Source organism: Kribbella catacumbae DSM 19601 (assembly GCF_000372465.1).
Taxonomy (GTDB): Bacteria; Actinomycetota; Actinomycetes; order Propionibacteriales; family Kribbellaceae; genus Kribbella; species Kribbella catacumbae.
The window spans coordinates 56,354-168,944 of record NZ_AQUZ01000003.1 but is presented as its reverse complement, the minus strand read 5'-3'; the positions used below and the strand labels follow the sequence as shown (position 1 = coordinate 168,944).

At 67.3% G+C, this 112,591-nt stretch carries 112 protein-coding genes (2 of these 112 cut by a window edge); 55 read left to right on the top strand and 57 right to left on the bottom strand.

Annotated elements, in window-relative coordinates:
* The 5 genes in view from A3ES_RS0104770 to A3ES_RS0104750 are tightly spaced (at most 34 nt apart) and all read left to right on the top strand, a layout consistent with a single transcriptional unit that may run on beyond the window.
* Window positions 1-757 carry the final stretch of an ATP-binding protein gene (locus A3ES_RS0104770; RefSeq protein ID WP_020385641.1) on the top strand. Its footprint begins 1,358 nt before the window's first position, so only the last 757 of its 2,115 coding nucleotides appear in the window; its start codon lies beyond the left edge, outside the window; its stop codon occupies window positions 755-757.
* Between the two features lie 34 nt (window positions 758-791).
* Window positions 792-1,556, top strand: a complete 765-nt coding sequence (locus tag A3ES_RS0104765) for an alpha/beta hydrolase family protein (protein ID WP_020385640.1) — start codon at window positions 792-794, stop codon at window positions 1,554-1,556.
* On the top strand, window positions 1,553-3,250 hold the full coding sequence (locus A3ES_RS55930; protein ID WP_020385639.1) for a formylglycine-generating enzyme family protein: 1,698 nt from the start codon (window positions 1,553-1,555) through the stop codon (window positions 3,248-3,250). The genes A3ES_RS0104765 and A3ES_RS55930 overlap by 4 nt, the downstream gene beginning before the upstream one ends.
* Window positions 3,247-4,518 carry an aspartate aminotransferase family protein gene (locus A3ES_RS46265; protein ID WP_020385638.1) on the top strand — a complete coding sequence of 424 codons (1,272 nt, stop codon included), beginning with the start codon at window positions 3,247-3,249 and terminating at the stop codon, window positions 4,516-4,518. Before A3ES_RS55930 ends, A3ES_RS46265 begins: the two co-directional genes overlap by 4 nt.
* Entirely contained in the window at window positions 4,515-5,528 is a 1,014-nt protein-coding gene (locus tag A3ES_RS0104750) for a Gfo/Idh/MocA family protein (protein WP_020385637.1), read from the top strand. The genes A3ES_RS46265 and A3ES_RS0104750 overlap by 4 nt, the downstream gene beginning before the upstream one ends.
* Window positions 5,529-5,587: 59 nt before the next feature.
* Here the strand turns inward: A3ES_RS0104750 and A3ES_RS0104745 are convergent, their stop codons facing one another.
* Window positions 5,588-5,887, bottom strand: a complete 300-nt coding sequence (locus A3ES_RS0104745; RefSeq protein WP_020385636.1) for a hypothetical protein — start codon at window positions 5,885-5,887, stop codon at window positions 5,588-5,590.
* A gap of 272 nt (window positions 5,888-6,159) precedes the next feature.
* Here A3ES_RS0104745 and A3ES_RS0104740 point away from each other — a divergent pair, with 272 nt between their 5' ends.
* Genes A3ES_RS0104740 through A3ES_RS0104730 form a run of 3 tightly spaced genes read left to right on the top strand, consistent with a single transcriptional unit; the run spans window position 6,160 to window position 8,967 of the window.
* Window positions 6,160-6,837 carry a KpsF/GutQ family sugar-phosphate isomerase gene (locus tag A3ES_RS0104740; protein ID WP_020385635.1) on the top strand — a complete coding sequence of 226 codons (678 nt, stop codon included), beginning with the start codon at window positions 6,160-6,162 and terminating at the stop codon, window positions 6,835-6,837.
* A complete protein-coding gene (locus A3ES_RS0104735; RefSeq protein ID WP_020385634.1) occupies window positions 6,834-7,916 on the top strand; it encodes a ribokinase in 1,083 nt (360 codons plus the stop codon). Before A3ES_RS0104740 ends, A3ES_RS0104735 begins: the two co-directional genes overlap by 4 nt.
* Window positions 7,813-8,967 carry a LacI family DNA-binding transcriptional regulator gene (locus A3ES_RS0104730; RefSeq protein ID WP_272944596.1) on the top strand — a complete coding sequence of 385 codons (1,155 nt, stop codon included), beginning with the start codon at window positions 7,813-7,815 and terminating at the stop codon, window positions 8,965-8,967. Before A3ES_RS0104735 ends, A3ES_RS0104730 begins: the two co-directional genes overlap by 104 nt.
* A gap of 350 nt (window positions 8,968-9,317) precedes the next feature.
* Here the strand turns inward: A3ES_RS0104730 and A3ES_RS0104725 are convergent, their stop codons facing one another.
* From A3ES_RS0104725 to A3ES_RS0104715, 3 genes are read right to left on the bottom strand one after another with little or no spacing between them, the layout of a single operon-like run.
* Entirely contained in the window at window positions 9,318-10,211 is an 894-nt protein-coding gene (locus tag A3ES_RS0104725; RefSeq protein ID WP_020385632.1) for a Rossmann-fold NAD(P)-binding domain-containing protein, read from the bottom strand.
* A complete protein-coding gene (locus A3ES_RS0104720) occupies window positions 10,211-11,068 on the bottom strand; it encodes a phosphotransferase (RefSeq protein ID WP_020385631.1) in 858 nt (285 codons plus the stop codon). The genes A3ES_RS0104725 and A3ES_RS0104720 overlap by 1 nt, the downstream gene beginning before the upstream one ends.
* A 17-nt stretch (window positions 11,069-11,085) precedes the next feature.
* Complete coding sequence (locus A3ES_RS0104715) at window positions 11,086-11,922, bottom strand: nucleoside hydrolase (RefSeq protein WP_020385630.1); 837 nt, start codon at window positions 11,920-11,922, stop codon at window positions 11,086-11,088.
* A gap of 187 nt (window positions 11,923-12,109) precedes the next feature.
* Here A3ES_RS0104715 and dapD point away from each other — a divergent pair, with 187 nt between their 5' ends.
* Together dapD and A3ES_RS0104705 are read left to right on the top strand one after the other, a co-directional pair.
* Window positions 12,110-13,048 (top strand): 2,3,4,5-tetrahydropyridine-2,6-dicarboxylate N-succinyltransferase, encoded by a 939-nt coding sequence (gene dapD, locus A3ES_RS0104710; RefSeq protein WP_020385629.1) that lies wholly within the window; start codon window positions 12,110-12,112, stop codon window positions 13,046-13,048.
* Between the two features lie 106 nt (window positions 13,049-13,154).
* Entirely contained in the window at window positions 13,155-14,132 is a 978-nt protein-coding gene (locus A3ES_RS0104705) for a VldE C-terminal domain-containing protein (RefSeq protein WP_026162551.1), read from the top strand.
* A 364-nt stretch (window positions 14,133-14,496) separates the two neighbouring features.
* Here A3ES_RS0104705 and A3ES_RS0104700 read toward each other — a convergent pair whose 3' ends face one another.
* Both A3ES_RS0104700 and fdxA read right to left on the bottom strand, forming a co-directional pair.
* A complete protein-coding gene (locus A3ES_RS0104700; protein WP_020385627.1) occupies window positions 14,497-14,913 on the bottom strand; it encodes a class I SAM-dependent methyltransferase in 417 nt (138 codons plus the stop codon).
* Window positions 14,914-15,003: 90 nt separating this feature from the next.
* On the bottom strand, window positions 15,004-15,330 hold the full coding sequence (gene fdxA, locus A3ES_RS0104695) for a ferredoxin (RefSeq protein ID WP_020385626.1): 327 nt from the start codon (window positions 15,328-15,330) through the stop codon (window positions 15,004-15,006).
* Window positions 15,331-15,538: 208 nt separating this feature from the next.
* Here fdxA and A3ES_RS46260 point away from each other — a divergent pair, with 208 nt between their 5' ends.
* The gene (locus tag A3ES_RS46260) at window positions 15,539-16,399 is read left to right on the top strand and encodes a GNAT family N-acetyltransferase (RefSeq protein WP_420323125.1); all 861 of its coding nucleotides are present in this window, start codon (window positions 15,539-15,541) and stop codon (window positions 16,397-16,399) included.
* On the opposite strand, the gene A3ES_RS46255 is transcribed toward A3ES_RS46260, so the two are convergent.
* Entirely contained in the window at window positions 16,376-17,782 is a 1,407-nt protein-coding gene (locus A3ES_RS46255; RefSeq protein WP_020385623.1) for an MFS transporter, read from the bottom strand. The two genes, A3ES_RS46260 and A3ES_RS46255, sit on opposite strands and share 24 nt — an antisense overlap.
* Window positions 17,783-17,841: 59 nt before the next feature.
* Between A3ES_RS46255 and A3ES_RS0104675 the strand changes: the two genes are divergently transcribed.
* A complete protein-coding gene (locus A3ES_RS0104675; RefSeq protein ID WP_020385622.1) occupies window positions 17,842-18,273 on the top strand; it encodes a type II toxin-antitoxin system PemK/MazF family toxin in 432 nt (143 codons plus the stop codon).
* 59 nt (window positions 18,274-18,332) lie between these two features.
* Here the strand turns inward: A3ES_RS0104675 and A3ES_RS0104670 are convergent, their stop codons facing one another.
* The 5 genes from A3ES_RS0104670 to A3ES_RS0104650 form a co-directional block, all read right to left on the bottom strand.
* Entirely contained in the window at window positions 18,333-20,117 is a 1,785-nt protein-coding gene (locus A3ES_RS0104670) for a VanW family protein (protein ID WP_020385621.1), read from the bottom strand.
* Window positions 20,118-20,182: 65 nt separating this feature from the next.
* Window positions 20,183-20,698 (bottom strand): flavin reductase family protein, encoded by a 516-nt coding sequence (locus A3ES_RS0104665; protein ID WP_020385620.1) that lies wholly within the window; start codon window positions 20,696-20,698, stop codon window positions 20,183-20,185.
* A gap of 151 nt (window positions 20,699-20,849) precedes the next feature.
* Window positions 20,850-21,416, bottom strand: a complete 567-nt coding sequence (locus A3ES_RS0104660) for a hypothetical protein (RefSeq protein WP_026162550.1) — start codon at window positions 21,414-21,416, stop codon at window positions 20,850-20,852.
* 598 nt (window positions 21,417-22,014) lie between these two features.
* Window positions 22,015-22,926, bottom strand: a complete 912-nt coding sequence (mshB, locus tag A3ES_RS0104655; RefSeq protein ID WP_020385618.1) for an N-acetyl-1-D-myo-inositol-2-amino-2-deoxy-alpha-D-glucopyranoside deacetylase — start codon at window positions 22,924-22,926, stop codon at window positions 22,015-22,017.
* Between the two features lie 58 nt (window positions 22,927-22,984).
* Window positions 22,985-23,281, bottom strand: a complete 297-nt coding sequence (locus A3ES_RS0104650; protein WP_237744855.1) for a response regulator transcription factor — start codon at window positions 23,279-23,281, stop codon at window positions 22,985-22,987.
* A 119-nt stretch (window positions 23,282-23,400) separates the two neighbouring features.
* Here A3ES_RS0104650 and A3ES_RS0104645 point away from each other — a divergent pair, with 119 nt between their 5' ends.
* Window positions 23,401-25,761 carry a helix-turn-helix domain-containing protein gene (locus A3ES_RS0104645; RefSeq protein ID WP_020385616.1) on the top strand — a complete coding sequence of 787 codons (2,361 nt, stop codon included), beginning with the start codon at window positions 23,401-23,403 and terminating at the stop codon, window positions 25,759-25,761.
* Between the two features lie 88 nt (window positions 25,762-25,849).
* On the opposite strand, the gene A3ES_RS46250 is transcribed toward A3ES_RS0104645, so the two are convergent.
* The 6 genes from A3ES_RS46250 to A3ES_RS0104615 all read right to left on the bottom strand — a co-directional run bounded on the left by A3ES_RS46250 (window position 25,850) and on the right by A3ES_RS0104615 (window position 32,501).
* Window positions 25,850-27,577: an ABC transporter substrate-binding protein gene (locus A3ES_RS46250; RefSeq protein ID WP_083933194.1), complete on the bottom strand. Its 1,728-nt coding sequence runs from the start codon at window positions 27,575-27,577 to the stop codon at window positions 25,850-25,852.
* A 162-nt stretch (window positions 27,578-27,739) separates the two neighbouring features.
* Entirely contained in the window at window positions 27,740-28,777 is a 1,038-nt protein-coding gene (locus A3ES_RS0104635) for an ABC transporter ATP-binding protein (RefSeq protein ID WP_020385614.1), read from the bottom strand.
* Window positions 28,778-28,805: 28 nt separating this feature from the next.
* Window positions 28,806-29,876: an ABC transporter ATP-binding protein gene (locus A3ES_RS0104630; protein ID WP_020385613.1), complete on the bottom strand. Its 1,071-nt coding sequence runs from the start codon at window positions 29,874-29,876 to the stop codon at window positions 28,806-28,808.
* A gap of 16 nt (window positions 29,877-29,892) precedes the next feature.
* On the bottom strand, window positions 29,893-30,897 hold the full coding sequence (locus tag A3ES_RS0104625) for an ABC transporter permease (RefSeq protein WP_020385612.1): 1,005 nt from the start codon (window positions 30,895-30,897) through the stop codon (window positions 29,893-29,895).
* Window positions 30,898-30,900: 3 nt separating this feature from the next.
* Window positions 30,901-31,947, bottom strand: a complete 1,047-nt coding sequence (locus tag A3ES_RS0104620) for an ABC transporter permease (RefSeq protein ID WP_020385611.1) — start codon at window positions 31,945-31,947, stop codon at window positions 30,901-30,903.
* Between the two features lie 164 nt (window positions 31,948-32,111).
* A complete protein-coding gene (locus tag A3ES_RS0104615) occupies window positions 32,112-32,501 on the bottom strand; it encodes a (deoxy)nucleoside triphosphate pyrophosphohydrolase (RefSeq protein WP_020385610.1) in 390 nt (129 codons plus the stop codon).
* 41 nt (window positions 32,502-32,542) lie between these two features.
* On the opposite strand from A3ES_RS0104615, the gene A3ES_RS0104610 reads away from it, so the two are divergent.
* From A3ES_RS0104610 to A3ES_RS54945, 10 genes are all read left to right on the top strand, one after another.
* Complete coding sequence (locus tag A3ES_RS0104610) at window positions 32,543-33,202, top strand: hypothetical protein (protein ID WP_020385609.1); 660 nt, start codon at window positions 32,543-32,545, stop codon at window positions 33,200-33,202.
* A 107-nt stretch (window positions 33,203-33,309) separates the two neighbouring features.
* Window positions 33,310-33,603 (top strand): hypothetical protein, encoded by a 294-nt coding sequence (locus tag A3ES_RS0104605; RefSeq protein ID WP_020385608.1) that lies wholly within the window; start codon window positions 33,310-33,312, stop codon window positions 33,601-33,603.
* Window positions 33,603-34,403, top strand: a complete 801-nt coding sequence (locus A3ES_RS0104600) for a hypothetical protein (RefSeq protein WP_020385607.1) — start codon at window positions 33,603-33,605, stop codon at window positions 34,401-34,403. Before A3ES_RS0104605 ends, A3ES_RS0104600 begins: the two co-directional genes overlap by 1 nt.
* A gap of 21 nt (window positions 34,404-34,424) precedes the next feature.
* A complete protein-coding gene (locus tag A3ES_RS0104595) occupies window positions 34,425-36,302 on the top strand; it encodes a fumarate reductase/succinate dehydrogenase flavoprotein subunit (protein ID WP_020385606.1) in 1,878 nt (625 codons plus the stop codon).
* On the top strand, window positions 36,299-37,051 hold the full coding sequence (locus A3ES_RS0104590; RefSeq protein WP_020385605.1) for a succinate dehydrogenase/fumarate reductase iron-sulfur subunit: 753 nt from the start codon (window positions 36,299-36,301) through the stop codon (window positions 37,049-37,051). Before A3ES_RS0104595 ends, A3ES_RS0104590 begins: the two co-directional genes overlap by 4 nt.
* Window positions 37,052-37,299: 248 nt before the next feature.
* Complete coding sequence (locus tag A3ES_RS0104585) at window positions 37,300-39,276, top strand: ABC1 kinase family protein (RefSeq protein WP_020385604.1); 1,977 nt, start codon at window positions 37,300-37,302, stop codon at window positions 39,274-39,276.
* Between the two features lie 39 nt (window positions 39,277-39,315).
* Entirely contained in the window at window positions 39,316-40,707 is a 1,392-nt protein-coding gene (locus A3ES_RS0104580) for an MFS transporter (RefSeq protein ID WP_020385603.1), read from the top strand.
* 36 nt (window positions 40,708-40,743) lie between these two features.
* Window positions 40,744-41,031, top strand: coding sequence for a 4a-hydroxytetrahydrobiopterin dehydratase (locus A3ES_RS0104575; protein ID WP_020385602.1), 288 nt, complete (start codon window positions 40,744-40,746; stop codon window positions 41,029-41,031).
* 506 nt (window positions 41,032-41,537) lie between these two features.
* The gene (locus tag A3ES_RS0104570) at window positions 41,538-42,602 is read left to right on the top strand and encodes a WD40/YVTN/BNR-like repeat-containing protein (RefSeq protein ID WP_083933192.1); all 1,065 of its coding nucleotides are present in this window, start codon (window positions 41,538-41,540) and stop codon (window positions 42,600-42,602) included.
* Window positions 42,603-42,637: 35 nt separating this feature from the next.
* Window positions 42,638-43,465 (top strand): acyltransferase domain-containing protein, encoded by an 828-nt coding sequence (locus tag A3ES_RS54945; RefSeq protein ID WP_020385600.1) that lies wholly within the window; start codon window positions 42,638-42,640, stop codon window positions 43,463-43,465.
* On the opposite strand, the gene A3ES_RS46245 is transcribed toward A3ES_RS54945, so the two are convergent.
* A complete protein-coding gene (locus A3ES_RS46245; protein ID WP_020385599.1) occupies window positions 43,450-44,355 on the bottom strand; it encodes a LysR family transcriptional regulator in 906 nt (301 codons plus the stop codon). The two genes, A3ES_RS54945 and A3ES_RS46245, sit on opposite strands and share 16 nt — an antisense overlap.
* A gap of 116 nt (window positions 44,356-44,471) precedes the next feature.
* Here A3ES_RS46245 and A3ES_RS0104555 point away from each other — a divergent pair, with 116 nt between their 5' ends.
* Both A3ES_RS0104555 and A3ES_RS0104550 read left to right on the top strand, forming a co-directional pair.
* Window positions 44,472-44,918, top strand: a complete 447-nt coding sequence (locus A3ES_RS0104555; RefSeq protein WP_020385598.1) for a carboxymuconolactone decarboxylase family protein — start codon at window positions 44,472-44,474, stop codon at window positions 44,916-44,918.
* A 135-nt stretch (window positions 44,919-45,053) separates the two neighbouring features.
* On the top strand, window positions 45,054-46,529 hold the full coding sequence (locus A3ES_RS0104550) for an MFS transporter (protein WP_020385597.1): 1,476 nt from the start codon (window positions 45,054-45,056) through the stop codon (window positions 46,527-46,529).
* 78 nt (window positions 46,530-46,607) lie between these two features.
* Here the strand turns inward: A3ES_RS0104550 and A3ES_RS0104545 are convergent, their stop codons facing one another.
* Together A3ES_RS0104545 and A3ES_RS0104540 are read right to left on the bottom strand one after the other, a co-directional pair.
* Window positions 46,608-47,237, bottom strand: a complete 630-nt coding sequence (locus A3ES_RS0104545; RefSeq protein ID WP_020385596.1) for a DedA family protein — start codon at window positions 47,235-47,237, stop codon at window positions 46,608-46,610.
* 112 nt (window positions 47,238-47,349) lie between these two features.
* On the bottom strand, window positions 47,350-50,061 hold the full coding sequence (locus A3ES_RS0104540; RefSeq protein ID WP_020385595.1) for a helix-turn-helix transcriptional regulator: 2,712 nt from the start codon (window positions 50,059-50,061) through the stop codon (window positions 47,350-47,352).
* Between the two features lie 98 nt (window positions 50,062-50,159).
* Between A3ES_RS0104540 and A3ES_RS0104535 the strand changes: the two genes are divergently transcribed.
* The 4 genes from A3ES_RS0104535 to A3ES_RS0104520 all read left to right on the top strand — a co-directional run bounded on the left by A3ES_RS0104535 (window position 50,160) and on the right by A3ES_RS0104520 (window position 55,283).
* Window positions 50,160-51,227, top strand: coding sequence for a class I SAM-dependent methyltransferase (locus A3ES_RS0104535; protein WP_020385594.1), 1,068 nt, complete (start codon window positions 50,160-50,162; stop codon window positions 51,225-51,227).
* A 41-nt stretch (window positions 51,228-51,268) separates the two neighbouring features.
* Window positions 51,269-53,377 carry an alpha/beta hydrolase gene (locus A3ES_RS0104530; RefSeq protein WP_020385593.1) on the top strand — a complete coding sequence of 703 codons (2,109 nt, stop codon included), beginning with the start codon at window positions 51,269-51,271 and terminating at the stop codon, window positions 53,375-53,377.
* Between the two features lie 1,161 nt (window positions 53,378-54,538).
* Window positions 54,539-54,856: an ArsR/SmtB family transcription factor gene (locus A3ES_RS0104525; protein WP_020385592.1), complete on the top strand. Its 318-nt coding sequence runs from the start codon at window positions 54,539-54,541 to the stop codon at window positions 54,854-54,856.
* The gene (locus A3ES_RS0104520) at window positions 54,846-55,283 is read left to right on the top strand and encodes an SRPBCC family protein (protein ID WP_020385591.1); all 438 of its coding nucleotides are present in this window, start codon (window positions 54,846-54,848) and stop codon (window positions 55,281-55,283) included. The genes A3ES_RS0104525 and A3ES_RS0104520 overlap by 11 nt, the downstream gene beginning before the upstream one ends.
* On the opposite strand, the gene A3ES_RS0104515 is transcribed toward A3ES_RS0104520, so the two are convergent.
* From A3ES_RS0104515 to A3ES_RS0104490, 6 genes are read right to left on the bottom strand one after another with little or no spacing between them, the layout of a single operon-like run.
* Window positions 55,243-56,040, bottom strand: a complete 798-nt coding sequence (locus A3ES_RS0104515; protein WP_020385590.1) for an ABC transporter permease — start codon at window positions 56,038-56,040, stop codon at window positions 55,243-55,245. The genes A3ES_RS0104520 and A3ES_RS0104515 overlap by 41 nt on opposite strands.
* Window positions 56,024-56,878 carry a 2-aminoethylphosphonate ABC transporter permease subunit gene (locus A3ES_RS0104510; RefSeq protein ID WP_026162545.1) on the bottom strand — a complete coding sequence of 285 codons (855 nt, stop codon included), beginning with the start codon at window positions 56,876-56,878 and terminating at the stop codon, window positions 56,024-56,026. Before A3ES_RS0104510 ends, A3ES_RS0104515 begins: the two co-directional genes overlap by 17 nt.
* Window positions 56,878-58,044, bottom strand: coding sequence for an ABC transporter ATP-binding protein (locus A3ES_RS46240; protein WP_020385588.1), 1,167 nt, complete (start codon window positions 58,042-58,044; stop codon window positions 56,878-56,880). Before A3ES_RS46240 ends, A3ES_RS0104510 begins: the two co-directional genes overlap by 1 nt.
* Window positions 58,041-59,078 carry a 2-aminoethylphosphonate ABC transporter substrate-binding protein gene (locus tag A3ES_RS0104500; RefSeq protein WP_020385587.1) on the bottom strand — a complete coding sequence of 346 codons (1,038 nt, stop codon included), beginning with the start codon at window positions 59,076-59,078 and terminating at the stop codon, window positions 58,041-58,043. The genes A3ES_RS46240 and A3ES_RS0104500 overlap by 4 nt, the downstream gene beginning before the upstream one ends.
* A 15-nt stretch (window positions 59,079-59,093) precedes the next feature.
* Window positions 59,094-59,765: a phosphonatase-like hydrolase gene (locus A3ES_RS0104495; RefSeq protein WP_020385586.1), complete on the bottom strand. Its 672-nt coding sequence runs from the start codon at window positions 59,763-59,765 to the stop codon at window positions 59,094-59,096.
* Entirely contained in the window at window positions 59,762-60,862 is a 1,101-nt protein-coding gene (locus A3ES_RS0104490) for a TIGR03364 family FAD-dependent oxidoreductase (RefSeq protein WP_026162544.1), read from the bottom strand. Before A3ES_RS0104490 ends, A3ES_RS0104495 begins: the two co-directional genes overlap by 4 nt.
* Before the next feature lie 148 nt (window positions 60,863-61,010).
* On the opposite strand from A3ES_RS0104490, the gene A3ES_RS53795 reads away from it, so the two are divergent.
* Entirely contained in the window at window positions 61,011-61,502 is a 492-nt protein-coding gene (locus A3ES_RS53795; protein ID WP_026162543.1) for a hypothetical protein, read from the top strand.
* The gene (locus A3ES_RS0104480; protein ID WP_026162542.1) at window positions 61,448-61,768 is read left to right on the top strand and encodes a phosphotransferase; all 321 of its coding nucleotides are present in this window, start codon (window positions 61,448-61,450) and stop codon (window positions 61,766-61,768) included. Before A3ES_RS53795 ends, A3ES_RS0104480 begins: the two co-directional genes overlap by 55 nt.
* Window positions 61,769-61,818: 50 nt before the next feature.
* Here the strand turns inward: A3ES_RS0104480 and A3ES_RS0104475 are convergent, their stop codons facing one another.
* Both A3ES_RS0104475 and A3ES_RS0104470 read right to left on the bottom strand, forming a co-directional pair.
* Window positions 61,819-62,520, bottom strand: a complete 702-nt coding sequence (locus A3ES_RS0104475; protein WP_020385584.1) for a GntR family transcriptional regulator — start codon at window positions 62,518-62,520, stop codon at window positions 61,819-61,821.
* Between the two features lie 117 nt (window positions 62,521-62,637).
* Entirely contained in the window at window positions 62,638-62,817 is a 180-nt protein-coding gene (locus tag A3ES_RS0104470; protein ID WP_020385583.1) for a DUF5302 domain-containing protein, read from the bottom strand.
* A 308-nt stretch (window positions 62,818-63,125) separates the two neighbouring features.
* Here A3ES_RS0104470 and A3ES_RS0104465 point away from each other — a divergent pair, with 308 nt between their 5' ends.
* The gene (locus A3ES_RS0104465) at window positions 63,126-63,776 is read left to right on the top strand and encodes a LysE family translocator (protein WP_020385582.1); all 651 of its coding nucleotides are present in this window, start codon (window positions 63,126-63,128) and stop codon (window positions 63,774-63,776) included.
* A gap of 239 nt (window positions 63,777-64,015) precedes the next feature.
* On the opposite strand, the gene A3ES_RS0104460 is transcribed toward A3ES_RS0104465, so the two are convergent.
* The 6 genes from A3ES_RS0104460 to ychF all read right to left on the bottom strand — a co-directional run bounded on the left by A3ES_RS0104460 (window position 64,016) and on the right by ychF (window position 69,473).
* On the bottom strand, window positions 64,016-64,717 hold the full coding sequence (locus A3ES_RS0104460) for a class I SAM-dependent methyltransferase (RefSeq protein WP_237744854.1): 702 nt from the start codon (window positions 64,715-64,717) through the stop codon (window positions 64,016-64,018).
* A 652-nt stretch (window positions 64,718-65,369) separates the two neighbouring features.
* Entirely contained in the window at window positions 65,370-66,608 is a 1,239-nt protein-coding gene (locus tag A3ES_RS0104450) for a type II toxin-antitoxin system HipA family toxin (protein WP_020385579.1), read from the bottom strand.
* Window positions 66,605-66,907, bottom strand: coding sequence for a helix-turn-helix domain-containing protein (locus A3ES_RS0104445; RefSeq protein ID WP_040454012.1), 303 nt, complete (start codon window positions 66,905-66,907; stop codon window positions 66,605-66,607). The genes A3ES_RS0104450 and A3ES_RS0104445 overlap by 4 nt, the downstream gene beginning before the upstream one ends.
* A 517-nt stretch (window positions 66,908-67,424) precedes the next feature.
* Entirely contained in the window at window positions 67,425-67,598 is a 174-nt protein-coding gene (locus tag A3ES_RS53790; protein ID WP_157630336.1) for a hypothetical protein, read from the bottom strand.
* Complete coding sequence (locus A3ES_RS46235) at window positions 67,595-68,194, bottom strand: hypothetical protein (RefSeq protein WP_051084625.1); 600 nt, start codon at window positions 68,192-68,194, stop codon at window positions 67,595-67,597. The genes A3ES_RS53790 and A3ES_RS46235 overlap by 4 nt, the downstream gene beginning before the upstream one ends.
* Window positions 68,195-68,396: 202 nt before the next feature.
* Entirely contained in the window at window positions 68,397-69,473 is a 1,077-nt protein-coding gene (gene ychF, locus A3ES_RS0104430; protein ID WP_026162540.1) for a redox-regulated ATPase YchF, read from the bottom strand.
* Between the two features lie 85 nt (window positions 69,474-69,558).
* On the opposite strand from ychF, the gene A3ES_RS0104425 reads away from it, so the two are divergent.
* The 3 genes from A3ES_RS0104425 (at window position 69,559) to A3ES_RS0104415 (ending at window position 72,592) form a co-directional block, all read left to right on the top strand.
* Window positions 69,559-70,443 (top strand): DUF817 domain-containing protein, encoded by an 885-nt coding sequence (locus A3ES_RS0104425; RefSeq protein WP_237744853.1) that lies wholly within the window; start codon window positions 69,559-69,561, stop codon window positions 70,441-70,443.
* Window positions 70,444-70,518: 75 nt separating this feature from the next.
* A complete protein-coding gene (locus A3ES_RS0104420; RefSeq protein ID WP_020385574.1) occupies window positions 70,519-71,301 on the top strand; it encodes a polysaccharide deacetylase family protein in 783 nt (260 codons plus the stop codon).
* 67 nt (window positions 71,302-71,368) lie between these two features.
* Window positions 71,369-72,592 carry a DNA recombination protein RmuC gene (locus tag A3ES_RS0104415; RefSeq protein ID WP_020385573.1) on the top strand — a complete coding sequence of 408 codons (1,224 nt, stop codon included), beginning with the start codon at window positions 71,369-71,371 and terminating at the stop codon, window positions 72,590-72,592.
* Window positions 72,593-72,752: 160 nt separating this feature from the next.
* On the opposite strand, the gene A3ES_RS0104410 is transcribed toward A3ES_RS0104415, so the two are convergent.
* A complete protein-coding gene (locus A3ES_RS0104410; RefSeq protein ID WP_020385572.1) occupies window positions 72,753-73,826 on the bottom strand; it encodes a mandelate racemase/muconate lactonizing enzyme family protein in 1,074 nt (357 codons plus the stop codon).
* 201 nt (window positions 73,827-74,027) lie between these two features.
* Between A3ES_RS0104410 and A3ES_RS0104405 the strand changes: the two genes are divergently transcribed.
* The 3 genes from A3ES_RS0104405 to A3ES_RS0104395 all read left to right on the top strand — a co-directional run bounded on the left by A3ES_RS0104405 (window position 74,028) and on the right by A3ES_RS0104395 (window position 76,118).
* Window positions 74,028-75,218 (top strand): glycoside hydrolase family 64 protein, encoded by a 1,191-nt coding sequence (locus A3ES_RS0104405; protein ID WP_020385571.1) that lies wholly within the window; start codon window positions 74,028-74,030, stop codon window positions 75,216-75,218.
* Between the two features lie 127 nt (window positions 75,219-75,345).
* Window positions 75,346-75,672 (top strand): ArsR/SmtB family transcription factor, encoded by a 327-nt coding sequence (locus A3ES_RS0104400; RefSeq protein WP_020385570.1) that lies wholly within the window; start codon window positions 75,346-75,348, stop codon window positions 75,670-75,672.
* On the top strand, window positions 75,669-76,118 hold the full coding sequence (locus tag A3ES_RS0104395; RefSeq protein ID WP_020385569.1) for an SRPBCC family protein: 450 nt from the start codon (window positions 75,669-75,671) through the stop codon (window positions 76,116-76,118). The genes A3ES_RS0104400 and A3ES_RS0104395 overlap by 4 nt, the downstream gene beginning before the upstream one ends.
* On the opposite strand, the gene A3ES_RS0104390 is transcribed toward A3ES_RS0104395, so the two are convergent.
* The gene (locus tag A3ES_RS0104390; RefSeq protein WP_020385568.1) at window positions 76,102-76,710 is read right to left on the bottom strand and encodes an NAD(P)-dependent oxidoreductase; all 609 of its coding nucleotides are present in this window, start codon (window positions 76,708-76,710) and stop codon (window positions 76,102-76,104) included. The genes A3ES_RS0104395 and A3ES_RS0104390 overlap by 17 nt on opposite strands.
* A gap of 84 nt (window positions 76,711-76,794) precedes the next feature.
* Between A3ES_RS0104390 and A3ES_RS0104385 the strand changes: the two genes are divergently transcribed.
* Window positions 76,795-77,193, top strand: coding sequence for a winged helix-turn-helix transcriptional regulator (locus A3ES_RS0104385; RefSeq protein ID WP_020385567.1), 399 nt, complete (start codon window positions 76,795-76,797; stop codon window positions 77,191-77,193).
* Between the two features lie 184 nt (window positions 77,194-77,377).
* Here the strand turns inward: A3ES_RS0104385 and A3ES_RS0104380 are convergent, their stop codons facing one another.
* The gene (locus A3ES_RS0104380; protein WP_051084628.1) at window positions 77,378-78,409 is read right to left on the bottom strand and encodes a 4-hydroxy-3-methylbut-2-enyl diphosphate reductase; all 1,032 of its coding nucleotides are present in this window, start codon (window positions 78,407-78,409) and stop codon (window positions 77,378-77,380) included.
* 183 nt (window positions 78,410-78,592) lie between these two features.
* Here A3ES_RS0104380 and A3ES_RS0104375 point away from each other — a divergent pair, with 183 nt between their 5' ends.
* From A3ES_RS0104375 to A3ES_RS0104365, 3 genes are all read left to right on the top strand, one after another.
* Entirely contained in the window at window positions 78,593-81,700 is a 3,108-nt protein-coding gene (locus A3ES_RS0104375) for a M14 family metallopeptidase (RefSeq protein ID WP_026162537.1), read from the top strand.
* A 255-nt stretch (window positions 81,701-81,955) separates the two neighbouring features.
* Window positions 81,956-83,170 (top strand): exodeoxyribonuclease VII large subunit, encoded by a 1,215-nt coding sequence (gene xseA, locus A3ES_RS0104370; RefSeq protein ID WP_026162536.1) that lies wholly within the window; start codon window positions 81,956-81,958, stop codon window positions 83,168-83,170.
* Window positions 83,167-83,406: an exodeoxyribonuclease VII small subunit gene (locus tag A3ES_RS0104365; RefSeq protein ID WP_020385563.1), complete on the top strand. Its 240-nt coding sequence runs from the start codon at window positions 83,167-83,169 to the stop codon at window positions 83,404-83,406. The genes xseA and A3ES_RS0104365 overlap by 4 nt, the downstream gene beginning before the upstream one ends.
* On the opposite strand, the gene A3ES_RS0104360 is transcribed toward A3ES_RS0104365, so the two are convergent.
* The gene (locus A3ES_RS0104360) at window positions 83,396-84,022 is read right to left on the bottom strand and encodes a TetR/AcrR family transcriptional regulator (RefSeq protein ID WP_020385562.1); all 627 of its coding nucleotides are present in this window, start codon (window positions 84,020-84,022) and stop codon (window positions 83,396-83,398) included. The two genes, A3ES_RS0104365 and A3ES_RS0104360, sit on opposite strands and share 11 nt — an antisense overlap.
* 41 nt (window positions 84,023-84,063) lie before the next feature.
* Between A3ES_RS0104360 and A3ES_RS0104355 the strand changes: the two genes are divergently transcribed.
* Together A3ES_RS0104355 and A3ES_RS0104350 are read left to right on the top strand one after the other, a co-directional pair.
* Window positions 84,064-84,663, top strand: coding sequence for a flavodoxin family protein (locus A3ES_RS0104355; RefSeq protein WP_020385561.1), 600 nt, complete (start codon window positions 84,064-84,066; stop codon window positions 84,661-84,663).
* Complete coding sequence (locus tag A3ES_RS0104350) at window positions 84,663-84,983, top strand: DMT family transporter (protein ID WP_020385560.1); 321 nt, start codon at window positions 84,663-84,665, stop codon at window positions 84,981-84,983. The genes A3ES_RS0104355 and A3ES_RS0104350 overlap by 1 nt, the downstream gene beginning before the upstream one ends.
* A gap of 8 nt (window positions 84,984-84,991) precedes the next feature.
* On the opposite strand, the gene A3ES_RS0104345 is transcribed toward A3ES_RS0104350, so the two are convergent.
* Both A3ES_RS0104345 and A3ES_RS0104340 read right to left on the bottom strand, forming a co-directional pair.
* Entirely contained in the window at window positions 84,992-85,666 is a 675-nt protein-coding gene (locus A3ES_RS0104345) for a nucleotidyltransferase family protein (protein ID WP_020385559.1), read from the bottom strand.
* Between the two features lie 119 nt (window positions 85,667-85,785).
* Window positions 85,786-86,403 carry a DUF4245 domain-containing protein gene (locus tag A3ES_RS0104340; RefSeq protein WP_020385558.1) on the bottom strand — a complete coding sequence of 206 codons (618 nt, stop codon included), beginning with the start codon at window positions 86,401-86,403 and terminating at the stop codon, window positions 85,786-85,788.
* A 62-nt stretch (window positions 86,404-86,465) separates the two neighbouring features.
* Between A3ES_RS0104340 and glpX the strand changes: the two genes are divergently transcribed.
* Complete coding sequence (gene glpX / locus A3ES_RS0104335) at window positions 86,466-87,500, top strand: class II fructose-bisphosphatase (RefSeq protein WP_020385557.1); 1,035 nt, start codon at window positions 86,466-86,468, stop codon at window positions 87,498-87,500.
* A complete protein-coding gene (locus A3ES_RS0104330) occupies window positions 87,497-88,450 on the top strand; it encodes a carbohydrate kinase family protein (protein ID WP_020385556.1) in 954 nt (317 codons plus the stop codon). The genes glpX and A3ES_RS0104330 overlap by 4 nt, the downstream gene beginning before the upstream one ends.
* A 5-nt stretch (window positions 88,451-88,455) precedes the next feature.
* Here A3ES_RS0104330 and A3ES_RS0104325 read toward each other — a convergent pair whose 3' ends face one another.
* From A3ES_RS0104325 to A3ES_RS0104310, 4 genes are all read right to left on the bottom strand, one after another.
* Window positions 88,456-88,872 carry a hypothetical protein gene (locus A3ES_RS0104325; RefSeq protein WP_020385555.1) on the bottom strand — a complete coding sequence of 139 codons (417 nt, stop codon included), beginning with the start codon at window positions 88,870-88,872 and terminating at the stop codon, window positions 88,456-88,458.
* A 253-nt stretch (window positions 88,873-89,125) separates the two neighbouring features.
* Window positions 89,126-89,425, bottom strand: a complete 300-nt coding sequence (locus tag A3ES_RS0104320) for a helix-turn-helix domain-containing protein (protein WP_026162535.1) — start codon at window positions 89,423-89,425, stop codon at window positions 89,126-89,128.
* A 1-nt stretch (window position 89,426) separates the two neighbouring features.
* The gene (locus A3ES_RS0104315; protein WP_020385553.1) at window positions 89,427-89,780 is read right to left on the bottom strand and encodes a type II toxin-antitoxin system RelE/ParE family toxin; all 354 of its coding nucleotides are present in this window, start codon (window positions 89,778-89,780) and stop codon (window positions 89,427-89,429) included.
* 59 nt (window positions 89,781-89,839) lie between these two features.
* On the bottom strand, window positions 89,840-90,544 hold the full coding sequence (locus A3ES_RS0104310) for a DUF1707 SHOCT-like domain-containing protein (protein WP_020385552.1): 705 nt from the start codon (window positions 90,542-90,544) through the stop codon (window positions 89,840-89,842).
* A gap of 144 nt (window positions 90,545-90,688) precedes the next feature.
* Here A3ES_RS0104310 and A3ES_RS0104305 point away from each other — a divergent pair, with 144 nt between their 5' ends.
* Complete coding sequence (locus A3ES_RS0104305; RefSeq protein ID WP_020385551.1) at window positions 90,689-92,365, top strand: fumarate hydratase; 1,677 nt, start codon at window positions 90,689-90,691, stop codon at window positions 92,363-92,365.
* Window positions 92,366-92,368: 3 nt separating this feature from the next.
* Here A3ES_RS0104305 and A3ES_RS53785 read toward each other — a convergent pair whose 3' ends face one another.
* From A3ES_RS53785 to A3ES_RS0104265, 7 genes are all read right to left on the bottom strand, one after another.
* Window positions 92,369-92,527 (bottom strand): hypothetical protein, encoded by a 159-nt coding sequence (locus tag A3ES_RS53785; RefSeq protein WP_020385550.1) that lies wholly within the window; start codon window positions 92,525-92,527, stop codon window positions 92,369-92,371.
* A 77-nt stretch (window positions 92,528-92,604) separates the two neighbouring features.
* Complete coding sequence (locus tag A3ES_RS0104295) at window positions 92,605-93,294, bottom strand: ribonuclease FAU-1 family protein (protein ID WP_020385549.1); 690 nt, start codon at window positions 93,292-93,294, stop codon at window positions 92,605-92,607.
* Window positions 93,291-94,694, bottom strand: coding sequence for a class II fumarate hydratase (locus A3ES_RS0104290; protein WP_020385548.1), 1,404 nt, complete (start codon window positions 94,692-94,694; stop codon window positions 93,291-93,293). Before A3ES_RS0104290 ends, A3ES_RS0104295 begins: the two co-directional genes overlap by 4 nt.
* Window positions 94,695-94,733: 39 nt before the next feature.
* Window positions 94,734-95,384 carry a spermidine synthase gene (locus A3ES_RS0104285; protein WP_237744851.1) on the bottom strand — a complete coding sequence of 217 codons (651 nt, stop codon included), beginning with the start codon at window positions 95,382-95,384 and terminating at the stop codon, window positions 94,734-94,736.
* Window positions 95,375-96,070 (bottom strand): aggregation-promoting factor C-terminal-like domain-containing protein, encoded by a 696-nt coding sequence (locus A3ES_RS0104280; RefSeq protein ID WP_020385546.1) that lies wholly within the window; start codon window positions 96,068-96,070, stop codon window positions 95,375-95,377. Before A3ES_RS0104280 ends, A3ES_RS0104285 begins: the two co-directional genes overlap by 10 nt.
* A 158-nt stretch (window positions 96,071-96,228) precedes the next feature.
* Window positions 96,229-97,566 (bottom strand): PhoH family protein, encoded by a 1,338-nt coding sequence (locus tag A3ES_RS0104275; protein ID WP_020385545.1) that lies wholly within the window; start codon window positions 97,564-97,566, stop codon window positions 96,229-96,231.
* Between the two features lie 1,456 nt (window positions 97,567-99,022).
* Window positions 99,023-99,802, bottom strand: a complete 780-nt coding sequence (locus A3ES_RS0104265; RefSeq protein WP_020385543.1) for an isoprenyl transferase — start codon at window positions 99,800-99,802, stop codon at window positions 99,023-99,025.
* A gap of 224 nt (window positions 99,803-100,026) precedes the next feature.
* Between A3ES_RS0104265 and trhA the strand changes: the two genes are divergently transcribed.
* Together trhA and A3ES_RS0104255 are read left to right on the top strand one after the other, a co-directional pair.
* Window positions 100,027-100,746, top strand: coding sequence for a PAQR family membrane homeostasis protein TrhA (trhA, locus tag A3ES_RS0104260; protein WP_020385542.1), 720 nt, complete (start codon window positions 100,027-100,029; stop codon window positions 100,744-100,746).
* Between the two features lie 87 nt (window positions 100,747-100,833).
* Window positions 100,834-102,009, top strand: a complete 1,176-nt coding sequence (locus tag A3ES_RS0104255) for a phosphotransferase (RefSeq protein WP_020385541.1) — start codon at window positions 100,834-100,836, stop codon at window positions 102,007-102,009.
* Here the strand turns inward: A3ES_RS0104255 and A3ES_RS0104250 are convergent.
* A complete protein-coding gene (locus tag A3ES_RS0104250; RefSeq protein WP_020385540.1) occupies window positions 102,002-102,472 on the bottom strand; it encodes a nitroreductase family deazaflavin-dependent oxidoreductase in 471 nt (156 codons plus the stop codon). The two genes, A3ES_RS0104255 and A3ES_RS0104250, sit on opposite strands and share 8 nt — an antisense overlap.
* Window positions 102,473-102,708: 236 nt before the next feature.
* Between A3ES_RS0104250 and A3ES_RS46225 the strand changes: the two genes are divergently transcribed.
* Entirely contained in the window at window positions 102,709-103,116 is a 408-nt protein-coding gene (locus tag A3ES_RS46225; RefSeq protein ID WP_020385539.1) for a hypothetical protein, read from the top strand.
* Between the two features lie 170 nt (window positions 103,117-103,286).
* Here A3ES_RS46225 and A3ES_RS0104240 read toward each other — a convergent pair whose 3' ends face one another.
* From A3ES_RS0104240 to A3ES_RS0104230, 3 genes are all read right to left on the bottom strand, one after another.
* Window positions 103,287-104,705, bottom strand: a complete 1,419-nt coding sequence (locus tag A3ES_RS0104240; RefSeq protein WP_020385538.1) for a M20/M25/M40 family metallo-hydrolase — start codon at window positions 104,703-104,705, stop codon at window positions 103,287-103,289.
* 115 nt (window positions 104,706-104,820) lie between these two features.
* Window positions 104,821-106,875, bottom strand: a complete 2,055-nt coding sequence (locus tag A3ES_RS0104235) for a M4 family metallopeptidase (RefSeq protein WP_040454011.1) — start codon at window positions 106,873-106,875, stop codon at window positions 104,821-104,823.
* Window positions 106,876-107,102: 227 nt separating this feature from the next.
* Window positions 107,103-109,079, bottom strand: a complete 1,977-nt coding sequence (locus tag A3ES_RS0104230; RefSeq protein ID WP_202806435.1) for a thioredoxin domain-containing protein — start codon at window positions 109,077-109,079, stop codon at window positions 107,103-107,105.
* A gap of 1,043 nt (window positions 109,080-110,122) precedes the next feature.
* Between A3ES_RS0104230 and A3ES_RS46220 the strand changes: the two genes are divergently transcribed.
* The 3 genes from A3ES_RS46220 (at window position 110,123) to A3ES_RS0104210 (ending at window position 110,881) form a co-directional block, all read left to right on the top strand.
* Window positions 110,123-110,257 carry a type II toxin-antitoxin system VapB family antitoxin gene (locus tag A3ES_RS46220; protein ID WP_020385534.1) on the top strand — a complete coding sequence of 45 codons (135 nt, stop codon included), beginning with the start codon at window positions 110,123-110,125 and terminating at the stop codon, window positions 110,255-110,257.
* Window positions 110,258-110,352: 95 nt separating this feature from the next.
* On the top strand, window positions 110,353-110,550 hold the full coding sequence (locus tag A3ES_RS46215) for a PIN domain-containing protein (RefSeq protein ID WP_020385533.1): 198 nt from the start codon (window positions 110,353-110,355) through the stop codon (window positions 110,548-110,550).
* A 28-nt stretch (window positions 110,551-110,578) separates the two neighbouring features.
* A complete protein-coding gene (locus tag A3ES_RS0104210; RefSeq protein WP_020385532.1) occupies window positions 110,579-110,881 on the top strand; it encodes a hypothetical protein in 303 nt (100 codons plus the stop codon).
* 26 nt (window positions 110,882-110,907) lie between these two features.
* On the opposite strand, the gene A3ES_RS0104205 is transcribed toward A3ES_RS0104210, so the two are convergent.
* Window positions 110,908-111,207, bottom strand: a complete 300-nt coding sequence (locus A3ES_RS0104205; protein WP_020385531.1) for a hypothetical protein — start codon at window positions 111,205-111,207, stop codon at window positions 110,908-110,910.
* A gap of 406 nt (window positions 111,208-111,613) precedes the next feature.
* On the opposite strand from A3ES_RS0104205, the gene A3ES_RS0104200 reads away from it, so the two are divergent.
* Both A3ES_RS0104200 and A3ES_RS51010 read left to right on the top strand, forming a co-directional pair.
* Window positions 111,614-112,417: a type IV toxin-antitoxin system AbiEi family antitoxin domain-containing protein gene (locus A3ES_RS0104200; RefSeq protein WP_157630333.1), complete on the top strand. Its 804-nt coding sequence runs from the start codon at window positions 111,614-111,616 to the stop codon at window positions 112,415-112,417.
* Window positions 112,414-112,591, top strand: the 5' portion of a protein-coding gene (locus tag A3ES_RS51010) for a nucleotidyl transferase AbiEii/AbiGii toxin family protein (protein WP_020385529.1). Its footprint extends 770 nt past the window's final position; only the first 178 of its 948 coding nucleotides appear in the window; it begins with the start codon at window positions 112,414-112,416; the stop codon falls past the right edge of the window. Before A3ES_RS0104200 ends, A3ES_RS51010 begins: the two co-directional genes overlap by 4 nt.

Here is a 112,591-nt window from a genome sequence, read left to right as displayed (position 1 = left end):
GGCGTTGGGGCGCGACGAGCAGCGTTCGCTGGCCTTGTCGGTGATCTCGTCGACGCACGCGGTGCGCGGTGAGGTCGCGGAAGCGGCTCGCACGGCTCAACTGGGGCTCGGCATCGCCCGCGAGTCCGGATCGGCACGGGAGATCGCGCGACAGCTGCGATGCGTCGGCTTCGCGCTGTTCCGGGCCGGTCAGACGGCCGAAGCCCTCGCGGTGGTCAAGAACCCTCAGGAGGATGCCGAGGAGATGGCGCGGGCAGCCGGCGACCCGAACAATATGATCGACGTACAGTCTCTAGTTGGGGCCGCCCACTGGCATCTGGGCGAGCTGGATTCGTGCGAGCAGACCGTGCGCCGGTTTCTGGACGCCTGCGAGCAGCTGCCCTGGGAGCGGGGCAAAGCGTACGCGATCAGGGACCTGGCGGAGGTGACCCTGATGCGGCGGGCGTTCACGGATTCAGGCCTTCTACTTGGCCAGGCGCGGCAGATCGCTGAGGAGTACCGCGACGTACGCCAACTGGTCCGCATCGATCTCACCGATGCTCGGCTGAGCCTGTTCCGGGGGCACGTGCTTAAGGCGCGCGGGCACGCGCGTAAGGCTGCCGCGGACGCACGACAGCTGTCACTGTCTGGTGAGCAGTCCGAAGCGGAGGCCACTTCGCGCTATGCGACTCGAGCACTGCTCATGCCGTGGTTGTGGCTGGCCGCGTACCGGCGTCCGAGAGTCAGGTTCACTAGTCAGACGGTCGGCGGCGACTGATCATGACCCCGAGAGAGTGAGGAGCAGGTTGTCGATGATCCAGGAGCAATGTCACAGAGTTGGTGTCGGCGACGACGAGCTCGCGGTCGTCGTCGCGACCCCGCCCACCGGGTCGCCACAACGCATGGTCATGATGCTGCACGGTGGCCCGGGCGGGCAGAAGGACGGGCCGGCTGACCTCTACGTCGACCTTGCCGCACATCTCTGCTCTGCCGGGATCGCGTCCGTGCGCTTCGACTTCCGCGGCTGCGGCGAGAGTACCGGCAGCTACCGGGACATGACCATTGTCCGGCAGGTCGAGGACCTGCGAGCGGTGCGCCGTTTCGTCGATGACGGGTACCAGCCGAGTGTCTGGGGGCTGATCGGGGAGAGTTTCGGTGCTGCGGTCGGCTTGGCTGGCTTCGACCCGGCGTACCGGGCTGTCGTACTGCTGTGGCCGGCGATCTGGCTGCTCGACGGGGCGTTCGAGTCCTATCTGAGTGAGGAAAACGTGAGCGCGGCACGGCGCGACGGTCAGGTGGATCTCGACGGGGAGCAGATAGGTCTGGCGTTCCTCGACGAACTGCGGGAGGTGCAGGACGTCAGCGTCCCGCTGCGCGGCCTGTCCACTCCGGTGCTCTTCGTCCACGGGGAAGCCGACATTGAGGTGCCGTTCGGGCAAAGCGTACGCGCGGCCAACCTGCTCTCAGGACCACACAAGTTGGTCGGGGTACCCGACGGCGATCACTGTCTCGAAGAACCGCAGGAACGAGAGGTCGTGTACCGCGAGACGGTGACATGGCTACACGACCACCTGTGAGTATCGGCGCGATATTCATCGCGCCGACCACCTACCGGAATCTGCCCGCGATCGGCTGGGCGGCACACGGCGACGTACAGGCCGAGCTGCTCTGGCAGCTCGGCCAGCGCTTCGACAGCAAGATCATCGTAATTGGCGACAGGCGCCTCGGTAGTCCCGCCGCCGCCCGCCGCGCCGTCGACGATGCCAGGAAGGCTCTCGACGGGAGGGCTGTGCTGCTGGTCTGCCTGGCGGGCCACGTCGTCGAGTTCGCCCGCCGCGACGGCCTGATCACCGCGTTGGCGCTGCCAGGCTCCGTGTCGGGACGCCCCACCAGCATGCTCCGGATCGATGAACTGTCGGCGGCCCTTCGCCTAGGAGAGGGAAAACCGGTCATCGTGTGCGCAGACCTTGTCTCACCTCGGGACACCGCGGGCACCGTCGCCCCCGCGTTTACCGGCGCGTTCGTGCTCGCATCGCGGTCCGCCGCGGATGCGTGGCCCGAGAGCACCTGCCACGACGCCCTTGCGGCGGTCCTCGGCGGCCTCGCAGCCTCGGGAACCGAGCAGTCGGTGCCACAACTGTTGGACGTCGCCCAGCAACGCATCGTCGCCGCAGGCGGGAGGCCGCACCTCACCGTCTGCGCGAGCCCGGCTGTAGTCAGGTCCAGGTTCATCGGCGAGCAGTTGCCCGATTACGTCCGGGAGGATCTCTCGTCCCCGGATCCCGGCTCTCGCCTCGATGCGGTCACCGAACTCGCCGCACTGGCCCCGTCCACCCCGTTCGCGCGCGACAGCCTCCTGCGGCTGGCGACCAGAGACCGCGCCGAGGCCGTCCGTGGCTACGCCGACACGATGTCACGGCAGGACCGGCAACCCTCACTGCGGCAGTTGCTGACTGGCGGCGTCGTCCCATGCGACATCCACGAGGCGGCGCTGAAGGAACCGGCGGTGCCCGAGTTACTGCCGCACGGCGGCGGCGATGTGGTCCTGGGCGTCGACGCACCGGACGGCCAGGACGACTGCCGCCCCCGGCACAGTGTTCGGTTGCAGCCGTATCGGCTGGCCCGCACTGTGGTGACCAACCGCCAATACCTTGCCTTTCTCGCAGCCGAGGGCGGCCCCTGCCCCGACCACTGGCAGGCCGACAACTCGCTGTGGCTGGACGACCTTCCCGTGGTCATGGTGTCCTGGCTCGACGCCTCGCGCTACTGTGCATGGCTGACTCGCCACTGGCACCACACCGGAGCGCTCGCTCCTGGCCAGCGCATCACCCTGCCGAGCGAAGCCGAGTGGGAAGCGGCAGCAAGCAACGGCTATGGCCAGCGTCATCCCTGGGGAGACATCGCTGATCCACGTCGAGCCAACATCCGCGCCACGGGCATCGGGGCCGTCGTTGCCTCCGGCCAGTTTTCCCCTCAAAGCGATAACGAGCCAGGCTGTCAGGATCTGATCGGCAACGTCTGGGAATGGACCCGCAGTCTCTGGGGGCACAGCGGACATCAGCCGACATTCGGCTATCCCTATCAACCCGACGACGGACGCGAGGCGGCCAGCACCCGACCGGGAGGCCGATATGTCATCCGGGGCGGAGCCTTCTACTACGCCACCGAATGCGCGAACTCCTTCACCCGCAATCGCATGCTCGCCACCGATCGCCATCCAGCGGGTGGATTCCGGGTGGCGTCGACCAGCGCCGGGAAGAAGAAATCGTGAGTGGCCAGTCGCATTGGGATGAGGAGCTGACCGTCCTCGGGCCGGGCATCTCCGAGGCGGTTCGGTGGGCAGGCCTCGCCGTCATCGAAGCAGCGGGAATGCACCTCACAGACACCAGCGGGCGCAGGATCGCCGACCTTATGGGCGCCGCCGGCGTCAACCTCCTCGGCCACTCGCATCCGGCATATGTCGAGGCCATGACCCGGCAGATGGGCAGTTGGATGATCGGAGCACATGCCTCCGACGCACGGTTGGAAATGACCCGCCTGCTCCGGCAACTACTACCGGCCCACCTTGACCGCGTACAGCTCTACAGCAGTGGCAGCGAGGCCGTCGAATCGGCCATCCGGCTGGCGAAGTCCGCTACGGGCCGCTTCGAGATCCTTTCCTTCTGGCAGGCGTTCCACGGCCGCACCCTGGGCAGCCTGGCGCACACCAGCGGGGCACGCACGGGCCTCGGACCAACCGCGCCCGGCAGCATCAGCGCCCCGTACGCGGACTGCTCACGTTGCCCCTTGCGCCTGACCTCGCCGTCCTGCGGGTTCGCCTGCGTCGACCTCGCCCGCGACATCCTGCGTGAGCAGTCCATCGGATCCCTCGCGGCGATCCTGGTCGAGCCCGTCCAAGGCCGCGCGGGCAACGTGGTGCCACCTGCGGGCTACCTCATTGCCCTGCGCCGCCTCGCCGACGAACACGGCGCCCTGCTCATCGCCGACGAGTCCATGACCGGCATGGGCCGCACCGGCGCTGTCTTCGCCAGCGTCGAGCCGGATGTACGCCCCGACATCGTCGTGCTCGGCAAAGGGCTGGGCAACGGCTACCCCGTCTCCGCCATCTGTGCCCCGACGAAGCTCATGCGGCGAGGCCCGTTCGGCGCGCCCAGTGCCAGTTCCTCCAGCTACGGAGGCTTTCCGCTCGCGTGCCGCGCCGTCGCCGTCGTGGCCGAGACTGTGCACCGGCAGCAACTGGCAGAGAGGGCACACGAGGTAGGGGCTCGGATGCTCACCCGCCTCCGCCAGGACCTCGCCGACCTGGCACTGGTCAGCAGCGTCCACGGCGTCGGCATGGCCATCGGGGTCAGCTTGAACGTCACCGGCAAGGAGCAGTTGCGCCAGGTGTTCCAGCAACTCGTGGCCGCCGGAGTGCTGGTCATGACCGGCGGGCACACCCTGCGGCTCTACCCACCGCTCACTGCTGACGAAACCGAACTCACCGCGGCCGTCGACACCTTCGTGTCGGTGCTACAGCGCCACCAGACCCCGAAATGATCAACGTTGGCGTCATCGGATACGGGCGGGCAGGCGAAGCCCATGCCCGGTGCTACGACGCAATGCCGCAGACCCGGATCGTGGCCATCGTCGACCCCACGCCATCACGGCGCGACGCCGCACGTGCCCGCTTCCCACACGCTGCCATCGCCGCCGCACTCGACGGCATCGCCGGCATCGACCTGGCGCTGATCTGCACGCCGCCGACTAGCCACGAGGCATACATCGAGCAGGCGCTCGTGCGCGGCGCTCATGTGTTCTGCGAGAAGCCGGCCTTCCTCGACCCCGGCAACGGCGTGAGGCTGGTCGCACTTGCCCGGCAACGCCGCAGGATCATCTACCCGGGCCACAACTACTTACACGCGCCGCTGCTACAGCGCCTCCGCGAGCGCGGCGCTCCCGAACGAATCGGACCGCTGCAGCGCCTCGACATGAGAATCGAACGCACCGAATCGGCCAGCGGATCTGCGGACTGGAACCCGTCGTGGCGTCGCGATCCCGCCGTCTCCGGAGGAGGTGTCCTTATCGACCACGGCCCACACTGTATTTACCTCGCTGAATGGCTGACCAGGATGCGAGTCCACCTGGTCAGCTGCACAATGGAATTCAGCACCCGGGAGGTGGAGGATCGCGTCGAGCTGGTACTTGACATGAGCGGCCAGATCAAAACGCACATTCTGCTCTCGTGGCGTGCGCCGCACCGCAGGAGCACGTACAGCCTCACCGGAACGCACGGCTCGGTCGTCCTGAACGGCGACGTCCTCATCGAGGAGGGCCCTACCGGACGGCGAACCTGGCAATTGGCCGAGACGCCGGAGAGCCGCCATGCCCACGACGACTGGCTACCCACACTCGCCGAGGATGTACTCCGCCACGTCACCTCCGGCGCCATGGAGATAGAACCGGCTCGATCCGCACTCGTCGTCGCACACACGATCGCAGCCTCCCACGCATCGGCCGTTCAAGGTGGCCTGGCCCACCGCCTGCCGGGCGCACCCGCTGACCCCTGATGCATATGGCCAGGTTCCAGCGAAGGTGGCGGTGGTCTCACAGTCGGGACTGACTCCGATCAGCCCACGGTGAAGTCGTCCACCTGGATGAACGTGTCGACGCCGGGAGCCGTGAAGCCGGCGTAGACCGTCACCTCATGCACTCCCGCCGGGATCGTGACGGGCACCTCGTGGTGCACATACCCGTTCGAAGCTCCGAAGGACTTCTCCCCCAGGACCTTCGTGCCGATCCGTACTCCGAACCGCCCGCCACCGGCCGGCAGATTCGCCGACGCGTTGATCCACGATCCGAACGTGTACTGCGCTCCCGGCGTGACCGGCACCGTCTGGGTCAACACCCGAACGCCATCGGTCTCCACCGGCGGGAAGGTCAGGTGTACGTCGTATTCGCACCCGCCGACGCGTCACCCGGATACGCCGGCGACAGTGGCCAGACTGGGCAATCGATTTCTCGCAATCTACGATTGTGACCTGGAACGGTCAAGAGTCCCGGTGTCACCGATTTGATCAGATCTGCCGTTCACGCTTGTTTTTGAACAGGATGCAGACGTTGACACTATGTCGCCGCCTTGCCTATTCTTCGGAAATCGATTTCTGACTCTGGACCGGAAGCGGGTCGAGGATGCCAGTAGTGCCGAACCGAGCGGGCACCCACCGCACGGCCGAACAGCCACGGCCGCGGACGGAGTTGCCGCAGGAGCTGGTGATGCGCGGGCTGGCGGCGGCGCGTACTGCGATCGAGACCGAGGCGGCTGCCGTCTCCGCACTGGCCGGACGGCTCGACGGAGTGTTCCTCGACGTACTGACCGCTGTGGCCCGCTGTGAGGGGCACCTGGTCGTCACCGGGCTCGGCAAGTCGGGGCTGGTCGGACGCAAGATCGCTGCCACGCTGGCATCGACCGGGACGCCTGCGACGTTCATCCATGCGGGCGACGCGTTGCACGGCGACTCCGGCGCGGTCACCTCTCGCGACCTGGTTCTGGCGTTGTCGGCGTCGGGCGAGACCGCCGAGGTGTGCGCGTTCGCCCGGATGCTCGCCGAGCGGAAGATCCCGGTGATCGCGATGACGGGTGGCGAGGAGTCGACGCTGGCGCGACTGTCCACCTACACGCTCGACACGATGGTGCTGCGCGAGGCCGACCCGCTGAACCTGGCACCGACGGCGTCCACGACGGCTGCGCTGGTGATGGGCGATGCGCTCGCCTGCGCGCTCGTAGTACTGCGGGAATTCACTCAGCATGACTTCGCGCGGTTCCATCCTTCCGGGGCGCTTGGGCGCAAGCTGCTCGGGCTTGGGGAGGAGGCGTGAGCCGGTACGACGTGTGCGTGCTCGGGTCGTTCATGAAGGACCTGGTCGCTAGCGCGGAGCGTCGGCCGATGCCTGGTGAGACCTTGCACGGCACGGGCTTCGCGGAGTTCCTCGGCGGCAAGGGCGTCAACCAGGCGATCGCCGCGGCCCGGATGGGAGCCCGTACTGCGATCGTCGGCACGATCGGCGACGACCGGTACGGCGAGGAGTTCCTCGAGTTGCTCAAGACGGACGGCGTGGACACCGACTGGGTGGTCAGGCATCCCGAGCTCGGTACCGGGGTGGGGCTTCCGCTGGTGCTGCCGGACGGGAGCAATTCGATCATCATCGTGTCGCGGGCGAACTCGGCGATCACCGCGGCCGATGTCGAGGCGGCCGCGTCGGCGCTGACCTCCAGCGCGGTCCTCAGCGTTCAACTCGAACTCCCGGTCGAGGCGAGCAGAGCTGCCCTCCGGCTCGCCTCGGCCGCGGGTGTCACCACGATCCTGACCCCGGCGCCGGCCGGGCCGGTCGACTCGTCGCTGGCAGCCTTCGTCGACGTCCTCGTGCCGAACGAGGTGGAGGCGGCGGCGCTGACCGGGCTGGATTGCGACGACGAAAGCCAGGTACCGGCGATCGCACGCCGGCTGGCCGACGAGTGGGATCTGCGGGGTTGCGTGATCACGCTCGGCTCGCGGGGTGTGTTCGTCCTGGATCGAACAGGAGGTGCGCCCTTCGGGGCGGGCTCTGGATCCGGTGGCGGCTCTGGCTTCGGCGGCGGCGCTGGCTTCGGCGGCGGCGCTGGCTTCGGCGGCGGCTCGAGGGCGGGTTCGGATCTGGAGATCCGGGTGCCGGCTCATGCGGTGGCGACGGTGGATACGGTCGGTGCCGGTGACGCCTTCTGCGGGTCGCTCGCGGCATCTCTGGCCGGCGGCGCGACGCTCGCGGACGCAGTACGGCTGGCGAATGCCGCGGGTGCGCTGTCTACAACGATGCATGGCGCCGCGACCTCGTGCCCCGACCGGGCCGCCGCTCAGGCGCTGCTCGACGCGCAACCTGTTGAGGCGTCACCTTTCCCGGTGGGACAGCCGCCGTCGTGAGATCCTTGTGCCGTCCAGACGGCAGTTAGGCCTCAAGCGGGGAGCGAGAATGACGACGATCTACGACGTCGCGCGTAGATCTGGCGTATCGCCGGCCACGGTGTCGCGGGTACTCAGTGGCCGCCGGAACGTGGATCCGGAGCTGTCCGAGAAGGTCCGCGCGGCGGTGGCGGAACTCGGCTACCGGCCGAACGGCGTCGCCCGGAACCTGCGCCGCGCCAGCACGAACCTGTGGGCCGTGGTCATCTCGGACATCGAGAACCCGTTCTTCACCTCGCTCGTGCGCGGCCTGGAAGACGTCGCGCAGACCGAGGGCTACCACGTCGTACTGTGCAATTCGGACGAGGACCCGGCCAAGGAAGCGGCGTACGCGTCGGCGGTGCTGACCGAGCAGATGGCCGGCGTGGTGATCTCCCCGACGTCGACCGCCGAGGGCGTCCAGCAGCTCGACGAGGCGAAGACCCCGATGGTGCTGATCGACCGCCGGGTCGAGGGCATCGAGGCGGACACCGTCCTGGTCGACAACGAGCACGGCGCTTTCGAAGGCGTCAACCACCTGATCGAAGGCGGCTACCGCCGGATCGCCTGCATCACCGGACCGCGACGCGTCAGTACTGCGATGGATCGGCTCGCGGGATACCGCTCGGCCCTGCGCGGCGCGGGCATCCGCTTCCAGAAGGACCTGGTCCGGCACGCCGACTTCCGCGAGGCCGGCGGCTTCGCGGCGATGGAGAGCCTGCTCGACCAGCCCGAACGCCCCGAGGCGCTCTTCGTCACCAACAACCTGATGACCGTCGGCGCCCTGGAATGCCTGGCCAAACGAGGCCTCCGCGCCCCCGACGACATCGCCGTAGTCGGCTTCGACGACATCCCCTGGGCCGACCTGGTCGTCCCCTCCCTCACCACCGTCGCCCAGCCCACCTACGAACTGGGCCGCACCGCAGGCCTCCTCCTCAAAGACCGCATAGCCTCCCCCGGCCGCCCCCCATCCACAGTCACCCTCCGCACCGAACTCCACATCCGAGCCACCTCAGCCCCCAAGAAGCCCTGACCCAGCCTGCTATTCTGGGTTCTACGAGGCCTTCGATGGCCGCGGAGAGAACGCCAGGTCTGCTGCCAGACCCTTCCGGCTCAGCCGGATGCGGCGCTCCGGACCATCGAAGGCCTCGTCGTTCGGTCCAACCCCTCAGAACCCGCCCGAGGCCACCACGGGTAGGACTCCTCGCACCCCGCGCCCCCATCACTTGCAGGGCGTGAAGGATTCTTGCCGCTCCGTGGCAATAATCCTTCACACGGTGCAGCGGGCGTACCTGATTACGTGTCCGAGGTTGCGTGCACGCGACGATTGCCGCCAGCAACAAAGCGCGATCAGAAGCTGAAGGCGAAGGAAGGGACGGTCAACTAGTGCGGTGGGGGTGGTGGCGTATTTCCAGCTTGAATCCACTCGACGCAGGCCCGCGCCGACTCCTCAGCCGGACGGAGCTCCAACCCGGCCGCTAACGCCCGCGCGTTGGACAGCTGAAAGGTGCCATCGTTCGAGCCGTCATGCGGCAGGTGGAAGCGGTCCTCGGCAGGATCCCAGACAATCGGCGTAGTCCCCGGTACTACGGAACGCCACGCCTCAGCGAGTGCCGTCATCGTCATCGACGCGCTGACCGCGTTGAAAGCACCACCGCGACCGTCGACGGTCAGACGCAGCAGGAAGGTGGCCAGGTCGCGCGCATCGACGTACTGGATCGGCTGGTCCGGCCGGGCAGCGCATTCGAGCGGCTTGCCGGTGGCGAGCGCCTCGCCCCAGTTGCCGAAGTCCGGGTTGTAAGGCCCGACGACGAAACCGGAGCGCACGGCCGCAGTCCGCGCTCCGAAAGTCTTGGCCAGCAGGGCTTCGGCCTGGACCTTCGACGGACCATAGAGGTCCATCGTGAACTCATCCTCCGGAACGCCCACCGGCCACGGCAACAGCGGCGCATCCTCGGTCATCCCCGGCGTCGTCTTGCTCGCATAGACCGCGATCGACGACATGAAGGTGTAGTGACCGACGCGGTCGCGCAGTAGTTCAGCGCTTCGGCGTACGTCGTGAATCAGGAAGCCGGACATGTCGATCGCCGCGTCCCACTCCCCCGTTGCCAGCGCATCGGGTGCGGATCGCTCGCCGCGCAGGTGCTTCGCCTCAGGGAACAGCGTGGCGTTGGTCCGGCCGCGATTGAACAGGGTCACCTCATGGCCCGACGTCAACGCCGCCTCGACCACGTGCCGGCCGAGGTTCTTGGTCCCGCCGAGCACGAGCAGCTTCATCACAGGTCTCCTACAACGTCGGTCAGCTCTGCCAGCAGCGGAGCGACCCATTCCGTCGACGAGGGCACGGTCCGTACGCCTTCCTCGACGACCCAGGTCAGCGCACGGAGGATGAAGGCGACTCCACCGATCGCGAGTTGCCGCCGGACCAGTTCGGGATCGGTGCCTGCGGCATCGATGTAGCGGGCAACGATCGGCTCGGATTGGTGGCCGACGGCAACGGCATCGCGGACCAGGGTGTAGAGATCACTCAGATGCGGAGCGGCATACGCCAGCGGCCAGTCGACGATGGTCCAGTGGGTGCCCTCGGTGACGAGATTCTTCGGCACATAGTCACCATGTACTACGCGCGCAGGCGCGTCCTGATGCAACTCGTCGAGCCTGGCGGCGACCACCGACTCGAGTCGCTTGGTGAGCTCGGAGTCGGCGGGACTTCGGCGTACAAACTCAAGCAGGTGCTCCGAGGTGAACTCGCTCGGCGCATCAACCGGCTTGGAACGGACGGCGGCCAGGAGCTCGGTCGCAGCCAGGAAGCCCTCCGCCGTGGGCTCCTGCTCCAGATTCACCCGGCCGACATCGGCCAGCACCAGCAGTACGGCGTTGTCCATCTCTGCCAGGTGGATCAGCCGAGGCGCCGGCAACTCGAGTGGCACGACGAACCGCTGGTACGCCGAACCCTCGGTCGTCTGCGCATCGCTGCCCCGCTTGGCGATCACGCTGCGCAATCCGTAGGACAGCCGCCAGACCTCCGACGAGCCCCACTCGCGGAGTACCTCGCCTTTGAGCTCGCTGACGGCGGGCGCCTGGGTAGCGGCCAGGACAGGTCCGGCGATCTTCTCCAGCCAGACGGGGAGCATTCGGAAATCCCTCCAGTTCAGGCGATGGCGGCGAGCATCCGGTCGACGATCCCGCGGGCGACCCGCTCCGGGTCCAGATCCGTCACGATCCGATGCGGACCCGACGTATCCGCCGTGAACCGCGTCAGTCCGTCATCCTCCACGACGATCTGGCCGGTGGCGAACGAAAATAGCTCCGGCTCGACCATCATCAGCACCGCCGCCGGATCGTGCGGCACGTTGAAGTCCTGCTCCCGGTAGGACCAGTACTGCCGGATCTCGGCACCGAGCAGCTCGCCCAGCTTGCCCGCGCCCTCGAGCTCGGCCACCACTGCGGCGTCCAGCCGAAGCCGCGTGGTCTGCTCCAGACCGATCGCCGTCACCGGTAGGCCCGACGCGAAAACGGCCGCAGCCGCCGCGACGTCGCACTTGATGTTGTGCTCCACCTTGCCGGCTCTGAAGTCACCGCCCATCAGGAAGATCTGCTCGAGCTCGTTGCCGGGCGTCTCGACCGCCTCGGCCAGGTTGGTCAACGGCCCGATCGCCAGCACCGTCGACGACTCGGCGAGCAAGGCGATCGGGTCGGCGTCGCTGACCTCTTCCTGGTCGAGATCGGGCATCAGGGCGCCCTCGTGCCCGGCCCAGAAGACCTCCCGGCCGGATCGCGCCGCGCTCCGCCCCGGCACGATCGGCCCGACGTCGCGCCCGGCGACCCGAGCCACCCTGGCGACCATCCGGGCCCGCAGCAGCACGTCGCCGTACACGGTCGTCACGCCGGTCAGGTCGAGTTCCGGCGAACCGAGGATGGCTGCCAGCGCCAGGGCGTCGTCCACATCGGTGCCGATATCGGTGTCGAGGATCAGGGAGATGGGCACTGGATTCCTTCCGTCGTCAAGTCCGGCAGGTTCGAGGCTAGCGAGACACCCACCTGATCATTCGCCCCCTTTTCACCCTCCTTGCGGGCTGTCCGATGCTGCGGGCAGGGCGAGCGAGGGTGAAAAGGGGGCGAATGATCAGGTGGGTGTCGACGATAGGTGACCGGGCGTCTGGCAGGCTTTGGGTATGACTGAGAACGCCACCCGCGCCTGGGGCTTCGGCCTCGCCACCGTCACTGCCTCGGGCAGCGTGCTCGACGTCTGGTACCCAGCCCCCGAACTGGGCGAACCGGCCGCGGACGCGAAGGCGCCGGCCGAGCTGATCGCTGCCGAGGGCAACGACGACCTCCGCCAGGTACGCCGTACGGTCGTGCGGGCCGCGATCACGCTCGACGAGGCACCGGCTGACACCGCTGACGCCTACCTGCGGCTGCACCTGCTCTCGCACCGGCTGGTCCGCCCACACGGCGTCAACCTGGACGGCATCTTCGCCGCGCTGCCGAACAACGCCTGGACTTCGCACGGCCCGGTCCCGGTCGAGGAGATCGAGAACGTCCGGCTCCGCGCCCGCGCCGCCGGGCTGCACCTGACCGTGACGAGTGTGGACAAGTTCCCGCGGATGACCGACTACGTCGTACCGTCCGGAGTCCGGATCGGCGACGCGGACCGGGTCCGGCTCGGCGCGCACCTGGCGTCGGGGACGACTGTGATGCACGAGGGTTTCGTGAACTTCAACGCCGGCACGCTCGGCACCTCGATGGTCGAAGGCCGGATCGTGGCCGGCGTGGTCGTCGACGACGGCAGCGACATCGGTGCCGGCGCCTCGATCATGGGCACCCTGTCGGGCGGCGGGAAAGCCGTCGTCTCGATCGGCAAGCGCTGCCTGCTCGGCGCGAACGGCGGTATCGGCATCTCACTCGGCGACGACTGCGTGGTCGAGGCGGGCCTCTACGTCACCGCCGGTACGAAGGTCACGCTGCCCGACGGCACCGTGGTGAAGGCGCGCGAACTGTCCGGCCAGCCCGGGCTGCTCTACCTGCGCAACTCCGTCACCGGCGCCGTCGAGGCCCGCCCGCGCCAGGGTGAGGGCATCACGCTGAACGAAGCACTGCACGCCAACGCGTGACGGATCACGCCAACCAACGCGAGCGGCAGCACGTCATACTCAGCGTGAACCATCACTCCGCAGTGCCTCCGGAACCTCGGCGCCATCCCCGCACGTTGGGACGGGTATGCCGATGAAGCGTGGCGCTGTGGTCGCAATAGGAGCTGTGGGTGCGCTCGCGCTTGCCGTCGGTGCCGGGATCTCCTGGATCAGCGGCAAGGAGTTCGGACCGCTGCTGCCGCCACGCGAGCAGTGCGAGGCGACGGTCAGCGGCGGGACCGTAGTACTGGATCTGGAGCAGGCCGAGTCCGCGGCGATCATCGTCGGCATCGCGGTACGCCGTGGGCTGCCGGCGCGGGCTGCGACGATCGCCTTGGCTACGGCGTACCAGGAGTCGGGGCTTCGCAACCTGGCGCATGGGGACCGGGACTCGCTCGGGCTGTTCCAGCAGCGGCCGTCGCAGGGGTGGGGGACGGCGACGCAGGTGCAGGATCCGCACTACTCGGCGGCGAAGTTCTATGACGCTCTGGTGAAGGTGAAGAACTACCAGACGTTGGCTGTGACGGTCGCGGCTGATCGGGTGCAGCGGAGCGCCTTCCCCAACGCGTATGCCGATCATGAGGCGGATGCGCGTGTTCTCGCCTCCGCGTTGACGGGGCAGTCGAAGGCGTCGTTCAGTTGCACGGTCGACACGGCGTCGCTGCCTGCTGAGGTGATGGGCCGGAACGGGCTGACGCCACGCGCCGAGACGGTTCGGAAGGATCTGGCGGCGACCTTTGGCAAGCTCTCGACCGGTGGGTATCAGCCCGGCGGGGTGACTACTGGGCATATGGAAGGCTCGGCCCATTACGAGGGTCGGGCCGTCGACATCTTCGTCAAACCCATCTCGACCGCCAACACGGTCAAGGGCTGGGCGCTGGCGCAGTACCTGGTCGCCCGAGCCGAGATGCTGGGCATCCGGACAGTCATCTTCAGCGACAAGATCTGGACCTCTGGCGGGCGCTCGGACAGCGGCTGGCGCGACTACACCGCACCAGACCGCCCGGGCAACAACGACACCCTCCGGCACCTGGACCACGTCCACGTCGACGTCATCGACGAGTAGCCCCCCACGCAGGCGGAGGGCTCGTCCACGGCCGGAGGGGTTCGCCCCCTGGCGGAGGGGTTCGCCACGGGCGGAGGGGTTCGCCACGGGCGGAGGGGTTCGCCCCCTGGCCGAGGGGTTCGCCACGGGCCGAGGGGTTCGCCAGCGGCGGAGGGGTTCGCTCCTCGTGATGGGGTTCGCCCCCTGGCAGAGCAGGGGGCGAAGCCCCGGAGGAGGGGTGAAGCACACCGAGAGGCGGGCCGAAGCCGGGGCGGGGCCGGGGCGGGGCCGGGGGCGGGGCGGGAGCGGAGGGCGAAGGGCGGCGAGGTCGAGGGCCCCCGGGTTGGGGCCCAGGTGGTCGGCGGCGACGTCATCGAGCAGCAGGTCAGAGTCTGACCTCGCGTAGTGGGCTGCCGCCGTCGATGAGCAGGCGGCCGGTGGGGGTGAGGGCTGCCGCGATGCGTGTTAGCGACAGGCTCTCCAGCTCGGGATGGCGTCCATCCAGAGCGCCCACGCGGATGGCGAAGGCCAGGTCGTACGGCGGTTCGCCGGGCGCCAGTTCGAAGGACTCGATGGTTGACTGGCGGAACGCCAGACCCGGCATCCGGCCCCCGGCCAGGGCCTGGGTGATCGCCTTGGCCGAGCGGTCGACGCCCAGGACGAAACCGGTCGGGCCGACTCGTCTAGCAACCTCGCGAGCCGCGGCTCCGGGGCCGCAGCCGAACTCCAGGACGCGGAGGCCCGGGGTGAGGGGTAGGGCGTCGACGATCGCAGCCAAGCGTGGGGACAACGGAGCCGGCATCAGAGACCTCCCTCAGGTCGATGATGCCAAAGCAAAAGAAGCACCCGGGGATCGAAGGATCGCCCGGGTGCTTCGAACAAGCTCGAAGTCCTACTCGTCGTGCTCCTGCGGGGGCAGCGCGGCGATGAAGGCGTGGTCCTTGTCGATCTTGCCCATCTTGGAGGCGCCGCCGGGGGAGCCTAGGTCGTTGAAGAAGTCGACGTTCGCGGTGTAGTAGTCCTTCCACTGCTCCGGGGTGTCGTCTTCGTAGTAGATCGCCTCTACCGGGCAGACCGGCTCGCACGCTCCGCAGTCGACGCACTCGTCCGGGTGGATGTACAGCATCCGGTTGCCCTCGTAGATGCAGTCGACGGGGCACTCCTCGACGCAGGCGAGATCCTTGAGGTCAACACACGGCTGCGCGATGACGTAGGTCACTGGTACTCCTCCTATAGCCAGCAGGCGCAGCGGACTGGATGCTGCGGTGCGATGTTTCCGATGCTCATATGGTGGTGCGGCTACCTAGTATCACGGTAGTCCCAGCCCCACTCTGCCAGGAGTCCGTATTGTGTCAGGCCTCAGTGCCCGTGATATCGGCCACCGTGTCGTGGTCCGCCACCGGCTTCCGGGCGGCCAGTTGACCGATGTGCTCGGGGTGTTGCAGGCATACGACGCTGGCTCGCTGGTTGTCCGGCACTCTGACAGTACGCTCCACCAGATCCATTCGGGAGCCGTCTCAGCAGCCAAACGGATCCCGCCCATGCCACTGCGCCCTGTGGACGTCCAGCAACTGTTCCTCACCACTGCACTCGGCCGACCTGCCGTGGAGACCTCGTACGTCGGCCAGTGGCTCCTGCGAGCCTCTGAGGGCTGGACCGGCCGGGCTAACTCCCTCCTGCCGGCCGGTGACCCCGAGATGCCTGTCTCGGAGGCTCTGAAGCGGGCGGAGGCGTTCTACACCGAGCGCGGCCTTCCCCCGCTCGCCCTGGTCCGCTTGGAGAGCCCGGAGGCCGCAGAGTTCGGTCAGCTCGGCTGGGTCGACGCCCGGCCGCAGCAAGGCGACGTACTGGTTCTGCACACTACCCTGGACCTGGTGAATGCCGCGCCCGGCTACAAGGTCACCGTCAGCGACAAGCCGGACGCGGCCTGGTACGAAGCGGCCTTCGAGGGCACTCCCCCAGCTGCAGCTCCGGCAGTGATGGAGGGTGCGCCCAAGGCGGCATTCGCCTCTGTGGAGCTCGACGGCAAGGTCGTGGCAGTCGGCCGTGGCGCAATGACCGGCCACTGGCTGGGAGTAGACGCAGTACGAGTCGACCCGGCGTACAGGCGTCGTGGGCTCGGTACAGCCGTCCTGCAGGGCCTTGCCCGCTGGTCTGGGCAGCTAGGCGGCCGCCGCAGCTATCTGGAGGTCGTCGAGGACAACGTCCCGGCCCTGACCACCTACACCAGCCTCGGGTACGCCGTGGCCTACCGCTACCGCTACCTAACGAACCAGCCGCCGAGCTGACCAAGCGCCCGCCAGCGCAAGCCCGGCAAACCCAGCCAGTACTACGCCGAGCGCACCCGGGGCTGATGTAGTCCCACCGACCAGCGACGCGTAGACAGAGCCGGCCACCGCGACCCCAAGCGCCCCAGACAGCTGCGCGTTGGTCGTGACCACTCCAGACAAGTCCGACGCGTACTGCGTTGGCATGGCGGACGTGATCGCGCCAATCAGCGTGTTCGAGCTGAACCCGAGCCCTAGCCCGCCAATCCCCAGCAAAACGAACAGCAGCGGCCCAGACAGCCCACCGAGCAACAGGTAGGCCAACACAGCCAGGTAGCCAACTGCCAGCACCAGGCACCCGATCACCGGCATCCAGTGGAACCCTTCCGGCAGCCGCGGCAGGATCGGCCCGGCCAGCCCGAAGGCGGCCACCCAGACCACCATGGCGAAGCCCGAGTACGCCGGCCCTTTGCCGAGCCCTTGCTGCAGGTAGAGCGCGAGTACGAAGAGCAGGGCGAAGTAGGTCGCAGTAGTGAGCCCGTGAGCCAGCAAGCCGGCCCGCACGGCAGGAGTACGCAGTACAGGGCGAGCGATCAGCGGGCGCCCACCCCGTGCCGCCGTACGCCGCTCGCCGAGCTCGAACAAGACAACAACAGGAATGCTGCAAGCCAGGCAAATCCAGGACCACAATGGCCAGCCGCGCTCGGAGCCGAGCAGCAGCGGCACGATCACCAGCAGGACCGCACCCGACAAGGTGACCACCCCGCGAAGCTCGATCGACTGCCGCTGCTCGGCGAAGGCATCGGTATCGGTATCGGCCGGCAGCCGGCGCAGCGCCACCACCAGCAGCACCACACCGATCGGCACATTGATCAAGAAGATCGGCCGCCACGCCGTACCGAACAGGTCGGCCGCGATCAACAGTCCGCCGAGAATCTGACCGGCCACCGCGCCGCCGGACAGCGCGATCGAGAAGTACCCGAGCGCCTTCACCCGGTCGCGGCCGGCGAAGTACAGCTGGATCCCGCTCAGCACCTGCGGCACCATCAGAGCGGCCCCGGCACCCTGGACGAACCGCGCCGCGGTCAGCGAGTAGATCTCCGGAGCCAGCCCGCAAGCCAGCGACGCGACCGTGAACACCTGCAGGCCGAGCAGGAACACCCGCCGATAGCCCCACGACGAGCCCAGCCGGGCCCCGGTGATCAGCAGTACTGCGAACGCCACGACGTACCCGGAGACCACTAGCGCGACCTGGCCCTCCGAGGCCTGCAAGGTGGCGCCGATCGACGGAGCCGCGATGTTGGCGACGGCGGTGTCGATGTTGGCCATGAACTGGCCGGTCAGCAGTACCGCGAGGATCGCCGTACGGCCGGTGGTCCGGGGAGACTGGGTGGTTGGGTGCACAGCAGTTCAACGTGTCGCGACACCCCGGTGTGAGGGCGCGGAGTCGGTATCGTCGGCCCATGGCTGAACTGGCGCGACCGGAGTACGCGGGTGACTACGAGGGCACGGTGCACGTCGAGTACACGCCGCACCCGGACGACGGGGTCGCCGACCCGGGCGAGATCGTCTGGACCTGGGTGCCCTTCGAGGAGGACCACCACCGCGGCAAGGACCGGCCGGTGCTGGTCGTCGGCTCGGACGGGCCGTGGCTGCTGGCGCTGATCCTGACCAGCAAGGACCACGACCGCGACGCGGCCGACGAGGCGCGCTGGGGGCGGGTCTGGCTCGACATCGGCGGCGGCCTCTGGGACAAGGAGGAGCGCGAGAGCGAAGTACGACTCGATCGCGTACTGCGTGTCGACCCGGCCCAGGTACGCCGGGAGGGCGCCGCGATCGGCGAGGACCTCTTCCACCAGGTCGCCGAAAACCTCCACACCCTGTACCGCGCCTGAACCCGGGCCGGACAGGACGAAGGGCCGCCCCGAACCGGGACGGCCCGGTCGACGATGGTTCAGCTGGGTGGGCGGGTGGTGGTGGACGGTTTGCCCGTGCTCGGCGTCGGTGGCGTGTCGGTCGAGGCCGGCGGCGTGGGCGGCGTAGTACCCGGCTTCGGACCGCAGCGGATATCGTCGGCCGCGTTGTAGTTCGTGACGAACGACTCGGTCTTGACCCGCTGGCCGTTCTTCGCGAAGTACCGGTAGATCTTGATGTCGAAGCCACCGGTCGGCGCCTGCGCCCGGCAGTTCGGCTCGGTGTTGTAGACCAGCCCGGGGGCGCGGAAGTTCGTCTTCTCCGACTGTCCGGCGGTGATGTCCCAGACCTTGGTGCCCCAGATCTTCACCGTGATGACGCCCGGGCTGTTCGGCGTCGAGGCCGTGAACAGGGTCTGCACGAGGATGCCGTGCCCGGAGTCGTTGAGGAACTTCAGGTCCACCGACGGCCAGGCCACGGTCGCCTCGCGGCCGACCGGGTAGCGGTTGATGTAGACGCTGTGCGCCTTGTGCTCGACATCCTTCAGGCCGGCGAAGAAGGCCGCGTTGAAGGTCGTCGTGGCCGACTGCGAGACGCCGCCGCCGAGGTCCAGGACGAACTTGCCGCCGTTGATGATGTTGCCCTCGGTGAACCCGTTCGCCTTGGTCCGCTCGCCGACGATCTTGTTCAGGCTGAACATCTCGTTCGGCTTGAGCATCGTGCCGTTGATCTTGCGGGCGGCGGTGCCGATGTTCACGTTGCGGTAGGTGGCGTGCGGGAACTTGGTGGTGAACTGCCCCATCACCTCCTTGATCCCCAGCGCCGTGGCCGCCTCGGTGGTGACGGCGGCCTTGGTGTGCGAGAGGCCGACCGCGGCGGTCCGCTGACCCGACGGCTTCGGCAGCAGCGCGAGGATCGCCGGGGCCACCTTGTCGCGGGCGACGACCATGCCGTCGACGGCCGGGATCACCTTCGGCTTGCCGGCCACGATCTGCACCGTGGCGTCCTTCGGCAGTGTCTCGAGCTTCTTGAACCGTTCGACGAACAGCGGCTCCAGCAGCTTTGCGTTCAGGCTCGGCGTGAAGCCGCCGTCCTTCGCAACCAGGGTCAGCGCGGGAGCGATCTCCTCCGGCTGCAGGTCGGCGCTCTTGTCCCCGACGGTCAGCCGGACCGGGCCGGACATCGCGGGCACGGCGTACTCGGTCATCGCCTTGTCGATGGCCTCGCTCCCGGCCTTCGGCTTGGTCACGCTGACCTGCAGGTCCTTCGGGTTGCCGTCCGACGGGAAGCCGGAGACGACCGTCTCGGTGGCCTTCTCGTTGTCCACCTGCAGGCCGTCGGCCGACGGGTGCTGGACGGCCTTGGCCTTCACGAAGGTGATGGTGCCTTCGGTGGCCGGCCGGTTGACCTGGGTGGCCAGCTTCTCGATGGCGGCCTTCAGCTTGGCCTCGTCCTTGGCGACCACCGGCTGGACCGCGTCGCCGCCGGTCATCCCCTGCCAGATCCGGGCCGGGTTGAGGCTGCGCCCGGCACCCGCCTCGGCGATGGTGGCGTCCACGTCGAGGGTGAGGCCGGCCTCAGCGGGCTTCACCTGGTACGTCGACGGGCCCGCCTTGACCTTGATCGGCAGCACCAGGCGATCCTTCAGCCCGGCCTGCAACTTGGCCTTCGCGTCGTCCTCGGACAGTCCGCCGAGGGAGATCCCCAGCACTGTCGTATCCCCTGGCACCTTGTCGCCGGTCAGCGCGAACGCCAGACCATAACCGACCACGAGCACCCCGAGCCCCGCCGCGGCGATGATCCCCGCGAGCTGCTTTCTCCCCACCGGACGAAGTCCTCCTGCTCGAAACCATGTGACAGCAACGGCACAGACTACAGGACAGGGCAGGTTTATCTGCCCTTGAGTGCCCGGTACCCGCCCGCGTAGTAGATCAGGGCCGAGGGGTCATCCGGCTCGCCGGTGCCGAGGCTCAGGACCTCGCCGACGACGATCGTGTGGTCGCCGCCCGGGTACGTCGCCCAGGTCCGGCACTCGAGCCAGGAGAGCGCTCCCTCGATCAGCGGGCAGCCGGTCTTCGGCCCCGGCTGGGTGCCGATCCCGTCGAACTGGCTGTACAGGTCCCGCCCCGACTTGGCGAACCGCTCAGCGATCTCCCGATGGGTGTCGGCCAGTACCGAGATCGCCCAGTCCCCACGCTCCAGTACCGCGTCGTGCATCCGGACCGCGTAGTCGACACACACCAGCACCAGCGGCGGATCCAGCGAGACGGAGGTGAACGCGTTCGCGGTCATCGCGTGCGCGACCCCGCCCTGCATCGTGCTCATGATTGTGATGCCCGACGCGAACCGGCCCATCGCAGCACGGAACGCCCCGGCGTCGACACTGCCACTGGGATCCGGGTTCACCCCAGCAGCCTAAGACCCCCGGAAGGTTGACGCCTCAACTGAGCGTGTGGAACCGCTCACGCCAGTAGGTCGCGGCTCCTCACCATGCCGCTCTTAGCTTAGCGCGGCGGCCTCACCCCACGATCACGGGCTAACCGCTCAAAGCCGGCCCCTAAGGGCCGTTATCGCCCAACGGGCCAGCGGGGGATGCCTCGAAAGGCGGGAAGAGCTCGGATCTCCACGGGACAACGCTGAAGCGGGTGACCTGAAGATGCTGTTCGCCGTGCTCGGCAGACATAGCCTGCACCTCCATGACAAGCCCGGTCTCATCATCCTCAATGACTGAAATGCTCTTGTATCGAGGATGGCGAAACTCATACCGCTGGGTCGGGCGCCCGAGAAACTCACAGGAAATACCCGCTGCAGCCGCCGGCATCGTAACGCCCAGCCAGCCACACACAGAAGATAAATCTCGAATCGCGAGGACCTCCGGTACCGGCAGGTCGATCAGGTGGGACGGAGCGTCGGGGCCAATGTTTGCAGGGTCCGTATCCTCCACCCATAGCAGCTCTCCGCTGCCGGAACGCACGGCGATCTGCTCACGTGCGATCCAGCAGTCCAGAGAGCGAGGGGCGAAGCGAAGAGCTCCGGTTGACGCGAGAGTCGCCACCACAACATCCGAGATTCTGAACGAGCCAACCGGCTGTGGTGACTGGTCAGACATCGACCAGGTGCTCATCTTCGCCCTCCGAGTCTGGGGTCTCAGCTTCAACACAAGACAACTGAGTCCGAGTAGGCGCTGGCAGAATTCTGCACGCCGTCAGGCCAAGCGAGCCGATCCCCCACGTACGGTACGTTCCGCGGCCGGCGTGGGCGCACGTGTCGGAGTCACCCCAGTACATCGTGGTTGCAACAGTCTCCCGACTGCAACTCCTAGTGGACCGGTTTGTCCACTTCCCGTAGTAGTCGAGGTACTGGAGGTATGCACAGACCTTCTGAACTCCGAATCACCCGCACAAACCTGCTTCGCACTCCATCCCAACCCCGGCGGATATGAGTGAGCGTTCGGCTTGTTTGCGGTCCCTTTGCAGCCCCAAGGGGCTGTGACCTTCCCCGAACCTGGGCCGATCTTCCACGAACCATCTGGCCGACGATGATAGTCATGCCGCCCAGCGTTCATGGCGACTGCTATCCGTCTCGCTTTCTCGCGCGCAACAGGTCGATTGTCGGCCAACGGTCGCCCCAAAAGATTAGTCACCAATCACTCGGGGCCGACCTCTGACGGGGATCGGAACTGACGGCCGAACCAATTTCCACAACTATCTCTCTTGATGGACTCACAGACCGGCGAAGAGGTCGTTCTCCACGCCGTCAGGCCCCGGGGCCGCCGTGCCCTTGACGAGCCGGTAGGCCTCGCTGCCCCAGATCTCGAGACCGTTGTTGTTCGAGAGAGCGAAGAACGGGCCGTCGAGGGTGATCTGGGTGGCGTGGGCCTTCATCGCGTTCATTTTGCGATCGAGGTATTCCTCGGCGTTGATCACGCAGTCGACGTAGCGGTCCGGTGTGACGTACGGGCCGAGTGGGCCCTCGGGGTCCAGCCCCTCGAACGTCGTGGTGTCGCCCGACTCGCGAAGCCTGCGCAGGCTCTCCCGCATGGCCGACTCGGCCATCGCCAGCCAGTAGACCTTCGAGATGTCCCAGGCCTCCCCCAGGTCCTCCCGGTACGACGGTGCCGCGGCCAGGGCTGCGGCGTACGTCGCGACGCGGTGTGCCTTGACGTGGTCCGGGTGGCCGTAGTTGCCGTACTGGTCGTAGGTGACCATGACCTGCGGGCGAACCTCGCGGATCACCGGCACCAGGTCGTTCGCCGCGGCCAGCAGGTCGGCCTGCCAGAAGCTGTCCGACCGGGTCTCCGGCGGGACAGCGGCATTGCCCTGCTCGTCGTAGATCATCCCGGTGTCGCGGTACTTGCCCGGGCCGCCGAGGAAGCGGTGGTCGGTGACACCCAGCTCGTCCATCGCGGCCGCCAGCTCGCCGATCCGGTGCTTGCCGAGCTCGTCGCTCTGGTCGGAGGCCAGGTGCTCCAGCTCCGGGACCAGCACCTCGCCCTCCTCGCCGAGGGTGCAGGTGATCAGAGTGACCTGCGCTCCCTCGGCGACATACCTCGCCATCGTCACGCCGTTGTTGATCGTCTCGTCGTCCGGATGGGCATGGACCAGCAGCAGCCTGCGGTCGGGAAGCTCACTCATATCGCCAGCCTACGTGGGCCTCCGGACAGTTTCCCGGCCCTGGATCAGCCGCTGGGTCCTAGCCGAACCGGCGGACCAGCAGACAGCCGGCCTGGAACCGTGACCTGGCACCGAGCCCGGCGATCAGCGCACTGATCTCGGCCCGGACCGTGCGCAGCGAGAGCCCCAGCTGGCGGGCGATCGCGGCATCCTTGGCTCCGGTCGCCATCAGCCGGCCGATGGTGACCTGGCGGCTGGTGAGCTCCTTCGCGACAGCCGGCGTCCGGCGCCGCGACCGCAGCTCGTAGACCTCACAGACGACCTCCGGCGCGAAGTCCTCGCGTCGCACCACAGGAACAGCCTGGTAAACCGACATCAACATCTCCTCCCCAGTCGACGTGCAGGTCCAATCCTCGACCGGCCCCGACCGGGTCACCAGGTACAACCCATACAGTTCACCCATACAAAAGTCGGCGATCGCTGGAGGTCACAGGAGTGGACTCGCAGTTCGCGGCCCTGCTCCGGCGGCACCGGACCGCCGCCGGCCTGACCCAGGACGAGCTGTCGGCCGGCTCCGGGATCAGCGTGCAGGCGATCAGCACCCTCGAGCGCGGCACCCGGCGCTACCCGCAGCTCAGCACGGTCGAGGCCCTGGCCGACGCCCTCCACCTGGACGCGGACCAGAAGGCCGCTCTGGCCTCCGCAGCCTCCCGCCGCGGCCGCAGCGACAAGACCAGACCCAAGCCAGCCCTGGCGGCCTCGCCCAGGCAGCTGCCGTTCGCGAGTGGCGACTTCACCGGACGGGTCCGGGAGATGGAGCTGCTGACCAAGCACTTGGCCTCTGTGAAGGGCGCCAGCGTTACAGCCATCACCGGCATGGGTGGCATTGGCAAAACCACTCTGGCCATCCACGCCGCTCACCAGGTCGCAGAGCACTTCCCGGACGGCCAGCTGTACCTCGACCTGCGCGGCTTCGGCATCGGCCCGCCACTAGAACCCCTGGACGCCCTGACCTACCTACTGGAGGACCTGGGCGAGACCCCACCCGCAGACCTGGCGACAGCAACCGGCCGCTTCCGTACTGCGCTCGCAGGCCGCCGCCTGGTGCTACTGCTCGACAACGCCTCCGACCATGAGCAGGTCCGGCCGCTGCTGCCGGGTTCCGGCGGCAGTGCGGCCATCGTGACGAGTCGCCGCAGCATGGCCGGGCTGAGTGGCCGCCAGTTCCAGTTGGGTGAGCCGCCGCTGGAGGAGTCCATCGAGATGCTCCGTCGCATCTCAGAGCGCCCAGACGCGCCAGAGAGCGACTGCGCGGAGGTGGTGCGGCAGTGCGGTGGCCTGCCGCTGGCAATACGGATGGCAGGTGCGCGGCTGGCGTCCCGCCCGACCTGGCCGGTCGCCCACCTCGCCGAGCGGCTGGCGGACGGCCGTCGCCGGCTGGACGAGCTGCAGCTGGACGACTCCGGCGTACGGGCGACGCTGGTGCTGTCGATCGAGCAACTGGCCGGCAGCGACGACCCGATCGACGTACAGGCCGTCACTATGTTCGCGCTGCTTGGGTTGTCGGACTCAGTAGATCTCACCTCGGCACTGGCGGCTGCCCTGTCGGACAGTCCTGAGCCGGAGGCTGTCGTAGTACTCGAGCGGCTGGTGGACGTGCACCTGCTCGCGACGCCCAGCCCTGGGCTGTACCGGCTGCACGACCTCGTACGAGTGGCTGCGCGTGAGCTGGCCGAGCAGATGCTGACCGAGCCGGCCAAGGCGGCTGCCAACAGCAGGTGGATCAGGCGGGTCTCCGCCGTTGTCTGGAAGGCCAGCGAGTACGCCGGACACGGGGTGACTCGTGACGGGTGGCTCGACAAGGAGTGGCTCACCGGCGCGCAGGACCTGTCCAGCCAGGACGACGTACTCACCTGGCTGGACAAGGAGCGGGCCAACCTGGTCGGCGTCGTGCAGCAGGCTGCCGTGGACCAGCCCAGCCTCGCAGTACAGCTCACTGTCGGCCTCAACGCGTACTACGCCCTCCGCCGGGCCTGGCTCGAGTGGCTACAAGCCAACGAGGCCGTACTGCGCCTGGTGAGCGGCGGACCCGACCGCATCGCGGAAGGCCTAGTGCTGCACGACCTCGGCGCCGCTCATGCCGAGCTGGGCCAGCACGAGCAAGCCGTGGCTCCTCTGCGCCGGGCAGTCGACTCCGCAGAGGCCTCAGGCGACGGCAACCTCCAAGCACTCTGCCTGAGCAGCCTCAGCCATGTCCTGGAACGCACCGGCCGGACCACCGACGGCATCCCGTACGCCGAACGCGCCCGCGAGATCGGCCTGCGACTGGGGATCCCGCCGCGAGCGGCCTGGGCCTGCCTGGCGCTCGGCATGCTCTACCTGAAGACCGGGATGGCCGACTCGGCCCGCCGGCTGTTCGACGAGGCGATGGACATCCTGGTCGAGCCGGGCCAGGAGAAGTACCGCGGCATGATCGCCCAGAACGTAGGCGTCGCCTACCGCGAGGCCGGCCAGTACGACGTCGCCTGCGAAGCCCTGCACCAGAGTCTGACTCTCTATCGCATCGCGCGCACGGCGATCCCGCAGGCCGAAGTACTCAACGAGCTCGGCCGCCTCCGGATGGCGCAAGGCCGGTACGACGAAGCCATCGCCGCCCAGAGCGAGGGCCTGGCCATCGCGGGGCAGTACGGCGACTGGCTGTGCGAGGCGGACATCCGCAAGAGCCTCGGCGAGGTCCACCGGGCCCAGGGCCGTCTCCCGGAGGCCCGGCGCGAGTGGCGGATCGCCCTGTCCATCCATGAGCAGCACGACGCCCACGGCGCCGCCGCCCTGGAGCAACTCCTCCGCTCCACCTGATCCCAGGACTTGGACAAGGAAGAAGGGCGGCTCCCCGAAGGGAACCGCCCCTCTCATCACCTACCTGGCGATGGGTCCTGCACCTCGATCAGTTGGCCTTCTTCAGACCGATCTGGGTGAGGTCGATCAGACCACCCGTGTTGGGGTCTGCCACGCCGTTGTCGATGTTGGAGCCGACGACGTACACGTTGAGGTCCTGAACGGTCGGCACCAGCGGCGCCGTCTTCATGATCTCGGCGTACAGGTCGGACAGGCCGCTGGTGAGCTTGGCCTTGTCGGTCTCCTTGGCCAGTTCGGCCATCTTGTCCCAGCCCACGTTGCTACGGCCGTAGTTGTTCTGCGCGGCCTTGTTCGGCGCCGTGGTGTCCGGTCCGAGAACCGGCGGAACGACGGTCGCAAGGCTCGCCCAGTCGTAGCACCAGCCGGCGGTGATCAGATCGGTCGCCGACTTGTCTTCCTGCTGAGTCGAGTAGTAGTTGTCACCCGGGATCTTGCGGATGTCGACGTTGACGCCGATAGCCTTCCAGGATGCCTGCGCGGCCTCGGCAGCCTTGACGGCCAGACCCGAGTCAGCGGTGCCCAGGGTCAGCTTCTCGCCCTTGTAACCGGCCTCGGTCAGCAGCGCCTTGGCCTTCTCCTTGTCGCCCTCCGGCGGAGCCTTGAAGTGCTCCTCCGCCTTGTAGCCGTCCATGTCGTCCGGAATGATCGAGTCGACCACCGCGGCCAGCCGCTCGCCACCACGACCGTCGCGGTAGGTGGTCCGGTCGAGACCGTAGTACAGCGCCTCGCGCATCTTCTGGTTCTTCAGCAGCGGCTTCTGCTGGTTGAACGCGACGTAGCGACGGCAGATGTCCTCGGACTCGACGACCCGGTCCTTGACCGTCGCACCGTTCGTCTTGGCGATGTTCTCCGGCTGGACACCGGCGAAGCTCACCGAGCTCTTGTCAGCCGCACCATCGGCGAACAGCCGCTGGTCGACGGTCGCCTCGGCGTCACCGAACTTGAAGATGAACTTGTCCGGAAGCGCGTTACGCAGCGGGTCCGTCTTCTGGTCCCAGTTCTCGTTGCGGACCAGCACCAGCGTCTTCTTGCGGACGTAGGACTCGATCTTGTACGGACCGGTCGAGACCGGCTTGTTGTCGTACGCGGTCTTGGTGTCCTTGGCCTTCGGGACCGGCGACCAGACCTTCATGCTCGCGGTGCCCTCGAAGGTCGGCACCGCACGGTTCAGCTTGAAGACGACCGTCTTCTCGTCCGGGACCTCGATCCCGGTACAGCCCTTGCCGCCGTTGTTGCCGGCGATGTAGGGGCCCTTGTAGCCGGGGCAGTCGAGGTACTCGTGCGCGTACGGCGCACCCTCCTGCATGTCGGCCGAGAAGGACCGCTCGGCGCCGTACTTGATGTCGGCGGCAACGATCGGCGAACCGTCCTCGTACTTCAGTCCGTCCTTCAGCTTGAAGGTCCAGGTCTTGAAGTCGGGGGTCGACTCGTAGCTGGCAGCCAGGTCGTTCTCCAGGACGATCTTCTTCGCCTTGGCGTCGTACCGGTAGTCCGTCAGCGTCCGGGTGATCAGCTTGCCGATCATGCTGGAGTCGGTGACGAAGTTACGCTGCGGGTCGAGGTGCTCGACGTCGTTGACGTGGTAAACGGTGACGGTGCCCCCCTTGGCCCCGGCCGTGCCTGTAGTAGTCGGGCTGCCGGCGTCATCGCTGCCGCCGCCGCAGGCGGTCGCCACCAGGGTCAGGGTGACCCCAGCAGCAATTACCTGTCCTACTCGTTTGGCGTACTTCATAGCCAGTAGTTCCTTCCTTGTCATGACGTTCCACGCCGGGTCGCGGCGGCCGGATAGGTCATCTGGCGTCAATTCGCGGTCATCAACTCACGGATCCACAGGTGGCGCAACGAGCATTCGGCTCGGTGACCAGATCGTGATTGGTTCATTGCCATCGATAGATCTTTCAGCTACTCTCCGTAGTTTTCAGATCACATCGCGCTCCTCCGGGAAGTGACAAGCCGCCTGGTGACCCGGTGCACCGATCTGCACCAATGGCGGTTCCTGCTCGGCGCAGATGTCCTGCGCCTTCCAGCATCGGGTCCGGAATCGGCAACCCGACGGCGGATTCAGCGGGCTCGGCACGTCCCCGGTGAGCCGGATTCGCTCACGGTGCGCCAGCGCGTCCGGGTCCGCTTCGGGGACCGCCGACAACAGCGCGTGGGTGTAGGGGTGCCGGGCATGGTTGTACAACTCGTCACGATCCGCCACCTCGACCACCTTGCCGAGGTACATCACGGCGACCCGGTCGGAGATGTGCCGGATCACCGACAGGTCGTGGGCGATGAACAGGTAGGCGAGATTGAACTCGTCCTGCAGGTCCTCCAGCAGGTTCACGATCTGCGCCTGGATGGAGACGTCGAGGGCCGACACCGGCTCGTCGCAGACGATCAGCTTCGGCCGCAGCGCCAGCGCCCGGGCGACCCCGATCCGCTGCCGCTGACCACCGGAGAACTCGTGCGGGTACCGGTTGTAGTGCTCGGGGTTCAGCCCGACGCGTTCCATCAGCGCCTGGACGGCCTTCTTCGTGCCGCCCTCGCTGTCCACCTTCTGGATCTGGAACGGCGCCGCGATGATCGTGCCGATCGTCTGCCGCGGGTTCAGCGACGAGAACGGGTCCTGGAAGATCATCTGGATCTCGCGCCGGAACGGCCGCATCTTCGCGCGGCTCAGATGGGTGAGGTCCTCGCCCTCGAAGGTGATCGAGCCACCCGTCGGCTCGTCCAGCCTGGTCACCAGCCGGCCGGTGGTCGTCTTGCCACAACCGGACTCACCGACCACGCCGAGCGTCTCGCCGGTATGGATGGACAGGTCGATACCGTCGACCGCCTTCACCGCGCCGACCTGCCGCTGGAAAACGATGCCCCGGGTGACCGGGAAGTAGCGCTGCAGTCCCTTGACCTCCAGCAGCGCCTCGCCCTGCCCGGCCCGGATGACCTGCTCAGCCGCCGTCGACGTGCTCACGATCGCTCCTCGTCCTTCGATGCCGGCATCACAGGTTCGGCTTGATCTGCTCGGTGAACAGCTTCTTGCGCTGCCCGGTCTCGATGTGGCACCGGACCCGGTGGTCCTCCGTGCCGATCTGCAGCAGGTCGGGGACCTCACCGGTGCAGGAGTGGCCCTCGACGTGCTGCTGGTAGTCGCAGCGCGGCTGGAACGGGCATCCCTTGGGCAGGTTGATCAGCGACGGCGGAGTACCCCGGATCGACTTGAGCCGGTGGTCGCCGCCACGGTTCACCCGCGGGATCGAACCGAGCAGACCCCAGGTGTAGGGCATCTCCGGCCGGTAGAAGATCTCCCGGACCGGGCCGGCCTCCACCACCCGGCCGCCGTACATGACCACCACGTCCTGCGCCATCTGGGCGACCACGCCCAGGTCGTGGGTGATGATGACGATCGCGGAGTTGAACTCCTTCTGCAGATCCATCATCAGGTCGAGGATCTGCGCCTGCACGGTGACGTCCAGGGCGGTGGTCGGCTCATCCGCGATCAGCAACTGCGGGTCGCACATCAGCGCCATCGCGATCATCGCGCGCTGCCGCATACCACCGGAGAACTGGTGCGGGTAGTCGAAGAACCGCTTGTCCGGCGACGGGATGCCGACCCGGTCGAGCAGGTCGATCGCGCGCTTCCTGGCCACCGACTTCGGTACTTCGTTGTGCACCCGGTACGCCTCGACGAGCTGGTCGCCGACCCGGTAGAAGGGGTGCATCGCCGACAGCGGGTCCTGGAAGATCATCGCCACCTGCTGGCCGCGCAGCCGGCGGATCTCCGGCACGGACATCCCCACCAGCTCGGCGCCGTCCAGCCAGATCTCACCGCCCACCTTGGCCCGGCTGCCCTTGTGCAGACCCATGATGGCCAGGCTCGAGACGCTCTTGCCAGAGCCGGACTCGCCGACGATGCCCAGCGTCTTGCCGCGTTCCAGGGTGAAGCTCAGCCCGTTGACGGCCTTGACCAGGCCGTCGTCGGTCGGGAAGTGCACCTGCAGGTTCTTGAGCTCCAGGAACGGCTTGCCGGTCCCGGCGCTGGTACTCGCTGTGGTTGTCACAGACTCGGTCACTTGTCTCCTCGTCGGGTCAGGACAACCGCACGCGCGGGTCGATGACGGCGTACAGGACGTCGACGACGACGTTCGCGAGGACGATGAAGATCGCCGCGAACAAGACGACGCCCATGATCGCGGGCAGGTCGTTGCCGAGCACCGAATCGATCGCGAACTTGCCCAGGCCGGTGATGCTGAAGATCTGTTCGGTGATCACCGCGCCGCCGAGCAGGCCACCAAGATCCAGGCCGAAGATCGTGACGATCGGCGTCAGCGCGGACCGCAGCCCGTGCTTGAAGATCACGGTGCCCTCACCCAGGCCCTTGGCCCGGGCGGTGCGGATGTAGTCCTCGTTCATCGTGTCGATCATGTTGGCGCGGGTGAGCCTGGTGTAGAGCGCCGCGAAGACCAGCGCCAGCGTGATCCACGGCAGGATGTAGAACTGCAGCCATTTCACTGGGCCGACCTCGAACAGGGCGGCGTTGGCCGTGTCGGGGAACGGTATCCATTTGAGTTTGACGATGAACAGGAACAACAGCAGATAACCGAACACGATGGTCGGGAACGAGACGCCGAACAGCGCCAGGCCGACGCTCAGCTTGTCCAGCGCCTTGCCTTTGCGCAAGGCCGCGAGCAGACCGAGCATCACCCCGAAGAACAGCCAGATCGTGGCGGCGCCGATGGCGAGCCAGAAGGTCGCCGGGAAGGCGTCTGAGATCGAGTCCCAGACCGGGATGCCGTTCTGGTACGACTCACCGAAGCACGGCCACGCGCAGTTGCGCTCGCTGCCCTCGGAACCGATGTCCCGGCCGGTCGGGCTGACCAGGCCCTTCATGTACGTGCCGTACTGGACGATCAGTGGGTCGTCGAACCCGAAGGTGGCGTTGACCGTCGCGATCGTCTCGGTGTTGCAGTTCTTGCCGCAGATCAGCAGGGCGGGGTTCGCCGGCGTGATCCAGAACAGGAAGAACGTGATGGCGCTGATCACCCAGAGGATGACAACCGTCTGCAGCAGCCGGCGGATCAGATAGCGGCCCATGGGTCAACTCCTCCCGGCGCGCGGGTCGAGGGCGTCGCGCACCGAGTCACCGAGCAGGTTGAACGCCAGCACGGTGATGAACAGCGCGATGCCCGGGAAGAACAGGTAGAGCGGGTTGCTCTCGATCCAGTCCGACGCGTCGGCGATCATCCGGCCCCAGGAGGAGGTCGGCTCCTTGATGCCGACACCGAGGAAGGACAACGCGGCCTCCGCGGTGATGTTGCCCGGGATCAGCAGGGTGGTGTAGACGAGCAGCGTCGGGATCAGGTTCGGCAGGATCTGCTTGAAGATCACGTACATCGGACCGGCGCCGAGCGATCTGGCCGCCTCGACGAACTCCCGCTCGCGCAGCGACAGCGTCTGGCCGCGCACGATCCGGGCCAGGTAGGCCCAGCCGAAGAAGCCGAGGACGAACATCAGCACGCCTAATCGGAGTCTGTTGTCGTCGGGTATGCCCAGCAGGTCCTGACCGCGGTCCGCGACCACCGGCGTCAGCGCCATGATGAAGAGCAGCGACGGGAAGCTCAGCATGATGTCCATCAGCCGGCTGAGCAGCGTGTCGACCCAGCCACCGAAGTAGCCGGACACCATCCCGATCACGGTGCCGAGCACGATCGCGATCAGGGTGCCGCCGAGTGCGACCAGCAGCGAGACCCGGGTGCCGTACACCAGCCGGGAGAAGACGTCGCGGCCGTTCTGCGGCTCGACGCCGAGCCAGTGCTCGGTGCTGGTTCCGCTACCCCACAGGCCGCCGATCGGGATGCCGCCATCGCGCGTGTTCAGCAGCGGGTTGCCGTCCGAGTCGAGCTTGTTGAACTGATCCGGCGGGAAGCCGTTGATCTTCACGATCAACGGCGCGAAGATCGCCACCGCGATGATCAGCAGGATGATGACCGCGCTGATCACGGCGATCTTGTCCTTCTTCAGCCGGGCCCAGGCGATCTGGCCGAGGGAACGACCCTCGATCTGCTTGGCCTCCGCGGTCTCGGCCAAACCGTCTGCCGGCAGACCGCCATCGGGAGGCAGGTCCTCCGAAACCCCCAGCGTCATTGCTGTAGCCCTTCCCCTTGAATCGCACCGCGGTCACCCCGACGGTCGAGTTGCCGGGAACCCTACGGATCTCGCAGTGTGGACGCCACTGGGCTGGCGCCGATGTCACGGAATCGTGACGGATTTAGTGCCACGCGCAGTAACGTTTTTAGTGCCACTCGCACTTATGTGCCGTTATCGATTACTTGGCGTAGTACAGACAGGAACGGACGGTCAGCTGGCAACCAATCCAGTTCGGCCAATTCGGCTGCTTCGACCCACCGGATCGCGCTGTGTTCATGCAGGACCGGTTCACCACTCAGCAGCGCCGCGGCGTACACCCGGAGCAGGTAGCGCTCGCCGATCGGCTGGGCCGGACCCAGCGAGGCGCCGGGCTTGATCTCGAGGGCCAGTTCCTCGCGCAGTTCGCGGACCGCGGCCTGCTCGTCGGTCTCCCCCGCCTCGACCTTGCCGCCGGGAAACTCCCAGCCGCCGTCCGGCCCGGGACGAAGAGCGGCCAGCACCCGGCCCGCCCGGATCACGGCCACGCCGACGACGATCTGCGGCTCACTCATGGGCATGCACTGTGTCAGATGTTTGCGGCCATGATGGTCCCGTGCCGCTACAGAACAGAGTGCTGCCGACCCAGGAGATCGTGGCCGAGTCAGGTCGTGGCCTGTTGATGGGCAATCGCGGAACCTTGCACCGCCCCGACCGCACCCTGGGCGCCACCCGCTGGCGGTCGAAGGCCTGGATCTGCTGCGTACTGGAGTGGAAAGGCGTCCAGCGCGACCCGATGCCACCCAGCCGCTGGACCGCACTGTTCTTCTTCGACGAGGCCGTCGCCCTGGCCGCCGGACACCGCCCCTGCGCGTACTGCCGCCGCCGCGACTACCTCCTGTACGCCGGTGCGTGGGCCGCCGCGCGTGGTCTGCCGGAGCGTCCCCGAGCCGCCGCGATGGACGCCCAACTCCATCTCGAACGCGTCGAGCCACGATCCCGGCAGCAACGCACCACCATCGCCGAGCTGGACGAATTGCCTGACGGGGCGATGATCCGATTCGACGGCCGGCCGGCCCTGGTACTCGGCGGCAAGGTGCTCAGCTGGTCGTGGGAGGGATATGACACACCCGCGCGTCCCGCCGGGTTGCGTGACGTCGCAGTGACTGGGGTGGTGGGGCGGGAAAAGTATCAAGTACTGACGCCGCCCGCGAATCTCCTTGTCCTGAAGGCCGGATTCGCCCCTTTACTCCACCCGACGGCCATCGGCAACTGAGGTAAACCTAACTAGAAACACGCCGTACCGAGGGGTCTTCCGTTGTGCGCCTCGCGGGGGCAAAGTGTGCCCATACTTACAGCGACAAAACCATCACTGGAGTCGGTATGGGTGACGGCAACAGCACCGTGGCAGCGGTGCAACGCGCTCTCGAAGCGCTGCATGCCAGCGTCGGCAAACTCAGCCAGGAGTACGGTGACACCCTCGGCGTTCGCCGATTGGTGTCGGACGTGGCCAGGCTGAGCGACGACCTGGCCGAGCTCGGCCCTCCCGACCCTCATCACAAACCCGGACCCGTTCCGGAGGAACTCGAGGAGATCCCCGACGTGGAATACGACGCGTCCATGTGGACCGACGCGGAGCACGAAGGCTTCGGCGCTCCTGACCGGCACGCTCCCTGATGGCGACGGGAACGAGCGCGCCGGGCCGCGCACAGATTGAGGAGAAGACCCTTCGTAGCGACCGCTGGTGGCTGGCGCCACTGCGGATCGGGGTGATCCTGGGCTTCTTCGTCGTCTACGCGACGATCCGGATCTTCATGAACAAGTGGTACTGGGTCGACGACTTCCACTACCTCACCCCGCTGTACTCGCCGTGCATCACCGAGTCCTGCGTTCCGAACTCGAGCCACCTGGGCACCTGGTTCGGCGAGTTCCCGCGGGTGATCCCGTTCAGCATCATCACCTTCGCGGTGCTGGCCGGCTTCCGGGGTACTTGTTACTACTACCGCAAGGCCGGGTACCGCTCGCTGTTCTTCGCGCCGGCGGCCTGCGCGGTACCGGAGCCGCACAAGAAGTACACGGGTGAGCGGAAGTTCCCCCTGGTCGCTCTGAACCTGCACCGCTACTTCTTCTACGGCGCGCTGGTCTTCGGTGTCCTCAACGTGTACGACGGCGTGCTCGCCTTCCACGGCAAGGACGGCGGTTTCGGCATCGGCCTGGGCACCGTGATCATCTGGATCAACCTGGTCTTCCTGTGGCTCTACACGCTGTCGTGCCACGCCTGCCGGCACATCGTCGGCGGAAGGCTGAAGAACTTCTCCAAGCACCCGCTGCGCTACCGGTACTGGACCTTCGTGTCGAAGCTGAACCCCAAGCACGGCACCTTCGCGATGATCTCGCTGTTCACCGTGATCCTGACCGACGCGTACATCATGTCGCTGTCCGCCGGGTGGTTCTCCGATCTGCGCTTCTTCAACTGAGATACGGACGTCTGACTTCTTATGACTGAGCTGGAACGACACCAATACGACGTCGTCGTGATCGGGGCCGGCGGAGCCGGCTTACGGGCGGCGATCGAGGCCCGCGAGCAGGGCAAGCGCACCGCGATCGTGTGCAAGTCGCTGTTCGGCAAGGCGCACACCGTGATGGCCGAGGGCGGCTGCGCGGCGGCGATGGGCAACGCGAACTCCAACGACAACTGGCAGGTCCACTACCGCGACACGATGCGCGGCGGGAAGTTCCTGAACAACTGGCGGATGGCCGAACTGCACGCGCAGGAAGCCCCCGACCGGGTCTGGGAACTGGAGTCCTACGGCGCGCTGTTCGACCGCACGGCGGACGGCAAGATCAGCCAGCGCAACTTCGGCGGCCACTCCTACCCGCGGCTCGCGCACGTCGGCGACCGGACCGGCCTCGAACTGATCCGCACCCTGCAGCAGAAGATCGTCTCGCTGCAGCAGGAGGACTTCGCGGCCACCGGCGACTACGAGGCCAACCTCAAGGTGTACGCCGAGTGCACCGTGACCGAGCTGCTCAAGGACGGCGACGCGATCTCCGGTGCCTTCGGGTACTGGCGCGAGTCCGGCCGGTTCATCCTGTTCGACGCGCCCGCGGTCATCCTGGCCACCGGCGGCGTCGGCAAGTCGTTCAAGGTCACCTCGAACTCGTGGGAGTACACCGGTGACGGTCACGCCCTCGCGATGCGGGCCGGCGCGACGCTGATCAACATGGAGTTCATCCAGTTCCACCCGACCGGCATGGTCTGGCCGCCGTCGGTGAAGGGCATCCTGGTCACCGAGTCGGTCCGCGGTGACGGCGGGGTCCTGAAGAACTCCGAGGGCAAGCGGTTCATGTTCGAGTACGTGCCGGACGTGTTCCGGGCGCAGTACGCGGAGACCGAGGAAGAGGCCGACCGCTGGTACAAGGATGCCGACAACAACCGGCGTCCCCCGGAACTGCTGCCGCGCGACGAGGTCGCCCGGGCGATCAACTCCGAGGTCAAGGCCGGCCGCGGTACGCCGCACGGCGGGGTCTTCCTGGATGTCTCGTCGCGACTCCCGGCCGAGGAGATCAAGCGCCGGCTGCCGTCGATGCACCACCAGTTCAAGGAGCTCGCGGACGTCGACATCACCGCCGAGCCGATGGAGGTCGGCCCGACCTGCCATTACGTGATGGGTGGCGTCGAGGTCGATCCCGACACCGCGTCGTCCGTAGTACCGGGTCTGTTCGCGGCCGGTGAGGTCGCCGGCGGAATGCACGGGTCGAACCGGCTGGGCGGCAACTCGCTGTCCGACCTGCTCGTCTTCGGGCGCCGGGCCGGCAGCGGCGCGGCCATGTACGTCGACTCGCTCGGCGCGGACCGGCCGAAGATCGCCGAGGACGACATCGACACGGCGGCGGCCGAGGCGCTGGCGCCGTTCGAGCTCGAGGGCGGGGAGAACCCGTACACGATCCACCAGGAACTGCAGCAGTCGATGAACGACCTGGTCGGCATCATCCGCAAGGCCGAGGAGATGGAGCAGGCGCTGGCGCGGCTGGCCGAGTTCCGTGGCCGGATCGCGAAGATGACGGTCGAGGGGCACCGGCAGTTCAACCCGGGCTGGCACCTCGCGCTCGACCTGCGCAACATGCTGACGGTGTCGGAGTGTGTCGCGAAGGCGGCGCTGGAGCGCGAGGAGTCGCGCGGCGGTCACACCCGCGACGACTTCCCGGGCATGAACGCCGAGTGGCGCAAGCTGCTGCTGGTCTGCGGCCTGAACTCCGACGGCAGCGTGAACGTGTCCCGCAAGGACCAGCTCCCGATGCGCGAGGACCTGCTGGAACTGTTCGAGCTGGACGAGCTGAAGAAGTACCTGACCGAGGAGGAACTGCCGGCATGACTTATAAAGGCAAGTTCCGGGTCTGGCGTGGTGACGCCGAGGGCGGCGACCTGCAGGACTTCGAGGTCGAGGTCAACGAGGGTGAGGTCGTGCTCGACGTCATCCACCGGCTGCAGGCGACCCAGACACCGGATCTGGCGGTCCGCTGGAACTGCAAGGCCGGCAAGTGCGGCTCCTGCAGTGCCGAGATCAACGGCATGCCGAAGCTGATGTGCATGTGCCGGATGAACACGTTCGAAGAGGACGAGGTCGTCACGGTCACGCCGATGCGCACCTTCCCGGTGATCCGCGACCTGGTCACGGACGTGTCGTTCAACTACCAGAAGGCCCGCGAGATCCCCTCGTTCACGCCGCCGGACGACCTGAAGCCGGGCGAGTACCGGATGCAGCAGGTCGATGTGGAGCGCTCGCAGGAGTTCCGCAAGTGCATCGAGTGCTTCCTGTGCCAGGACACCTGCCACGTGATCCGCGACCACGAGGAGAACAAGGAGTCCTTCTCGGGCCCGCGGTTCCTGATGCGGATCGCCGAGCTGGACATGCACCCGCTCGACGCCGCCGACCGGCAGCACCAGGCGCAGGACCAGCACGGCCTCGGCTTCTGCAACATCACCAAGTGCTGCACCGAGGTCTGCCCCGAGCACATCAAGATCACCGACAACGCCCTCATCCCGATGAAGGAACGAGTCGCCGACCGCAAGTACGACCCGATCGTCTGGCTGGGCAACAAGATCCGCCGCCGCCCCGCCTGACCACCACCCCCGAAGGCCGCCCCAGCACCAGCTGCGGGCGGCCTTCGCGCGTGGGGCCCCGGACCGCCACCACTCACAAACCTCGCCTGGCAACTCCTGGCCATCCCGCGCCAGGCGTGCGTGGGTGGGCTTTGGGCTGCGTAGAGGAGGTTTGTGAGTGGTGGCGGTCCGGGGGGTGCTGGTGGAGGGAGGTGGGTCACCCGTGTGGGTGAGGTGGGTGGAGCCGGTGAGCGCCTAGGGTTCCGGGCATGGATGTGGTCGTGGTCGGTCTGGTCAACATCGGTGTGTTCATGGTGGTGTTCGTGCCGGTGGCGCAGCGGTTGCTGGGGGTGCGGTTCGGGCTCGGGCGGTTGGCAGTGGGGGCCGGGCTGACGCTGGCGGTGTTCGGGCCGTTGATGAATGCGCTGGCCGGGCCGCCGCCGTGGACTGGGTCCAACGGGGCCGCGATCGCGTTTCTCGGGTTGACCGCGCTCTGCTCGATGCTTGCCGGGCTCATCTTCCTGGTGCTCGGCGAGGCGCTGGTGCCGACCGGGTCGTTGCCCAGGGCCCGTGATCTGCGACGGGACCTGAGCGGCCGGATCGCGCGCACCCGGCGATACCTGCAGATCCTCCGGATCGCCATCAAGCACGGCCTCGGCCCGTACCTGCGCGGCCGCCGCCGTCCCGCGCACGAGAACGCGGCCGGTCAGGCCGACCTCGCCCGATCGCTGAGGCTCGCGCTGGACGAGGCCGGGGTCACCTTCGTCAAGCTGGGCCAGGTGCTGTCGACCCGCAGCGACGTGATCCCGGCGTCGGTCGCGCTGGAGCTCAGCCGGCTGCAGGATCAGGTCTCCCCCGCGCCCTGGGACCAGATCGAGGTCGTGCTCACCGAGGAGCTCGGCGCGCCGCCGCGACAGGTGTTCGCCGACTTCACCACCGAGCCACTCGCCGCGGCTTCCGTGGCTCAGGTGTACTCCGCCCGGCTGGACGACGTACCGGTCGTGGTGAAGGTGCAGCGCCCGGGCATCGCGAGTGTCGTCGAGCGCGATCTGGATATCGTCCAGCGGCTCGCCCGGCTGCTCGAGCGGAACACCGACTGGGGCCGGTCGATGGGCGTGCGCTCGCTCGCGGCCGGGTTCGCCGACGCGATGCGCGAGGAGCTCGACTTCACCGTCGAGGCCGGCAACATGGCCAGCGTCGCGGCCGGCAAGTCCGTGGCGGACAACCGCGACGTCGTCGTACCGGAGTTGTATCCGCGGTACTCCACCCGCCGCGTGCTCACCATGCAGCACCTCGACGGGATCGGGCTCGGCGGCGCGGCGCCGTCGATCGCGGAGCGCGGTCTGGATGCCGGCCGGCTGGCGAAGGTGCTCTTCGAGTGCCTGCTCGGCCAGGTGGCGATCGACGGCGTGTTCCACGCGGATCCGCACCCTGGCAACTTCCTGCTGCTGACCGACGGCCGGATCGGCATGCTCGACCTCGGCTCGGTCGGGCGACTCGCCCCGTCCACTCGCGAGGCGCTGCAGCGCTTCCTGCTCGCCGTCGACCACGGCGATCCGGTGGCCGCGACCGACGCCCTGCTGGAGATCGTCTACCGGCCGGATGTGATCGACGAGCAGAGCCTGGAGCGGGCGGTCGGCCAGTTCATGGCGCGCCATCTGGGCGCCGGCGCCCAGCTCGGACCGGCGATGTTCAACGACCTGTTCAAGATCATCACCTCGCACGAGCTGGGTGTGCCGCCCGAGGTGGCCGCGGTGTTCCGGGCCCTGGCCACCGTCGAAGGGACGATCGCGCGGATCTTCCCCGGCTTCGACCTCGTCGCCGCGTCACGCCGGTTCGCCGCCGCGCACGTCACCGACCGGCTGGCTCCCGACGCCCTCCGCCGTACTGCGACCGAAGAGCTCGCCACCTTGCTGCCGATGCTCCGGCGACTCCCGCGCCGGATCGACCGGATCGCGGCCGCGGCGGAGAGCGGGCGACTCGGGCTCAACGTCCGGCTGTTCGCCGACGAACGCGACCGCCGGCACATGACCAACCTGCTGCACCAAGCCCTGCTGGCCATCCTCGGCGCGACAGCGGGCCTGATGGCGGTGCTACTACTCGGCACTCCGGGCGGCCCACAGATCACCGCGTCGATCAGCCTCTACCAATTCTTCGCCTACAACCTGCTGGTAATCTGCGCCGTCCTCGTACTGCGGGTCCTCGTCCTCGTGTTCCGGCTACCCGACAGCCGATCGCGAGTGTGAATTGACTTCAAGTTCGATTGAAGTTTGAGGATGGCCCGCATGTCATCGACTGAGACTTCTTCCCCGCCGCGGTTGTTCAGCGGACCGCAACTGCCGCTCGTGCTCGGGGTCATCGCGTTGGTGACGCTGGCCGCGTTCGAGAATCGGGCGGTCGGGACCTCGTTGCCGACGATGGTCCGGGAGTTCGACGCACTGGGCGCCTTCGGGCTCGCCAACGCGGCACCCAACGCGAGTTTCCTGGTGTCGCTGGCGATCGCGGGCCTGTGGACAGACCGTCGCGGTCCGATCCCCGCATTGCGCGCCGGTGCGATCGCGTTCGGGCTTGCCCAACTGCTCGTCGGCACGGCGACCGGGATGCCGATGGTGATTGCCGGGCGACTGCTGAGTGGGCTGGCCGAAGGGCTGCTCGACGTCGCCTTGATGGTTCTCATCGCCAGAGCACTGCCCGCCGTACTGCGCCCGCGGATGTTCTCGTTGTTCGCCGCGATGTGGATCCTCCCGTCGGTCGCCGGCCCGTTGCTGACCGGGCTCGTGACCGAGCAGGCCGGCTGGCGATGGGTCTTCCTCGGCGCGCTCTTCCTCCTCCCGCCGAGCTGGCTCCTCCTCCAGCCCGCGATGCGGAACTCCTCGCGGACGCCCGCACCGGAGCGGAGTACAGAGGACGCGGCGGAGTTGGCTGCCTGGCGGGCGGCCCTGCCCTGGGCGTTCGCGGCATCCGTCGCGCTGTTCTCGATGACGCTGGCCGGCGACCACCTCGAAGCCCATCGCGTGGTCGCCGGGCTGACGATTGTGGTGAGCGTGGTTGTGCTCGGCACGGCCGCAGTACGGGTGATGCCGCAAGGCACCTTCGTCCTGCGACGCGGCTTCCCGGCGCTGGTCGTAGTACGCGGCTTGACCGGCGCTGCCTTCGCGGGCACTGGCGCCTACCTCCCGCTGCTCCTCACCCTGCAACACGATTTCAGCCCGTCGCGGGCCGGCATCACGCTCTCGATCACCGGAGTCAGCTGGGCCTTCGGCTCCTGGCTGCAGGGACGCGAGCACGGCATCCAGCGAGTGACCGTACTGCGAACCGGCCTGACGCTGATGGTCGCGGGACTGGCCGGCACCTCCCTGCTCGCGTGGACCAGCGACATCATCTGGCTCGGCCTGATCGGCTGGACGATCGCCGGCATCGGCATGGGCCTCAGCTCGTCAAGCCTCTCGGTGCTCACCCTCGGGCTGTCCGATGACAGCAACTCCGGCCGCAACGTCAGCGCTGCCCAGATGGCAAGCACGATGAGCATCTCCACCGCCCTCGCCGTCAGCGGCACCCTACTCGCCATCAACGCCGCGGACCCGGACGCCTGGGTCTTCGGCGCCATCATCACCGCCAGCGCGGCCGTCGCCCTCGCCAGCCTTCTCACCGCCGGCCGGATAACAGTTACCCGCTGAGCAATTGGGGCTGCCGGTTAGCACTAGAGTGTGGCCATGGCTGAGCTGCTGACCGATGACCAGATCGATGCCGCGTTGCGTGACCACCTGCCGGAGTGGAAGGTCGTCGACAACGCGCTGGTGCGCAGCGTGGAGAAGTCGACGTTCATGGACGGCATCCGGCTGGTCGCCACGGTCGCGCAGCTGGCCGAGTCGATGAACCACCACCCGGACATCGACATCCGCTACCGCACGATCACCTTCAAGGTCACCAACCACGAGGCCGGCGGCCTCACCGACGACGACCTCGTCCTGGCCCGCCACATCGACACCGCCGCCGGTTAGCCCCAAAGCCAGTTGGTCGAGCGCTTCGGGAAGGTACTTCGCCGCGGCCGAACCGCAGTCAGGGCACGGCTGGGCACTCGACCATGCGGCCGCCGTGGCGAGGGCGCGGACGCCTGTGCACGCACGTTCCAGCCCCGATCCCAGGACACGCCGAGGGAAGCGTTTGCTGACCGGACCTGGGTATGCACGGACGTCCGGCCCCCTCCCGGCGTTGTGCCCAGGGGCTCCGTCGTCGACCTTTCGTGCCAGGTAGCCTCGTCGCCGACCTTTCGGCCGTCAGCCGAACCCACTAGTGGTGGGCTCGGACCCCCAACGGTGACCTTGAACAAGGTGTGCCCTGTCCGAGGTCACCAGAAGGTGTTCAAGCCCACCAGTGGTGGGCTCGCTCACCTGGCCGACGAAGGTATCCGGGCACAGTCGCAACGATATGGCTGGTATACGTCATGGCGTGGGTCGGACACGGTGAGTGCTGGCGACGCGGGGCGGCAGCCCTTTACATCTGAGGGATGACCTCACTTCGTCTGGGTGCCGGTGTTGTGCTGCTGACTTCTCTTCTCGCGTTGCCCGCCGCGGCGTCGAGTGATCCGGGCTGGTTCTGGAATCCACCGCAGTGCGACACCGTGTACGGCGACGGCTCGGTCACCATCACCAGGTCCGACGGTGCCGAACTCGCGCCTACCAAGGAGAAACTGCGGCCGGTCACCTACGCCAAGGTCGCCGCCCTGCAGGAGCCGAACGTGCTGGTCGCGATCGGCCGGCAGTCGATCCAGCGGTCCAGCGATGCTGGTTGCAGCTGGCAACAGCTCGACAAGTCACCGGACGACCTGGCCACGTACGACGTCGCGCCGGGCCCGGCCGATACGGCGTACGTCTACAGCGTGAACGACCAGCCGATCCATCGCGTGAAGGGCAACCTGGTCAGCACGGTCGCCGGCCCGATCGACGGCGGTGGGTTGTCCGCCTTCGCGGCGCTGCCCGGGCGGCTGCGGGTGGTGGCCGGCGACGGCCAGCTCTACGACTCCACTGACGACGGGATGAGCTGGCAACGGATCGGCGTACCGGCTGCTCGGGAGTTGTTTGTCTACAACGCGGTGATCGATCCCCGCGATCCCGGCCATGTCGTGATCGGCACCATGTCCGAGGGCGTCTACGTCACCTTCGACGCCGGCCGGACCTGGCGGCACTCCGATCCGGTCACCCGGGTGAACGCGTTCAGCCTCGCGATCTCGCCCGCGGACCCGTCGATCGTCTGGATGCAGGGCTACGACCCCGTCACGGCCCGGCACATCTGGTTGTCGAAGGACGGCGGGATGAAGTTCGAGCCCGTCCTCGACGGCTCCCGCGCGACGCTCTACAACGGCAACGAGATGTGGGCCAGCCCGGTGGACCCCGATCTGCTCTATTTCTCCTACGGAACGTCATTCGCCAACTACGGAGCCGATCTGTACCGCTTCCGCCCGTCCACCGGCGAGCTGACCAAGCAGCACAACGACCACGACGGCATCCCGTCCCTCGCCTTCAACCCGGCCGATCCGTCCATCCTGTACCTCGGGCTTGCCGAAGAACGCTGAGGACTTGTAACTATCCAACGACTACGGTTGAGCTCGTGACCACTGTTGACGAATACCGACTGCTGGGTTTCACCGACGCCGATCGGGAGGCCGCGGAGAAGTTCGAGGCCGATCCGGCTGCCGTCGAGGAGCTGGCCGGGCAGTTGCGGGCCGCGCTCGGCAGCTTCCCTGGGGAGGACGACGGCCTCAAGATGCCTGACGACTCGCGGGTCAGCGTCGCGGCCTTCCTGCGGACGCTGCCGGACATCAGGCGGTACCACCAGGAGCGCGGGATCAGCGACGAGATCAGCTGGGCGACGCTGGCCGATCTCGGCCGGCAACTGGACGTACATCGCCGGACCTTCGGCGAGTACGGGCTGGCCACGCACTGGTGGATGTCGATCCACTGGACCGGCGTGATCTACGCGCTCGGCCGGCTGCAGTTCCTGCTGCACCAGGTGCCGGAGAAGAATCCCGTACCAGGCACCGAGCCGGGCGAATGGGTGATCGGCGTCCACATCCCGGAGGCGGGTCCGCTGACTCCCGAGTCGATCGACGACAGCTTCGCCCGGGCCCGCGAGTTCTTCGCCCGCATTTTCCCGGAGTACCCGGTGAAGACCGCGACCCTCGGCTCCTGGCTGCTCGACCCGTACCTGCTGGACAACCTCCCGCCGGAGTCGAACATGGTCCGCTTCGGCCGCCGCTTCACCCCGTACGGCGAACCGCGCGACTCCCAGGACAGCGCCATCTTCTTCACCTTCCGCAGCCATGACCTCGACAACCTGGACAAGTTCCCCCAGGACACGAAGCTGCAGCGCCTCATCGTCGACCGGATCAAGGCCGGCGGCACCTGGCAAAACGCCTACGGCTACCTAAGGCTCTGACCGTGGATGGCCGTGGACACCTTCATCGCCACCCGGATGAAGGCCAGGCCCTTAGCGGACGTTCCGGCCTCTCGCCACAGTAGTCCGTACTCGAGGGGCGGACGGTCCTCGAAGGGGATGTAGACCAGGTTCGGTCGAGGGTAGTAGCGCGCCCCCTGGGCCGCGGCGACGGTGACGCCCTCGCCAGCGGCGACGAGTGCGAGCAGCTCCTGCCAGTAGCTGGCAATGGTCGAGCGACGGATGGGCCTGCCGCTCGGGGTGTGCTCTGGGACGAGCCAGTCCGAGAAGAAGCCGTCCATGCCGTCGACGATCAGCGCGGTGTCGTCGGCGAGGTCTTCCAGCGAGACCGTCGTACGGCCGGCCAGGCGGTGGCCGCTCGACACCGCGAGCACGAGCGGGTCGCGCAGGAGTACCGGCCCCACGGTCAGATCGGGCTCGTCCACAGGCAGTTCGGTGAGCTGGATGTCGAGTTCGCCCCGGCGCAGCTGCCCGAAGCGGTCCGACAGGTGCACCTCGCGGATCTGCACCTCGCACTGGGGATGCTCGCCGCGGAACGTGTCGACGATGGTCATCACCAGTTCGCTGGCCAGTGGGCTCGAGAACCCCACACGCAGTACGCCGCCTGTGCCGCGAACCGTGTCGGCGGCCTTGGCCAGGGCTTCGAGAATGCCGTGGTAATGCGGGCCGAGGTCGTCGAGCAACTGGCGGCCGAGCGGGGTCAGCGACACCCGGCGGCTGGTGCGCTCGAACAGCGGACCGCCGACGCGTCGCTCCAGCACCTTGGTCATCTGGCTCACCCGAGCGCGTGACACATGCAACCGTTCTGCCGCACGGCCGAAATGCAGCTCGTCGGCCAGCGCCAGGAACGTCTCCAGCTCCTGCCAGTTCATCGGCACCTCCCTTCGGTAAGCGCACCTTACCGAAGGGTAAGAACGTCGCCATTGTTCGTGGTCAGCTGTCCGATTCACACTGTTCTGCGGGCGAACGACGAACGAGAGGGTAGACGATGATCAGGCAGCGGATCGACCTGGCGGCCGTGTCGCCACGCGCCGTCAGCCTGATGTCCGAGCTGGAGGACGTCCTCCGGCGGGAAAGCGTGACCGACGACCGGTTGCGAGAACTGGCGCGGATCCGGGTGGCTCAGCTCAACGGTTGCGCGTACTTCCTGGCCCAGCGCTCCAGGGAGGCGCTGCACCTGAGTGAGAAGCAGGAGCGGCTCAACGAGCTGGCGGGCTGGCGCGACTCGCGGCGGTTCACCGAGTCGGAGCGGGCAGCCCTGGCACTCACCGAGGTGATGACCAGGCTCGGGCCAGAGGGCGTACCCGACGATGTGTACGGCCAGGCGGAGAACCTGCTCGGCCCCTACAACCTCGCGAACCTGATCATGGCGGTCTCCGTCGCGAACGCGCTGGACCGCATGTGTCTGACCGCGAGATTGGCCCCTCCGCACTAAAGGACAGCTCACCCAGGCGAAACGCCGCCGCGCCATCCAAGCAAAGGCTGCCGAGGGGCAGCTTCGCGCTGCCCTGAAGCACGGCTGGGTGCCGGAAAACCCACGAAATCTCCAAGAAAGGCAACAAGAACTCCCATGTATCAAGAACGCACCAAGAAACGAAGAAGTCAGGAACCGGTCCCCGACCGACACAGATGGCTGGCGCTCACCCTGCTGGTGGCGTCGTTCTTCATGGTCATCGTCGACTCACAGATCGTCATGCTGGCGCTGCCCTCGATCGAACAGGAGCTCGACTTCGGCCCCGGCGGCGTCCAGTGGGTGATGAGCGCCTACCTGCTGAGCTTCGGCGGACTGCTGATGTTCGGCGGGCGCACCGCGGACCTGCTCGGCGGGCGCAGGATGTTCCTGCTCGGCACCGCCCTGTTCGGTGTCGCCTCGGTGCTCTGCGGCCTGGCCTGGACCGACGAGGTGCTGATCACGGCCCGTGTCATCCAGGGCCTGGCCGCCGCCGTCATGACGCCGACCGCCATGGCCGTGCTCATGCACACCTTCGCCGAGGGTCCCGAGCGCAACAAGGCGCTGGGCATCTGGACCGGTATCGGCGCGTTCGGTGCCACCGCGGCGCTGCTCATTGGTGGTCCGATCACCGATGGTCTGGGCTGGGAATGGATCTTCTACATCAACGTCCCGGTGGTCGCCGCGGTGCTGATCTTCGGCCCGCGTCTGCTGAAGGAGACGCCGGTCCGTCCAGGTCGCCGTCGCTTCGACCCGGCCGGCGCCGTGACCATCACGGCCGCGATCGCACTGCTGGTATACGCGGTCTCCGAGGCCCCGCTCGTCGGCTGGAGCAGCGGTCAGACGATCTGGATGCTGGTCGCCGCCGCGGTACTGCTCGTCGTCTTCACCGTCATCGAGTCCAAGTCGCAGGCCCCGCTGGTCCCGCTGCGGATCTTCCGCTCACCCACCGTGGTCGGCGGCAACATCCTGATGATCATCGTCGCGATGGCCGTGTACGGCGGAGCGCTCATCACCTCGCTCTACGCCCAGCAGGTCCTCGGCTACAGCGCCGTCAAGTTCGGACTCAGCACCGCGGTCTACGCCGTCATGTCGATCATCGGCGCGAACGTCAGCGCCCGGCTGGTCGCCAAGATCGGCTACAAGCCGATCGCGATCGTCGGCATGGCGCTCCTGTCCGGTGGTCTGCTGCTGCTGACCCAGATCGACCCGAACGGCGGATACTGGAGCGACCTGTTCTTCGGCCTGGTCATCTTCGGCTCCGGCATCGGCAGCACCAACGTCGCGGCCTCCATCGCATCGCTGACCGGCGCGAAACCCGAGGAGTCCGGGCTCGTCTCGGGCATCAACAACGCGGTCTTCCAGATCGGGGCCGCACTCGGCATCGCGATCGCCTCGTCGGTCGCCTTCGCGTACACGACAGGAACGAGCGCCGAGGGGCTGAACGACGGGTTCCAGGCCGGGTTCCTGGCCACCGCGATCTTCGCTCTGGTCGGCCTCGCCACCGCGCTGCTCCTGCTACTGAACCGCAACTCCGGCCAGCCCGAGCCGACTGGCGACACGGAGCCAACAAAGCTCATGACGGCCGGCCACTGACGACCGGACCGGAAGGTGACGGGGTCCCGTCCGATCTCACGTGTTCGGACGGGATCTCGACTCTTTCACGGGTGATCGCTATCCGGCTGCGACCTTGGCCGCTCGGCGCCGGACCGCGATCCGGCGGGACGTCTCGATCACGAGACCGATGGTGAAGGCCAGGCTCAGGCTGAAGGCCAGCGCCTTGAGCGAGTCGTGCGCGAACGCGTCGCCGCCCAGATAGCCCAGCAGCGCGACATAGGTGTAAGCGACCGTGACGCCGGCGGCGGTGAACAAGATGAACTTGCGGAACGAGTACGCCGTCGCGCCCGCGGTCAGCGTCGCGACCATCCGCGCGCCCGGGATGTAGCGGACCGTCATCAGAATCAGCCCGCCGCGCGAATGCAGCGCGTGCGAGACCTTCTCGAACATTCGCTGCCGGGCGTCCCGGCGGCGCATCCAGCGATGCAGTGCCGGACCGGATCCGCGGCCGAGCAGGTAGCAGACGGACTCGCCGATGATGGAGCCGGTCATCGCGGCCACGATCACCAGCAGCAGGTTCTGGTGGCCGGCCGCGGCCGCCATCCCCGCGGTGACGACCAGGCCCTCACTCGGAATGACCGGGAAGACGGCGTCGATCGTGGCAGCCAGGAAGAGCACCAGGATCAGCCACTGGGAAGCCATGGCGATCCCGAGGATATGCCGTGCGGCTTCCATCAACTCGTTCATCGCAGCCCAGCATGCCATCGGGTGTCAAGGCGAACCGAATCGGCGAACGGCGCTCAGGCGGGGCCGAACCAGGAATTCATCCGCAGGGTGCCGAGAAGTCACGTTTGTCAGCCTACGTGCGGTCTGGACCACTCTCCTGGAGTACTGCGGCCAGCTCTGCCCGAGAGTGAATGCCTAGCTTCGTGTAGACGTTGCGGATGTGGTACTCGACCGTCTTGGGGCTCAGGAACAGTCGGGCCGCAACACTGCGAGTGCTCTGACCGTCAGCGAGTAGCAGAGCGATCTGCCGCTCCTGCGGGGTCAGATCGTCCGCAGTACTGGGCTCTCGGCGGCGTGCGGTCTCCCCTGTCGCCTTCAGTTCGGCAGCAGCCTGGTCCGCCCAGCCCGGCGCGCCTAGCTGGTCAAAGGCGGCTACTGCGGCTCGCAACTGCTCGCGTGCATCCACTCGTCGTCTTGCTCGCCGCAACCAGGCTCCGTAGACCAGGCGAGTCCGTGCGGTCTCGAAGACGTCCAGTGTCCGCGCATGCCACTCCAGCGCCTCCACGAACCGCTGGTCATCCTCCTCGACCAGTCCCAGCGCCCTGGCTGCCCTCGCCTGCGCCCACGGCTGCCCCTTCTCACCAGCCCGTACTGCGAACGCCCGCGCCGCCGCTGTCGCGTCCTCGACTCTCCCCAGTCGCAGGTAGACCTCGACAAGCTCCGGTACTGGCGACAGGTCTGGGTCAAGCACGCCAAGCGACGTCAGTACCTCCGCCAGCCGCTCGTACTGCGGCAGCGCGCCCTGCGGGTTCCCCTTGCCTAGCTCAAGGTCTCCTAGCGCGAACAGCGACCAGGCCAGGCCCTGGTGAATCTGCCGCTCCTCGCAGATCTCCATCGCCTCGGCAGCCTGCGCACGGCACTCCGCCTCACGCCCTTGGTGCGCCGACAACCACGCCAGCCCGGCGAGGTTGATGGCGAGTTCCGTGGTCTGGCCGGTCTCCCTGCTCAACCGGACGCCTTCGTCGTAGGACGCGGCCGCATCCGCCCAGCGGTCGGTGGTGGCGTCGTCGCGGGCCAGCTGGAACAGGACAGCCGGCAGTACTCCGACCGCGACCTGGTCCCGGCGTTCCCGCATCGCCGCTTCGATCAATGCCCGACCCGTGCCGGTCTCGCGCAGGAACATCGGTGCAAGCATCATCCAGACCTGCCTGCGCCGGTCGCGGTCGAGGGCGACCGACGGTGCCAGCTCGATGGCTTGCCGGATCTCCTCGGTGCCACCGCGCCCAGCAAGCACCTTGGCGACGCCGCTGGCCAGCAGACCGATGACGCGGATCCCTGGGCGCTCGACCTCCTCCAGCAGCTTGTCCAGGTCGTCTGAGGCTCTCAAGGCTGTCGTCGCGTCGCCTAGCCGGAAGCAGGCGTTCACCAGGTCTGCGAGTAGGCCTACTGCGGCTTCGGGATCGGTGGTGGCGGCTGCCGCGGCGACGAGGATGTCGCGGGCTCTGGCCGGCGAACCGCACTTCAGGGCGATGTCGCCGCGTAGCTCGTCTGCTTGGGTACGGACTCGCGGCGGTGGGTCGAGGGCCAGCGCGTCATCGAGTAGGCCGTCTGCTCGCTCGGGCAGTCCAGCGAACCAAGCTGCCTGACCGGCAGCGAGCAGCCGCAGCGCGCGAGCGCCCGTAGTACCGGTGAGGCGGGCGGCTCGCTCGAAGGCGGTTGCTGCGACTGCGTGTGCTCCTCGGTCGACGGCGTGGTTGCCCGCTAGTTCCAAGGCGGCGGCTACTGCGTCGTCGCTGCCGAGCACTGTCTCCGAGAGGTGCCAGGCGCGTCGGTCGTCGTCCTGTACTGCGTTGGCGACCGCTAGGTGCACAGCACGACGGTGAGCGGGCTCTGCGTTCGCGTAGATGGCTGACCGGACCAGTGGATGCCTGAACTCGACCCGGCCGTCTCTGAGCATCACCAACGATGCCTGCTCTCCCTCGGCGAGTACTGCGACGTCGACGCCAAGGTCGGCGCATGCACGGGCTACTACTCTCAGCTCACCGTCATCCACCGAGGCGACCAGCAGTGCGGTCTGTGCGGCCGCACTGAGCTTGTTTGCCCTTGCTGCAAAGGCACTCGCGAGCAGAGCCGGCACAGGAACCGGTACGCCGGGCGGAACGCGTTGCAGCTGCTCGGGATCCCTTGCGAGCTCCAGCAGGGCTAGCGGGTTGCCCGCGACCGTTCGGTGCAGACTCGCGACCAGGTCGACCGGCAACCCACCCACCAACTCCCGAGCCGCCACCAAGCCGAGTCCGCCGAGCTGAAGCTGCGGCAGATCCGCCTCCGCGAGTGGATGCGGTTCACCGGCCCGAGCGGTGATCACCAACAGGATCGGATCAGCCAGCAACCGCCGAGCCGCAAACAACAACGCCTCCGCCGACGGCAGATCGAGCAGCTGCGCGTCATCCACCAGCATCGCCACCGGCGCGCCCTCGGCGTACCGGCAAACCAGGCTCAAAGTCGCAGCCCCCACCACGAACCGCTCCTGCGGACTGGAACCGGCCGTACTGAGGGCGAGGGCTGCAGCAAGGGCCTCACGTTGGGGTGCCGGGATGCGGTCTAACTCTCCGAGCGCGGGCCGGAGGAGTTGCAGCAGGCCGCCGAAAGGGATCTCGCGTTCGGCTTCGGTGCCGCGGGCGCGCAGAACGCGCAGATCCGCGGCGAGTGCCGCCGTCTCGTTCACGAGAGCTGTCTTCCCGATTCCCGGTTCCCCGGTGATCAGGAGTACCCCGCTGGATCCCACCCGCGCCCCCGCGACCAGCCGTTCGATCGCCCGCCGCTCGGCTTCCCGCCCGATCAGCATGTCGGCAGTACATCACCGACTGACTAGGTAGGTCACCTGATGCGAGCGGGGGGAGCCCGCGCCTACGTTCGCCGTACAGATCCAGGGAGGGAACTGAGATGACCACAGTTGCGATCGACATGGACAAGCTGATGGCCTTCGTCGGCCAGGCAGTCGGCGAGGTGGGCGCCACACTCAACGCCGCGCTGGTAGTGATGGGCGACCGCCTCGGCTACTACCGCGCACTCGCCGACGGGGGCGCGACCACACCGGCCGAGCTAGCGGACCGCACGAGCACCAGCGAGCACTACACGCGCGAATGGCTCAACGCCCAAGCGGCCGGCGGCTTCGTCGAGTACGACCCCGCCACCGGCAAGTACCTGCTGCCACCAGAGCAGGCAGTAGCACTCACCGACGAGAGCAGCCCGGCGTTCCTGCCCGGCTTCTTCCAGATCGCTCTCGGCACCGTGCAGCACACCACCCAGACCATCGAGGCGGCCCGGAGCGGCGCCGGGATCGGCTGGCACGAGCACAGCTCCGACGTCCACCTGGGCTGCGAGCGCTTCTTCCGCCCCGGCTACAACGCGAACCTGGTGACCAGCTGGCTCCCCGCCCTCGACGACGTGGTGCAGAAGCTGGAGACCGGCGCCAAGGTGGCCGACATCGGCTGCGGGCACGGCGCCTCGACAGTCCTGATGGCACAGGCGTACCCGCGCTCCACCTTCACCGGCTCGGACTACCACCCGGAGTCGATCGAGGTAGCCCGGCTGCGCGCGGCTGAGGCGGGGGTCGCGGATCGCGTGACATTCGAGGTAGCGGCAGCAACGCAGTACAGCGGGAGCGGCTACGACCTGGTGACCACGTTCGACGCGCTGCACGACATGGGCGACCCGGTCGGCGCTGCCAAACGGGTACGTGAGTCGCTGGCGTCCGACGGCACCTGGATGGTCGTGGAGCCGATGGCCGGCGACCGTGTCGAGGACAACCTCAACCCGGTCGGTCGCGCGTACTACGGCTTCTCCACCCTGCTCTGTACGCCGGCCTCGCTGTCCCAGGACGTCGGGCTCGCACTGGGCACGCAAGCCGGCCCGGCCCGGATCCGGGACGTCACCACGGCCGCCGGCTTCACCCGCTTCCGTACTGCGGCCGAGACCCCGTTCAACCTGGTCTTCGAGGTCCGGCCCTGAGACAGTGCCGAAATAAGGGCTGTAGTGGCTGAGGGGGCGAGATGAAGGAGCGAGCGGCTCTACCGGCCGACCACCAGGGGACGGTCGAGCGGGACGGAGTGGCGATCGCGTACCAGGTGTGGGACGGGCCCGCCGCCGAGAGGGGGAACGGCGGGCCCACGGTCGTCCTGCTGCCGACCTGGTCGATCGTGCCGTCGCGGGTGTGGAAAGCGCAGGTGCCCTACCTGGCCAGACACTTCCGGGTGATCACCTTCGACGGCAGGGGCGCTGGTGCTTCCAGCAGGCCGGCCGGGGCTGCGGCGTACGCGGATAGCGAGTACGTGGCGGACACGCTCGCAGTACTGGATGCTGCTGGGGTTCAGCAGTGCGTGCTCGTCGGGTTCTCGCGGGGGTGCCCATGGGCCCTGCAGCTCGCGGCAGCGCAGCCTGACCGAGTACTCGGGGTGGCTTGCGTGGGTGTTGCCGCAGGGCTCGTGCCGAGCTTGGAGGAACGCGCCCGCTGGAACTGGAACGAGCAGCACGAAAGCAACGAGGGCTGGGCGAAGTACAACCGCCACTACTGGCTGAACGGTGGCTATGAGGACTTCGTCCGGTACTTCTTCGGGCAACTGTTCCGCGAGCCGCACTCCACCAAGCAGATCGAGGACGGCATCCGGTGGGGCCTGCAGACCACGCCCGACGTGCTGGTGGACACCGAGGAAGCCCGACAGGACCGTACGCCGGGTGCGCCCGACGTGACGTGTCCGGTGCTGGTGGTGCAGGGCGAAGAGGACGCCATCCGGCCTTATGCCGAAGGGGTTCGGCTCGCTGAGCTGACTGGTGGTTCGCTGGTCACGATCGCGGGCGGCGGCCACGCTCCGCACGCGCGCGATCCAGTGGTGTTCAACCGGCTGCTCAAGGACTTCGTGGATCGCGTAGCGCCACAGCCGGTACGGCGCACGTGGACGCGGGCGATGAACCGGCCGCGGCGGGCCCTCTACCTGTCGTCGCCGATCGGCCTCGGGCACGCGCGGCGGGATCTCGCGATCGCCCAGGAACTGCGCCGGCGCCGGCCGGACCTGCAGCTCGACTGGCTCGCGCAGCACCCCGTCACGCGGGTGCTGGAGGACGCCGGGGAGACGGTGCATCCGGCGTCGTCCTGGTTGATCAGCGAGTCGGCGCATGTGGAGTTCGAGGCCGAGGAGCATGATCTGCACGCGTTCCAGGCGATCCGCCGGATGGACGAGATCCTGGTCGCGAACTTCCTCACCTTCGCCGACGTGGTGGACGACCGGCACTACGACCTGGTGATCGGCGACGAGGCCTGGGAGGTGGACTACTTCCTGCACGAGAACCCGGAGCTCAAACGCTTCTCCTACGCCTGGCTCACCGACTTCGTCGGCTGGCTCCCGATGCCCGACGGCGGAGCCGCGGAAGCCCACCTGACGGCCGACTACAACGCGGAGATGCTGGATCACCGGGCGCGCTATCCCCGGCTGCGTGACCACTCCCTCTTCGTCGGCGACCCCGAAGACATCATCACTGCGACCTTCGGGCCCGGCCTTCCGTCGATCCGCGACTGGACTACGGCCAACTACACCTTCACCGGCTACATAACGGGCTTCCCGCCTGCTGGGGAGTCTCGGGAGCGACTTGGCTATCGCAGCGATCGGTTGTTGTGCGTGGTGACTGTCGGCGGCTCCGGCGTCGGCTCCGCCCTGCTGAGCCGGGTGCTGGACGCGGTACCGCTGGCTCGCCGGCTCGTGCCCGGGCTGGAGTTCGTGTTCGTGACCGGGCCGCGGCTCGACCCAAGCACGCTGCCCGCCACCGAAGGTGTCACCGTCCGCGGCTACCTGCCGGATCTCCCCCAGCACCTGGCGGTTGCCGACCTAGCTATCACCCAAGGCGGCCTGACCACGTGCATGGAACTCACAGCACAACGCGTGCCGTTCATCTACATCCCGCTCCAGCACCACTTCGAGCAGGAGTACCACGTCCGCACCCGCCTCGACCGCTACAACGCCGGCCACCACCTCACCTACTTGGAAGCCTCCGACCCACACGTCCTAGCCGAGACAATCGCCAAACGCCTCACCCAACCAGTCGACTACCACCCAGTGGCCACGGACGGCGCCACCCGAGCCGCAGACCTCCTCAACCAACTTCTCTAGGCCTTGACCAACCATGGGCACCTTGATCCGGACACGTTGAAGCGGGAGTCGGGGACCTAGGGCCGCTGTGGTTCGCGGGGTGCTTGGCAAAGTCGGTGTGGATGCGGGGTGCTTGGGCAAGGCCGGTGTGGATGCGGGGTGCTGGCAAAGGCTGGTGTGGTTCGCGGTCTCCGCTGCGGGAGCGTGCTAGTCGAGAGGGTGTGCGTCAAGAGCGCTTCGCGTCCCTTCGGGATCGAACAAGTTCGACTCCTGACCCACACCCTCTCGACCAGGGAAGGACGCAGCTACGCGGATCCCGCGGAGAGGTATGAGCCTGGGGCCGTCTTGGGTCAGGCGGGTCGGGTCCCGGGGGATATTGGTCAGGTGGGTCGAGTTTGCGGGATGACGTGGGTCAGGTGGGTCGAGTCCCCGGGTGATGTTGGTCGGGCCTGTCGGGCCTGTCGGGTCCCTGGTCGCCTTGGTCGGGGGCGGGCGGGTCAGGGGGCGGGTTGCGCCCGATCTGGGGTGGTTGCTGGGGGCAACGAAGCTCCATGCATACCCAGATCGGCGGGCAAGCGGTTACCTCGGCGTGTCGCCGCAGCCGCGAGGGGTGGTGCGTGCGTGGCGGTCCGGGAACCCCATCCCCGTCTTAGCGCGACAGGTGCATGCGTCAGAGACGGTGCAGTCTGGCCGGTGTGGAGCGGGTTGATCGGGGGACACTAGCGCCTTATGGGGATGCTAGCGCGCTGTAGCACGCCAGTGGCCCCAGAAGGCGCTAGTGGTGCGGATGACTGGGCGCCGATCGGCAGGATGGAGGCCTGTCGGTCGGCTGGAGGCCTGCTCGGCGGGACGGGTGGGCGGCGACCCAGGCGAGTCGCCCTAGCAATCGGTACCCCGATGGTGGTCGGCCGGGGCGTGCCGATCCCCCCGATTGTGGCCAGTCCTCCCAGCGGCTCCGGGATAGCTGCGTCCTTCCCTGGTCGTGGTGGTGAGTGTCAAGAGTCGAACTTGTTCGATCCCGAAGGGACGCCGAAGGCGCTCTTGACGCGCGCCGCCGCGACTAGGACCCTCAAGCAGCCCGGCGACGCGATCCACAGTCGCCTTAACCAGGCAAGCCACGCATCACGCGACCGCCCTGGAATGCCCTTGACAAATAGTTCACCGGTTGGTGAAGTGTTGGGCATGCCGCTGGCCTCGACCTTCGCTGCGCTTGCCGATCCGACTCGGTTGGCGATCGTGCAGCGGTTGAGCCGGGGCGAGGCGACGATGGGTGAGCTCGCGGCGCCGCATCGCCTCACACCACCCGCGATGACCAAGCATGTCGGCGTGCTCGTCGACGCCGGGGTGGTGAGCCGGCGCAAGCTCGGGCGGACGGTCGTCTGCACGTTGCAACCCGCCGCGCTGACCGAAGTACAGGGCTGGCTTGGTGACCTGACGGCGTACTGGAACAGCACGGTCGATCGGCTGGAAGAACTCTTGGGGAGTGACAATGACGACTGACATCCGGATCGAACGGGTGCTAAAGGCAACGATCGAGCGGGTGTACGACGCGTGGACGCAGCCTGGGCTGCTGACCCGCTGGTACTGCCCGAACCCCGCGCTGGCCCTTCAGGTCGACGCCGACGTCCGGGTCGGCGGCGAGTACGTCGTCACGATGGGCCCGTACATCGTTCGCGGCCGCTACACCGAGGTCGATGCGCCCAAGCTGCTCGAGTTCACCTGGCAGTGGGATCACGAAGGTGGGCCCTCGCAGGTCCGGGTCGAGCTGACCGAGGTCGCCGACGGAACCCGGATGCTGCTCAGCCATACCGGGCTGAGCAGCCCCGACGACGCCACCGGTCACCTGGAAGGCTGGGAACTCGAGCTCGACCGGCTGGCCGAGCTGGTCAGCGCTCCACCGACCGGCCACGCAACCGATCCAGCGTGACGACCAGTACTACGGTCACCGCGAGTAGGACCAACGACTCCGCCGCCGCGGTGAACGTCTGACCCCGATCGGTCAACGCGAACACGCTCACCGGCAAGGTCCGCCACGATGCCGGGTAGACCATGATCGTCGCCCCGACCTCGCCCATCGACAGCGCGATCGACAAGCTCGCTGCCGAGACGATTGCCGGCCGCAACATCGGCAGCCGGATCTGCCAGAGCACGCGGGCCGGCGACGCGCCAAGGGAAGCGGCGACCTCGGCGTACGCGTCATTGGTCCGTTGCAGTGCCGCGGCAACAGTTCCGTAGCTGAAGGCAACCATCAGGACGAGGTGCGCGATCACCACGATCCACTTGGTGCCGTTGAGCAACACCGGTTGGCGCGAGAAGGCAACCAGCAGGCTGAGCCCGACGACAACGGACGGTACTGCGATCGGCAGGTGGTGGAGCGCATCGGCAAACCGCGCCAACGGCTTCGGCGCATTCCGGGCAGCGAGGGCAGCCCACGTGCCGAGTACGACGGCGAGCAGTCCGCCGAGGAACGCGGTCTGCAGGCTCACTGTCAACGAGGCCAACTCGTCGCCTGACAACGCCTCCGCGAGATGCGAGGTGGTCGGGCTCGACGGGAACACTCCGTTCCAGCTCCCCGCGAAGGCGGCTGCCGCGACGACGATGAAGGGCGCCAGCACCAGTACGCCGAACACCAGCGCGAAGGCGATCCAGGTGACGATCTTGCCGGGCTTAGTCCAGAGCAGCACGAGCGCCTCCTTGCCGAGACAGCGCCGCGCGCAAAGCGACGTACAGGCCGATCGACAGCAGTACCTGGACGACGGCGATCACACAGGCGGCCGGGTAGTCGAACATCACGATGCCCTTGGTGTGCACGAGCATCGGGAGGGTTGTCGTGTCGCGCGCGCCGAGGAACAGCACGATGCCGAACTCGTTGAGGGTCAGCAGCAGCGTCAGTCCACCACCGGCCGCGAGTGCGGGCTTGACCTCGGGGAGCACGACTTGGCGCAGTACTCGCCAGGGACCACCGCCGAGGCTCGCGGCGACGTCGAGCTGGACGCGCGGGATCTGCGCCATCGCGCCGAGCAGCGGGCGCATCACGAACGGCGTATAGAAGGTGATCTCGGCAACGATCACGGCCCAGGGCGTGGCCAGGAATCCACTGTCGCCGACCAGTGAACCCAGGACGCCTGCGGCTCCGTAGATGAAGGTGAACGACAATGCCACCAGGAACGACGGCAACGCCAGCATCGCGTCGACCAGCCCGGAGATCACCCGCGCACCCGGGAATGGCACGAAGCTGATCACCACGGCGAGGAACGTCCCCACCAGCAAGCAGCCGATCGTCGAACACACCGCGATCTGAATCGTCCGAACAAGCGCGTCACGGAACTCGACCGAGCCGATCACCTCCCGCCAGGTGGCGAACCCACCGGTGAACGATTCGCCCGCGACCAGCACGAGCGGATAGACAACCAGTCCGGCCAGCACCAGCAAGGGCGGCAATAGCCAGACAGATCTACTGACCTTTTGTGGCGGCGCTTGGTTGCCTAAGGCAATCGGTGTGCTCAATGCTTCGACCGCCATCAGCGCCCCTCCGCGGCAACCAACGTGCAAGCCTCGACCGGCAACTCGATGGACACCTTCGCCCCAACCTCAGGCAGGCATTCACCCGTCGGCACGTCCACCTGCACGGACACTGCGGGCAACCCGTCAATCACACAGGTCAACCGACTAGACGCCCCTCGCCACTGCGCCCCCACCAACACCCCCGGCCAGCTATCGCCGGCGGTTGCGCCACCACCCTCCCCACGCTCTCCGACCGCGTCGGCTTCGCCGACGCGGTCGGAGAGCTTGATGGCGTGAGGGCGGATGCAGAGCAAGAGGGCCTCGCTTCGGCCGCCGGCACCAGATCGGCCTGCGCCCTGGTAGCTCGCCCCGCCGGCGTCACCCGGCAGAGTTGCAGCCTGTGGCCGGAGGCCCGCCAGCGTTTGGCCCGCCAAGCGGACACCGCCTTCCACCACCTCGACCGGCAGCAGGTTCGCGCCGCCCAGAAAAGATGCGGTGAAGGCGGATGGCGGAGCGGAGTACAAGTCGGCGGCCGGTGCTATGTCGACAAGTCGAGCATCGCGCATTACCGCGATCCGGTCGGCCAGCGCGAGCGCCTCGGACTGGTCGTGGGTGACGTAGACGATCGCGACATCGGGCACCTCGCGGCGAAGCTTCTGCAACTCACCGAGCATGTCCGCCCTCAACTGCGCATCGAGAGCGGCCAGCGGCTCGTCCAGCAACAGGACCGGCGGCTGGATCGCCAGCGCCCGCGCGATCGCGACGCGCTGCTGCTGCCCGCCGGACAGCTCCCGCGGATAGCGGCGCGCGTACTTCGCCATCCCCACCATCTCGAGCACCTCGGCAACCCGCCTGGCCACCTCCGCCTTGGGCTTGCGAGCAGCACGAAGACCGAAGGCGACATTGTCGGCAACCCGCAGATGGGGAAACAGCGCGTACTGCTGAACCACCACCCCGATCCCCCGCCTGGCCGGCGGTACGTCGGTGACGTCCGCGCCAGCCAGCCAAATCCGGCCGCGACTAGGCCGGACGAACCCCGCGATCGCCTTGAGTGCCGTGGACTTGCCCGAGCCCGATGGCCCGAGCAACGCCACCGTCTCGCCCGCCGCGACCGTGAGGTCAAGCCCTTCCAGCGCGACCGTCTGGCCGAACCGGACGGTCACATCCTCAAGCCGGACAGTCATCCCTGAACGGCCTTGTTGTACGCGGCAACATCCGCGTCGAGATCGGCGAGCACCGCGTTCCAGTCCGGCTGCCAGATCTCCACCCCGGTCGTTGCCTTCTGCACCGACTGGAAGTTCGCGTCGGCCGGTTTCACATCCGACCGGGCGGGCAACCCGAAGGCGTCACCGGAGGCGGTCTGCTGCGCCTCGGGCGAGAGCAGATACGTCATCAGCTTCTCCCCGCCGTCCTTGTTCGGCGCCCCCGCGCCCAGCCCCATCACGTACGGCAGCGCGACCGTACTGCGCTTGCCGTCCGCCGCGGCTGGGAAGAACAGCGCGAAGGCCGACTTGTCGTTCGCGATCGAGGTCAGGTTCATCTGCACATCGCCGTTCGCGACCCAGATCTCGCCCTTGCTCACCTTCGGCTGCAGCTTGCCGGTGGAGGCCGACGGGCCGACGTTGTTCGCCTCGAGCTTCTTGAGGTAGTCGAGTGCGCCCTGCTTGCCCAGAAGATGCTGCAGGAGCAGGAGTACCGCAGTACCGTCACCTGCCTGGCCAGGTGTCGAGTACTGGAGCTTGCCCTTGAAGCGGCCGTCCAGCAGATCGTCGAACGTCTTCGGCGGCGCGGTCTTGGAGGTGTTGACGATGAAGCTCAGGTAGTTGTCGATCACCGCCACGTAGTCGGCCGCCTTCGGGCCCTTCACCTGGTCGCTGCCCGGCACCGCGTAGGCCTGCAGCAACTTGTCCGCCGACGCCTTCTGGATGAACGGCGGCAGGGTGATGACGACATCGGCCTGCGGGTTCGACTTCTCCTTCTGCAACCGGGAGACGACCTCACCCGAGCCGGCCTCGACCAGCTGGACCTTGATCCCGGTCTGCTGGGTGAAGGCGTCGAACCTGGTCTTGTACCAGTCGGCCAGACCGTCAGCACTGTAGACGGTGACAGTCTTGCCACCGCCGTCGTTGGTCGAGGCCGCGCCGGTACCGCCACAAGCGACCAGCGAGGTGAGCAGGGCACCGGCGAGCAGACCGGTGAGAGCACGCGAGCGGAACATCAGAACTCCGTGTGGTTAGTGGTGGAGTAGACCGGGCAGGTCCCGGACCGACTCGAGGATGTGCGTGGCACCCGCGGCGACGAGCTGATCGTTGCCATGGGCACCGGTAAGGACTCCGGCGACGATCCCGGCGCCGGCCCGGATCCCCGTGGTCATGTCGTACGCGGTGTCGCCTGCCACGGCCACGGAGGTCACGGCGTCGGCTTTCAATTCGAGCAGGGCCCTAAGGACCAGGTCCGGGTACGGCCGGCCGCGGCCCGCCTGCGCTGGGCAGAGGGTGAGATCGGCGAGGTTCCGCCAGCCGAGGGCGGCCAGAATCCGTTGCTGCGTCGTCTCCGAGAACCCGGTGGTCAGGCAGACCTTGATCCCGCGGCTCTGCAGTTCGCGGATCGTGTCCTCGGCACCGTCGATCGGCGCACTGCGACCTTCGTCGACCAGCGTTCCGTACGCGGTCTCGAAGGCCTTGTTCGCTTGCTGGGCAGCCGCTTCGTCGTTGCCGAGCAGGTGGCGGAAGACGGTGATCTTCGACTCGCCCATCGTGGCCCGGACGTAGCGCACCATCTCGTCGTACTGCGGGCTGCCGGGCTCGATGCCCTGGGCACCGATCGCCCGGGTGAAGGCTTGCTCGACCAGACCGTCGTCGGCGACCGTCGTACCGGCCATGTCGAGTACGACCAGCTGGATCACAGTCCCGCCTCCAGGTAGCTGGTTTCGGCGATCGCGGGCGCCATGGTCATGCCGCGACCACCCGGACCGGTGACGACGGTGACGCCTTGGCCGACAGTTCGCCGTACGACGACTTCACCTTCGGTCGACTGCGAGTAGACGCCCGCCCATCGGCGTACGACGGGTGGCAGCTCGCGGCCGAGCAGGCTCTCGACCGTGGTCTTCAAGTAGTCGTAGGGATCGCTCTGCACGTCGAAGCCGAACGGCTCGGCGTACTCGTGGGTGTCACCGATCGTCAGCCCGCCATCCGCGCGCTGGACCATGAGCAGCTGCATCGCGTTGTCTGCGGCAACAGTTGCCTGAGGCACCTGGTTGAGCACGTCGAGGGCCGGACCCTGGTACGCCGGGTAGTAGCGGAAGCTGTCCGCGTCGGCCACGGCCGTCGTGAGTTGCTCGTCCAGCGGAGCGGTCTGCATCATCTGCAGCCGGACCCTGCGGACCGGCAACTCGCCTGCCAGCTCCCGAATCAAGCCGCCGTGCGAAGCGCCGGTGCAGAGGAAGATCTCGTCGGCCGCGTGGACCTCACCGTGGTCGTCCCTGACCTCGCCGGTGGCGACCTCGCGGACCTCTCGACCGGGGACGAACTGGTAGCGACCGGACTTCTCCAATTCGGCCCGCAGTTCGGGGAGCACCTTGCGCGGCTCGACGATCGCGTCGCGCCCACACCAGAGCGCGCCAAGCAGGTCACCCTTGAGTGCCGGATTGCGAAGGCGCGTCTGCTCAGCGTCGAGCAACTGGAATCCACGCCCGCCCGCGCCGTCCTTGCTCGTGGCCTCCTTGGCCACGGCCAGCTCGCGCTCAGTCCGGCAGACCGTCAACGAACCCGCCGGCCGGAAGCCGATGCCCGGAACCTTCTCCCACAGGTCCCGCGCCAGCAGCGCCGTCTCGAGCTCGACGCCGGCAGCCCGTCCACTCACCCAGACCAGCCCGAAGTTCCGGACACTGGCGCCGCGCCCCTCCCGCTCACGCTCGAGCTGCACGACGTCGTACCCACGCCTCACCCCCTCCCAGGCGTGAAACGTCCCCAGCACTCCGCCACCCACCACTACGACCCGCACCAGACCACTCCCTCGGCTCAACTACCCCCAAGATTGGTCCGGACCAATTACCGGCAAGCCCACACTCCCCGACCAGCGCATGAACCACAACCGAATTTCAGTTGACGCCGCCGATAGGTTGGCTCCCCTGGTGAATCAAGAGAACGCCATGAGTTCGCAGTCCAACATCCCGCCACCGGTACCCCGCCTCGATGCCGCCCGCATCGTCGAGGAGCTCAACCGGCAGCACGGCATCTCGCTGGAACTGTTGGGAGCGGCGCCGGGCGGCGAGGTCGGTGCCGCCTTCGTTCGCTGGCCGGACGGCCATGAGGGCGTGCTCACCCGGGCCGCTGACGCCCCTGCCGGTGCGGGCGAGCACCTGCGCTCGACGACGGCGATGCTGGCTCTCGTCAAGACGCGCGGCATACCAGTACCGCGGTACGAGCTGGTTGTGCAGGTGGACGACCTGTACGCCGTCGTCCAGGAGCGGCTGCCGGGCGCGCCGCCTGATGTCGTGGATGGTCCGCTGGTCGGACTCGCCGCTTGCTCGGCCAGGTTCGCGAGATCGGCCGGGCCGGGTCGGGTGTGCTGGCCGGCGACGATCTGGTGCACCTCGACTATCACTCGGGCAACGTCCTGGTCGACACGGAAGGCCAGCTGACCGGCATCATCGACTGGGACGGCTGGGCGCGTGGCGACCGCTGGTTCTCGCTGGAGGTGCTGGCGTTCGACCTGACGTGGCGCTGCGCCGACACGGCGGTACGAGATCGCCTCGACGCTCTGATCGCCGCCGCAGTACCGGCAGATCGACTGCGGGCATACCGGGCCCACCTCAGCCTGCGGATGGTCGACTGGGTCATCCGGCATGACGAAGCCCGGGCAGTCGACTACTGGCTCGCAGTGGCGACCGAACGGCTCTCCGTCTGACCACTGGGCCGCAGCGAGGCGCAGTACGGGCTGAGGGCGCAGTACCGGGGTTAAGGCCGGAGGGTGGCGCGGAAGCCGACGCGGTCGCCCCGGTAGAGGGAGCGGACTGACTCGATCGGGCGGCCGGCGGTGTCGCGGCTGGTGCGGTGGAGGAGCAGCATCGGGAGCGACTGGGTGGCCTTCAGGAGTTCGGCTTCGCGAGGTGTCGCGATCACCGTCTCGACCAGCTCCTCCCCCTCGCCGAAGCGGACGCCGAGTTCATCCGTCAGGCACCGGTAGAGCGACCCCTCCGGCTTCAGCACGTCGCGCAACGTCGGGAAGCGCGCCACCGCGAGGTACGTCGTCTCCAAGCCGATCGGCTGACCGTCCGCCAGTAGCACCCGCTCCAGCCGATGGACCGCATCGCCAACAGCAATCCCAAGCTGCTCGGCGAGCACCCCATCCGCCGCGATCTCCTCGAACGCGACCAGTTCGCGCCCCGGCTCTTGCCCCTGCGCCCGCAACGCTTCCGTGTAGCTCACCAACGCCAGCGGCTGGATCAGCTTCGGCGTGGCCACGAAGGTCCCCTGCCCCTGCCGCGCCCGCAAGCGGCCGTCCGCGACCAGCTCCCGGATCGCCTGCCGCATCGTCCACCGCGAGACGCCGAACTCCTTCGCCAGCGTCCGCTCCGGCGGCAACGCGGCGCCCTCACCAAGCCGTTCGAGCAGCCCGACCAGCCGGGTCTTGACAGCGAAATGCAGCGGCACAGTCACCCGCCGACGATAACCGAGCCCCCTCAGCCCTCAGCAGCACGGACTTCGAAGTACCGGGAAAAGCTAGAGCCCCGGGCGGCAACCCGGGGCTCGAGGTGGATGGATGGGCGGCGGAAATCAGCTGCCGGACTTGCGCCGGAACTGGCGCTTCTGCTTGTCGTTGTGCGCCTCGCCGACACCCTCGTGCCGCGGCCCGCTGCCGGGGTGCGACTCGTGGGTCTGGTTCTTCTTGGCGAGTGCCTCGCGGAACTTCTTCTGCAGATCGTCCTTAGCCGGCTTGCTGGGCGTGTCGCTCATACCGTCTCCTTCACAAACCGTCAGGCGTTCAGGCTCTAGCTAACCAATTGTGACTGTCCTCCCGCCAGCCATTATCGGCGGGGCCCTCAAACTGTCGGATCCAGCCGACCCTGGACCGCCACCACACACCAAGCAGCCCGCCGGCGGCCCCCGCCCGCCCAGCCACGCCGAGCCGGCCCCGTCAAACGCGACTTGGTGTGTGGTGGCGGTCCGGGTCCTACCGTCTCAAGGTAGGAAAACTCTCCTGGCGCTGGACGCGGCGGCTGCTAGTTTCGCTGAGGCAGCAGCGACCTCTGGAGGGAACAGTCATGGTGGTCAGCACGGAAGCCCTGATCGGGATCGCGCTCATCGAACTCGGCCTCGTCGTCATCCCCGGCCCGAACATGATCTACCTCGTCTCGCGATCGGTCACCCAAGGCCGCCGCGCCGGCCTCACCTCGCTCGCGGGCGTCGGCGTCGGCTTCCTCGTCTACCTGCTCGCCGCGACCGCCGGCCTGGCGACCCTCTTCGCGCTCGTCCCGGAGATCTACGTGACGCTGAAGCTGGCCGGCGCGGCGTACCTGCTCTGGCTCGCCTGGGGCGCCCTCCGCCCCGGCGGCAGCTCCGCCTTCACCCCGAACGAGCTCGAACCAGACCGCCCCCGCAAACTCTTCGGCATGGGCCTGCTGACCTGCCTGCTCAACCCGAAGATCGCGATCCTCTACATCTCGCTGCTGCCCCAGTTCGTGGACCCGTCCCGCGGCCACGTCGGCACCCAGAGCCTGCTCCTCGGCCTCACCCAACTGGCGGTCGGCGTCCTGGTGAACGCGATTTTCGTCATCACCGCCGGCTCGGTAGCGGTCTTCTTCAGCCGCAAACCCCTCTGGTCCCGCATCCACCGCTACGTGACCGGCACCGCCCTGGCCGTCTTCGCCGTGAAACTCGCCACGGACCGCACCCAGCCGGTCGCCGCTCCGTAACTCTCCGCAGCAATCCCTTGGTTCTCACGCCTCCGAGCCGCCTCACGGCTTGGCGCCCCGACGTACAGTGAGTAACAAGGCCCCGGACCCCACCCCGACCGCCCTCCAGCGCGGCACACCGGTACGACGCTCCGCCCGGCCACCCACCCCAAGTGGTTTCCCCCTGACAGGTCAGGGTGCCGGTGACCCCCATCCCCTGCCCGGCACCCTGGCCGCTCCACCCCAACTGACGGGCCGTACTACGAGAGCCTTCTGGTGACGAAGACGAACTCGAGGCCGGGGCGGTCCGGTGCGTCTCGTACTTCGTCGACCGTGAAGCCTGCCTGGGTTAGGGATTCCTCGAGCTCGGCCTTTGTCCGGAAGCGCAACGTCGACTCCGAGGTCAAGGTCGCGCCATCCTCGGCGAACACGTAAGTCCCCCTGAACTTCACCAGCGGCAGCCGGACCTCCAGCAGGTCGGTCCAGCTCTCCACCACTCCGACATCCGGCAAGTCAGTCCGCTTGTAGGTCTGCTCCCGATTCCAGCCCAGCCACGCCTGCCGTACCGGATCCCTTGTCTCAAAGACGAACCGCCCACCAGGTACCAGCGCCCGCCGTACTGCGGCCAGCGTCGTCGCCCAGTCGTCATCCTCGACAAAAACCTGCGCCACGTTCCCCGTCATCACCGCCAACTCCACCTGCAACGGCGGCAACGCGGCGGCATCCCCATGAATCCACCGAACCCGCTCAGCCCCAACCTTGCCCCGAGCAACCTCCAACGAGGCCAACGCCGGATCCACCCCAACCACGTCAACCCCACGCCCAGCCAGCAACAACGCAAGCGTCCCCGTCCCACACCCCACATCCAGAACCCGCGCCGTCCCGAACTCCGCCGCCATCCCCAGATAGGCATCAAGATCAGCCCGCCGCTCCGGCTCCAGCGAATCATAAACAGCCGCCAACCGAGGCTCCCAAAACAACGCATCAACCATCCAGCGACCCTAGATCGCCACCCCTCACCCCAGCGACCAATTTCCTGGAGCGCAGCAGGATGAACCCTCGAACGACCATCTTCCCGTGCGGACTAGACCACTATCTCGGGAGAAACATGAGGAAATTCCTCGCAATCACCGCACTGGCCGCATCCACCGTGGGCATCGCCGCCACCACCGCGACGCCTGCCATGGCTGCAACCTTCTAAAGGGGCCACTTCACCACGTACCCGGAATGCGCAAGGGAGGGCGACCGCATCCTCAGGTACAGCCCGAAGGCGCAGTACTACGAATGCCCCGCCCACCCGTCCCTCGGCGGCTTCAACCTGTACGTGACCTACTGACCTAGCTTCTGCCGGCACACTGGGGCGCCGCTACCCCGTCGCGGCGCCCCACGTTCGTCTCCGCAAGCTGATGTCTTCGGAGTTGCCGCAGAATCATCTTCGATCTGTAAATCTATGCAGTGACACCGCGAAGCTACTCACCAACGATTTCTACTTGCTTTCCACTCGCTTACTGCTCACAGCGCCCTCACCCAACGATGTCGCCACCCGCCACCACCCCGCAGGGCGGGCGACCTACCGATTCCCTGGCAGATCAGCGCTCTGGCAACGACAACAGCTCAACCAGCAAGACGTTCAAGGCGCTCGCGCATTCCGTCAAAGGCAGCTACGAACCGCGGCAGCTCGCCGGGTGACACACCATTGCCGGTCGCGACCTGCCGCCACTCCGACGTCGCGTCGAGCACCTCACGGACGATCTCCTTCGCGTCGCCCACCCCGACCCGAAACGAACTGGCGTACGCGGTCAGTCCTTCCACTTCGTCGGCCTGTCGAGTTGCTCCACCGATGCCGGTGACGCGCTGCGCGCCCGCATCCGGATTCGGGTTCACATCGAAGACCGGCGACAGCTTCCAGCCGGAGGGACCAGCGCGCAGAAAGCCATGATTACGCAGATGGTCGTCAGTGTTGTGGATCGCCACCGAGAAGACGATTCTTCGCCAGAGTTGCTGTAGATCCCGTGTGGTCTGGGACCCGAACTCCGTCAACGTCTCCGCAACCTCGAGATAGTCTCCGGGCACCCCATCCCGCCCTCCGACCATCGTCATCGCACTGATGTAGCCGATGCGATGCACGCCATTGCGGTCGAAGCGATCGAGGACGAGGACATTCCTTCCGCCCACCGGTACGAGGCGCCTGGTCGGAGTCTCGATTCCCGCCCGCTCGGCCAGATCGAGAGCAGTCTTCTCCCAGCCCATCACATCCCACTCGTCGTTGTGGTGAGGGAACTTGGCGATCAGCAGCCGCTGTCCGTCACGCACGGACGCCTTCGGCCGTGCGCCACCCAACGACCCTGATCCTGCATCGAGCAAGTCTTTGATCGCCGCCAGATCGTCGACGTCGGCCTCAACCGCATCAGCCGCGTGCAGCAGGCGGGGAAGCTCCACCAACTTCGGGACGGTCAGATCCGGGTCGAGGAAGCTTCCGTCGCGTTCCGTGCGGAAACGTAGCGCTCCCTGGCGGGTCAGGTCACTGACCCCGAGGAGGTAGTCGACCTCACTGACCGACGGCGCGGTGCGGCTGTCGCGCAAGGCCTTGAGGCGCACCATCTTGGCGATCAGGTTCTTGCCCCAACGATCCGGCGAACAGTCTGCGAATGCGCCTGGCAGCCCACCGACCGTGTGATTGCCTTCCAGGAGTGGCATGGACGGATCGATGGTGTACGCGCCAGGGCGAGCGAGGTACTCCTCGTCGTACCGAAACGCAGTGGTGGTGACGTTGTTGCGGCGGGTGAAGTAGGCACTGCCGACCTCGACCGTCTGCCCGTCCAGGTCGGCCGCGACGAATACCGTCTCAGTCATGGCCGAACCCTCTTGGGAAGGACCTGGTCGGCACGAGCGCGTCCGAGGTCGGTTTCGTAGGGATCCAGCGCTTCGACCACGCGATCGAGCGTGCCAAGGACGCGGGCAACATTGAGGAAGGCCTCGAGTCCTACGGTGGTCTGTCCTTTCTCCAGATCGCGCAAAGTATCGCGAGAGATCCCGGCTCGATCAGCGACCTGCTGGGCCGTGAGGCTCTGGAGCTTGCGCCAGGCGGTGAGGTACTCGCCGATCCGCTGAGCACTCAGCCTGGTTTTCGCCGGCACTGGAGCTCGCGCCATGACGTTCACCTCCGCACGCTAATGACGACCAGAAACGACAGTATACCCAATAACGCCGACCACAGCAGGCATTACCGAGCATTCCACCAGGCCAAGACGGCGGCCGAGCGCGCTCGGCTTTGTCCACGAACGAAGACAAGGAGCCGGTGTCTTCGAACGCAGACACTGGCCGGGAGTGCGCACCTACCAGCTCAGGCACCTGGCCACACGTGAAGCGGAACTCCACCCAGTCACCTCGCCAACCAACGTCAACTGGCGTCGGACGGGAACGGCCGTCATCCCCGGTCCTCGACCAACTGCCAACCGACTGACGGCTACCACGAACCCCGGCCGGCCGACGGTGGCCTCGCCCGTCCGGGGCCCGGCGAAGAAGCTCGGCTGAGGGTCGTTGAGCTGCCATCTGATGGTGGACGACGTAGTAGCCGACGTACGGGCGTTAGCCGCCTAATCGCTTCATCGTGAAGGTGAGACGTAACAGATGTTTCGCTCAGGAAGCATGCTGCATGTCTACTGCTCCTCAAGCATCTTCGCCGTTCAAATCTTCGCTTTGGGGACTTTCCTCGCTTGATTGTTCTTTTCTTTTCGAGTTGAACAACCCCGCTACATTGGACCCAACGGCGCCTGCTGTTCCGGCAATCGCGCCGGCTATGTTCTTGGCCTTGTTCGGCGCCATTTCATCGACTCGCTTCACGGCTGCCAGGTAGACCTCCGCGTCGACATTCGGAGGTGGGAGCTCCCTGAGATGCTCGATGAGCCGTTTCGATTGATTTCGGAGAGTGACAAAGGTGAGGCCGCCTGACACCACTCCCCCACCACCGGAACGACATTGCTCGCAGTCCTGGCGAAGCTCTGCTTGGTTACGTGCACTCCGATAACCCGCAGCGTCTGCTTCATCGGGACGTACCACGCGGTTTTGGTCAGGGCCACACTTGCGATCTTTTTCTGGACGGCGGGACGGGCAACTTGAGTTGCAAAGAGACCCACTGAGACCGATGCACCGCCGACCCCCATCATGATGCCGAGGAACGCCGCGAGGATGCCCAAAGATTCATCATCCAAGTCGTCGATGTCATCCAAGAACGACTGCCAGCCATAGAGGTAGGCGATCTTCTGCATAACCCTGAAGGCGTGAACATAGAATTGAGTGATGTCAGCAGGCACCGTGCCGATCATGGCAAACCCGCCAGGCAGGCCGGCCGCGAACGACAATGCCGTGGATTTTCTGGTCTCGAACTCGATAACACTTCTGGCGATCTCATCGAGTACGGCCGGCGAAATGCCCGCCACCGCTGGATTCTCGCTGACAGCTCGATCTATCGCGGCTGCACCGATACCTCTTCGGTGAAGTTCTGCCCTGAGGAACTGCGCCCGGTCGATGCGGACGCCACATAGCCGTATGACTTTCTTCAGGAACGCTATGGCGAATTACTCAGCCTCGCTGTCCTGCTCAGCTACGTCGACGACTACCAGCCCATATCCGTAGCGAGAACTAGACGTTGAAGCGGAATTCCACGACGTCGCCGTCGGACATGATGTAGTCCTTGCCTTCGATTCGGACCTTGCCGGCGGATTTGGCGGCGGCCATGGAGCCGGCGGCGATCAGGTCGGTGAAGGAGACGATCTCGGCCTTGATGAAGCCGCGCTGGAAGTCGGTGTGGATGACGCCGGCTGCCTCGGGGGCAGTGGCGTCCTTCTTGATCGTCCAGGCGCGGGATTCCTTGGGGCCTGCCGTGAGGTAGGTCTGCAGGCCCAAGGTCTCGAAGCCGACGCGGGCGAGCACGTCCAGGCCGGGCTCTTCGACGCCCATCTCGGCGAGCATCTCGCGGGCCTCGTCCTCGTCGCCGAGCTCGACCAGTTCGGCCTCGAACTTCGCGTCCAGGAAGATCGCCTCGGCCGGTGCCACCAGGTCGCGCATCTGCTGCTTCAGCGACTCGTCGGCCAGTTCGTCGGCGTCGCAGTTGAAGACGAACAGGTACGGCTTGGCCGTCATCAGCATCAGTTCGCGGATCGCGTCGCGGTCGACGTTGGTGGCGATGATCGGCGTACCGGCCTCGAGCTGCTTCTGCGCCTCGCGGACCGCTTCCAGGACGGCGACGCTCTCCTTCTTCAGCCGCGACTCCTTCTCCAGCCGCGGGATCGCCTTCTCGACGGTCTGCAGGTCGGCCAGGATCAGCTCGGTCTGGATCGTGGAGATGTCGTCGGCCGGTGAGACCTTGCCGTCGACGTGGGTGACGTCGTCGTCGCGGAACACCCGGGTGACCTGGCAGATCGCGTCCGACTCGCGGATGTGGCTGAGGAACTTGTTGCCCAGCCCTTCACCCTCCGACGCGCCGCGGACGATGCCGGCGATGTCGACGAACTGCACGGTCGCCGGCAGTTGCTTGGCCGAGCCGAAGACTTCGGCCAGCTGGCCCAGCCGCGCGTCCGGTACGCCGACGATCCCGACATTGGGCTCGATCGTCGCGAACGGGTAGTTCGCCGCGAGCACGTTGTTCTTGGTCAGCGCGTTGAAGAGGGTGGACTTGCCCGCGTTGGGGAGCCCGACGATTCCGATGGAAAGTGCCACGGGCAGCAAGAGTACGCGGCCGGACCCGCCGCACCCCAATCCGCCGGCGCCCGAACCAGCCGAGGGCAAGCAGCGTCTCCAGTCTGTGACCAGTTGGACAGCTCGCCTCGGCCATCGATCACGCCTTGTGGTCGCCTGCTCGCAGTTCCTGCGGTTCGGGCTGACGCAACTGGTCTCCTGTCTCTTCCCCGCCGCGCTCTTCGCCGGCCTCGCGGTCTCGAAGTACCTCAGCCTCCCGATTGCCCGGAACGACGCTCTGCTGGTCTTCTGTCTGCTGCTGACGTTCGGGTTCTGGCTGGCCGGACTGGAGACGTGGCGCGAGATCGCGGTGATCTTCGGCTTCCATCTCGTCGGGCTGGCGCTGGAACTGTTCAAGGTCCAGATCGGCTCCTGGCAGTACCCCGGCGACGCGGTGACGAAGTTCGGCGGGGTGCCGCTGTTCGCGGGCTTCATGTACGCCGCGGTCGGCAGCTACATCTGCCAGGCCTGGCGCCGATTCGACCTGCGGGTGAGTGGTTATCGCCCGATCCTCACCACTGTGCTCGCAGTACTGATCTACGCGAACTTCTTCACCCACCACTGGATCGTGGATCTGCGCATCCCGATCGCGCTCGGACTTCTGCTCGTACTGCGCCGCACCTGGGTCTTCTACACAGTCGGCGCCCGGCGATACCGGATGCCGCTGGCGTTGTCGTTCGCGCTGATCGGCTTCTTCCTCTGGATCGCGGAGAACTTCGGCACCTTCCTGGACGCGTGGAACTACCCCGACCAGGTGGACGTCTGGCGGCTCGTGCACCCGGCGAAGTTCGGCGCTTGGGCGCTGCTGGTCAGCATGAGTTTCGTGCTGGTCGCGAGCGTGAAGTCCTTGGAGGGAAGGCTTTATCACCGCGGTACGCCGGCCAGCGTAGCGACTCCGACAGCGACTGAGATCTCCCCGCAACACAGGATTGCCAACCGGGTCAGGACCTAGGGCGTCTCATCTACTGAAAGCTCCTTGAGGGGGAGCGTGTCTGGGGAACATCCGCCTGATCTGCAAGGGAGCATCATGTCCCGAAAGCTTGCCGCCATCATCGCGACCGGGGCCGCGGCCGCTCTGGTCATCGGCTCGTTGATCGCCTTGGCGATAGGACATACGACCCCGCCCAAGCCGACGTCAGCGGCCAATGTCACACCGTCCACGACGCCGAGTGAGACACCGACCACCACGCCCACCCCCGGTACGCCGGGCGGGCCGGACACCAATACGCCGCGGACACCGGCCGGCGATCCGACCGCCGCCGCAGCAGCCGGCAACAAGAAGGTGCTGTTCTTCAGCTTCGACGACGGCCCGGACCCGGTCTGGACGCCGAAGATCCTGCAGGTACTGGCGAAGTACGGTGCCCACGCAACCTTCTTCGAGCTGGGCAAGATGCAGGCCGCGCACCCCGGGCTGCGGGAGCAAATCCTTGCCGCAGGCAACACAATCGGCAGCCACTCGATCACTCACCCGCAGCTGACCGCGCTCCCGGCCAAGAACCGCCGGCACGAGATCTTCGACGGCCCGAAGTCGAAGTGCTTCCGCCCGCCGTACGGCGCCTCGAACCCGAAGGTCCGCGCCGATATCAAGGCGGCCGGCATGGTCCAGGTGCTCTGGGACGTCGACCCGCGCGACTGGGCCCGTCCCGGCACGCAGGCGATCGTCAACAACATCATGACCCACGCTCACCGCCGCAATATCATCTTGATGCACGACGGCGGCGGCGACCGCACGCAGACCGTGGCGGCCCTGGACAAGGCCCTCCGGTTGCTGAAGGCCCAGGGCTACTCGTTCCCGGCAATGGCCTGCTGACCTGCTATTTCGTCTGTCTGGGCTTGTCGTCCGGAAATTGTCGGTGGCGTCTGCGACTGTCTGTGACATGACCGGTACTGCGGTTCTGCTGCTCCTGGTGTTCTTGCTGGTCGGGCTTGGGCTCGGCTGGGTGTTCGGCGTGCTCTGGTCGCGAGGGCGGGACGGTGCTTCGCTCGCGCGGATCACGGCCGAGCGGGACGCGGCTGAGGACAGGGTGGTGGAGCTCACGCAGGAGCGGACCACGGTCGGGCAGCAGATGTCAGGCCAGGCAGTGGTCAAGGAGTCGCTCGACCGATTGCATGCCCAACTCAACCAATTGGAGAAGGGCCGCGCTGCCTGGCAGAGCGAGTTGCACCAGCAGGTGAACGAAGTACGGATGAGCGGGGAGGCGTTGCGCCGGGAGACCGCTTCGCTGTCGACCGCGCTGCGAAAACCGCAGGTGCGGGGGCGATGGGGTGAGCTGCATCTCCGGCGTACGGTCGAGCTGGCCGGCATGGTCGCGCACTGCGACTTCACCGAGCAGACGACGACCACGACGGACGACGGGCTGCTGCGCCCCGACATGGTGGTGAGACTTGCCGAGGGCAAGAATCTGGTCGTCGACTCGAAGGTGCCACTGGCCGCGTTCCTGGAGGCGGCGGAGAGCGACGACGCGGACTTCCGCGAGGAACGCCTGCGGGCCCACGCGCGGCACCTGCGCACGCACGTCGATCAGCTCTCGGCGAAGGCGTACTGGTCGAGACTCCCGTCGACGCCGGAGTTCGTCATCCTCTTCGTCCCCGGCGAGTCGTTCCTCTCGGCAGCGCTGGACATCGAGCCGAGCCTGCTCGAGTACGCCGCTGAGCGCCGCGTCATCCTGGCGACTCCGACGACCCTCATCGCCACCCTGCGAGCAGCCGCGTACGCCTGGAACCAGTCGGCCCTGACCGAGTCGGCCCAGCAGGTGTTCGAGCTCGGCCGCGAACTCTACGAACGCCTCAGCACCATGGGCGAGCACCTCAGCCGGGTGGGCCGCTCCCTGACCTCAGCCGTCGACGCCTACAACAGCACCGTCGGCTCCTTCGAACGCCGCGTCTTCACCACCGCGCGCAAACTCCGCGACCTCCATGTCACCGAAGCCGAGCTCACCGCGATGGAATCCATCGAGGCGTCCGCCCGTCCCCTGACAGCTCCCGAGTTCCTGGCCATCGACGACACCCCCGACACCCACCGCTGGCTCCCCGGCCCGACCATCGACAAGACCCGCCGAGAGCCCCCACCCCTGCCCGGCCTCGACACCCAAACCGGCTAGTGGTGTGTCGCGTCAAAAACTCGAGTGCTGGCGGTGTCCAGGTGGGTGCCTCGCAAGGCGGAGGGAAGGGCTCGATGTTTTTCCATCGTGCCCTTTCCTCCAACGCGGCGAGGTGCCCGCCTGGGCGCCGCCAGTGCCGAGTTTTTGACGCGACACACCACTAGCTGGGCAACGGCAGGCCGAAGCCGGGGCGGTCGGGGACTGTGAGTTCGCCGTCTCGCCAGAGGTACGCGCTGGTGTCCACGCCGAGCGTTTCGCCGGGAACGCTTTCAACCGTGTCGACGCGGCCCAGGCCGGCGGCGAGCTGAGCGGCGTACAGGGTCTTGAGTGGTAGTCCCCAGGCGTGCGGTGAGGCGTGGACGCCGAGCTCGGCGATTCCCGGCATCACCGAGCGCCAACTCGTCAGCCCGAACGAGACCACATCCATCAGCAGGACGTCGAGGTCTCCGCGCCGGGCGATCTCCAGCAGGAGCTCCAGGTCAGGATCGCTCTCGCCTTCCGCGATCAGCGTCGCCGATCCGGCCTCCCGCAGATGACTCCGCAACCGAGCCAGGTCGTCCGGGTCGTCAAGGAACGGTTCCTCCACCCAGTACAGCTGGCAGTCGTCGACCGCCCGCAGGTACTCGAGGAAGCCGTCGCAGTCGTAGCCGTCGTTGGCATCCACGAGGATCCGGTACTCCGGATAAGCCTCCCGGACAGCCCTGGTCACCTCGATGTCCCTGGCATCACCCGCCGCGCGCTCCATCCACCGGTTCCCGCGCCCGATCTTCAGCTTGAACGCCCGATATCCAGCCGCAGCGTCGGCAGCACAGTCAGCAAGTACTGCGGACACTCCGCGCGGACCCTCGTCGGGATCGAGATCGGCGAAGTAAATCGCACCGTCGTACGCCGGAACCGTGGCCGGCCCTTGTCCGCCGAGCAGCGCATGCACCGGCACATCCTCGATCTGTCCCACCAGGTCATGCAGCGCGAAGTCCAACCCTCGCAGCGAGTCATCCCGCACACCCGCAGCAGGATCGATCAGCTCATCCACTGACCGCCCGACCACGTCGACAGCCGAGACCGGACCGGCGACCAGCCCCCACCCGACCTTCCCGGTGTCGGTGCGGACGATCACGATCCCGTCCTCACCACCATCACCGTGACTGCCCAGCCGCGCGTTCCGCCCGACAACCCGCGGATACCGAGTACGGACAGTCGAGAACTCGACGCTCGTCACAAAGTGCTGACCCATGCCCCACAGCATTGACAGCCAAGTCCCATCAGAAACCCGAGGGAGTGGGCATATCAAGCGTCGGAAAGCCGCCACGGGTCAGAGGTTGACAAGTTGGGTGGAGGATCCAACGATGAGAGCGCTCTCACTCGTCCGGTGATCCACCGTCCCTCGTCGGATGAGCTCCACCTTCTCTCGCACGGGACAAACTGAGGAGGAGTTGTGCGCATCAAACACAAACTGCTGGCGGTTCTGGCCGCCGCGAGTACCGTCGCCGCCGGGCTCGTCGCGACCGTCGCGATGCCGGCCGACGCGGTGCCGGCGACCATTCCGCTGAAGATCTCCAACAGTTCCGGCCGTGGCGACGCCGTCTACATCTACAACCTCGGCACCAACCTGCAGACCGGCCAGCAAGGCTGGGCCGACGCGAACGGCACCTTCCACGCCTGGCCCGCGGGCGGCAACCCGCCCACCCCGGCACCCGACGCATCCATCGCCGGGCCCGCCAACGGCCAGTCGATCACCATCCGGATGCCGAAGTTCTCCGGCCGGGTCTACTTCTCCTACGGTCAGAAGCTCGTCTTCAAGCTGACCACCGGTGGCCTGGTGCAACCGGCCGTCCAGAACCCGAGCGACCCCAACCGCAACATCCTGTTCAACTGGACCGAGTACACGCTGAACGACTCCGGCCTGTGGATCAACAGCACCCAGGTCGACACGTTCTCCGCCCCGTACGCCGTCGGCGTCCAACTCGCGAACGGCAGCACCAAGAACACCGGCCACCTCAAGCCCGGCGGCTACAACAACTTCTTCAACGCACTCCGCGGCCAGCCCGGCGGCTGGGCGAACCTGATCCAGACAGCACCCAACGGGTCCGTACTGCGGGCGCTCGCGCCGACGTACGGGGTCGAGACCGGCGCGCTGCCGGCCTCGATCATGGACGACTACGTCAACCGGGTCTGGTCGAAGTACAGCTCGCAGACGCTCACCGTCACGCCGTTCGGCAACCAGCCGAACACCAAGTACTTCGGCCGCGTCTCGGGCAACGTCATGAACTTCACCAACACCTCCGGCGCGGTGGTCACCTCGTTCCAGAAACCCAACTCGGCCAGCATCTTCGGCTGCGCGGGTCTGCTCGACGCACCGAACGACCTGGTCCGCGGGCCGATCTCACGCACGCTGTGCGCCGGCTTCAACCGGTCCACGCTGCTGACCAACCCGAACCAGCCCGACGCGAACAACTCGGGCTTCTACCTCGACAACGTCACCAACCACTACTCCCGCAAGATCCACGCGCAGATGGTCGACGGCAAGGCCTACGGGTTCGCCTTCGACGACGTCGGCGCCCACGAGTCGCTCGTCCACGACGGCAACCCGCAGCAGGCCTACATCACCCTCGACCCCTTCAACTGACCGACAGCCGGTACCGGCCTAAGGCCGGCCGATCAGCGACCCCGGGTCTCCCGCCACTGCCCGCGCGGGGGACCCGGGGTTCTCCCTGCCCTTGACAGGCGAGATGGTTAGTGGGAGCTTACCGTTCGTGGGCACTTACCAAGCCGGCGCCGTGCTCGACGCCCTCGGCGATCCGACCAGACGCACGATCCTGGAGACCTTGCGCCGCGGCGGGCCGAGTTCGGTGACCGGGCTGGCTGAGCGGGTGCCCGTCAGCCGGCCCGCGATCTCCCAGCATCTGAAGGTGCTCGGCCTGGCCGGGCTGGTCGACCACGAGGCTCAGGGCACGAGGAACATCTACCGGATCGATCGGGCCGGCCTCGACGAGGTACGGAGCTGGCTGGATCAGTTCTGGGGTGACGCGCTGGACGCCTTCGCGGAGCACGTACGACAGACCGAAAAGGAGCAGGCATGAGCATCGCGCCACTGACCAAGCGGGTGGTCGTGCCGGCCGACCCGGACCGTGCATTCGAACTGTTCACCGCCGAGATGGGCGCCTGGTGGCCGCTCGCGACCCACTCGGTCGGCCAGAGCAAGGCGACCGACGTCAAGCTCGAAGGCGCCGTCGGCGGCCGGATCATCGAGTACGGCGAGGACGGGCCGGTCGGCTACTGGGGCACGATCTCCGACTGGGACCCGCCGAAGAGCCTCTCCTTCACCTGGCACCCCGGCAGCGACCCGACACAGGCCGGCCACATCACCGTCAGCTTCAAACCGGTCGACGACGGCACCGAGGTCGAACTGACCCACACCGGCTGGGACCGCCACCCCGGCGGCGCCGAGGCCCGCGCGGCCTACGACACCGGCTGGGACTACACCCTCAACCTCTACACCGCAGAGGTCGCTAGTAGCCGACAGTGAAACGGCGGCGGGAATGGGCCGGCTGCTCGATCTCGTCAACCAGCGCGATAGCGAAGTCCTCAGCGGAGATCTGGTGGCCTACTGGCTCGTCGAGGCCGAGGCGGAAGACGCCGGTACGCTCGCCGGGCTCGATCACCTGGGCGGGCGACAGCAACGTCCAGTCGACACCGGCCGGCGTCGCACGCAAGGTGTCGAGCACCCCGGCAAGGACCAGCGCCTCGGCCTTGTAGATCTCCGGGAAGCCCGGGCCGTCCACCAAACGCTTGCCATCGACAACCAAACTGCCCGCGCCACCGACCACCAGCAACCGCGTCCCACCAGCCGACGCGATCAGGGTGTCGATCGCATCCACGAACTTCTGCGGATCTCCCCCGGTCCGGCTCGGCCCCATCGCCGACACCAGTACGTCGACCGACGACGCGAGCTCCTTCACCGACACCGCATCGTTCGCAGTACCGGCAACAGCCCGTACGCCGGCCGGCACCTCGCCACCCGACCGGGTGATGCCGACTACCTCATGCCCCCGGCTGACCGCCTCGGCCGCCACCCGGCTGCCGATCATCCCGCTCGCACCGTAGATCGCGATCTTCACTGCCACTCTCCTTCGTCGACCGAACTCAACCCGGCCGACAGTAACCATTGGTAACCAGCTACTTCAACGTGCTATAAGTACCTGGTGGTTACTAATGGAGAGCATCTCGTCGCCAAGATCTTCAGCCGCGGCGACGTCTTCGACCCCGACTGCCCGACCCGGGTGGTGCTGGACCGCATCGGCGACAAGTGGACCGTGCTGTCCGTCCTGCTGCTGAGCAAGGGCCCGCTCCGGTTCACCGAGCTCCGCGACGGCATCGGCCGGGTCGCGCCCAAGGTGCTGACCCAGACGCTGCGCCGGCTCCAACGCGACGGCCTGATCACCCGCGAGGTCTTCGCCGAAGTACCGCCCCGGGTCGTCTACACGCTGACGCCGCTGGGCGAGTCGCTGATCGGACCGATCCGGGCCGTCAGCGACTGGGCCGAGGAGCACATGCCGGCCATCTCGGCGGCACAGAACAGTTACGACCTCGACTCCGCCTGATCACGACTCAACCTTTCGCCCCTGCCCGGTCATCACACTGCTGACCGAGACAGTGCCGCCTCGGTCCTCGCACTGCTGACCGAGACGACAACCCGGCCGGCACCTTCACCTTCATCTACACCGTCCGGTACTGCGGGCCGAAAGGACCGTTCACCGTCACGAAGAGCTTGCCGGTGGTGATCCGTTAGGCGTGGTCGGACGTGCCTGTGGTCGCCATGCCGGCGGCCTTCAGGTCGGTACGGAGCTCGCGCGGCAGCGAGAACACCAGGCTCTCCTCCGCCGTGGTGACCTCCTGCACCTCGCCGTACCCGCGCTCGGCGAGCCAGCTGAGCACATCGCGCACGAGCAGCTCGGGCACGCTGGCGCCGCTGGTGACGCCGACCGAGTCGACGCCTTCCAGCCAGGACTCGTCGATCTCGGCGGCATAGTCGACCAGGTGGCCGGCCTGGGCGCCGTGCTCGAGGGCGACCTCGACCAGGCGGACCGAGTTCGAGGAGTTGCGGGAGCCGACCACGATCATCAGGTCGACGTCCGGCGCCATCTTCTTCACCGCGGTCTGCCGGTTCTGGGTGGCGTAGCAGATGTCGTCGCTCGGCGGGTCCTGCAGCTTCGGGAACCGCTCGCGCAACCGGCGTACGGTCTCCATCGTCTCGTCCACCGAGAGCGTCGTCTGGGACAGCCAGACCACTCGCTCCGGGTCACGGACGACGACGTTCGGCACGTCGCCCGGGCCGTCCACCAGGTGAACGTGCTCCGGCGCCTCGCCGCTGGTACCGATCACTTCTTCGTGCCCGTCGTGACCGATCAGCAGGATGTCGAAGTCGACGGCGGCGAATCGCTTGGCCTCGTGGTGCACCTTGGTGACCAGCGGGCAGGTCGCGTCGATCGTCTTCAGCTGCCGCGCGGCGGCCTCCTGGTGCACCACCGGGGCCACGCCGTGCGCGGAGAAGATCACCGTCTCGCCCTCGGGCACCTCGTCGGTCTCGTCGACGAAGATCGCGCCGCGCGCCTGCAGCGTCGAGACGACGTGCTTGTTGTGCACGATCTCCTTGCGCACGTAGACCGGCGGCCCGTACAGGTCGAGCGCCTTCTCGACCGCCACCACGGCCCGGTCGACACCGGCGCAGTACCCCCGCGGGGCCGCTAGCAGCACCCGCTTCGTTTTCAGCGCGGTCGGCGTTCCGGTGTTCTCAGGCTGGGCAGTCACAGTCTCCATCGTACGGGCCACCTGCTGACGGCCCGGAAACGGCTTGGTGAAGAGCATCACGGCGATCGATTGCCTTTCGCAATCAACTGGTAGCACAGAGCGACAAGAACGCGCGCCCGGACCGAGCTGTTGACTCCCGGCCCGGACCGCTGGACTCTGCACAGAGATGCACCGTCGACCGGGGAGGGCGACATGCGTAAATCACCTGTTTTCCTGGCAGTACTGGCACTTGCCGCGGGCGCGCTGGTTGCGGGTCCAGCGGCCACCGCCGGACCGGCTCAAGGGGGTGATGGCGGATTAGAGGTGTACGTCGGCGACCTCGCCCCGGACCAGCTGCAGAAGCTGGCGGAGCTCGGCCTTGACCACGAAGACGTCTCGACCGGCGAGGCGAAGAACGGCAAGGTCAGCGTCGAGGCGATCATCACCGACCTGGAGGCCGACAAACTGCGCGCCGACGGCGTCGACCTGAGGGTCAAGAAGGTCAAGGGCCGGGACGCCTCCGACGAGGCCGCGCGGCTCGCCCTAGCCGGCCAAACCGTCTACCGCTCGTACAGCGAGGCCGGTGGCATCCGCGACGAGCTGATCGCGACCGCCCGCGCACACCCCGGGCTGGCCAAGCTGGTCAACCTCGGCAAGTCCGTCAACGGCCAGAACATCTACGCGGTCAAGGTGACCAAGAGCGCCCGTTACCTACCGGACGGCACGCGGCCGGCGGTGCTGTACGCCGGCGCCCAGCACGCGCGCGAGTGGATCACGCCCGAGATGGTGCGCCGGCTGATGCATCACTACCTGGACGGCTACGGCACTAGTGCAGAGCTGACCAAGCTGGTCAACACCACCGAACTGTGGTTCCTGCCGGTGGCCAACCCCGACGGCTACGACTACACCTTCACCGAGAACAACCGGTTGTGGCGCAAGAACCTGCAGGACAACAACGGCGACGGTGTCATCGACGGCCTGGACGGCGTGGACCCGAACCGCAACTTCGCGGTCAAGTGGGGCTATGACAACGAAGGCTCATCACCCGATCCGAGCAGCCAGACCTTCCGCGGTACCGGTCCGAACTCCGAGCCCGAGACGCAGGCGCTCGACCGGCTCTTCCGGCAGATCCGCTTCAAGCACTTCATCAACTACCACTCCGCGGCCGAACTGCTGCTGTACGGCCTCGGCTGGCAGGTGAGCACGCCCACGCCGGACGACGTCATCTACGAAGCGATGGTCGGCGACGACGCGAACCCGGCGGTGCCCGGCTACGACCCGGACATCTCGGCGGAGCTCTACACCACCAACGGCGACACCGACACCCACGCCACGGTCGCGTACGGCATCCTCGGATTCACCCCGGAGATGACGACCTGCCAGGTCGTGTCCGCCTCGGACCCGAACGACGAGTGGCTACCCGAGGATTGTGTCAGCGGCTTCAACTTCCCCGACGACGAGGAACTGATCCAGGCCGAGTTCGCGAAGAACATCCCGTTCGCGCTCTCGGTCGCGAAGTCGGCCCACGACCCCGACGACCCGGTCTCCGTGGTCGGCCTGCAGGCCGCCGACCTGGTGATCGACCCGTTCGCGGTCTCGCACGGCCGCACCCAGCCGGTCGCAGTCACCGCGAAGCGGGCGCTGAAGAGCATGCGGATCAACTACAAGATCAACGGTGGCCGCACCGTCAGCGACACGGTCGCGGAGTGGAACGGCGGTGAGCGGTACGGCGATACGCACAGCGACTACTACGCCGAGTTCCGCGGGACGGTACGCCGTACCAGGCCTGGTGACTCCGTCGAGGTCTGGTTCACCGGCTTCAAGCCAGGCAAGGGCCCGGTCGCGAGTGACCACTTCACGTACAAGGTCGCTGCCGATATCGGCGGGACGGTGCTGATCCTGGCCGCCGAGGACGTCACGGGTCTCAGCCCGGTCCAGGGCGTGACGACCGCCAAATACGCCGACGAGTACGCCGCCGCGCTCACTGCCGCCGGTCGCAGCTCGGACGTGTACGACGTGGACGCCAACAACAGGACCGCACCGCACCACCTCGGCGTGCTGTCGCACTACCGGGCGGTGGTCTGGGAGCACGGCGACGACATCATCACCCGTGAGGTCGGCCAAGTGGGTGGCACCGCCGCCGAACTGGCACTGGACCTCGAGTTGAGCGTCCGCGACTACCTCAACGAGGGCGGCAAGCTTCTCTACACGGGCAAGTACGCCGGCTTCGCCACCGGCGCGGACGGGGTCTATTGGTACAACCCGTTCGAGGAAACGCAAACCGAGTGCAGGACTCCGCAGGTCTACCCCTGTCTGCCCCTGCTGAACGACTTCCAGCAGTACTGGCTCGGGGCCTACAACTACGTCGACAACGGCGGTACCGGCGACACCGGGCCGTTCCCGATCGCCGGGGTCAGCGGCGCCTTCAACGGGTTCGCCGGAACACTCAACGGTGGCGACTCCGCGAACAACCAGAACCACACGGCGGCGTTCCTGCTGACTTCCAGCTTCCTGCCACCCGCGCAGTTCCCGCAGTTCGCGAGTTCGGCACCCTTCAAGTGGCAGCGGCCGGGGGGCGCGCCGTACGAGCCGTTCACCGGTGACTGGTACCTCTACAGCCAACGGGCGGACGTGAGCTACAAGCGGCTGACCCGCACGATCGACCTGACCGGTATGACGTCGGGCTCGCTCTCCTTCAAGGCGTCGTACGACACAGAGGCCGACTGGGACTACCTCATGGTCGAGGCGCACACCGTCGGCCTGGACAACTGGACGACGCTGCCGGACACCGGAGGGCATACGGGGCAGGACACCGGCCTGAGCTGCCCGGCCGGCTGGGTGGCACAGCTGCATCCGCACCTGGCTCACTACCAGAACGCGGCCTGCGAGCCGACCGGCAGCAGCGGGGCGTGGCATGCCGCCACCGGCACCAGCTCCGGCTGGCAGGACTGGAACGTCGACCTGACGGCCTATGCCGGCAAGCAGGTCGAGGTCTCGATCAGCTACGTCAGTGACTGGGGCACACAGGGTCTGGGCGTCTTCCTCGATGACGCCAAGGTCACCATCGGTGGAGCAACCTCGACCGAGACGTCCTTCGAAACCGACCTGGGCGGCTGGACCGTGTCCGGCCCGGCCGAGGGTTCCGCAGCCAACCCGAACGATTGGATCCGCACGCAGACCGCCTTCGAGGAAGGCGCCGGCGTGACCACCCAGGACACGGTGTTCGTCGGCTTCGGCGCCGAGGGACTCACCACCCAGGCGATGCGCAACGACCTGATCCGCCGATCGATGCTCCACCTGCTCGGGCCGTCAGGACCGTAACCGGCATCCTGGTTGCCTCCAGCAATCAAAAGGAGTTGAGGAGTCGCCCGCCCTATCCGGGCGACTCCTCACCAGGAGGTGTTCACTCCCTCAAGAATGCGGCCCATCCACCCTTGACGCAAAGGATTTATCGCTGCGTACGGCGCCCCGCGGCTTCGGCCCGTCGATGTCCAAGAGGAGGTACGGGGTGCTGGATGGCGCGCAACATACTGGGGGCTGCCGGGGATTGTCGGTGTGGGCCCGTAGAGTCGCCGGGTGGCATTGGAGACTTCGCCGGATGCGCCTGCGGCCGTTCGTACTATTGCGAACGGTATTGCCGGCTGGATCAACCAGCTCGGCGCCGTGTGGGTCGAGGGGCAGCTGACGGACGTCTCGGCGGGGCGGGGCATGACGACCGTCTTCGGCACCCTGCGCGACACCGACGCGGACATCTCGCTGCGCTTCACCTGCAACCGGCGGATCTTCGAGTCGGTGGATCCACCGGTCACCGACGGCTCCCGCGTCGTGGTGAACGCGAAACCCAACTTCTTCGCCAAGCGCGGCACGCTGGCGCTCGCGGTCAGCGAGATCCGGCACGTCGGCATCGGCGAACTGCTCGCCCGGATCGAGCGCCTCAAGCAACTACTCGCCGCCGAAGGACTCTTCGCGGCGTACCGCAAGAAGCCGTTGCCGTTCCTGCCGCACACGATCGGGCTGATCTGCGGGCGCGACTCGGCCGCCGAGCGCGACGTCCTGGAGAACGCCAAGCGCCGCTGGCCGGCAGTCGCGTTCCGGGTCGAGTACGCGTCGGTCCAGGGCCCGTCCGCGGCCGGCGAGGTGATGACCGCGCTGCGCCGGCTGGATGCCGACGAGGCCGTCGAGGTGATCGTGATCGCGCGTGGCGGCGGTTCGCTCGAAGACCTGCTGCCGTTCTCCGACGAAGGCCTGATCCGCGCCGTCTCCCAAGCCCGTACGCCGATCGTCAGCGCGATCGGCCATGAGCCCGATTCCCCGCTCCTCGACCTGGTCGCCGACCTGCGCGCCTCGACCCCGACCGACGCCGCCAAGCGGATCGTCCCGGACGTGCGCGAGGAGCTCGACGGCGTACGGCTCCTGCGCGAACGCGGATTGCGCGCGATCCGCGGCTGGCTGGACCGCGAGACGCATGCGCTCGCAGCGATCCGCAGCCGTCCGGCCCTCGCCGCACCGACGACGGACCTGCAGCGCCGGTCGGACGAGATCGCCGCCCTGGTCGACCGGAGCCGGCGGACCCTGACCCATCGGCTGGATCGCGCCGGAGACGATCTCGCACACCGGCTGGCCAGCGTGCGCGCGCTGTCCCCCAAGGCGACGCTCGACCGCGGGTACTCCGTGCTCCAGCTGGCCGACGGGACCGCGGTACGGGAGGTCGGTCAGGTGTCTGCGGGTGATGTGCTGAACGCACGGGTCAGCGACGGCCGCTTCGACGTAGAAGTGAAGGAGAGCAAGTGAGCAAGAGCGCCGAACCGGCGGCCTGCCCGGAGATCTCGTACGAACAGGCTCGCGAGGAGCTCGTCGAGGTCGTCCGCAAGCTTGAAGCAGGCGGCACCACCCTCGAAGAATCCCTCGCCCTGTGGGAACGCGGCGAAGAACTCGCCACCACCTGCCAGCAATGGCTGGACGGCGCCCGCCAACGCCTGGCCGAAGCCCAGGCCAGCCACGAAGAAAAGCCTGGGACTACGAAGTAAGCAGAGCAGTAGCTGCGGCCGTCAGGCCCGACTGCATGCGGGCGAGGGTGAAGCCTTCCGCGCGCAGGGCCTGATGGAGGTCGGCCGCAAGCGGCGCCAGGATGAAGTGGGCCGTGTAGTCGGCATCCAGATCAGGCCGCGCCTCTTCGACCAGCATCGCGATATGGCGGTGCCAAAGGCGGTAGGAGCCGATTCGATAGCGGGCGCCGTCTGACGCGTTCTCGCTGTCGACGAAGAGCTCGACGTGCCGATCGAGGAGCTCGACGTACGCCGCCAGGAAGGCGTTCACCCGGTCGAGCGCGGGCGCGCCCGGACCCAGCGGCGGCGGGCCGGTCAGGATTCTCGCCTGGAGTTCCACCTCGCGCTCGTCGAGCAGCGCCACCGCCAAGCCGGCCCGGTCACCGAAGCGGCGGAAGACCGTGCCCTTGCCCACACCCGCCGCGGCCGCGATCGCGTCCAGCGACACGTTCTTCACACCTTGCTCGGCGAACAGCCGCTCCGCCGCCTCCAGCACCTTCAGCCGGTTCCGGCGCGCGTCGGCGCGTTCCGGGCGTGGTTCCCCCAGCACCGGCAGGCTTCGTTGTGAAACGGACTGCAGTCCGGTAAGGTCGTTCATAAGACGGACTGTAGTCCGCTCAAGACCTTGGAGGAAGCACCATGAGCAACCCATCTGCCCGGATCGCCGTCGCCTATCACTCCGGCTTCGGCCACACCGCGAGGCAGGCCGAGGCCGTCGCGGCGGGCGCGGCCGCAGTACCGGGAGCTGTCGCCGAACTGGTACCGCTGGACGAGCTGACCGATGAGGTGTGGGAGCGGCTGGGCGCCGCCGACGCGATCATCTTCGGCGCGCCGACCTACATGGGCAGCCCGAGCGCGGTCTTCAAGGCGTTCGCCGAGGCCAGCGTGAAGGTCTGGGCCGCCGACCTCGGCTGGCGCGACAAGATCGCCGCCGGCTTCACCAACTCCAAGGCGATGTCCGGCGACAAGCTGAACAGCCTGGTCGACATGGCCGTCTTCGCCGCGCAGCACGGGATGATCTGGGTCGGCCTCGACGTGTACCCCGGCTGGGCCGAGTCGACCGCGAGCATCGAGGACCTCAACCGGCTCGGCAGCTGGCTGGGTGCGATGGCGCAGTCCGACGCCGACCTGTCCGCCGAGAAGGCGCCGCCGGAGACGGACCTGCGGACTGCGGCCGCTCTCGGCGCCCGGGTCGCGACCGTGACCCTGCGCCATCAGCGCGGTTCGCTGGCGGCCTGATGGCTTGGCTGGTACTGATCGCGGCCGCCGCGTTCGAGATCGCGTTCGCGTTGAGCCTGAAGCCGAGTGACGGGTTCAGCCGGTTCTGGCCGACGGCCGGCGTACTCGTCTTCGGCGTGATCTCCGTCGCGCTGCTGGCGAAGACCCTGGACCGGCTTCCAGTCGGCACGGCGTACGCCGTCTGGACCGGGCTGGGGTCGATCGGAGTCGTCACCCTCGGCATCGTGTTCTTCGGCGAGCCACTCACGCTCCCCCGCGTCGCCTGCATCGCCCTCATCGTCGCCGGCGTCATCGGCCTCCGCCTCGCGGGCGCCGAATAGCCCGTCGGCTAGACGCGGCGGCGGCGGAGGCTGCGGCGGCCGATCCGGCCGCGGGTCGGTACGGCGGCCGGCGGCACGACCGGGGATTCGACTCCGAGCGCATCGGGCTGGGCGACCAGCGACTGGTAGTCGTCCCAGCTCTCGACCCGGAGCGGAATGTTGCCGACGGCATCGACATCGGTGACCGGGTGGCGGCCGGTCCCGATCACGCCCCAGATGTCCTGGTCGTTGCGCAGCTGCCGCAGCTCGCCGAACAGCTCCCGGCCGAACCAGCACGGGTTGCCCCGCCCGTTGTCGTAGCGGCTCACCCCGATCGGCGTCGACGGCCCGGCGACCTCCGCGACGAGCGACCAGACAGTGGCCGAGGTCACGCCCGGTTGATCACCGAACAAGACAACGATGCCGTCCGTACGCCGGTCCACCACGTCCAGGGCCGGCACGATCGAGGAACTGCCCGTGTCGGCATGCGGCGAATCGACGACCCGGGCGCCGTCCAGGTCGACGCGCTCGCGGACCTGCTCGGACGCGGTCCCCAGCGTCACGATCAACTGGTCGAAGCCGCAGTCCCGCGCGGTCCCCAATGAGGCACCGAGCAGGGTCTCACCCTGGTAGTCGAGCAACTGTTTGGGCACACCGAGTCGCGGCGATCCCTCAGCGGCCAGCACCAACCCCGTGACGAACACGGCCGCTCAACCCCTGACCTGGTCGATGTGTTCCATCCCAGGCTCCTTCGTCGATGGCCGATCCGACGATAAAAACCCATCCAGGCTCAGCGTGTCAACGGGTGATTGGAATTCACAATTCAGCGCAAAGTAGCAGCGAACGTTTCAAGCGCCTGATATCCGGCATTCCCGGTGACGATCGTGGTGGCCCCCGAGCCGATCAGAACGAGCGCATGCTCATCTTCTCGGTCCAGCAGGGTTTTGCGCTGCCAGACCACGCCGGCCACGGTCGACGTACCGTCGTCGCTGGTCTTGCCGAGTTCCTCGGACTGGAATCCCTTGCCGGTGACGTTGGACTGCTCCAGCCCGACGTATTTCTTCTGGTCGGTGACTATTCCCAGGTGCCAGGTCATCGGGCTTTGCTCCGGCGTCCGGAATTGCACGCTGGTCGCGGTCCAGCCGGCCGGCATCGGCTCGGGTCCGCGGATCCACGGCGCGACCTTCCGGGCCTCGGTCAGCTGAGGCGCGTACTCGACCGCGCGGATCTTCTCCGACTTCGGCCGCCAGGTGACGACCGCCAGGAACGCGACCACGATGAAGCAGGCCAGCAGCGCCCAGACCATGTTGGTCAGCGTCCGCGCCTTGGCCCGGTCGATCTTGTTCTGCGCACGGTAGGCCTCGGCCTCGGCGCGCACCCTGGCCTGTTCCGCACGGGCCGCCTGCTGCTTCGCCGCCTGCTCCTCACTTGTCGAGCTCATGGCACCAGTGTCCCCCGAGACCGATCGTCGCCCCACACCGGTCGTTGGCTACGATCCGTGGCATGAACGACCCGACCACTCCCCCTGCCCATCTCGAGGTCGGCGAGCACGCCCCCGACCGCAACCTGGCCCTGGAGCTGGTCCGGGTCACCGAGGCGGCCGCGATGGCGGCGGGTCGCTGGGTCGGCCGGGGCGACAAGAACGGCGCCGACGGCGCGGCCGTGAACGCGATGCGCACGCTGATCGGCACCGTCGGGATGAACGGCGTGGTGGTGATCGGCGAGGGCGAGAAGGACAACGCCCCGATGCTCTACAACGGCGAGCAGGTCGGTTCCGGCGACGGCCCGGAGTGCGACGTCGCGGTCGACCCGGTCGACGGGACGACGCTGGTGGCCAAGGGAATGGCCAACGGCATCGCGGTGATGGCGGTGGCGCCGCGCCATACGATGTACGACCCGTCCGCGGTCTTCTACATGGAAAAGCTCGTGGTCGGTCCCGAGGCCGCCGACGTGGTCGACATCCGGCTGCCGGTCGCCGAGAACATCCGCCGGGTGGCGAAGGCGAAGGGCTCGCCGGTCGACGACGTCACCGTCGTCCTGCTCGACCGGCCCCGGCACGACGACCTGGCCGCGCAGATCCGGGCGACCGGCGCGCGGATCAAGTTCATCAGCGACGGCGACGTGGCCGGCGCGGTCGAGGCGGCCCGGCCGGACACCGGCCTGGACATGCTGGTCGGCATCGGCGGTACGCCGGAAGGCATCATCGCCGCCTGCGCGATGAAGTGCATGGGCGGGATGATCCAGGGCAGGCTCTGGCCGAAGGACGACGAGGAACGGCAGAAGGCGATCGACGCCGGCCACGACCTCGACCGGGTGCTGTCCACCGACGATCTGGTCAGCGGCGACGACTGCTTCTTCGTCGCCACCGGCATCACCGACGGCGAACTGCTCCGCGGCGTCCGGTACCGCAGCTCGATCGCGCGCACCCACTCGCTGGTGATGCGTTCGCGCAGCGGCACGATCCGCAGCATCGAGAGTGAGCACCAGCTGTCCAAGCTGCGCGCCTACTCGGCGATCGACTTCGAGCACGCCCGATGACCGCACCCGTCCTCGTGATCGGCGAGGCCCTAGTGGACATCGTGTCCACCGGCAACGGCTCGGGCTCCGGCCGGAACGGGAAGAACAGCACCAAGGCGACCCCGGGTGGCTCCCCCGCCAACGTCGCGGTCGGCCTGGCCCGGCTCGGCCTGCCGACCGAGCTCGTCACCCGCTTCGGCACCGACCCGTACGGCGACCAACTCGGCGCGCACCTGTTCGGCAACGGCGTCCAGCTCTCACCAGGCTCGGTCGACCCGCAGTTCCGGACCAGTACTGCGACCGCCACGCTCGACGCCGATGGGGTCGCGTCGTACCAGTTCGACATCGCCTGGGAGCCGCCGGCGCTCTCCCTGCGACGGGGCAGCCCGGCAGTGCACACCGGCTCGATCGCGACCGTGCTCGAACCGGGTGCCGCGGCGATCCGCACCTTCCTGGATTCACTGGCGTCACAGCCGGTCACCGTGACACTCGACCCGAATGCGCGTCCGACGATCACGCCTGATCCGGAGAGCACCTGGGCCGCAGTACGGGCTCTTGCGGCTTCGGCCGATCTGGTGAAGCTGAGTGACGAGGACTGCGAGTTCCTCCGGCCCGGGTTGTCGCCGGACGAGATCGCGGCCGAGCTGCTGAGTGTCGACCGGACCAAGTGCGTAGTGATCACTCGCGGCGGCGACGGCGCCATCGGCGTCAGCCGGACCGCGCGGGTCGAGGTGGGCGCGCCCGCGATCAAGGTCGTCGACACCGTCGGCGCAGGCGACTCGTTCATGTCGGCGCTGATCGCAGGCCTGCACGCACGCCGGCTGCTGGGCGCAGTACGGCTGGAGGGCCTGGACGAGCGCACCCTCTACGACGTCGTCGACTACGCAGTAAAGGCCGCAGCAATCACCTGCACCCGCCACGGCGCCGACCCACCCACAGTCGCCGACCACACCGCAACCTGGGGCCCCTGACCGCATCACTGTCGGCCGCGCTGTAGCTGCCCCACCAGGTAACCGGCTCCGCTGGCGGTCGCCAGTACTGCGAACAGGCCGGCCGTGACGGCCCACAACCCGAGATCAGAGCGCGCAGTCTCCACCGCCCACACTGCACGAGCCCGGCCCGGCCGCGCAGCGGCGTACTCGATCGGCAGGACGTCACCCAACCGCAGGAAGTGCTCGCCGAGATCCCTCCCGATCTCGATCTCGTACTCCGCGCCGCCGGCGACGTACCGGACGAGGACGCTGCCGGAGCCCTTCACCATCAGGCCCGGTTCGAATATCTCGACCACCGTTCCGTCGACAACCGCCGTCGCCTCGTCCCATGCCAGCGAGTCCTGCCACGACGTCCCGGCGAGAAACCCGAAGCAGAGCGTCATCAGCAAGAAGAACCCCACCAGTGACCCCGGAACCAGCGGCCCACCCCACCGACGCCGGCCATCGGCGGACTTCCGAGCGTGTCTACCCTGCGGCTCCCGACCTCCGGCCGCCGCCGAAGCCGGCCTGATGCCCTGACCCCGACGAAGGGCAGACCGGATCCACGTCATAGCTGAAGTGTCCCTGAAGACAGGGCACCTCCACCCAAGCGCCCGGCCGTCACCGTCGACGAGCCCTCCACCCGGCTCCGCGCCCTCCGCGGCTTCCGACCGGCTACGCGGCTGAATGGTCTTGGTCGAACTTGACTACCAGATGAGCATCGAGGGCTTGGGCGATGCGCTCGAGCAATGCGAGTGTCGGCACGGTTCCGCCGGCCTCGAACCTGGCCAGCGCCGACTGCGTCATCCCCGCGGCCTCCGCCAGCCGGGTCTGGGTCCAGCCACGTCCCTCACGCATCTGACGCACAGCAGCCCCCAGTTCGAACGCGCGCCGAGTGGCGTCGTACGCCTGCTCCGCCCCCGGCTCAGCCATCCGCTCCCGCCGAAGCCCATCCCAGCCCTGTCGACCCGACACCTCAAACCTCCTCAGCCGTAGAGACCTCGTGCGACTCCTCGACACACCGCCGAAAGGCCCTGCGAGCCCTGTCGACCTCGCGAGTCTCTCGCATCCTCGACTTGCGAAACACCGTCAGCAGAACGATCCGCCGATCAGTAGCGATCCAGCAACTGATCCGCATCGCGTCCTGCTCAAGCCAGAACCGCAGCTCACGGAGTTTGCCGTCGAGCTGTTTCGTATACGGCTCACCGAGCAGCGGTCCTCGCTCAGCGAGCAGGTCGATGTAGAAGGCGGTTCTCGCGAAGAGCTCAGTCGGAAGGTCCTCGAGCCACGCCCTTAACTCGGCCTCGAGTTCAACGGTACCCCAGATCATAGCAAGGATGCTATAACGTTTCGATCACTCCGGGTAATCGGCGACTAGCGGATGAGTGATCAGGTGAGGCGGAGGCGTTTGCTGAGGCGGGGGCCTCGTTTGATCTTGATTTCGCCGAGGATGGCGGTGCCGCGGATGTGGAAGACCTTGGGTGGGGTGGTCGGCGGGTCGATGACGCCGCCGATGCCGGCTGCCTGCTCGGAGACTGAGCCGAGGATCGGGTTGCTGTCCAGGTGCACGATCGCGTTCTGCGGTACGCGGATTTTCACGTCGGCGAGGATCGACTTCACGTCGACGTAGACCTCGTCGTACGGGAGCTGCGCCTCGGTGTAGTCCAGCGTCACGTCACCGAGGACCGCGTTGACCTCCTGGTGCTGCGGTGCGAGCCAGCCGCCGGTGCGCTTGGCCTCGGACAGGAACGCGTTGATGACCGGCGCGTGCACCGTCATCCCGGGCCCCGGCTGGGCCGCCGGCGCGACGCCGGCACCGGGTGCGGTGGTGCCTGGCGCGGTCGGGCCGTTCGGGAGGTCGGCGGCGATCTCGACCAGCTCGCCATAGGTCTTGGCGGCATACAGGACCTCCAGCCGGTCCTCCAGCTCGGTGTAGCTCAGCCGGCCCTCGCCCGCCGCATCGCGCAGTACGTCCGCGACTTCCTCCCGCTCGAAGTCCGACACGCGCCGGCGCAGCGCCAGCTCGTCGCCGGTCGGCTGCGCGGCCGGAAGGTCCTGCGGGCGGTTCGGCTGCGATGCGTCGTCTTGGGCCACGGTAAAACTCTACGTCCGCCCCGGGCCGCTCGCCGATAAGGAATAACCCCGGCTGCCCCCTGAGGTCGTCCCGAGTACCCAGCGAGACGCCCGGCGCGGGGCGGAACTAGGCTGGTGGGGTTCTGAGACCACTTGCCTGGAGGTATGCCGGTGTCCGCCGACTTCAACTACTCCGAACTGCTCCCGCTGGGCGCCGACGACAGGGAGTACCGGCTTCTCACCACCGAGGGAGTGAGCACGTTCTCCGCGGGCGGCCGCACCTTCCTGCAGGTGGAGCCCGCCGTGCTGCAGCAGCTCACGGCCGAGGCGATGCACGACATCTCGCACTACCTGCGTACTGCGCACCTCACCCAGCTGCGCCGGATCATCGACGACCCGCAGGCGTCCGGCAACGACCGGTTCGTCGCGCTCGACCTGCTGAAGAACGCGAACATCTCGGCCGGCGGCGTGCTGCCGATGTGCCAGGACACCGGTACGGCGATCGTGATGGGCAAGAAGTCCGAAGGCGTGCTGACCGGCGCGGTCGACGAGGAGTGGATCAGCCGGGGCGTGTACGACGCGTACACCAAGCTCAACCTGCGCTACTCGCAGATGGCGCCGCTGACCATGTGGGACGAGAAGAACACCGGCTCGAACCTGCCGGCCCAGATCGAGCTCTACTCGACGCCGGGCTCGGCCGCGGCGGATCCGGCGTACAAGTTCCTCTTCATGGCCAAGGGTGGCGGTTCGGCGAACAAGTCGTTCCTGTTCCAGGAGACCAAGGCGGTGCTCAACCCGGACGGGATGATGAAGTTCCTGGACGAGAAGATCCGCTCACTCGGTACCGCGGCCTGCCCTCCGTACCACCTGGCGATCGTCGTCGGCGGGACGTCCGCGGAGTACGCACTGAAGACGGCGAAGTACGCGTCGGCGCATTATCTCGACTCGCTGCCGACGACGGGATCGCCGCTGGGGAACGGGTTCCGCGATGTCGAGCTGGAGGAGAAGGTCTTCGAGCTGACCCAGGAGTTCGGGATCGGCGCCCAGTTCGGTGGCAAGTACTTCTGCCACGACGTCCGGGTGATCCGGCTCCCCCGGCACGGCGCGTCCTGCCCGGTCGCGATCGCGGTGTCCTGCTCGGCGGACCGGCAGGCGCTGGCGAAGATCACGCCGGAAGGTGTTTTCCTGGAGCAGCTCGAGCGCGACCCGGCGCGGTTCCTGCCGGACACCACGGACGAGCACCTGGCGGACGAGGCCGAGGTGGTCCGGATCGACCTGAACCGGCCGATGGCGGAGATCCGCACGGAACTGTCGAAGCTGCCGGTGAAGACACGGCTGTCGCTGAACGGGCCGCTGGTGGTGGCGCGCGACATCGCGCACGCCAAGATCAAGGAGCGGCTCGACGCGGGCGAGCCGATGCCGCAGTACCTGAAGGATCACGCGGTGTACTACGCGGGGCCGGCCAAGACGCCGGAGGGTTACGCCTCCGGGTCCTTCGGGCCGACCACGGCCGGGCGGATGGACGCGTACGTCGACCAGTTCCAGGCAGCCGGCGGTTCGTTCGTAATGCTTGCCAAGGGCAACCGCTCGGCCAAGGTAACGGCGGCCTGCAAGGAGCACGGCGGCTTCTACCTCGGCTCGATCGGCGGCCCGGCGGCCCGGCTCGCGCAGGACTGCATCAAGTCCGTCGACGTGATCGAGTACGCCGAACTCGGAATGGAAGCCGTCTGGAAGATCGAGGTCGAGGACTTCCCCGCCTTCGTCGTCGTCGATGACAAAGGCAACGACTTCTTCACCGACACCCGCAAGCCGGTCCCACTGACAGTCCGCCCACGAAGCTGAGGTCTAGCCGGCTGAGGCTGTCACCGGCTCCGGAAGTTTGACCATCAGCTGCTTCGCGGCCCGCAACAGGTCGGCTTCGTTGTGCCCGAAGGCCTGGAGGTAGGAACGCACGGCCGATCGCAGCAGCCGCAGCTCCTCGTCGTTCAGTTCGATGGTGTGCATATTTCTCACGGTAAACCCGCTCCCCACGAAAAGCGCCACCTCGTGACCGACCCGTTGCGTCGCGAGGCCGGTGAGTTTCAGCCCAGGAGCTCCTCCGCTATGTGGGTGACGGTGTAGCCGGTGGGCGCTTCGGGGAGGCGTAGGTGGGGGTCTGGGCGCCAGGACTGCCAGTTGTCGGTGAAGGGTGGGCCCCAGGCTTCGATCTCGCGTACTGCGGTGTGGGCGTCGGCCACGATGCGTTCTGCCTCCGTGGCGGTGAAGCGGCCGGCGGTGACGGCGCCTTCCAGTTCGTCTTCGTCTTTCCAGTCGATCTTGCGGTCCGGGTGGATCCACAGGTCGAGCACGTAGTCGACCGTGCTGGTCCGGCGGGCCTCGATGTCGCGGCGGTGCTCGGCTTCGAGGTTCACGTACCACCCCAGGAAGGTCTCGTCAGCGGACCAGAAGTGCCACACCGACCAGGGCTTCCCGGTGGGTGAGACCTTGAGGATGCCGGTGCCGTGCCAGATGTCGAGCTTGAGCACCCTGTCCTCGGTGAACATCCGCTCCGGACCCGCATGCCGCATCTCCCGGCCGTCGACGAGCACCGGCTTGATCACCGGCGTACCGGGCGCGAGCCAGGCGACCAGCGCGTCCTCGTCGTCGCGGACCACCGTCATCGGTCGCACGTTCGGCAGGTGGCTGAACCGGCCGGTCCCTTCGTAGACCCACTCGATCGTCGTACCGGGCTGCCAGTGCAGGTCCACCCCGGTCGTCGCCTCGGCCGTCACGAGCCGGCCGGCCGGGTCATCGAGAGCAGGTCGAGGGCCGCGTCGAGCTGCGCCTCGGTCAGGTCTCCGCGCTCGACGTGACCGTTCTCGATCACGACCTCGCGGATCGTCTTGCCCTGCTTGAGCGCACTCTTGGCCACCGCCGCCGCGTTCTCGTAACCGATATAGCGATTGAGCGGTGTCACGATCGACGGCGACGACGCGGCCAGCGCGCGGGCGTGCTCGACGTTCGCGGTGATGCCGTCCACGCAGCGGTCGGCGAGCAGCCGCGAACTGTTGCTCAGCAACTGGATCGACTCGAGCAGGTTGCGGGCGATCACGGGGAGCATCACGTTCAGCTCGAAGTTCCCGCCGGCGCCGGCCACCGTGATGGTGGTGTCGTTGCCGATCACCTGCGCGGCCACCATCAGCGTCGCCTCGCAGATCACCGGGTTCACCTTGCCCGGCATGATGCTCGACCCCGGCTGCAGGTCCGGCAGCGCGATCTCACCGAGCCCAGCACGTGGCCCGGAACCCATCCAGCGCAGGTCGTTGCAGATCTTGGTCAGGCTGACCGCGATCGTCTTCAGCTGACCCGACAACTCCACCAGGCCGTCGCGAGCGCCCTGCGCCTCGAAGTGGTCGGCCGCCTCACTCAGCTCCAGCCCGGTCCGCCGGTTCAGCTCGGTGATCACCTTGGCCGCGAATCCGGCCGGCGTGTTGATCCCCGTCCCGACCGCCGTCCCGCCCAGCGGCAGCTCGGTCACCCGGGGCAGTGTCGCGCGGACCCGGTCGGCACCCCGGCTGATCTGCGCGGCATACCCCGTGAACTCCTGCCCGAGAGTGACCGGCGTCGCGTCCATCAGGTGCGTGCGACCGGACTTCACGACCTCAGCGAACTCAGAACCCTTCTGCGACAGGGATTTCGCCAGGTGCTCCAACGCCGGCAGCAGATCCTGGATGACGCCGGCCGTCGCGGCGACGTGGATCGCCGACGGGAAGGTGTCGTTGCTGGACTGGCTCGCGTTGACGTGGTCGTTCGGGTGCACCTCGGCGTCCAGCGCGCGGGTGGCGAGGGTGGCGAGCACCTCGTTCACATTCATGTTGGTCGACGTCCCCGATCCGGTCTGGAACACGTCGATCGGGAACTCGGCGTCGAACTCCCCCGCGGCGACCCGGTCCGCGGCCGCGACGATGCCGTCGGCAAGCTTGTGGTCCACCACCCCGAGCTCGGCGTTCACCACCGCGGCCGACGCCTTGATCTGGGCCAGCGCGTGCACGAGCGCCGGCGCCAGCGGCTGGCCGGAGATCGGGAAGTTCTCCACCGCACGCTGGGTCTGGGCCCGCCACAACGCGTCGCGAGGCACCTTGACCTCGCCCATCGTGTCGTGCTCGATCCTGAATTCCGCCTTGTCTCCCATACCAGCAGCCTACGTCGATCTGCCCTGTCCGCCGATCGACTACGAGCTGCCCTGATAGATGTAGTAGGTCTCGGCCCGTTCTTGCAGCCGAACGGGGACGGGCCGCACCTCGCACCCGCCGAAGACCTCCCGCATCACCGCCTCCAACGCGGCAGACGCCGACGACGACCACACCGTCAGTACTCCGCCCGGAGCCAACCGCCGCCTGCATTCGCCAAGGAACGAGCTCTCATACAGCGCAGAATTCTCGTTGTAAACAAGGAAATCCGGCCCGTTGTCCACATCCAGCAACAGCCCGTCCAGCGAACCCAAAGCCTGAGCCAGTACTACGTCGCGCACGTCGCCGACCTCGACCCGGACCCGGCCGTCGTCGAGCACCGACGGCACCAGCCCGTCCCGCATCCACTGCACGACGGCCGGCTCGATCTCAGCGACCAGCACCGACTCAACCCGCGAATCGGCGAGCAGCGCCCGCACGGTGTAGCCCAGCCCGAGCCCTCCCACGAGCACCCGCGCAGGCCGCAGTACAGCATCCAGGGCAGCTGAGGCGAGCAGCTCCTCGCTGGAGGTCTCGGCGTCGTCCATCACGAACACGCCGTTCACCCGCAGCTCGAGTGCCCCGTCCTGTCGGCGTCGCAGCAGGAGCTCGCCCCGCTCACTGACCGCCCGTGCCAGCTCGCTCAGTACCAACCCTTGGCCTTGGAGTGTGACCAGGCGCCGCACGGGGAGCCGTGGCGGTTCTCGATGTAGTCCAGCCCCCACTTGATCTGGGTGACCGGGTTGGTGCGCCAGTCCTTGCCGTACGCCGCCATCCGGTTGCCGGGGAGGGCCTGGGGGATGCCGTAAGCGCTGGAGGTCGGGTTGTCCGCCGATACCAGCCAGCGGGACTCCTTGGTCCACAGCTTGTCCAGGCAGCTGAACTGGCTTTCGCCCCAGCCGTGGTCGGCCAGCAGGTTCTTCGCGATCTCCTTCGGGGTGCCCTCGAGCTTCTTGCGCTCGGCGTCCCGGCTGGCGCGTTCCTCACGGGCGTTCTCGTCGGTCTTCTTCAGCGCCTTGTAGCGGGCGAGCGCGGTGTTCTTCGCCTTCTGCTTCTGGTCGGACGCGTCCTGCGCGGCCCGGCGGGCGGCGTCGACGGCCTCGATCTGGTTGCGCAGCTGGATGACTTCCTGGGCCTGCTCGGCGGCCGTCTTCGGCTTCGGGGTCGGCGACTTGGCGGCCTGCGCGCGCTCACTGTTCAGGACAGCCATCTCCGCGCGTCCGGAGACCGGATCCGACGCGGCGCTGCTACCGGGGGTGAAGAGGTCCAGGCCCGCGACAACGGAGACAACGGCGATACCACTGACTGCGAGGATCGCGACAGAGCGCTTCGCTTTCATCTGTCCTTCCGAGATACCCGACCCCCGTCGGCTGCAACAGGAACATACTCTGGCCTAATCAGAGCGTGATCACAACAACGTCACAACGAACGGTGCGGCCACCTGGCAGGTGGCCGCACCGGGTACCGCGAAAGTCTTACTTTTGTTTTACAGAGCAGCTACAGCTGGACGTCCTCCAGCATCTCGGTGACCAGGGCCGCGATCGGCGAACGCTCCGACCGGGTCAGCGTCACGTGGGCGAAAAGTGGGTGTCCCTTCAGCTTCTCGACCACCGCGACGACCCCGTCGTGCCGGCCGACGCGCAGGTTGTCGCGCTGGGCGACGTCGTGGGTGAGCACCACCCGCGAGTTGGCGCCGATCCGGGACAGCACCGTGAGCAGCACGTTGCGCTCCAGCGACTGGGCCTCGTCGACGATCACGAACGCGTCGTGCAGCGACCGGCCGCGGATGTGGGTCAGCGGCATCACTTCGAGCATGCCGCGGTCCATCACCTCGTCGATCACGTCACCGCTGGTCAGCGCGCCGAGCGTGTCGTGCACCGCCTGCGCCCAGGGCGCCATCTTCTCGGACTCCGAGCCGGGCAGATAGCCGAGCTCCTGACCGCCCACGGCGAACAGCGGCCGGAAGACGACCACCTTCTTGTGCTGGCGGCGCTCCATCACCGCCTCGAGTCCGGCGCACAGCGCGAGCGCCGACTTACCGGTACCGGCGCGGCCGCCGAGCGAGATGATCCCGACGTCGGGATCCAGCAGCAGGTCCAGCGCGACGCGCTGCTCCGCCGACCGGCCTCGCAAGCCGAACGCCTCCCGGTCACCGCGGACCAGCCTGATCCGCTTGTCCGGCATCACCCGGCCGAGCGCGCTGCCGCGCTCGGACAGCAGCACCAGACCGGTGTGGGTGGGGAAGTCACGTCCCTCGGGGATGTCCAGCACCCCGTCCTCGTACAGGCTGTCGACGTCGCTGGTCGGCACCTCCAGCTCGTCCATCCCGGTCCAGCCGGACGACTCCAGCGCCAGCTCGGCGCGGTACTCCTCGGCGTCCAGGCCGCAGGCCGAGGCCTTGACCCGCATCGGCAGGTCCTTGGAGACCACCGTGACGTTGCGGCCCTCGGCCTGGAAGTTGCAGGCCACCGCGAGGATGCGGCTGTCGTTGTCGCCGAGCCGGAAACCGGCCGGCAAGCTCTCCGGGTCCGTGTGATTGAGCTCGACCCGGAGTATTCCACCCTTCTCCCCCACTGGCAGGGGTGCGTCCAACCGTCCGTGCTGGATCCGGAGCTCGTCCATCAAGCGCAACGCGGTGCGAGCGAAGTAGCCGAGCTCTGGGTGATGCCGTTTTGCCTCCAGTTCGGTGACGACGACCACCGGAATGACGACCTCGTGCTCGTCGAAGCGCACCATCGCGTGCGGATCCGACAGCAGGACCGAGGTGTCCAGCACAAAAGTGCGCTGGTCCGGCGTGGATGAGGGGTTTGACGCCTTGGCGTGGGTGGCAGCCATGGAGCACGTCCTCTCGGACCGCGGCGTGCACCACGCCCGGTCCACCAGTGGTTAGGTGTTGGACCGGGTCCGGACCCGGAGGTCTGGTGCAGACCCCCTCCGCCACGCAGCACCTGCGTGACCGGAAATCAGCGAGGGTGAGACCGAAGGTCTCGGGCACTCCGTTCGGCCCCTCATGGGGCTACCGGCGAGCAGTTACGTCTCATCTGATCGGGCCTCCCGGACAGCCGGCTTCCCCTCCGACCGTCACTAGTGAGAGTAGGTCCGTCGCGCAAACGCCGCAGCCCGACACGCCCGTCCCCGGGGTTAACGGCTTGTTACACGTTTCCCCCCACCGGGCGACACCGTTCACCCGGTGGAGTGAGCCGGTACGCCGGTACGCCGCCGCACGCTCTACGTATGCTGAAAACCGCGCTCGGTTACGCCACCTCGCTGTGGTCGCTGACCTACGGAGTACTGGGGATCTACTGGGCCACTGGCGGCTCCGGCTACCCGTTCGCCCGCGTCGGCGACGACCACTCGACCGCCTCGCTGCTCGAAGGAGCCTGGGTCGGCGCTGTCGCCCCAGTGATGGCCGTGCTCGGCCTCCTCGGCGCGGTGGCCGCACTGGTGATGACACGGCGCAGCGTCACCAGCGGCCTGGCTAGCGGGCTGCTCCTGGGTTTCGGCGGCACTATGGCGGTCCTGCTGGCTCTCGTCATCCCCGACTACACACCGCTCGGCATGCTCGCCCTGTCCCCGGCGATCCTCGTCTTCGCCTTCACCGGCGTTCCAGGCCCACAGGACGGCGTCGGGGACATCCTGTACTGGCACCGCGTGAACATCCTGATCATGTTCCTCGGCGGCCTCCTGTGGGCCGCTACGGCCGTCAGCTACCACCGCAGGCGCCGACAGGCCTGCACCAACTGTGGACGCGACGACAGGCCGCTCAAGGCCTGGCAGACGCCCGAAGGCGCCCTGCGGTGGGGCCGTCGCGCAGTACTGATCGCCGCGGTCTGCAACATCCCCTACGAGGTCACCCGGATCGCCTGGTACTTCGGCTGGAAGCTGGGCATCACCGACGAGTTCCACCAGATGATGGCCGACACGCCTGGCATGCTCGAAATGGGTCTCGCGATGGCCGGCCTGGCCATCGGCGGCAGCATCCTCACCCACGGCCTGGTGAGCCGCTGGGGTGAGGTCTATCCGCGCTGGATCTGGTTCAAGGCCGGCCAGCGGATCCCACCGAAGCTGGCGATCATCCCCGCGTCGATCGTGGCCGTAGTACTGATCCCGGCCGGCCTGATGAACCTCCGGCTGGCGGACGACGACGGAGCATCCTTGTGGGGCCTGACGGTGCCCGGCACGCTCTGGGTCGTCTGGGGCGCAGCACTGGGCGCAGCGACGTACGCCTACTACCTCCGACGCCGTACTACGTGCCGCCGGTGCGGCCGGGGTGCGCCAGAGGCCGCAGTACTCACGTCCCGAAGCGGCGCTCCCGCTGGGCGTAGCTCCGGATCGCTCGCAGGAAGTCGACGTGCCGGAAGTCCGGCCAGAGCGCCTCGCAGAAGTAGAACTCGCTCAGCGCGCTCTGCCACAGCAGGAACCCGCCCAGCCGCTGCTCCCCCGACGTCCGGATGACCAGGTCCGGGTCCGGCTGGCCCTTGGTGTAGAGGTGCTCGGCGATGTGCTCGACGTCGACCCGCTCGGCCAGCTCCTCGATCGAGATGCCCTTGGCGGCCTCTTCGAGCAGCAGCGAGCGGACGGCGTCGGCCAGCTCGCGACGCCCGCCGTACCCGACGGCGACGTTGACCAGCAGGCCCTGCGCGTTCTGGGTGGCGGCCTCGGCGCCCTTCAGCACCTCGGCGGTGGCGCCCGGCAACAAGTCGAGCGCGCCGACCGGGTGGATCCGCCACTGGCCGATGGAGGTCAGCTCCTCGACGGTCTGCTCGATGATCCGCAGCAGCGGCTCCAGCTCGTCGGCCGGGCGGGTCAGGTTGTCGGTGGACAGCATCCAGACCGTGACGACCTTGACGCCGACCTCGTCGCACCAGTGCAGGAACTCGGTGATCTTGGTCGCGCCCGCCTCGTGGCCGCGCGACACCGGGTCACCGGCGGCCCTGGCCCAGCGCCGGTTGCCGTCGATGATGACGCCGATGTGGCGCGGCATCCGGTCCGGCGACAGCGATCGCGCCAGGCGGCGCTCGTACAGCCCGTAGACGACGTCGCGCAGCTTGGCCTTGCCAGGTGTCCGCATGAGCAGATGCTCTCCTCGATGTCTCTCAGGCTTCGAGGCTAGCCGACATTTTCCGGTTCGCAGAGCGATCGAACTTTTGCCGTTGTTCGAGCATCAGACACTCCGGGGGAAGTGAACCCGGCGGTGATCTGGCCTACATTTCAGGCTTATGGACCATTGAACCTACGCAACCGTAGGTTACGGTTGCGTAAGTATTCCGACGCCCCGCACGCGAGAGGACGGCGATGACGGCCAGGACCGCACCCAGTACTCCGCCCGATGCGACCCCTCACGAGCACAGTCACCACCGGCTGAGCGACCGGCTCTCGCCACTGAAGCCGAAGCTGCGCGGCTGGCTGCACGCCGGCACCTTCCCGCTCGCGACCGCGGCCGGCATCGTGCTGATCTGTCTCGCGCCGACCACGAGCGCGCGCTGGGCCGCCGCCGTCTACACGCTGGGCTCGATGCTGCTGTTCGGCATCTCCGCGCTCTACCACCGCTTCTACTGGGGCTCGACCGGCGAGGCGATCCTGCGCCGGCTCGACCACAGCAACATCTTCCTGCTGATCGCCGGCACCTACACCCCACTGGGCGTGGTGCTGCTGCGTGGCAACGACCGGATCCTGCTGCTCAGCCTGGCCTGGGGCGGCGCTCTGATCGGCATCCTGTTCCGGATCTTCTGGGTGCACGCCCCCCGCTGGCTCTACACCCCGATCTACCTGGCCCTGGGCTGGGTGGCGGTCTTCTGGATGGGCGACTTCTACCATCTGGGCGGCGCGGCGGTGGTCACGCTGCTCGCGATCGGCGGCGGCCTCTACTCGATCGGCGCGGTCATCTACGGCACCAAGCGGCCGAACCCGTCACCGCTGTGGTTCGGCTTCCACGAGATCTTCCACGCCTGCACCGTGGCGGCCTTCATCTGCCACTACATCGCGGTCAGCATCGCGACGTACCGGGCGGGCTGATTCCGGGGCCCCAACGGGCGATCTGAAGGTGAGCTGAAGGTTCGGTGACACCATCGAACCATCACCGCAGACCGCCGGGGGGCACCCATGAACACGATCAGCGACGGATTGGCAACGCTCGGCCGGGACGCACCCGACGAGCCCACACTGGCCCAGCTCGTCCGCGACATCACCGGGTACGCCGACGCGGAGCCCAGCTCCGCGCGGATCGAGCCGGTCGACTACGAGATCGGTACGCCGAGCACCGAGCAACTCCTCCGGATCGCCGGCACGGCCACGGTGGCCGGCCGGACCGTCGAGTGGTCCGCCTTCGTCAAGAAGCTCCGGTCGGCCCGGCACTGGCCGCTGATCCACCTCGTCCCGGAGCCGTTCCGCGAGCACTTCGTCGAGAACCTGCCCTGGCAACTCGAGGTCGCGGTCCACCGGAGCAACCTCGCAACCCTGATGCCGGACGGTTTACGGCTGCCCAAGATGTACTCGATCGGCGAGTACGACGACGACCGGGCAACCCTGTGGATGGAAGACGTCATCCAGCTGCCCGGCGCCTGGCCGCTCGGGCGCTTCGAGCACGCGGCCAACCTGCTCGGCCGGTTGTCCGCCCGGCGCCAGCTCCACCTGGTCGAGCCGCTGCTCCCCCGGGGCACCGTGGACGAACCCGGGATCGGGCTGCGGTACTACACGAACGGCCGGGTGATCATGGGCGCGATTCCGTTGCTGGCCAACGACCAGACCTGGCGCCACCCCCTCTTGGCCGAGGCGATCTGCTCGACCGGCGATCACGGGCTTCGGGACGAGCTACTCGCGCTGGGGAGCCGGCTGCCCGCAGTACTGGATCGGCTGGATGCTCTGCCACAGACCTATCAGCATGGGGATGCGAGTCCGCAGAATCTGCTGGTGCCGAAGGACAAGCAGGACGAGTTCGTCGTGATCGACTGGGGTTTCGACTGCCCGCAGGCGATCGGGTTCGACCTCGGTCAGCTCCTGGTGGGCCTGGCCCACGCCGGGGAGCTGGCAGCCGACGAACTGCCGACGATCCACACCGTCATCCTCCCGGCCTTCATGGAGGGACTGGCCGCGGAGGGGATGACGGTCACCGAGGACGACGTGCTGTACGGCTACCTCGGCTCGCTGATGGCCCGGGCGACCTTCACCGCGTTGCCGCTGGAGCAACTCGGCAAGACCACCGAGTGCGGTCCAGAGCTGTTCGAGCAGCGAGTCCGGCTCACCCGCGCCCTGGTCGATCTGGTCTCAACCATCAACTAGGCGTCAGCACGAAGACCCGGATCGCCCGGCCGCTGCGTTCGACGTACGTGTCGTAGGCCGGCCAGACCCGGGTGACGAGAGGCCAGACCCGGTCCCGCTCAGTCCCTTCTGCCAGGACGGCGCGGACCGGGATCTCTCGTCCGCCAGGCAGGGTCACCGTCGCCTGGTCGCAGGCGAGCAGGTTGCCCGACCAGGCGGGATGGCTCTGCTGACCCCAGTTCGACGCGGTGACGACGAAACCGTCGCCGTCGGGTGCGTAGAGCAGTGGCACGGTCCGGGGCAGGCCTGACTTCCGTCCCTGGGTGGTCAGCAGCAAAGTGGGCAAGGCCGTACGGCCGATGATCGTGACCCGGCCACCGGTCTTTCGTTGCAGCCAGCGATCGACCGGTACCGCAGTGCGACCGACCGTCGCGAACCACGGCCGGTGCCCTAACGAGCGGATGACATTCGTGTACCAGCCCATGCACGAAGTCTGCCGTCACCCTGCATCCGGGTATGTATGAGGGTGTGAAGAGCATCCGGATCGCAGTGCCCCGTGTCGGCGGTTGCGTTAGCGATAGCGGTGTCCAGGTGCGTGCCTGGGCGCCGCTAGCGCAACGGAACCGCCGACACGGGGCACTGGTACTGGCAGCCGCCGCGGGCTTGGTCCTGGCCGGGTGTGGTGACGAATCAGATCCAGGCGCGGGCAGCACTCCGTCCATGCCCAGCCCGAGCGCACCCATCACCAGTACTCCGACCGCGACGCCCGGCGCCGGCCCGCTGCCGTTCACGGTCACCCGGACAGGCGGTTTCGCCGGGTTCAACGACACGGTCGTGGTGGGTACCGACGGCATCGCCAATGTCACCTCGATGGGCAAGGTCCCATCGCGCTGCAAGCTGGAAGCCGGTTTGCTCACAGACCTCACCGACGCGGTCAAGCAGGTCGACTGGGCTTCGGTCGGCATCACCAAACCGACGGTGCGTCACCCGGACGACATGATCGTTGCGGTCTCGGCCAGCGGCGGTCTGGCCCGGCTCGAGGACCCGAAGCTGAAGCCGCTGGTGGCCCCGGTGAGCAAACTGCTCACCGAAGCCACCAAACCCGGCAATCTCTGCAAGCCGGCCTAGTGCGTGTCTCCCGATTCCCTGCAGTAGCGAGCAGGTGCTCGGTGCGGTAGCTCGGCATGCTGGAGTGAAGGCCTCGATGTTTTTCCATCGTGGCCTTTGCTCCAGTGCGGCGAGGTGCCGTGCCGAGTGCCGCGCAGCACGCAGGGAATCGGGAGACACGCCCTAGCCGGCTAGCCCCCGATCAGAGCGACGTCGTCGATCACGAAGCTCGTCTGCAGGGACGAGTCCTCCTGGCCGAGGAACTTCACGGTGACCGTTTTGCCCTTGTAGGCAAGGACGTTCAGCGTCTTCTGTACGTACGACGTGGACTTGTTCAGATTCGAGTACGTCGCCAGCGTGGTCGTCGTCGAGCCGTCGACCACCTGCACCTTCACGGTGTCGTAGACCGTGGAGCTGGTCGTCTCGGTGGTGTCGATCCGGATCCAGAACGAGAGGCTGGCCGCGGTGGCCGCCGCCGGGATGGCTACGGACTGACCGATGTTCTCCGTGCTGGACCGGCCGTTGCCCTGCAGCCACGCCTTGTAGGTGCCGGTGCGCGCAGGCTTGGAGCTGCTGTTGGTGATCACGCCGGTGGTACCGGTCCAGTTCACCGCACCCGACTCGAAGCCCGGGTTCTTGATCAGGTTGTCACCCGTCGGCGGCTCAGGGTCGCCGTACTCCTTCTGGGCGTAGTTCCAGATCATGTGACCGATCGCGTCGATCTGGCGGTCCAGCGAGGTCAGGTTGAGGTTGTTGATGTTGTCGCAGGAGCGGTGGTAGCAGGGGTCGTACGCCTGCCCGGCCGTGCCACCCCACTTCGTCGCCTGGGCTGACGTCTTGGTGCCCTCGGCACCGGAGAACGTCCCGGCCGTGGCGATCCCGAGCGACCGGAACGCCGCATGGTCCGACCGGCCCTGGACGTCGACATACTCGGTCTGGATGCTCTTGCTGGTGAAGTAGCTGGTCAGGTCGTCGCGCGCGCCGTTGCCGGCCGGGTTGTCGTTGTAGACGAAGTAGCCCGGGTTCGGCGACCCGATCATGTCGAAGTTCAGGTAGAGCTCGATCTTGTCCCGATCGGCCGCGGGCAGGTTGTTGACGTAGTACTTCGATCCGAGCAGACCCAGCTCTTCGGCTCCCCAGAAGCCGAAACGCAAACGATTCTTGGCCACCTGGCCGCTGGCGGCATAGGCCAGTGCCGTCTCGAGGACACCCGCGCTGCCGGTGCCGTTGTCGTTGATCCCGGGCCCGGAGCTGACGCTGTCCAGGTGCGAGCCGGCCATCACGACATGGTTCGCATCGCCATGCGGCCACTCCGCGATGACGTTGTACGACGTACCGGCCGAGGTCGAGAACGACTGCAGCACGGTGGTGTAGCCGGCCGCGTCGAGCTTGGACTTCACCCAGTTGGCCGAAGCCAGGTACCCGGGGCGGCCGGTGTAGCGGTTACCACCGTTGCTGGTGGCAATCGACTGGAACTGGTCCAGGTGAGCCTTGGCGTTGGTGACCGAGATGTCTGGTGACTCGACAGCCTGAGCACTGCTGCCGGGGATGAGTACGGCGCCGGCTACGAGGGCGGTGCCGAGTACGCCGTACAGGGGGGACTTGAGCATGGGGGCTACTCCTTTGCCTCACAAAAGGCGAGTGTCACAAAGCGTCCGGGGCGCACGGCCTGGGCGAGGCCATACGCCCCGGACTGAAATCACAGTGGGACAAACTGTTTGCTGACTAGCCGATCAGCGACGTGTCGTCGACGACGAAGCTGGTCTGCAGCGAGACGTCCTCGTTCTCCAGGAACTTGACCGTGACCGTCTTGCCGGCGTAGGCGCCGACGTTGAAGGTCTTCTGCGTGTAGGTCGTGTTCTTGTTGAGGTTGGAGTACGTCGCCAGGGTGGTCGTGGTCGAGCCATCCACGATCTGCACCCGGAGCCGGTCGTACACCGTCGAGGTGGTGGTCTCGTTGGTGTCGATCCGGAGCCAGAACGACAGTTGCGCGGTGGTGGCGCCGGCCGGGATCGCGACGGACTGGCCGACGTTCGCCGTGGCGGTGACGCCCTTGCCACCGAGCCACGCCTTCCAGCTGCCGCTACGAGCCGGCTTGGAGGCGCTGTTGGTGACGACACCAGCAGTACCGGTCCAGTTGACCGCACCGGACTCAAAGCCGATGTTCAGCAGGCGCTCGCTACCGGTCGGCGGGACAGTGCCACCACAGGTGGCGGCGCCGGCCGGAACGCTGATGCCGTTGAACGCGGCCTGGATGCCGAGGCACTGGGCCGAGTTGTTGCCGTACAGCGTCTTGGCGACGGTGATCGCCCCTTCGCGGGCGTCCTTGTAGGTGCTGCCGGAGGTCAGCTTGGTGGCCAGCGTCTGGTACCAGACCTTGGCGGCCACGTCGCGGCCGACGGCGACGATGGTGGTGCCGTCGCAGGCGGTGCTGCTGTGGGTCACACCGCCGATCACCTTGCTGCCAGTGCCCTCGGAGGCCAGGTAGAACCAGTGGTTCAGCGGGCCGGAGGAGTAGTGCGGGTCCATCCCACCGGTGCTGGTCGACCAGCAGTCAACGCTGCGGCTGTCCTTCGACGGCTTGTCCATGTAGCGCAGCGGCGTGCCGTTGCCGTTGATGTTGATCTTCTCGCCGATCAGGTAGTCACCCGGGTCGGAGGCGTTGTTCGCGGAGAACTCGACCGCGGTACCGAAGATGTCCGAGGTGGACTCGTTCAGGCCGCCCGCGTCGCCGAAGTAGTTCAGGTTCGCGGTCGCCTCGGTGACACCGTGGCTCATCTCGTGGCCGGCCACGTCGATCGAGGTCAGCGGCCGCTGGTTGCTCGCGCCGTCGCCGTACGTCATCTGGGTGCCGTCCCAGAACGCGTTCACGTACGCGTTGCCGTAGTGCACGCGGGACCGCGCACCCTGGCCGTTGTTGAAGATGCCGTTGCGGCCGTGGACGTTCTTGTAGTAGTCCCAGGTCAGCTGCGAACCGAAGTGCGCGTCGACGCCGGCGGTCTGGCGGTTCGCCGTGGTGCCGCTGCCCCAGGTGTCGTCGGGGTCGGTGAAGATCGTTCCGGTACCGGAGGTCGCACCGTTCAGATCGGTGGTGTTGTTACCGCCGCGGCTCGGGTCCGACATCGAGAAGCTGCCGGAGGTCCCGATGCTGACCTGGCCGGAGTACATCGAGTTGCCGGTACCGGTCTTGATCTCGTCGTCCTGGGCGAGGACGGCGCCGGACTTGGCGTCGATGAACGAGTGCAGCACGGACGGCGTCTGGTCGGCCTTGACGCCCGACGTGACGACCTCGTAGGCCAGCACCGGCTTGCCGGTGGCGGCGAAGACGACCAGCGTCCCCTTGTTGCTGGTGGCCTTGAAGTCAGCCGCCTTCGATCCCTTGGCCAGCGCGGCGGCCTGCGACAGCGTCGGCTTGGTCGAAGCGACCCCGACCTTCTTGGCACCGCGGTTGTAGATGACACCCTTGATCGCGTTGCTCTTGCGCTCCACGATCAGGTCGCCACCGACCACCTTCAGACCGTTGTAGGTGCGGTCGTACCGGACGTGCTCGGTGCCGTCGGCATCCTTGACGACGTCGCGGACCTTGAGCACCTCACCGCCGGCCAGTCCGAGAGCTGCGGCCGTCTGCGCGGTCAGCGCCTGTTCGGCCTGGACGGCGGCCGGCTGGTTGAAGCCGGATGCCGGGAGCGGGGCCGTACGGTTGGCGGCTCCTGCGGGCGACATCGCCAATCCCGCAGCTGCGACGATGGCCACCGCCCCTGCTGATGTCAGTCGTTTCAAGACAACATCTCCTCACGGTGTGGTCGCTGTTTGGGCGCAGCGACCAAATTCAATTGGGGGCAGACCGGATGTTCTGGCGCAGCAGTGCCACTGCTCACTTGTGACAATATGTGTCAGTACGTGCGAGTTCCGTTACATCCGACTGAGGGAGGACTCTGTCCTTCGCCGGACCAAGAGTCAAGAGATTCCGGCGAAACGGCAGGGAAAACCCGCACTGACGCGCGTTGTCAGCGAGGGGGGTTCAACTCACGCCGAAGGTCTTCCGGCAACACGACAGGCAGCCGGCAGGTGAACTTCTGACACACGTACGCCGCCGGCTCGCCCCGGACGAGCCCTCGCCCGGCCAGCAACGGCACCTCGGACCCGGTAAGACCAGTGGCCACCGCGGTCCCCCACGGCGCATCCTTCAGAGCCACTCTGATCAGTTCCCTGGACTCACCGATGATGGCGATCTCCAGTGGGCCCGCGGCAACGGTCTCGGCAACCGCCAGAGCTCGGCCGGCGAAGCGCGGAGCTCGTCCGGCGATCGCCGCCGACGCCCGCAGTGCTTGCTGAGCCGCCGCTTCATAGCGGGCCGATCCGGTCACCGAGGCCAGTGTGGTGAGCGCTTCGGCCGCGAGTGCCACCCCCGACGGACTCGCGTTGTCGGTCGCATCCTGCGGGCGCCAGACCAGCGCCTCCGCATCACCGGCCGTGTCGTAGAAGCTGCCCTCAGCAACAAACTGCTCCAGCACCCGATCCAGCAGGCTTTGCGCGAGCTCGAGCCACGAACTGTTGCCGGTGACACCCAACAGAGTCAGACATGCCTGCGCGAACGCGGCGTAGTCCTCCAGTACGCCGTGCGCTCCCCCAACCTCGCCATCACGCGACGTGCGACGCAGGATTCCGCCCTCGCCCAGATGAACATCCCGGACCAATCCAGCCGCGGCAACCGCAGCCTCGACGTACTCCGGCCTCTCCAGTACTACGCCCGCCCGCGCAAGCCCCGTGATCGCCAGACCGTTCCACGCGGCGACCACCTTGTCGTCGCGGCCGGGATAGGTCCTGCCGCGACGGGCCTCCCGTAGTACGGCCTGGACTCTTCGCCAGCGGGCCGCGTCGTCGGGATCACGACGGAGTTGGAGGACGGAGGTGCCGTGCTCGAAGGTGCCGGTGATGTCGCAGAGGTCGATCACCCAATCGGCATCGTCACCGAGCAGTTGTTGCAGCTCTTCGGGCGACCATACGTAGTACCGGCCCTCCTCGCCCTCGGTGTCGGCATCGAGCGCGGAAGCGAATCCGCCTTGGGGCGTGCGCAGCTCGGCAAGCAGGAAGTCGGCGGTCTCGATGGCGATCCGCTTGGCCAGTGGCTCCTCGGTGATCGCCCACCAGTGGGTGTAGACGTCGAGCAGCAGCGCGTTGTCGTAGAGCATCTTCTCGAAGTGCGGGATGACCCACTGCCCGTCGACGCTGTACCGCGCGAAGCCGCCGGCGAGCTGGTCGTACATGCCACCGCGAGCCATCCGCTCACAGGTCCGGGCGACCATGTCCAGAGCTTCCGTGGATCCGGTCCGCCGGTGATGCCGGAGCAGGAAGTCGAGCACCATCGACGGCGGGAACTTCGGCGCTCTTCCGAACCCGGCGTCGACCGGATCGAAGTCCACCTTCAGGAGTGCGACCGCGCGGTCCAGTGTCGCCGCGTCGATCGCTCCTTCTGCCGCTGGAGTGCTGGCACCAAGCTGATCGACGACGGAGCGGCCGACCTTGTCGATGTCCGCGCGCTTGGTCTGCCAGGCGTTGACCAGCGACTCCAGTACCTGCCGGAACGTCGCCATCCCGTGCCGCGGCTCGGACGGGAAGTAGGTCCCGCAGAAGAACGGCTCGGCCGCCGGCGTCAGGAACACCGACATCGGCCAGCCACCCTGCCCCGTCATCGCGACCGTTGCCTGCATATAGATGGCATCTACATCCGGCCGCTCCTCGCGGTCGACCTTGACGCAGACGAAGTGCTCGTTGAGATAGGCGGCCGTGACCTCGTCCTCGAACGACTCATGGGCCATCACATGACACCAATGACACGCAGAGTAACCGACAGAGAGGAAAATTGGTGCATCACGACGCTCGGCCTCGGCGAGAGCCTCCTCACCCCAGGCGTACCAGTCCACCGGATTCCCTTGGTGCTGCAAGAGATACGGGCTCGTGGCGTTCGCCAAGCGATTCACCATCGTGTCACTCCGTTCCAGTGATAGTTGCATCACTTCGACCATCTGTGATGCATCAAGCATGCATTCGGGCTCAGAACGTCGCCCGCGCATTGCCGTCTGTCCGAGCCTAGTTGGGGACTCTCGGGCTGGCGACGCGAAAGAAGGCCTCTCCGAACACCCCGAGCCCGGTGGCTCATGACCGCCATGTTCAATTCGTTGTCTTAGGCAATGATTTCCGAGTCTACGAGATCTGCTGACCGATACCCCCAGAGTCTCGATGTCCAGCTCGCAGGCCGCCGCCCTCGGTCCTATCGCCGGCTCGACCAGCGCCGGAAGCTTGGTGGATGGGCCTGTCATCGGTCGGCGTCGCACGGCAAGATGAAGGGATGAGTGGCGAGGTTCTTTTCGACGGCTGGTGCGGTGAGCCCATTGCCTGGGCCCGGATAGGCGATCCTGTTATCGGGCAGGAGTGGACCGAGCCGCCTGTGAAGCTGCACCCGGCGAACACTGCGTAGATGACAAGGGGCAGCCTCGCGGCACGCATCGAAAGCGTCGTGAGGGTCGCAGCCGCTGGGAGATTGAGAGAGCAGAGGCAGAGGCCCGTGCGGCGCAGGAGAAGGCGGAGGCTGCTGCGCAGTGGGAACGCGACCTGGCCACACCGCCTGCACTCGGCGCCGCAGTGGAGATCGAGCGGAGGAAGTTGTCGCCCGAGTATCAATGGATACCCGATGGTGCCGACCGGTTCGCTGTCGAGCACACCTACTCCAATCGGACGATCAAGGCTCGTACGGAGAGCGGTGAGGATGCGTTCCTGGCACGCAACGAGTACACCGGCGACTGGCACACGATCTGCGGTCAACCGACTTCCGTGCGGCTTCCCTGCCGGAACGGTGGCGCCGGTGTGTCTTGCCGAATCCGGCACAAGTCCGGGCTGAGCCCGCGCGAGGACGATCCGTGGACCTAGCGCTGGCGTCCGCACAATCACTCCGAACAGTTCCACGGCCGTAGCCGGTCAGTCGCCGACGTTGCGGCCAGTACGACCCATGTATCGAGAGGAGCCCATCATGGCCGTGACCAGCGTTGACCTGGACCCCGAACTGATGGAGCGTGCCCGACCGCTCACCGGCGAACGGTCGAACCGTGCCGTCCTCGATCTCGCACTGCGCCGTCTCATCGCCTCGACGCAAAAGGCGCGATGATCGACAGGATCGCGGCGCTGACCGACTTGGACAGCTAACTCGGCGCACAAGCCTCCCTCGGGTTCCTGCTCGGGCACGCACTGGACGAATCACTGGTGCTCGACATCCAGAACGCTTTGCGGGGCACAGACCTCGGCCCGGCGGCGGACTCGCTCGATATCCTCATCGCGGGCTACGCCATCGCGAACGACGCGGCCGTAATGACCGCAGACCACGACCTCGCCCACATCGCGACGGTGACCGATCTGATTCACGAGTACATCGCCCCCTCGCGGTGGCCAGTGCCGTGGTGATGTTCTCCGGACCAGGTAGCGTTGTTCCGTGAGTACGAAGGCCGAGCGGCGAGCCGCATGCCAACAGGTCGCCACCTACCACGAGGCGCAGTTGGCGGCGCTGGTCCAGCGGGTCGCCGAGGCCGTCGATCGGCACCGCGGCGGTGAGCTGGACGCCTTCGAAGTCGATCAGGTGGTCTACCAGTATCAGCGCGCGGCACGGCAGTTGTGGACGTTCTGCCAGACAACCGGCAGCCGGGCCGAGTTCACCGCCCACATCATCCGGCGCATGGCCGAGGACAGCGAGGCCATCGACTGGTGGGAACGCGGCCAGCCGCACCGCCGCCGATAAGCCATCCCACAGCCCCAGGCTCAGCCTTAGAAGATGCAGGCGAGTCGCCGTCGTTTCGGCCAGCAGGTCGTCGTTTCTCTGCGACGGGGGCAGTTGGTCGTCGAGGAGTAAGACAAGGTTGCAGTCGCGCCAGTGCCCGCCATCGACACCAGACCGCCAGGCCCGATAGGAGCCGCAAGTTGCTCGGCCACGGGTGTGGTGTCCTCGCCTCGCAGCTCCAGCAGACGGGACAGCCGCACGTTCTCGACCCGCAACCGGTCTCGCTCGGCCCGAAGCTCGGACAGCTCACGACGCAGGTCAGGGCCGCCATCGTCAACGAGACTCACACGACTATCCTGCCAGGACGCTGTAACGCTTACCCGCTGAAGTCCGCCAGGTCCGCGCCAATCGGCAGCGCGCAATCCCGGTACGTCAGGCCTTGTGAAAGCTCGCTGAGAGAAACTTGGCGTGTGCGTCCAGAGGAGGCACATCCTGACTTCGGGTCAGCCAGCACTCGGACGCATCTCCCCGCTCAGCTCGCTTGCGGGTTGAGCGCTGAAGGGCGGACTTGCTACGAGCCTCTGGCCTCAACTCACCCTGACACGCAGAGGGATGGCGACGCGCTTCAGGAGACCTCGCCACCACTGTCATAGACAGCTTAAAGGTATCCGATCTGATTACTTACGGACATCGCTTGACAGTTCTGTCACACGCGGTACCTTGGTATCCGAAATGGTTACCTGGGAGGTTCTCATGACAGTACCTGCGCGGACCCTGTCGCGGGGACTTGCCCATTTGGTCGCTGACCTGGAGCTGCGTCAACTCACCCTGGTCAGGATGGACGACCTTGCCCGCCTCGCCGAGGAGGCCGGGCTGCGAACGCCCGCGAAGGTGCTCGCCGGCCGGCTGCGCGAGGCAGGGTGGCTACTACCCACCGGGCAACGCGGCGTGTACGAGTTCGCCCCCGGTGCGCACGCCGGACCCTACGGCCACGGCGACCCGTTCATCGACTTGCGGGCCGCAATGCTAGCTGGTCACCACTCAGCGACAGTTGCCCTGGGCAGCGCCCTGTGGCTCCACGGATTGGCCGAGCGCGCACCGGATCGCCACGAGATCGCAGTACCGGTCAACACAGTGGTCCCCGACTCGCTCAAGCAGCGCATGCGAGTCGTGCATTTCTCCGCTCGACTCACCCCAGCGGCCCTCGAGCAACTTCCGGTCCACCAGCCAGCCACGATCCTGGCTCACCTGGCGACCAAGCCAGGCGACGTGCGGGACTGGACCACGTTCGCCGAGGCGCTCCCCGACCTCGCCGAGCGGTCCCCGGTCAACGATCTGGACAAGGAACTGCACCGGCGACCGACTGCCGTGCGCCCACGACTTGCCTATCTACTCAGCGGCGTCGCGCCGAAGACAGCGGACCTGCTGCAACCGACCAAACCAAAGAACGTGACCTGGTTTGGTCGATCCCGAGTCACCCGGCGCTTTGACAAGCGCTTCAACGTGGCCGACGGCCTACTGCCATTCGACCCCCGCGAACTTACAGAGGCGACATGAGCCGCATCACCACTGGTTGGCTGGCACGTCACACCCCTCAGGGACCCGGCGGGCGGCACGCCGCCCTGATCGACGTTGCGCAGGATCTCTTGCTGGCGCACCTGCACGAACAAGCCACATTCGAGCACCTCGTCTTCAAAGGCGGCACCGCACTGCGCAAGCTCTATGCGGGCA

Bases quoted from the DNA above. Each gene is read 5' to 3' on its own strand.
- A3ES_RS0104765 (WP_020385640.1), top strand. From the start codon at position 792: ATGATCCAGGAGCAATGTCACAGAGTTGGTGTCGGCGACGACGAGCTC.
- A3ES_RS0104750 (WP_020385637.1), top strand. From the start codon at position 4,515: ATGATCAACGTTGGCGTCATCGGATACGGGCGGGCAGGCGAAGCCCAT.
- A3ES_RS0104730 (WP_272944596.1), top strand. From the start codon at position 7,813: ATGGCGCCGCGACCTCGTGCCCCGACCGGGCCGCCGCTCAGGCGCTGC.
- A3ES_RS0104725 (WP_020385632.1), bottom strand. From the start codon at position 10,211: ATGAAGCTGCTCGTGCTCGGCGGGACCAAGAACCTCGGCCGGCACGTG.
- A3ES_RS0104720 (WP_020385631.1), bottom strand. From the start codon at position 11,068: ATGCTCCCCGTCTGGCTGGAGAAGATCGCCGGACCTGTCCTGGCCGCT.
- dapD (WP_020385629.1), top strand. From the start codon at position 12,110: ATGACTGAGAACGCCACCCGCGCCTGGGGCTTCGGCCTCGCCACCGTC.
- A3ES_RS0104705 (WP_026162551.1), top strand. From the start codon at position 13,155: ATGCCGATGAAGCGTGGCGCTGTGGTCGCAATAGGAGCTGTGGGTGCG.
- A3ES_RS0104700 (WP_020385627.1), bottom strand. From the start codon at position 14,913: ATGCCGGCTCCGTTGTCCCCACGCTTGGCTGCGATCGTCGACGCCCTA.
- A3ES_RS0104675 (WP_020385622.1), top strand. From the start codon at position 17,842: ATGGCTGAACTGGCGCGACCGGAGTACGCGGGTGACTACGAGGGCACG.
- A3ES_RS0104660 (WP_026162550.1), bottom strand. From the start codon at position 21,416: ATGAGCACCTGGTCGATGTCTGACCAGTCACCACAGCCGGTTGGCTCG.
- mshB (WP_020385618.1), bottom strand. From the start codon at position 22,926: ATGAGTGAGCTTCCCGACCGCAGGCTGCTGCTGGTCCATGCCCATCCG.
- A3ES_RS0104650 (WP_237744855.1), bottom strand. From the start codon at position 23,281: ATGTCGGTTTACCAGGCTGTTCCTGTGGTGCGACGCGAGGACTTCGCG.
- A3ES_RS46250 (WP_083933194.1), bottom strand. From the start codon at position 27,577: ATGACAAGGAAGGAACTACTGGCTATGAAGTACGCCAAACGAGTAGGA.
- A3ES_RS0104625 (WP_020385612.1), bottom strand. From the start codon at position 30,897: ATGGGCCGCTATCTGATCCGCCGGCTGCTGCAGACGGTTGTCATCCTC.
- A3ES_RS0104620 (WP_020385611.1), bottom strand. From the start codon at position 31,947: ATGACGCTGGGGGTTTCGGAGGACCTGCCTCCCGATGGCGGTCTGCCG.
- A3ES_RS0104615 (WP_020385610.1), bottom strand. From the start codon at position 32,501: ATGAGTGAGCCGCAGATCGTCGTCGGCGTGGCCGTGATCCGGGCGGGC.
- A3ES_RS0104605 (WP_020385608.1), top strand. From the start codon at position 33,310: ATGGGTGACGGCAACAGCACCGTGGCAGCGGTGCAACGCGCTCTCGAA.
- A3ES_RS0104600 (WP_020385607.1), top strand. From the start codon at position 33,603: ATGGCGACGGGAACGAGCGCGCCGGGCCGCGCACAGATTGAGGAGAAG.
- A3ES_RS0104595 (WP_020385606.1), top strand. From the start codon at position 34,425: ATGACTGAGCTGGAACGACACCAATACGACGTCGTCGTGATCGGGGCC.
- A3ES_RS0104590 (WP_020385605.1), top strand. From the start codon at position 36,299: ATGACTTATAAAGGCAAGTTCCGGGTCTGGCGTGGTGACGCCGAGGGC.
- A3ES_RS0104585 (WP_020385604.1), top strand. From the start codon at position 37,300: ATGGATGTGGTCGTGGTCGGTCTGGTCAACATCGGTGTGTTCATGGTG.
- A3ES_RS0104580 (WP_020385603.1), top strand. From the start codon at position 39,316: ATGTCATCGACTGAGACTTCTTCCCCGCCGCGGTTGTTCAGCGGACCG.
- A3ES_RS0104575 (WP_020385602.1), top strand. From the start codon at position 40,744: ATGGCTGAGCTGCTGACCGATGACCAGATCGATGCCGCGTTGCGTGAC.
- A3ES_RS0104570 (WP_083933192.1), top strand. From the start codon at position 41,538: ATGACCTCACTTCGTCTGGGTGCCGGTGTTGTGCTGCTGACTTCTCTT.
- A3ES_RS46245 (WP_020385599.1), bottom strand. From the start codon at position 44,355: ATGAACTGGCAGGAGCTGGAGACGTTCCTGGCGCTGGCCGACGAGCTG.
- A3ES_RS0104555 (WP_020385598.1), top strand. From the start codon at position 44,472: ATGATCAGGCAGCGGATCGACCTGGCGGCCGTGTCGCCACGCGCCGTC.
- A3ES_RS0104550 (WP_020385597.1), top strand. From the start codon at position 45,054: ATGTATCAAGAACGCACCAAGAAACGAAGAAGTCAGGAACCGGTCCCC.
- A3ES_RS0104545 (WP_020385596.1), bottom strand. From the start codon at position 47,237: ATGAACGAGTTGATGGAAGCCGCACGGCATATCCTCGGGATCGCCATG.
- A3ES_RS0104540 (WP_020385595.1), bottom strand. From the start codon at position 50,061: ATGCTGATCGGGCGGGAAGCCGAGCGGCGGGCGATCGAACGGCTGGTC.
- A3ES_RS0104535 (WP_020385594.1), top strand. From the start codon at position 50,160: ATGACCACAGTTGCGATCGACATGGACAAGCTGATGGCCTTCGTCGGC.
- A3ES_RS0104530 (WP_020385593.1), top strand. From the start codon at position 51,269: ATGAAGGAGCGAGCGGCTCTACCGGCCGACCACCAGGGGACGGTCGAG.
- A3ES_RS0104525 (WP_020385592.1), top strand. From the start codon at position 54,539: ATGCCGCTGGCCTCGACCTTCGCTGCGCTTGCCGATCCGACTCGGTTG.
- A3ES_RS0104520 (WP_020385591.1), top strand. From the start codon at position 54,846: ATGACGACTGACATCCGGATCGAACGGGTGCTAAAGGCAACGATCGAG.
- A3ES_RS0104510 (WP_026162545.1), bottom strand. From the start codon at position 56,878: ATGGCGGTCGAAGCATTGAGCACACCGATTGCCTTAGGCAACCAAGCG.
- A3ES_RS46240 (WP_020385588.1), bottom strand. From the start codon at position 58,044: ATGACTGTCCGGCTTGAGGATGTGACCGTCCGGTTCGGCCAGACGGTC.
- A3ES_RS0104500 (WP_020385587.1), bottom strand. From the start codon at position 59,078: ATGTTCCGCTCGCGTGCTCTCACCGGTCTGCTCGCCGGTGCCCTGCTC.
- A3ES_RS53795 (WP_026162543.1), top strand. From the start codon at position 61,011: ATGAGTTCGCAGTCCAACATCCCGCCACCGGTACCCCGCCTCGATGCC.
- A3ES_RS0104470 (WP_020385583.1), bottom strand. From the start codon at position 62,817: ATGAGCGACACGCCCAGCAAGCCGGCTAAGGACGATCTGCAGAAGAAG.
- A3ES_RS0104465 (WP_020385582.1), top strand. From the start codon at position 63,126: ATGGTGGTCAGCACGGAAGCCCTGATCGGGATCGCGCTCATCGAACTC.
- A3ES_RS0104450 (WP_020385579.1), bottom strand. From the start codon at position 66,608: ATGACTGAGACGGTATTCGTCGCGGCCGACCTGGACGGGCAGACGGTC.
- A3ES_RS0104445 (WP_040454012.1), bottom strand. From the start codon at position 66,907: ATGGCGCGAGCTCCAGTGCCGGCGAAAACCAGGCTGAGTGCTCAGCGG.
- A3ES_RS0104420 (WP_020385574.1), top strand. From the start codon at position 70,519: ATGTCCCGAAAGCTTGCCGCCATCATCGCGACCGGGGCCGCGGCCGCT.
- A3ES_RS0104415 (WP_020385573.1), top strand. From the start codon at position 71,369: ATGACCGGTACTGCGGTTCTGCTGCTCCTGGTGTTCTTGCTGGTCGGG.
- A3ES_RS0104410 (WP_020385572.1), bottom strand. From the start codon at position 73,826: ATGGGTCAGCACTTTGTGACGAGCGTCGAGTTCTCGACTGTCCGTACT.
- A3ES_RS0104395 (WP_020385569.1), top strand. From the start codon at position 75,669: ATGAGCATCGCGCCACTGACCAAGCGGGTGGTCGTGCCGGCCGACCCG.
- A3ES_RS0104380 (WP_051084628.1), bottom strand. From the start codon at position 78,409: ATGGAGACTGTGACTGCCCAGCCTGAGAACACCGGAACGCCGACCGCG.
- A3ES_RS0104375 (WP_026162537.1), top strand. From the start codon at position 78,593: ATGCGTAAATCACCTGTTTTCCTGGCAGTACTGGCACTTGCCGCGGGC.
- A3ES_RS0104360 (WP_020385562.1), bottom strand. From the start codon at position 84,022: ATGAACGACCTTACCGGACTGCAGTCCGTTTCACAACGAAGCCTGCCG.
- A3ES_RS0104355 (WP_020385561.1), top strand. From the start codon at position 84,064: ATGAGCAACCCATCTGCCCGGATCGCCGTCGCCTATCACTCCGGCTTC.
- A3ES_RS0104350 (WP_020385560.1), top strand. From the start codon at position 84,663: ATGGCTTGGCTGGTACTGATCGCGGCCGCCGCGTTCGAGATCGCGTTC.
- A3ES_RS0104340 (WP_020385558.1), bottom strand. From the start codon at position 86,403: ATGAGCTCGACAAGTGAGGAGCAGGCGGCGAAGCAGCAGGCGGCCCGT.
- glpX (WP_020385557.1), top strand. From the start codon at position 86,466: ATGAACGACCCGACCACTCCCCCTGCCCATCTCGAGGTCGGCGAGCAC.
- A3ES_RS0104330 (WP_020385556.1), top strand. From the start codon at position 87,497: ATGACCGCACCCGTCCTCGTGATCGGCGAGGCCCTAGTGGACATCGTG.
- A3ES_RS0104315 (WP_020385553.1), bottom strand. From the start codon at position 89,780: ATGATCTGGGGTACCGTTGAACTCGAGGCCGAGTTAAGGGCGTGGCTC.
- A3ES_RS0104305 (WP_020385551.1), top strand. From the start codon at position 90,689: ATGCCGGTGTCCGCCGACTTCAACTACTCCGAACTGCTCCCGCTGGGC.
- A3ES_RS53785 (WP_020385550.1), bottom strand. From the start codon at position 92,527: ATGCACACCATCGAACTGAACGACGAGGAGCTGCGGCTGCTGCGATCG.
- A3ES_RS0104290 (WP_020385548.1), bottom strand. From the start codon at position 94,694: ATGGGAGACAAGGCGGAATTCAGGATCGAGCACGACACGATGGGCGAG.
- A3ES_RS0104280 (WP_020385546.1), bottom strand. From the start codon at position 96,070: ATGAAAGCGAAGCGCTCTGTCGCGATCCTCGCAGTCAGTGGTATCGCC.
- A3ES_RS0104275 (WP_020385545.1), bottom strand. From the start codon at position 97,566: ATGGCTGCCACCCACGCCAAGGCGTCAAACCCCTCATCCACGCCGGAC.
- A3ES_RS0104265 (WP_020385543.1), bottom strand. From the start codon at position 99,802: ATGCGGACACCTGGCAAGGCCAAGCTGCGCGACGTCGTCTACGGGCTG.
- trhA (WP_020385542.1), top strand. From the start codon at position 100,027: ATGACGGCCAGGACCGCACCCAGTACTCCGCCCGATGCGACCCCTCAC.
- A3ES_RS0104255 (WP_020385541.1), top strand. From the start codon at position 100,834: ATGAACACGATCAGCGACGGATTGGCAACGCTCGGCCGGGACGCACCC.
- A3ES_RS0104250 (WP_020385540.1), bottom strand. From the start codon at position 102,472: ATGGGCTGGTACACGAATGTCATCCGCTCGTTAGGGCACCGGCCGTGG.
- A3ES_RS46225 (WP_020385539.1), top strand. From the start codon at position 102,709: ATGCCCAGCCCGAGCGCACCCATCACCAGTACTCCGACCGCGACGCCC.
- A3ES_RS0104240 (WP_020385538.1), bottom strand. From the start codon at position 104,705: ATGCTCAAGTCCCCCCTGTACGGCGTACTCGGCACCGCCCTCGTAGCC.
- A3ES_RS0104230 (WP_202806435.1), bottom strand. From the start codon at position 109,079: ATGGTGAATCGCTTGGCGAACGCCACGAGCCCGTATCTCTTGCAGCAC.
- A3ES_RS46220 (WP_020385534.1), top strand. From the start codon at position 110,123: ATGGCCGTGACCAGCGTTGACCTGGACCCCGAACTGATGGAGCGTGCC.
- A3ES_RS0104200 (WP_157630333.1), top strand. From the start codon at position 111,614: ATGACAGTACCTGCGCGGACCCTGTCGCGGGGACTTGCCCATTTGGTC.